Here is a 115,343-nt window from a genome sequence, read left to right on the forward strand (position 1 = left end):
TTTATGGATGTAAAGACAATATTGAATGTAATCTTAATTGTACTTGTATCGTGGTTTATTATTTCTCGCTTCTTACCAGTTAGAGGAGTAAAAAATATTTCAGGAAAAGATTTAAAACGTATGATGGGGCAAAAGAATAAACAATTTATCGATGTACGTACAGTAGGTGAGTATAGAGGGAATCATATGAAAGGGTTTCAAAATATCCCACTAAATGAGTTAGCGAGTAAGGCAAATCAGTTAGATAAAAATAAGGAAGTAATTGTTATTTGTCAGAGCGGGATGAGAAGTAAGCAAGCAGCAAAGGTATTAAAGAAATTAGGATTTCAGCACGTTATCAATGTTTCAGGCGGTATGAATGGTTTGTGAGGAGGGAATTTAAAATGAAAGAAATGACAGTAAAAGAATTGGAAGAAAAATTGTTACGTAAAGAAGCAGTAAATATCGTGGACGTACGTGAAGTAGAAGAAGTAGCCGAAGGGAAAATTCCAGAAGCGTGTAATATTCCACTAGGACTATTAGAGTTTCGTATGCATGAGTTGGATAAAAAGAAAGAGTATATTATCGTTTGTCGTTCTGGCGGAAGAAGTGCACGAGCAGTTCAGTTTTTAGAGAGCTACGGTTTTCAAGCAATTAATATGGTAGGTGGTATGTTAGCATGGGAAGGTAAAGTCGTATAGTACAGAGATACATGATTTGAACCTTTTTATAAATGATGAAATACCCTTATAGGTAATCGGAGGGAGAACAACATGGAACAACAGAAGAAAACAACAATCGTTTTATTTAGCGGAGATTATGATAAAGCAATGGCTGCTTATATTATTGCAAATGGTGCAGCGGCGTATGATCAAGAGGTAACTATTTTTCATACTTTTTGGGGATTAAATGCTTTAAGGAAAGATGAGCATGTGAAGGTAAAGAAAACTTTTATAGAAAAAGTGTTTGGAAAAATGATGCCACGCGGTGCGGATAAGATGGGATTATCAAAAATGAATTTTGCAGGTATGGGACCAAAGATGATTAAAGGTATTATGAAAAAACATAATGCGATGCCTTTACCAGATTTAATCGATTTGGCGAAAGAACAGGGGATTAAACTTGTCGCTTGTCAAATGACAGTAGATTTATTAGGGTTAAAAGAGGAAGAGATTATGGAAGGGGTAGAGTTTGCAGGAGTAGGAGCTTATTTAGCAGATGCTTCGGATGGAAATGTAAACTTATTCATTTAATTCATCTTCTTTCTAGAAGGGAGGGGATGTAAGATGAGCTTAGTCGTATTACTTTTTATAATTGGATTTATAGGATCGTTTATATCAGGAATGGTTGGAATTGGCGGTGCGATTATTAATTATCCGATGATCTTATACATTCCGGTATTGCTGGGATTTTCTGGCTATACATCACATGAAGTGAGCGGTATTACAGCGGTGCAAGTATTCTTTGCAACTTTTGCAGGGGCATGGGCCTATCGGAAAAGTAATGATATGGATAAAACGCTAGTTGTATATATGGGAGCTAGTATATTAATAGGAAGTTTCATAGGAAGTTTTGGTGCTAACGTATTAGCGGAACATACGGTCAATGTTGTTTATGCAGCTTTAGCCACAATTGCTGCTATTATGATGTTTGTACCGAAGAAAAATAATAGCGGAGCAGTTCATTATAATAAATGGTTAGCAAGTTTGTTAGCATTTATTGTAGGAGGTGTTTCCGGTATTATTGGGGCTGGCGGTGCATTTCTTTTAGTTCCTATTATGCTAGTTATTTTAAAATTACCATTGCGCATGACGATAGCAACATCTATCGCTATTACGTTTATTTCCTCAGTAGGGATTACGACTGGAAAAGTGATTACTGGACAAGTAGTTGTAATTCCAGCTCTAATTATTGCGGTTGCAAGTATATTTGCTGCGCCACTTGGAGCACGAGTCGGGAAGAAAATCAATCAAAAAGCGCTGCAATATATGTTATCGATTTTGATTGTAGGTACAGCTATTAAGATGTGGATTGATATGATATCGAAGTAAAAGGATGGCGCTGCTTGCAGCCCATCCTTTTATTTACGCCCAAATCACTTTCATTAAGTTTTTATATTCGTCATTTGCTAATTTATATAGCATTCTCGTATGTTCAAAGACAAGTGCTGGATTAAAGTTTGGTTCTGAGAATGCAAGAGATGTTGAAATATCAATTGCATTTTGCTTGTTTAATGTGAATTTTGCAAAGCGATAAGATGTATTTAATTCATTGATGACATGTAAAATATCATTTGTTGATGTTGCATCAGGCACGTGAGCAACATTGAAGCAGTATATATCTACCGTAGGATGTTCGTTTTGGAAAGCAGCGATAAGTTGAATTTTTGCGCCAGCTTCTGTCTCTAATCCTACTGAAAAATGAACAGAGCCATCATTTTCATCTATATTTTCTTCCATGTATATATCGTTGGATTTTAAGTAGTCTTTAAAATCTGAGATGTTATGTTTTACTGCAGCTTTCATATGTATGAGCCCCCTGATAATTGGAATAGATTGCTACTATTTATTATAATTTAAAAATATTAAAAAAGATAGTTAGAAAGTTCTGATTTTTGATTCTGAAGAAATAAAAAGAAGCAGTACTCTACCTCCATAGAGTACTGCTTCTTTACTATTCATTGTCGTTAGACGATGTTTCTGTATCTTCACTGCTATTTTTGTTCTTATTTTTCACTTCATTGTTACTTGATTCGCGTTCACTTGAATTTTCAGACTTAGATTCTTTTGTCTTTTTCGAATCAGAGTCTGAGTCAGACTTTGTATATGCAGGTAGCCCAAGATGAGTACGAAGTTCATTTGTAACATTAGCTAATTCTTTTTTATCTGGATTGTAGTAGTAAGTTCGACCACCACCAGCAGATTTGCTACATGTATCGTCACCTTTTGCCATATAGCAATCATCACCTTGGATTTGTAATTTCTCAATTTCCGAATCCGATCCATATTTATAGAATGAAAGCATATCATCAAATGTTAAGTTTGTAACGAATTGTCCGTTAATATCATCAATGATGTTGCCAACTTTTGTTACAGAACCAACACTTGTTAGTTTCTTTAAAATAGCCTCGATAACGAGTTGTTGACGTTGTCCACGCATGGCATCACTATCGATGTGTCTTGTTCTAGCAAGAGCAAGAGCTTCTTCGCCATTTAGCTTTTGAACACCTTTTTCTAGGTGAATAGCCTCAGCATTATCATTGCTATCTTGCTCAGTAAATTCAACTGGTACATCAACTTCAACACCGCCCAAGTCATCGACGATTTTTATAAATGATTTAAAGTTGAATTTTACAAAATAATCGACAGGAACATTCATTAATTTTTCAACTGCATCAATGCTTGCTTGTGGTCCACCATTTTTTCCGTTTTTAGCAGAACCGAATGCATGAGCGTGTGTAATTTTATCTTTTTTCTTTTCTATTGGAATATAAGTATATGTGTCACGTGGGATACTTAATAGTTTAACAGTTTTGCTATCTTTATTAAATGTTGCAAGCAAAAGCGCGTCTGTTCTTATAGCTTCACCATATTCTTTTCCTCGGACATCGCTTTCATCAACACCCATTATTAAAACAGAGACGTTATTTGTAATAGGTTTTACAGCTTTATCTCGTAAATCAGATTTATCACCGCGTGCTAAATCGTGTGCGGCATTGCGAACAGCAGAAGATGCTTTATTTACTAAAAACCAAGTATAACCGCCGCCTATTAATAAAACGAATAGTATAGCGCTTATAATAATTTTTATTTTTTTCTTATTTTTTTTCGGTTTATTGCGTGTATTTTCTTGCAAAGATGGGTTTTGCTCCATTTCCTGTACTCCTTCATTTGGATTGAAATACGACACTCATATCCACTTATTATAATGAAATTTAGCGAAAAAAAACATTACAAAACATTTACATTTCGTAAAAATTCAATATATTTATAAAAAGTCAGATTTTCTATATATTATTTGTCAGATGTAGAATAAGTATAAGGGCTTTTAGTAGAAATGAAAATATATATTATGAGAAAGTGATAGGGAAGTAAGATTTGTTGAAATATAGCCAAGAAGAAATGAGTAAGCTTACTTATTTCTTCTATATAATAAAGAAGAATTTGACGAATAAAGGAGAGAGCATAATGAATCATACATCATTCCGAGCAATCGTTGTGAACGAAAAGGAAAATCATCAGTTTGTAAGAAAAGTTGTTGAGAGAGAAGTAAGTAGTTTACCTGAGGGAGACGTATTTATACAAGTTCATTATTCTTCATTAAATTATAAAGATGCTCTTTCAGCTACTGGTAATAAAGGTGTTACGAGAACATATCCTCATACGCCGGGAATTGATGCTGCAGGAGAAGTTGTGAGTAGTGAAGATAACTCTTTTAAGGCAGGAGATCAAGTTATTGTAACGGGATATGACTTAGGTATGAATACCTCTGGTGGTTTCGGAGAATATATTCGCGTGCCATCATCTTGGGTCGTGCCTTTACCAGAAGGAATGTCATTAAAGGAAAGTATGATGTATGGGACAGCAGGTTTTACTGCGGCTTTGTCGGTATATAAGCTTATTGGAGCAGGAATCAAGCCTAATATGGGAGATGTTTTAGTAACGGGTGCTACAGGCGGCGTAGGGAGTGTAGCTGTTAGTATATTAAGTAAGTTGGGGTTTAACGTAGTAGGAGCGACAGGAAAAATGGAAGAGGAAGATATGCTACTACGTCTAGGAGCGAAAAAAGTGATTCATCGCGCGGAATTGAATGATGAATCAGGAAGACCGATGTTAAAAGGGATATACGCCGGAGTTATTGATACTGTAGGTGGACGTATGTTAGAAACAGCTTTAAAAACAGTAAAGTATGGTGGTTGTGTAACGACATGCGGTAATGTGGCAGGCCAGGAATTACAAACAACGGTATATCCGTTTATTTTACGAGGCATAAGCCTTTTAGGGATAGATTCTGTGCAATGTCCAGCAGATGTGAGAAGTGATGTGTGGACGCTCTTAGCAAATGAATGGAGTAATAAAGAGTTAAGATCTTATACAGGAGAATGTACATTAGAAGAATTAGAGGAGAAGTTTACACTTATATTGCAAGGAAAGTTAAAGGGAAGAACAGTTGTTAAAATATAATAAGAAAGAGACGCTTACGTTAGCGTCTCTTTCTTATTATAATGATTGTTTTAAATTGATTTTTCCTTGTTCGCCTAAAACACCGTCAGCGATATTTACAGCGTGATCGCCAATGCGCTCTAAGTTACTTACCATATCGACGAAGATGATACTTGCATCACCTGAACAGCTGCGTTCGTTTAGACGTAATACGTGACGTTTACGAAGAACACGTTCCATTTGGTCGATTTTGCGTTCTTTAGCAATAACAGTTTGAGCTAGTTCAGTATCGAAGTTTGTTAAAGCTTCAACTGAGTCTTGTAGTGTTGAAATTGTTAATTCCAGCATTTCATTTAATTCAGCTAATGCTTCGTCTGATAGTGAAACACGGTTTGAAATTTGGAAATCTACAAGTTCTACAAGGTTTTCTACATGATCACCGACACGTTCAATATCTCCAACAACACCTGCTAAAACGGAATGTTTTTCAGAATCTGTAGGCGAAAGCGGCTTTTCTGATAGTAAAACTAAATACTCGGTAATTTTTTTATCTAAATTGTTAATAGCTCCTTCTAATTGAGTAGCCATGTCAGCGTGTTTTTTGTCTTGTGTATTTAAAAATTGGTTTGCTTCTTTTAATCCATGTAATGAAAACTCAGCCATACGGATAATTTCTTTTTGAGCTTCTGTTAAAGCGATAGCTGGAGATTGCTCAATAAAAATTGGGTTTAAATGCTGCGGTTTGAAATCAATAGCAGAATCTTCGCCGCGAATAAGTTTTGTTACAATCCATGCTAATACAGCGATGAATGGGAATTGAATAACTGCATTTGTTATGTTAAATGTTCCGTGTGCAAATGCAATTGTCATTTCTGGATTTAAGTTTAATGATGTTTGGAAATATTGAATTAAGCTTGTAAATGGTACTAATAAAATCGTAAATATAATTGTACCGACGATATTAAAGATAACGTGAACTAATGCTGCACGTCTTGCGGCAATAGAAGTACCGATTGCTGCTAATACAGCTGTAATTGTTGTACCGATGTTATCACCAAATAATACAGGAAGGGCAGCTTGTAAATCGATTGCACCTTGACCGAATAGTTCTTGTAAAATACCGATAGTTGCACTTGAACTTTGTACAATTAAAGTAAAGACTGTACCGACAACAACTCCTAAAATTGGGTTATCACTCATACTAACCGTTAATTCTTGGAATGATTCTAAAGAGCGAAGAGGTTTCATACCTGTGCTCATTAATTCCAAACCGAAGAATAACATACCAAAGCCGAATATAACTTGACCTAAAGAATGTACTTTTTTATTTTTAAAGAAGAATAATAAGATAGCTCCAACCGCCATAATTGGGAGAGCGTATTCTCCGATTTTAATTCCGATAATAAATGCAGTAACTGTCGTACCGATGTTTGCACCCATAATAACACCGATTGCTTGTCTTAATGTCATAAATCCTGCACTTACAAGTCCGACTGTTAAAGCGGTTGTTCCTGAACTGGATTGGATTAATACCGTAACTAACATACCTGCTAGTACACCCATGAGTGGGTTTGTTGTAAAACGATCTAGAATATCACGAAGACGATCTCCAGCTGCTTGTTGCAGTCCATCGCCCATGTATTTAATCCCGAATAAGAAAATACCTAATCCACCAATGAACTGGAAGATCATATCTTGAACATTATATTCCACGCATTCCACTCCTTAAATTTCATGTACGATGTAATTATTAACTGAACCTTGAGTCACTGTAAACGATTTGCTAGTAAAATTTACACTAAATTTACAAAGGGTAGAAAAGTTTACAATACCTTAAAGAAACAGCTGTATTTTATTGGTTTTCATCATGTGTAAATCTTAATTTTGTAAAAAATCACACTCTTTAGAATAGTGTTTTTCATTTGAATATCAAGGAAAGCGTCTGCGAGTTCATCGTATATTTTTTGATGAAAGTTAAAAAAATATGTAGGAAAATGCATGTAGTTTTATAACAGTAACATGAGGGGAAACAATTCTTTTAACACGATAAAAAAGCCACTGAATTATCCAGCAGCTTTTTCCTTGTTTTTACCGCCATGCTTTTGTTTTCTTATGCTTGTAATGTAAATGAAGAGAAAAGCAATAAGTAATAGAGAGGAGTAACGATATACAGTTGCATAGTTTGTAAAGTGAGCAATAAATCCAAAAATAATCGCTCCAGCGCCGATTCCAAGGTCAAATGCGGAGAAGAATGTAGCCGTTGCTACACCGCGTCGATGCGGTGCTACGCGGTCAATCATCCATGCTTGTAGTGCAGGTTGGATTGCTCCAAAACCACTTCCGTAACATGCTGCAGCAATAATTAAGCTCGGAATTGTCGTCGTATACGACAATAAAATAATGCCTGTAAAAGTTATAATAACTCCCGGAATGATGACGAATGTATGGCCTTTCGCATCATATAGCTTTCCAGAGAATGGACGAGTTACAGCGATTGCTAGTGCGTTACATAAAAAGAAGAGACTAATATCAGCTATGCCGACTTCTGTAGCAAATAGAGTGATAAAACTTCCGATTCCTCCGTACATTAATGTAATACATAATATTAATAATGAAGGAAGTAAAGCTTTACGCTCAATAAATCCATCGAGAAAAGTACTAGATGATTGTTGTGGAGGCTGTTTCGATTTTTGGATTTGAAGTAGTTTCGTTAATATTAATGAAACAATTGTGCACGATAATGCACATAAAAAAAGAATTGTGAAGTTATATGTTTGCATAAGCCATAGTCCGATAAGTGGACCGAGGGCCATTGCAATTGTTCCAGAAAGGCCAAAATATCCCATGCCTTCTCCGCGGCGAGCTGAGGGAATTAAATCAGAAACGACAGTTCCATATGTAGTCGTTGTAATACCGAAACCAGCTCCGTGTAAAATACGAACAGCAAGCAAGAGAAAGATAGTTGAGGCGAAAAGGTAACTGCCCATAGCGAGTAAACAGATAGCAGTACCGATCATTAAAATGATTTTTTTATTGAATTTTTGCAAGGCATTCCCAGTTAGCGGTCTAACAAAAAGTGCCGCAACGGTAAACATGCCGACAACAAATCCGATATTGGAACTTGTGCCACCAATTTCTTTCACATAAACAGGTAAGGTTGGAATTAACATTTGAAACCCTAAAAACATACATAAGTTTGCAAAAATTAAAGCAACAAACTCTTTTGTCCATAACGGTTCTCGTTTTACGAGTATTGCTTCTCCCATATATTCATCCCCTATATAAAGTTTTCTCTTTTCTTTCGAGTATATGTATTGGCCAATGCAACAGTCAAGGAAGGTGTCTTGAAAACGGATAACAATTTTTAAGATGAAAAACTGACAAATTTGTGTAAAAGCTACACAACTATGAAAAAAAGATGTAAAGTATAGATGTATAGACTTGTAGGTGTTAAGAATGATAGAAATTGTTTTTTCTTTAAAGAAAGCGGATTCAAAAGAGTAGTGAACAAGAAGGGGATATATACTTTTTCACTACATATATTTGAAAAGGTTTACAATATGATGAAGAAAGAGGCGTGTACATATGAGACGATTAGGTATTTCTATTTATCCAGAACATTCAACAGTAGAGAAAGATAAGGAGTATTTAACATTAGCAAGTAAATATGGATTTACACGTGTGTTCACATGTTTATTATCTGTGGATGGAGAAAAAGAGAAAATTATAGAAGAATTTAAAGAAACGATCTCTCATGCGAATGCATTAGGGTTCCAAGTATTAGTTGATATTAGTCCATCTGTTTTTGAACAATTAGGTATTTCGTATAATGATTTATCATTCTTCCATGAATTAGGTGCGTACGGTATTCGTTTAGATGTCGGTTTCTCAGGATTAGAAGAATCAATTATGACTTATAATCCGTATGGTTTGAAAATTGAGATTAATATGAGCAATGGTACGAAGTATGTAGATAACATTATGAGTCATAGACCAAATCGTGAAAATTTAATTGGTTGTCATAATTTTTATCCGCATCGTTATTCAGGGTTATCATACGATCATTTCATTAAATGCTCGAAACAATTTAAAGATTACGGTATGAGAACGGCAGCTTTTATTTCATCATTTGATGCAACATACGGACCTTGGCCAGTAACAGAAGGGTTATGTACATTAGAGCAGCATCGTGAATTACCGATGACAACACAGGCGAAGCATTTATTTGCGACTGAATTAATTGATGATGTTATTATTGCAAACGCATATGCGTCAGAAGAAGAATTACAAGCACTAGGTGCATTAAATAAAGAGAAGCAAACATTTGATATAGAACTATATGATACAACGACAAAACTAGAAAGAATTATCGTATTAGACGAACCACATTTTTATCGCGGAGATGTATCTGAATATATGATTCGTTCTACACAAAGTCGTGTGAAATATAAAAAAGAAGAATTTAAACCTCATAATACGCGCGAAATTAAGCGTGGAGATTTATTAATTGATAATGAACAATATGGCCAGTATAAAGGTGAATTACAAATTGCATTAAAAGATATGGTGAATACAGGAAAAACAAATGTAGTTGGTCGAATTGTAGAAGAAGAGATTTTCTTACTAGACTATTTACAAGCATGGGATAAATTCGGATTCACATTAAAGAAATAGAGAGAATATAAAGGGGAAAAACTACTGATTTCAGCAGCTTTTCCCCCTTTATATATAAAGAGCGAGAGGAAGAGCTATGACAAAGGTGCATCAGCGATTAATTTCTATTTTAGAGGAATTTTTAGAAGAGAAATCGATGTTAAATCGAGCTTTTTTAGCGGGTTGTTTACATGTATCAACGAAGACGATTCAAAAAGATATAAAATTATTAAATGATATATTGGAAGAAAACGGAGCGAAAATCGAATCGCAAAGAGGGAATGGGTACGAATTAGAAATTATACAAAAGAAGAGATTTGAAGACTTTTGTGTGAGTCTATTTCAAAAACAGATGGAAAAGATCCCAACTTCTTATGAAGAAAGAATAGCGTACATTCTGCAGCGTGTTTTAATGATAGAGGGATATGTGAAGCTTTCAGAATTAGCGGAAGAGATGTATGTGAGCAAATCAACGGTCAATTTAATTATGAAAGATGTTACAGATATATGTGGTTGCTATGAATTACAAATTGAGAAGAGACCGTATTATGGTATACGTATTGTTGGAGAGGAATTTAATATTCGTTCTTGTTTATCACAATATGGTTTACCGCGTTATGACCATACTCCGTTTCATGAGCAATTTGAGCAGACGGAGACATATTTATCGCTACCTCATATATCACTCATTCGTTCAATTATATTAAAGTATATTGAAGGCGGAACAATATATTTATCTGATATAGAAATTGATAATTTAGTCATTCATATTGCAATCGCATTAAAGCGTTGTCAAAGTCAACATTATATAAAAGGACTGCATGCGGAGCAATCAGAACTTATACTAAAGAAAGAATATACAATTGCGAAGCAGATTTTAGGAGATTTAGAGAAAGAGTTGAAATTTTCATTTCCAGAAGAAGAAGTATTATATGTGACGATGCATTTATTAAGTACTGCTGTTACAACGAGAGATCGCTATGAAAATGTAGAAGAGCTATTAGGGAAAGATATATATGCATTTATGCAACATATTCTTTTTAAAGTAGCGGAAGAACGGAATCTTATTTTTTATTATGATGAAGAATTATTATTTGGATTTGGTATTCATTTAAAAACGTTATTAAATCGTTTGAAGTATAAGCTAAATACGAGAAATCCTCTTTTGGCAGAAGTGAAAAAGAATTATCCGTATGCTTTTGAAATTGCTGTTCTCGTTGGAGATATCATTGGTGAATATACGGGTGAATCGATCCCTGAAAGTGAAATTGGTTATATTGCAATTCACTTCGGCGGAGCGATGAGCCGTTTGCAGGAGCAAAATCAAAAGAAAAGATGCTTATTAGTTTGTGCGACTGGTCAAGGAAGTGCACAACTATTAAAATATAAAATTTTATCACAGTTCCGAGATAAATTAGAGATTGTAGGTATTACAGGCTATTATCAATTGAAAGTAGAAGATCTTTATAAAGAAAAAATAGATTGTATTATTAGTACGATTCATATACCGAGTGGCTTGCCTGTTCCAGTTATAAAAGTGAATTCAATATTTGATGATAAAGAGATTAAATCGATTGGTCAGCGATTGTTTACGCATGTGAATACTAGTGTGCAGCCTTATATTAAGGAAGATTTAATCTTTTTAAATCATAATGCTTCTACGAAAGAGGATGTTATTCAGTTTTTATGTGAAAAAGCTGCTGAGAAACGCTATGTACCAAAAAACTTTTATGCTTCTGTTATGGAGAGAGAAAATACGTCTCCGACAGCGGTTGGGAATTCAGTTGCGATTCCGCATCCGATGCAGTTATTAAGTGAGGAAACTTTTTTGATGTTTTGCACACTTGAAAAGGCTGTTGATTGGGGAGATAAAAAAGTACAAGTAATTATTTTATTTAGTGTAAAGCGCAATAATAATGAAGATTTGCAAAGGCTTTATGATTTTTTATATGATATTATGTCTAGTCAAACTACGATAGAGAAACTTACTCAGACTGAGGTAATTGAAGATTTTCAAGAAATTTTATTATCATTTTGAAAAAGTATATAAAAACTTCCGTTACATAACGGAAGTTTTTTATGTTTAATTGTATGCGTTTTCATAATAAGATAAAAATATAGAAAACATATAGCTTGGGGGAATTTAAAATGGCTGATATGCAAACTCCATTTGCGTTAATTTTACATGGTGGTAATGCGAGAAGCGCGGCGCTTGAAGCAATTGCTTTTGCAAGACAAGGAGATTTCGGGAATGCCGGTGAAAAGATGAAACTTGCTAGTGAGGAAATTTCATCAGCGCACCGTATTCAAACGGATTTAATTCAAGAAGAGGCAAGAGGAAATCATGCAGAAATTAGTTTACTGTTAGTGCACGCACAAGATCATTTAATGAATGCAATTACAGTGAAAGAACTGGCTGAAGAATTTATTGCTCTTCATAAACGAGTAGAAGAGAAAGTGACAGTATAAGATGTACATTTTATTATGTTGTGCAGCAGGTATGTCAACGAGTATGGTCGTAAGAAAAATGCAAGAAGAGGCAAAGAAACAGGGGAAGAATTATAAAATTAAGGCGGTTGATTCAGAACTTGTGAAACTGGAAATAAAAAATGCTGATGTTGTTTTAATCGGACCACAAGTGAAGTATTTGTTTCCAGCGGTACAGTTTCTTGCGAAGTCATACGATATACCGGTTGCAATAATAGAACAAAGAGATTATGGCATGTGTGACGGTTTAAAAGTACTGAAACAAGCAGAACAATTAGTTTTAGCATAATTATATCTTTTTAAATATAAACATTATAATGTTATAAAGTTTATTTCATTCTTTTATAGTAGAGAGAAAGAGGAGGGCTATTGATGAATGGGTTTATGAGTTTTATGGAACAAAAGATTATGCCAACAACGCAAAAGATTGCAGGACAACGACATTTATTAGCAATTCGAAATGGGGTTATTTCTACATTACCGTTAACGATCGTCGGATCATTTTTCGTTATCTTTTTAAATTTACCAATTGATGCATATATGGAATGGATTGCACCGTTTCGCCATATTTTAGATATTCCATTTCGATTTACAGTAGGACTAATGGCATTATACGCAGCGTTTGGTGTAGGGGCTTCGCTCGCGAACTTTTATCAGCTCAATCAGTTAAGTGCAGGGTTATTATCTGTACTCGCCTTTTTACTAGCATCAGTTGAACCAATTCAAATTACGAAAGCTGTACCAGGTGTTATTGATGCAGGTAGATATATTTCAGTAGGAACATTAAGTGCAACGTCTTTATTTGGCGCAATTGTTACAGCATTAATTGCAGTAGAAATTTATCATTTTATGATTAAGCATAATATCTCGATTAAATTACCAGATAGTGTACCACCAGCAGTTTCAAATTCGTTTGCAGCATTAATTCCAACATTAGCAGTTATTCTTTTATTCTGGGGCATTCGCTACGGTTTGAAATTTGATGTGAATACAACGATCACATATTTAATCGCACCATTAAAATCAGTATTAGTAGGAAATAATTTATTCGGTGGTTTATTAACAGTATTCTTAATCGTGTTTTTCTGGTCATTCGGTATACATGGACCAGCGATTTTAGGACCAATTATTCGTCCGATGTGGGATTCAGCAATTCTTGAAAATATGGAAGTATTCACGGCTACAGGAAATGCACATCAGTTACCAAACTTATTTACAGAGCAGTTCATTCAATGGTTCGTATGGATTGGTGGATCAGGATCAACGTTAGCTTTAGTTATTATGTTTATGTTCTCTAAATCTAAGTTCTTAAAAGAGTTAGGTAGATTATCATTCGTGCCAGGCTTATTCAATATTAACGAACCAATTATTTTCGGTGCACCAATTGTAATGAACCCAATCTTAATTATTCCATTCGTTATTACACCGTTAGTGACAACGACGGTATCATATTTCGCAGTTGTTTCAGGTATGATTCCACTTATGATGGCGAAACTGCCATTTACGATGTTAGCACCAATTGCAGCGGTGATTAGTACGGACTGGACAATTATGGCTGGTGTACTTGTACTTGTTAACTTTGTTATCTCGTTCGTTATTTACTATCCATTCTTCAAAATGTATGAGAAACAACAATTAGCAGGAGAGGAGAAAACAGAATGCTCGGAGCAATTATCATCTTAATTACATTCGTGGTCGGACAGTGTATTGCTCATTATTCGAAATGGGTACAAAGTAAATCTTTATTAGTGTTACTACTAGTATCAGTTTTGTTTATCGGTTGTTCAATGGGTGCATATGTAATGTTAAGAGTGCAATCACCGTACGTAATTATTGTACCGACAATTTTATGTGCAACATGTTTATCTGCAAAATATAGATTTACGAGCATGGCATTAATACAACGTGTGAAGGAGATGCAAAAGCATGGAGCGTAAATTAGGAATTTCACTTTATCCAGAACATTCAACGAAAGAAAAAGATATGGCTTATATTTCCGCAGCGGCACGACACGGTTTTTCAAGAATATTTACTTGTTTGTTATCTGTGAATCGTCCGAAAGAAGAAATTGTAGCTGAATTTAAAGAGATTATCAATCACGCAAAAGATAACAATATGGAAGTTATTTTAGATGTAGCTCCGGCTGTGTTTGATCAGCTTGGTATTAGTTATAGCGATTTATCATTTTTTGCAGAGTTAGGCGCAGACGGTATTCGTTTAGATGTAGGCTTCGATGGGTTAACTGAAGCGAAAATGACGAATAATCCGTACGATTTAAAAATTGAGTTAAATGTAAGTAACGATATTGCGTACTTAGAAAATATTCTTTCGCATCAAGCGAATAAATCAGCTTTAATTGGTTGTCATAATTTTTATCCGCAAAAATTCACTGGTCTTCCGTACGATTATTTCATTCGCTGTAGTGAACGCTTTAAAAAGCATGGTATTCGCAGTGCAGCTTTTATTACATCACATGCTGCAAACATCGGTCCATGGGATATTAACGACGGATTATGTACGTTAGAAGAGCATCGTAATTTACCAATTGAAGTACAAGCGAAGCATTTATGGGCAACAGGGCTAATCGATGATGTCATTATCGGAAATGCTTATGCGAGTGAGGAAGAGTTAGAAAAACTAGGAAACTTAAATCGCTACATGTTACAGCTAAAAGTGCACTTTGTAGACGAAGCGACTGAAGTAGAGAAGAGAGCTACGCTGCAAGAATTACACGTAAGGCGCGGCGACATAACAGAGTATATGGTACGTTCTACAGAAGTACGTAAAAAGTACAAAGATTATGACTTCCCAGTGCGCGAAAGTGTGCTACAGGAAAGAGGGCAAGTTGTAATTGGTAATAACTCATTCGGAAAGTATAAAGGTGAACTGCAAATCATTCTGAAAGAAATGCCGATAGATGAACGGAAAAATATTGTCGGTACAATTGCGGAAGAGGAGTTATTCTTACTAGATTATGTAGGAGCTTGGACGCAGTTTACTTGTGTGGAATAGAGAAGAGAAGGAGAGGATGCTGTGGCATCCTCTTTTTTCTGTTGAAATGAAAGTCTATCATATATAGAATGCAAAGAGATAGATTTAATTTGGACGGGAGAGAAGGAGATGGAAGGGTATATAGATAGTTTATTAAGGCGGATGGCTGATGAGGATACAGAGGTTAGACATCGTGCTTATGATGAAGCAAAAGAGCTAGATGACCTATTAACGTTTCCTTATTTACAGCAGAAGGTAACCAAAGCAAAAAAAATATCTATGAAGAAAGATATGTATTATGTAATGACGAAACTTGCTATTAATACGAAAGAGATCAGTATTGCTGATTATCTTATAGATTGTTTGGAATGTGAACAAAACCCGACTTTGTTAAGTGAACTGCTTAGTAATATTTATACATTGCCAGAAGTAAGTGATACAAATAAAATTATTCCGTATATTTACCATAAAAACGATAGTGTTCGTTATTGGGCTATTTCTTCCTTAAAGTTATGTAAATCATTAGAAGCGGAGAGTGCTTTACTAAAGTTGCTGGATACTCAAGAAAATAAAGATGAGATTACACATATTTGTTATACATTGTTTGAGATTGGAACGAAGCAATCGATTCTGCCGTTAACAAAGCTTTTATATAGTAATAGTGCCTATGTTCGTTCAACTGTTATTGAGGTGTTAGCAAAAATAGGGGGATCGGACTTACAAATAGTTTATATTGAAGCTTTACAGGATAGAAATGTGATGGTGAAATATGAAGCTGTTCGAGCTATTTATACGTATGGCGACGAAATGGCAATGAGACCAATTTGCGAACGTGTGAATAAAATTGTTGCTAGAAGACGGAAAAATGAAGCAGAGCCTACGGATGAAGCAGAGATTATCATTGCTCTTCGTTTCTTACATAAGTTTGCTAATCATGAAGAAGTTTTAAAGATATTTGATAAAGTGTATAAAAAACGTGGAAACTTGTTTATGTCGGAGAGGAAGTGGCTTCGAGACAATATTACTTACTTTCAAGAGAAAGAAAGAATGTAAGAATCATAAAAAAAGAGCCAGCCTCAACGATGAGACTGACTCTTTTTTACTAACTAGTTTAATACTTTAACTGTAACTGTTTTACGTCCCCAGCTACTTGATGTACCTTTATCTGGCATTAAAACGTCGATTTTATTACCTTTAATAGCTCCACCAGTATCACCAGCGATTGCTACTCCGTAACCTTCAACCCATACTTTTGAACCTAATGGAATTACACTTGGATCAACTGCAATAAGTTTCATGTTTGGATTAGCTGTTAAGTTATGACCTAAAGCTGATTTTACTTGGTCGCCTGCTTTATAACCATTTTCAAGTGGATCTGCTGTGTAAGCTGTTGCTACAACACGTAACTCACGAGAAGATGATGGTGCACTTGTTTCAGTTTCTTTTGCAACAGGTTGTTGTGTAGCTGGTTTTTGAGCTTTAGCCGCTTCACGAGCTTTAGCTGCTTCTTGAGCTTTAGCCGCTTCACGAGCTTCAGCTGCTTCTTGAGCTTTAGCCGCTTCACGAGCTTTGGCTGCTTCTTGAGCCTTAGCCGCTGCTTGAGCTTCAGCATCTGCCTGAGCTTTAGCTGCTTCACGAGCTTTAGCCGCCTCTTGAGCTTTAACTTCTGCTTGAGCTTCAGCATCTGCCTGAGCTTTAGCTGCTTCTTGAGCCTTAGCAGTTTCACGAGCTTTAGCCGCTTCTTGAGCTTTAACTTCTGCTTGAGCTTCAGCTGCTTCGCGAGCTTTAGTTGCTTCTTGAGCTTTAGCTTTTGCTTGAGTTTCAGCTACTTCCTGAGCTTTAGCCGCTTCACGAACTTTAGCTGTATCTTGAACTGTAGTCGTTTTTTCAACTTTAGCTACTGGTTGAACTTTAACTGGTGCTTTACCTGTTAAGTAAGGAACATGAACATAAGCTGTTTTTCCGTTATATTCAAATTGAATCCAATCATTCTGTACTTGGTGTGTTGTTTCAATTACATCATCTTTTTTCAACTTACCAAGAATCTCTGAGTCTGTGTTTGCTCCAGCACGTACGTTTAATACGTTTGCTGTTACGTAGTAAGTGTCTTTTGTATAGTCAGCGCTTATGAAAGCTTCTTTACCGCTATTCAATTGAACTTTTGACCAACCATTTTCTGTATGTAAAACATTTACTTTATATCCATCTAATAATTTTCCTACAACTTTTGATTCAGTAGTTGGGTTTTCTCGTACGTTTAGTACGTCAGTCGTTACGATTGTTTCTGCTTTAGCAGATGTTGTGAAAATCCCAAGACCAAAAACCGCTGCTGTTGCTATACCCATAAATTTTTTCATAATAGCCTCCATTGCATTTGTTTTCGTTGACCTCATTATAGCAACCATTATTTTCTTATTTGCGAAAAACATAAAATTACAAAGCTTTCGTAACGGGGCATTAATATTCTGTAACAATTCCATAAATATCCTGATAGCGCTTCCTTGTTGTTTTTTGGCGTATCAGGGCATATGAAACACAAAATGAGTAGTATTTCAATTACTGTAACGTTAATAATGTTACAGTAATATTTCTAGGTGATATCTATAGGGTTACGAAAGTAGCATATTTTACTGTTTGAATGGAAATTTAGTTATAAAAAGATAATCTTTTTAGGCGTGAAAATATATAAATGAGGTGAAATTTAATAAAATATCGATATAATTGTTACAAAATCAGTCGAAGTATGGAAAAAATTACGCCTTGATTTTCGTCTGTTACATAGTATTTTTGCAATAATAGAATTAGATAATAGCCTTATTACCTATAAATAATGAAGAGTATGAGAATGATAGTTGTAACGTGAAACATATATAATAGAAGAAACTCAATTTAGTAGATAAATAAAAAACGCAGGAGTGTAAACTCCTACGTTTTTGTTTATTCATATCGTAAACATTCAATTGGATCCAGTTTGGCAGCTTTGTTAGCTGGTAGTAAACCGAATATAATACCGATTAACATTGAGATACCTACTGCAAGAAGTCCAAGTTCTTTTGAGACAACGAGTGGCCATCCAGCAAAGATTGAGACGATCCAAGCGAAGAAAATACCGAGCATGAATCCGATGAAACCACCAAGTCCTGTTAAAATACAAGATTCGATTAAGAATTGTGTTAATACTTTACCACGTGTTGCACCAAGTGCTTTACGAATACCAATCTCACGTGTACGTTCTGTTACAGATACGAGCATGATGTTCATTACACCGATACCACCAACAAGTAAGGAGATAGCAGCAATACCACCAAATACCATTTTCATCATACCAATTGATTCGTCTAGTTGTTTCGTAAATTCACCTAAATCTTGTGCTTCGAATTTGTGCTCAAATTTAGGAGCTTTCATTTCGTTTAAGACAGAAACGGCTTGTTTTTCTACACTTTTACGTTCTGTCGGAGAGGTCATTGTTAATCTTACAGAGTCATACTCATTTACTCCTGAAATGACAGGCGCATTTTCAAGTGATGTATAACCTTCAGGCATAGGCATTCCAAAGTCGTTTTTCGTTTCGTATACACCAACTATTTTATACGGCTTTCCTTTTATATCTGTGTATTGATTTGATTCCCAACCACTACTAAATAATTTGTTGAAAGCTTCTTCATTTAATATAACAGCAGGGATTGCTTGGTTTAGTTCACTGTCATTTAATTCACGACCGTGAACTAATTTTATTTTCGAATCTGTCATAAAGGCGCCTGTTCCACCTTTTAAATCAAGATTTACATCTTTTGAACCAGCAGATGCTTTTACTTTCATACTTACGTCTGGATACACATCTTTAACGCCAGGAACAGTTTGAAGGCGGTTTAGCATATCAGGTGTGATTTTGGCACTATCTGTTCCGTAATCAGGATTGTTGTAGTAAATCGTTACTTCGTTATCTTTTCCTTGGCCTAATTCTTTTTTAAACTTTGCGTTTGTACCATCACCCATTGAAATGATAGTAATAATGGCACTAATACCGATAATAATACCTAACATCGTTAAAATAGAACGCATTTTATGAGCAAAGATAGAGGAAAGGGCCATGCGTATATTTTCACTCGTATTCAAAATTAACCTCTCCAATCTTGGACGATATTTCCGTCACGAATTACAATTTGACGTGCTGCAGCTTCCCCGATTTCACGGTCATGGGTAATCATAATAATTGTTGAGCCTTGTTTATTTAATTCGTAAAAGAGGTCCATAATTTGTGTACTCGTTTTCGTATCAAGTGCCCCCGTCGGTTCATCGGCTAAAATGAACTTTGGGTTATTTACGATTGCACGTGCAACAGCGACACGCTGCTTTTGTCCACCTGATAATTCGTTCGGTAAGTGAGTAGCGCGATCAGCTAAACCGACTTTTGTTAAAGCAGCTAATGAGCGCTCGCGTCTTTCTTTTTTATCGACTCCAGCGTAAATAAGAGGTAGTTCTACATTTTGAAGCGCTGTAAGTCTCGGTAATAACATGAAGTTTTGGAATACGAATCCGATCTCTTTATTACGTACGTGTGCAAGTTCTGTTTCAGTCATGTTTGAAATATTTTGACCGGCTAGTTCGTACGTACCTGTCGTCGGTTTATCTAAGCAACCGATAATGTTCATTAATGTTGATTTACCAGAACCAGAAGGTCCCATAATAGAAGTGAATTCTCCTTGGTTCAGTGTTACGTCAATTCCGTGTAATATTTGAACGGATTCTGCACCATTTTGGAAGGATTTCGTGATGCCTTTTAAGTTAATCACTGGGCGACAACCTCCATACCATCTTTTAAGTCTTTTTCAGGTTTAGAGATAATTTCCTCTCCTTTTTTCACTCCAGAAACTTTTGCTTCGCTATCAGTCTCGAATTCAACAGTAACTGCTTGTTCTTTCGCCTTACCGTCTTTTACAACGAAGACAACATTTTTATCACCTTTTTTCACGATACTGCTTTTCGGAACAATTGTACCAGTTGCTTCGCCAGATTTACTTGTTACGTAAACGTGGAAGCCGTTTTGTAATTCGTCACTATTATCTAATGTGACAGTGAATTGATAGTTAGAAACAGTTTTATTTTCATCCATGCTCTTTAATGGTGTAGAACCGATTTCTGTTACTTTTCCTGTCCAAGTCTTACCAGCGACAGTTTTTGATGAAACAGTTACTTCTTGCCCAACTTTCATACTAGCAAGCTCATATTCAGAAAGTTGACCTTTTACTTTAAATTGACCAGCGTGACGAAGAGTAATTCCGCTCATACCTGTTTTTTCGTCAGCAGTTTTTACGATATCATCAATTACGCCATCAGCAGGACTTGTTACAGAAAGAGTGTTTACTTTCTCTTTTGCTGCTTTAATCATTTCATCAGCTTTTTCAACTTCAAACTTTTTCATTTCAAGTTGTGATTCTAATTGCCCAACTTCAACTTCTGATGCTTTTAATGCTTCAGCAGGAAGGCCTGCATTTTTATCTTTTTGTAATTTTTGTTTCGCCGCATCAATTTGTTTTTGGAACAACGTTACTTCTTTTTGTGCGATTTTCTTTTGCATTTCTGCTTCTGTTACACCTTGTTTCGCAGTCGGATCAGTGTACTTAAATAGAAGCTGACCCTTTTTCACTTCATCGCCTTTTTTAACAGCTAATTCATATGTTCCTTTTGTTGGATCGAATGAAATAGTTTCAATTCCATTTGGAATAACTTCGCCACCAAATTTTTGCGCGTTTTGGATTTGTTTTTCAGTTACTTTATATCCGCTATATGCCATTGCTACTTCTGAACCGCCACCAGCAAATGCAAAGTATGATCCAGCTGCAATTCCGATTGCTACTACACTAGTAATTAACACTTTATTTTTCTTCTTCATCTATTTATCACCTTTTCGTTCGTTTTAGTATCTACATTAAGTATAGAAGAGGTGAAGAATCTGACAAATCGTTTTAGCTTACAATAACCTTACAGTTTTGTAAGGTATGAATATGCAAATGTAAGGTAGAGGTTGTCCTAGTGTAAGCAAATGAATTGACTCGTCGTTTCTTTCTTACAATAATATTGTATGGAGGAAAGGAGGAAGGAAGATGGAAGCTTATTTTAGCGCGCACCCATTAAAACCATTTATTCCATACTCAAGGCAACACGCCCTTATATTATTTATTATGTTGGTGGGGATATTTTTTCTGTATCAATACCAAGATGTATTACGTCAAAATGAGTGGAATATAACGGTTCGATATGCGATTACATTTTTATTTATAGGTAGTGAAATTGGGCTTCATATGTGGGAATGGAAAGCAGGGATTTTTGAGTTAGCTACTTCATTACCGTTTGAATTATGTACAATTAGTTTGTTGTTAGCGTCGATTATGATTGTAACGAAAAGTTATCGAATATATGAGATTGTATTTTTTACGGGAATTATTGGTGCATCACAAGCCATTTTAACACCAAATTTGCAATATGCTTTTCCGCATTTTCGTTTCATTGAATATTTTATCGCGCATGTATTGCTCATTTGGGCACCACTCTTTATGACTTGGGTGGAAGGCTATAGACCGACCTTGCAATCTATTAAGCGTACGATGATATTTTTAAACATATTGATTCCGCTTGTTTCGTTTGTGAATTACAAAACAGGTGGTAATTATATGTTTTTAGCTCATAAGCCAGAAACAGCTTCATTACTCGATATGTTAGGGCCGCATCCTTACTATATTATTTCATTAGAAATAGCTGCGCTTATTGGATGTTTCATTTTGTATATGCCGTTTGCGAAAAGAGAAAGGCATGCGCATAAAGAATCACTAGGATCATAGCCTAGTGATTTTTTGCCTTTAAAATATTTACAATTCAGAAAATTAAGAATAAAATTAGAGGATAAATTATATATAGAGAGAAGGGAAAACGTGGTCAAAAAAGTTTTTCTAAATGGAATGGAAGTGACGATTCAATTTCTTATTTCGATTTTGGGGATTATTATTTTAGGGGCTTTGCCGAAATTATTTTATGGATTTAAGGTGGATGTATCAAAGTACATACAGAGTTTAAAAGAAGTGTTTGTGAACTTAATGGATATTTCCAATTTGCAATATGTGAAAGGTAAATTTTTATTTCCACAGTTGTTCGTCCATTATAAAGAAACGATTATTATTTTTTTGGCTGCTTTTTTCATTTCATTATTTATAGCATTTTGCATTGTTTATGTCATTATGAGTAGTTCAACGCGTATACAACATCGAATTAAATCATTTCTTATCTTCCTAGAATCCATTCCAGATATTCTTCTTATTTTAGTATCACAAATTTTAGTTGTATGGTTTTTTAAACAAACAGGTTTTTTACCTTTTCAAATTGCGTCAATTGGAGGCGAGTCGATTAGAGGGTTGCCAATATTGTGTTTGAGCATCCCGACTACGATTATGTTTGTAAAAATAGTAGTGCTTCGTTTTGAAAATGAACTAGAAAAAGATTATGTACTATTTGCTAAGGCGAAGGGTTTAGGGCGTTTTCATATTTTAAATCGTCATATTTTACGAAATGTGTTGCTTAGTACACTATTCTTTGCGAAAACGAATATCTTTTTTATGTTATCTAATTTATATATTATAGAATGGATTTTTAATACGGGTGGTATTTTTATGTTTTTGAAATCGTATGAGGGTATTAGAGTTGAGGTTTTCATCGTTAGTATGCTGCTTATATATATCCCGATATTTATTTTATTCAAGCTGTTTCATTATTTCATTCCAGCTGCGATGAAGGAGAGATTATAATATGTGGATGTATATAAAACGCGATAAAAGATTTTGGATAAGCATTGGATTTCTTCTCATATTAGTTCTTTTGAGCATCGGAAATACGTTATGGAATGATGGACACATTAGACAAGTTACATTGCAATATGATGCGGATGAAAATCCACAAGTGCCACCGTTTTCACCTTCATTCCAATTTTTACTCGGGACAGATCGGAAAGGATACGACCTTTTACATTTAGTTATTGAAGGCGCGAAGTGGACGATTGGTATATCTATTTTAATTGCGGCACTTAGAATGGTAATAGGTGTGTTCTTTGGTGTTGTACTTGGAACATATGTAAGAAGAGGTTTTTCAAAGATTGAGGCTTTTTTTGATAGTTTCACAGTTATTCCGACAGTTATGATTGCGTATTTTTTTCTTCAATTTGCAAATCTATTTGGAAGCGGAGAGGAAACAACAAGCTTTTTTGAAAGAGCTTCGTTTCAAGTTGTATTACTTGTAATGCTTGTAATGCCAGTTATTGCACTGTATGTTGCGAAGGAAGTTCGTAAATTACAAACAGAAGAATTTGTTGATGCCGCGCGCATATTAGGCGGCTCGAGAAGACGTATTGTTATAAAACATCTTTTTCCGCATCTCTATATGACTTTTATACTCGTATTTCTTCAACAGTTTACGCAGACTCTTACTATTTTACTGCACTTAGGGTTACTGGAAGTATTCTTTGGCGGAACTGTTAAGTTTTTCGGACCGGTAGAAGAAGTAGAGTCTTACACGCATGAATGGTCAGGTTTAATTGGAGTATACTTTAGGTCATTAACAGTGCATCCATGGATTCCTCTCGTACCAATTACATTTTTCGGCCTAACTATTTTTTCAGGAAATATGATTGTGAAAAGTATAGAAGAGGCGATGTTGAAAGTAAGGTTAGGAGGAGAGAGAAAGAGGAAACATGTAGAAGAGGAACAATCTGCTTTGCAGTCAAAAGAAGAGTTATTTACTTTTAAGCATACGATGTGAAGAGAAAGAAGAAGCAAGCATGGATTTCATGCTTGCTTCTTTTCTTTATTTTGTAGAAACTTCACCTGCAGCTTCTGTTTGCGGAATAAAGTATCCAATTATACCACCGATTATTGCTGGAATGATCCAGCCAATTCCTAAGTTATAAAAAGGAATGGTGTGTACGATATTAGCGATAAAATCTGGTATCATTTCCACATTATCAAGTGCGTGAATACAGCTAATAATAAATGCTGCGATCATCGCTCCGATGTAGACAGAAGGTTTGCGTTTCGTATATTTATCGATAAATGATACGAAAATTAAAATGATTGTAATTGGGTACAAAATAATTAATACAGGTAGTGTGATTTTAATTAATAAGCTTAATCCTAAGTTTGAAATAACGAAACTAAAGATACAAACGTATAGCACAAGCTTTTTGTATGAAACATTTGTTAGCACTGTTGTGAAGTAATTTGCAAATGCACTTACAACGCCAATTGCCGTTGTTAAACAAGCGAAGATAATGGCGATACTTAATAAAATATTACCGCTTGTCCCAAAGAATTGATACATAACAGTAGCTAATAGTTGACCACCGTTTTCGAATTGCCCTAAGTTTCCGTTTGAAGCTCCGATATAACCGAGTAAGAAGTAAACAATTGTTAAGAATAGAGCAGCGATACTTCCGCAAATGATTGTATATTTCGCGATAGATTTCTTCTCTTGTATACCGTTTTGACGAATTGCATTTACAACAATTGTTGATAGTACGAGAGCGCCAATTGCATCTAACGTTAAAAATCCTTCAAGAAATCCTTTGAAAAACGGGATGTCTTTATAGTCACCGATAGGCTCTGCAAACGTTCCTGGTGAAAGAATCGCTTTTGTTGCCATAATTGCAATAATTACAAGTAAAATTGGCGTTAATATTTTACCGATATGATCTACTAGCTTGGATGGATTTAATGATAAGAAGTAAACGACTGTAAAGAAAATCGCACTAAAAACTAACATAGAATACCATTGATCTGGGAAAAGTGGTGCAATCCCGATTTCATAAGATACAGATCCAGTTCGTGGAATAACAAATAGTGGGCCGATTGAAAGATAAATAATGATAGCGAATACTGCTGCGAATTTTGGATGAACACGGCTCGCTAAAGTGTTAAAACTACCACCAGCAAGGGCAACAGCAACGATAGCAAGTAAAGATAAACCGACGTCTGTAATAATAAACCCTGTAATGGAAACCCACATATTTTCTCCGGAAGAAAGACCGAGAAGGGGCGGGAAAATCATATTACCAGCACCGAAGAAAACTGCGAATAGTAATAAACTAATCGAAAGTATTTGCGCTGGTTTTAAAGTTGTATGCATATAAAGAAAATCCTCCTAATGAGTGTTTTTGTCGAAAATTCAAATAATTTGTCGAGTAACTGTTATTATTTTAAAGGTCTGATGACTAGAAAGCAATAGGGAATTTTGAAAATATTAAAAAATAATGCATTAAATCGAATAAATATACTATTTATATGTTTAATAGGAAGGATTTAACTTTTAACATAAAAAAACACATATCGCTAGGATACGTGTTTTAAAAAAATATTTTTTTATCGCGTTCTTCTTTTAAAATTTCAACTGCTTCTCGGAAACGTTGTGAATGGACAATTTCTCGTTCACGTAAGAAGCGTAGGCTGTCATTTATATCTGGATCATCTGATAAGTTAATGAGCCATTGATATGTTGCGCGTGCTTTTTCTTCAGCTGCAATATCCTCGTATAGATCGGCAATTGGATCACCTTTAGCCTGTATATAGGTTGCAGTAAATGGAACACCAGCAGCGTTATGGTAATGAAGAGCACTGTCATGATCAGCGTAATGAGGGTCAAGACCAGCAGCTTTCATTTGTTCAGGGGTCGCATCTTTCGTCAGCTTATAAACCATCGTAGCAATCATTTCAAGGTGAGCAAATTCTTCTGTACCAATATCAGTAAGTAGGCCAATGACTTTATCTGGAATTGTATAACGTTGATTTAAGTAACGTAGTGCAGCAGCTAATTCTCCATCTGCACCACCGTATTGCTCGATTAATAATTTTGCAAGTGCGGGATTGCAAGTTCCCACTTTAACTGGGTATTGTAATTTCTTTTCATAAATCCACATAGTTTCTCTCCTTTATATTTGCCATGGCCAAGGACCTTTGCTCCATTCCCAAGGGGCATTAGAATAGCTGTTTCCAAACTGTTGGAGTGGTCCGTATTTTTCTTCCATCTTTTGTTTTAATACTCTCCGTTTATAGGAAAAGTCATTAAATTGATTAATCGCAGCGGTGTCATCTGGATGTGTATCTAAATAAAGAGTGAGTTCAACTAGTACAAAGTCTAATTCTTGAAGCTCCAGTAAAAGCTGATAGTATTCTTCTGGTAGCGATTGATTCACGTCAGTAGTCACCGCCCTTTTTTATAAGGATTTTCATAATAGTCATAAAAAACAGGCCATAAAGTCCCTTTTTGTAGTGCTTCTTTTGGTGTGAATTGCGGCAAGTTTGGCGGTTGAAAGCCTAAAAATAAATTAGGAGGAGTAGAATAATATTTTTTTCCGATAGGAGGACAAGGATCGAGAGGGCTATGATAGGGCACGAATGATCTCATATATTTATTCACGAATAAACCTCCTTACATGTTCATTACTACGTATTGTATTCAGACATAATGAGCATTTATGACACATATAAAAAAGTAATAGGTACGGGGGGAATGAATGTGGAGACTGTGAAACAATTCATTGTATTGGAAGTAAAGAACTTAAAGGAAACTCTGTATTTTTATGAAGGGATTTTAGGGATAACACCTAGTTCAGAAAGGCCGCAATTAGATATTGCAGGGGTTTGGTATGATACTGATTCAACGAGAATTAGTTTTGTGATGAATCGCAGTTTGGGCGGGCGTGAGAAGAGTGTTACGGACTCAGTTGATGTTCTAACGTTTTCAATTTCTAACATAGAGAATGTAAAGAAGAGGTTAGTATTTTATAAAATCGCATATACAGAAAACAAAAGTGAGAAGAGTATTGTGGTACAAGACCCGGATGGATATAAACTTCAAGTGATAGAGAAGGATGAATAGACGGAGGGGATTTAGTGGAGAGAAATTATGAAGAAAGTGCGTTGTTTGAGCATCAATTTTGGTTAAAGGTACTTACTGATCATTCACAATTTTTACTGGATGCATTAGCCCCGAAGGAAAAAGAGGATATAAAAAAAGCTACTTACTTTGTTGAAACATTTACGAATTTGTTAAATAAAGTTCGGAATGTGAATCTGATGGCATTTTCAAAAGAGGCAGAACAAGCCGCTAAGGAGATTCGGGCGTTTAAATTAAATATTATACAGAAACAGCTGGAAGGGAAAATTACTATTCATTTTACGCCAACTTTTATTAATCATATGGTAAACGAAGTGGAAGAGTATATAACAGTTTTAGAGTTTTTGAAGAAAGGGGAAGTTCCGCCTGTTTTTCATGAATTACATTATCATCTCGTTTGGTTAACGGATGCGGCTGGTCATGCAGGCTCTATTTCTGGTGGATTAGATCTTGTTGAAAAAAGATTAAAAGAGAAAAGCGAAGAATTTACGAAGCATTTTGAACAATTTTACTTAAAGGCAGTTGAAATGACAGGGTATTTACGGACAGAGCTGCATCATTTTCCTGCATTAAAGAAGTTTACGAAAGATGTTTCACTTGAATTGAAATTATTTTCGCATTTTTTACATGAAGTGGAAGAGCTCGAGTTATCTCATGAAGTATTAAGTGCACTATCAGCTAGAATGGCAGATCATATGGCAAGAGAAGAATGTTATTACTTATTAAAACTAGCTCAATCGTCTGGACTTGAAATGCCGAAATGTAATCCGCTTTAAAGAAAAAGAGGTCAATTTTATTTGGCCTCTTTTTCTGTTTTATTTTCTCTTTTTATTTTTGCTTGTTCAATGCTTGCTTGTAATGTCTCCATAATATTAATGATGTTCGGAGCTGGAGAGATTGTTTCGGTTTTTTCCTGTTGTTCAATTTTGTTTTCGATTAGTTCGGTAAGGGCTTCTTTATACTCATCTGTATACATCTCTTGTTCAAAAGGATTTGTAAGATGGTGGATTAAATTGATTGCTGCTGTGAGTTCTTGTTTTTGAATCGGATAATTTTCGTTACTTGGTAAGTTAGGTGTATTTGTTATAGCGCGAATTTCATTAGGGTAGTGAATAGTTTGCAACATAAGACCATCTTCAAAGTTGCGGATAATAGCTAAATGTTGTTTTTTTCTAATGGAAATATGGATAAGACCAAGTTTATTCGTACGTTCAAGAGCTTCTTTTAATAATAAATATGATTTTTCATGTCCTGGGGTAGGTCCTATAAAATAAGAGCGATCATAGAGAACAGAATCAATTTCGTTATTTTGGACAAAAGATATAATACGAATGGATCGTGGTTCATGAGCTTGTTGTAATTCAGCTAATTCTTTTTCATCCATAATAATATATTTATGAGGTGCGTATTCATAGGCTTTTACAATATCGTTATCATCAATTTCTTCATCCGTACAATCGGGAGCGAACTTTTTATATTTAATAGGTGTTAAGCATTCTTTATGGAGACTTAAAAATTTTATGTCGTTTTCTTCTACGGCACTATATAGTTTGATGCCTATATTTAATAGTCCAAGTGAAAGTGCACCTTTCCATACAGTATGCAAATGAAACATCTCCTTTCGTTCAAAAATGATTATGTATATTATGAGATAGTAAGAAATTTCCTATACGTTTTTTGTTTTTTACGAAAGGGATTGGGATATAAAATATATTGACAAGCCCTCTGAAATATTTTAATGTGAGTGTATAAAATTGTGTATAAAGGGGAGTAACTTATTACAGTAAAGTCGTCATTACAGGGAGAAACCCTCGGCTTTATTGGCAACGTTTCGTTGTTAGTGAGACCTTTACCAGCAATGGTAAAGGCCCCTTTCTGTCTTTTTGAGGACCCTTACCATATTTGGTAGGGTCCTTTTCGTATACAAAGAGAGGAGATATAAAAATGAAAAAACTTATTAGTAGATTAAGAGTTGTATTTCATGTTCGCCGATTTGTTCCATTCCTATTTGACTTTTTTACTTCAAAAGAGGTTTCAATAAAGAAGAAAATTTTATCTGTTGCTTTTTTAGTTGGTTATGTTGCGATGCCGCTTGATTTAATTCCAGACTTCCTACCGTTTATCGGTATTTTAGATGATATTGGAATTGTGTTATTCATTTTGAACCGAATTGTAAAAATGGCGCCAGTTCAATTACAAGAAAAGCATAACGTAAACGTAGGATAGGAGTTAAAATATGGAGCAAATGATTTTAGATATAATCGAGTTTTTAAAGCAGTTTTCTTATTTTGGAGTTGTATTGGCTTTAACTTTCGAATTTATTCCGGCAGAAGTCGTTTTGCCTATGGTTGGGTATTGGGTATACGAGGGAGATATGAATTTTTGGCTAGCTGTATTAGCTGGAACACTTGGCGGAACGACAGGACCGTTAACGTTATACGCACTTGGTTATTATGGTGGTCGTCCGCTATTAATAAAATACGGAAAATACTTCTTTATTAAAGAAGAACAAATTCAAAAAGCAGATGACTTCTTTGAGAAATATGGACCAGTTGTAGCATTTGTGGGACGCTTTGTACCAGGAGTTCGAACACTTATCTCTGTTCCATGTGGCATGGCAAAAATGAACATATGGAAGTTTAGCATATATACATTTGTAGCAATGTTCCCGTTAACGACTTTATATGTCTATTTTGGAATGAAATTAGGTCCGCATTGGGCAAAAGCGGCGGATGTTGTTGGACAATATATGCTACCGATATTACTAGTCGTAGTTATTATTGTAGGTGGTATATTAATCTATAAATTTATGAAAAAAAGAAACAGAACGGAATCTATCTAGTCATTTGAATATTTTTTGAAAATAGATGAATCGTACAGGCAAAAGACTCTGAAGGACATACACATATAGGGAATAAAAAAAGAGAGAGGGGAAAACAACTATGTCTTGTGAGTGCTCAGGGGCTGCATTAACTTGTTGTCCAGATAAAAATTATGTACAAGATAAAGTGTGTAGTCCGTGGTCTGCTACTGTAGTTGCGACAGCAATCGATAATGTTCTTTATACAAATAATATTAACCAAAACGTAGTTGGTACTGGTTTTGTTAAATATGATGTTGGACCAGGCCCAATTACTGTAGAGGTGCTTGATTCAGCTGGTACTGTAATAGATACACAAACATTAAATCCAGGAACGAGTATCGGGTTTACGTATCGTCGTTTCGATATTATACAAGTCGTGTTACCTGCAACACCTGCTGGAACGTATCAGGGAGAATTTTGTATTACAACACGTTATCCACTTTCATAGCAGAATAGGAGAGGATCGAAATGGGAATGAGAAGTTCCAGTTTGTCTTGTTGTTCTAATAAAACACTTGTGCAAGACCAAGTATGTACAGACTGGTCTATTACAGGTGCTGGTACTCAAATTGTATATACAAATAATATCACGCAAGAAGTATATGGTTCAGGTTACGTGAAATATGATGTAGGTGCGAACCCGATTACAGTTGATTTTTTAGTTGGTGCTACAGTAATTGATACAATTACTGTACAGCCGCAAAGTAGTGGTACTTTCACTGTACGATATTTTACGACTGTTCGAATTACTACGACAGGAACAACTGTTAATCAAGGAGAGTTTTGTATTACTGTACGTTATCCGATTTCATAAAAAAAGCATACCGTAAATGGTATGCTTTTTTTATGAAATTGGTATTTTAGAAGCGACGTGTAAATTCGCAACAGTACTTACCTTCTAAATATAATGAAGGACTACTTTCTATATTAATAATACTGACAGATTGTAAGTCTTTTCCTGTGTAAGATATTGTATTACCAGGAAAAACAGTGAAAATATTAGTTACTGTTCCAACGATTTGAATTGTAACCGCTTCTGTGCTGCTAGTACTATTATAAACCGAGACGGTACCTGATATAAGTAGTATTGCATCACTTTGCCACAGTATTATTGGCTGTGATTTATGTTTGGCAGAGGAAATAATGTTATTCGTTATAAGGAAATTTCCAGCAAATTCATTTGTTACTAGTTCGTAATTTGGATTTGGAGGAGAGGGCGGTGGACAGGGATTTGGGCAAATGATAGATAAAGGAGCGAAACAGCCAATATTTTTTTTGTTCTTCAATACAACCCCTCCTTTTAAGTTATCTTTTACTATTATTAAATGTAGAAGCATGGCCGGTGTGTTAAAAAAAGAAGGAAATATTAAAAATTAAGATTGTCTAATAGGCTTAAACCTTAACTTATCATTAGTGTTATAGAAAAGATTATATGTAAATGGTCATAGGAAAAGAATGATTAGACTCTTTTAGACAAAAGGTGGTTGTATACCATAGTACGAGGAATGTTGGACTTAATTTCTAATTAACTGTATATTTACAAAAATCTAATAAAGTTCATTTGTTATTTAAACGACATTAACATATATTAGATAAAATAGCCCTTGTAATGAATCAATTATTATGAGGAGGATTCACGTGGACAGAAATGCTTTAAGAAAAGTAAAAGGCCTTATTGGATTATTAATGGTTTTTGTATTAGCATTCGTATCATTTCCGTGGAGTACATCAGTCAAGGCGGAAGAGAAAAAGCAAGAAAAGGCATCAAGTGAGAAGAAGATAGTTTTTCCAGTTGTAAGTGATGTGCATATTAAAAATAGTGGAACGGATGATACGTTTCGCTGGAAAAGAGCGATTGAACAGTTTAATACATTAGCACCAAAGCAAGATGCGTTTGTTATTGTAGGCGATTTCACAGATACAGGATCAGTGCAGCAATATGATCGTTTCATGCAAGTGTATAATGAAAATGCAAATAAAGATGCCGTGCGAATGAATTCTCTCGGTAACCATGATTATTGGAACGGTTTATCCGTAGAGGGTGCACAGAAGCGTTTCTTAGAAAAAACAGGTATGGAATCAATTTATTATCATAAAGTGGTAAAAGGTTATCACTTCCTTGTTATGTCTCCAGAGAATGGAACAACACATGGTTATTATTCGGACAAGCAAATTAATTGGTTAAAAGAAGAAATGGCAAAAGCACAAAAAGATGATCCAGAAAAACCGATTTTTGTATTTTTACATCAACATATTAAAGATACAGTGTACGGTAGTCAGGAATGGGGAACACAAGATAGCGCAAAAATTAATGCAGTGTTAAAAGAATATCCACAAGTTATTACGTTTTCAGGTCATTCACATTATCCGTTAGATGATCCGAGATCGATACATCAAAAAGACTTTACATCAGTTGGTACATCTTCAGTAAGTTATATGGAAGTTGAAGGTGGTAAAGTACAAGGGAATATCCCGCCAGGAGCTAGTATGTTAAGCCAAGGTTTATTAGTAGAAGTAGATGAAGAAGAAGTGACGATTAATCGCCGTGATTTCCATACGAATTCTTGGACAGGCGAGCCTTGGAAAATTAAATTACCAGCAAAGAAAGAAACATTTACACATGTAGAAGATCGTGATAAAGAAAAGCCTTACTTTGCTAAAGATGCAAAGCTTGCTGTATCAAATGTAACAGAAAATGCGGCAACAGTAACATTCCCGCAAGCATTGGACAACCTTCTTGTTCATTCGTATCGCGTACAAGCGAAGGATAAACAAACGGGAGAGATTAAAAACAAGTTATTAGCATTCTCAGAATTTTATCGTGATCCAGTGCCAAAAGATCTTACGTTAACGCTTGCTGGGTTAGATGGTGGGAAAACATATACACTTGAAATAGTTGCCATTGATTCATTCGGCAATGAAACCGCTCAGCCGTTAACAGCAGAAATTACTACAAAAAAAGATAATATTGACCCGAATGTGAAAGTACCGAAAGCGGATGTTTTTGATGTAAACTTTGGAGATGGTACATTTAAAGACAATTCACCATTTGGTACAAAAGGTGATGTGAAGGGCAATGTGGTTATTGAATATGATAAAGCATTGAAGAAGAATGCTATGAAGTTAAACGGAAAAGCAAATACATTTGGATACCTTCCATTTTCAGCAGCACAAAAAGAGAAAATAGCAAATACGTTTACGTTAGAAACTGTATTTTCAATGAATGAAATTCGCGGACAAGGTATTTTGCAAAATACAGAGAGCGGCGGAATTGGTTTTGAGTCTACAGGAAGTGGATATGTTGAATTATGGGCTCACATTGGCGGTAGCTACAAACGTGTTGGCGTTCAATTAGAAGCGAACAAAACGTATCATTTAACAGGAACATATAACGGAAGCGAAGTGGCAATTTACGTAGATGGTAAAAAAGTAAACAGTCAGTCAGCTCAAGGGAAAGTTTATAACCCGAACGTACCATTTGCATTTGGAGCGGATCCTGATAGTAACGGAAATGGTGGTATTCCGTTAAATGGACAAATCGCGTTAGCAAAATTATATAGTAAAGCTTTAAGTTCTTCAGAAGTATTAGCATCATACAATGAGTTTTCTAACCGTACGAAGTTAGAGCAAGTAAATGCGTTATTTGAAGAGCTTGGAAAAGTAAAAGAAGTGTTAGTTAGTACGTATGAATTTGGTGATAAGCCAGGTCAATATTCAAAGGAAGCCTTTCAAGAATTAGAGAAAAGCTATAACATTGCAAAGCAAGCATTTGAAAATGTAGGAAGTACTGGGGAACAAATTATTCAAACATATAACGAATTAAAATCAGCTAATGTAACATTCGTACAATCAAAAGTGGCAGAAGAACAACCAAAAACAACGAAAGAAAAATTACAGATCAATATTGAATCTGCAAAAGCAGTAGTGAAGAAAGCGCAAGCTGTAAATGTAACAGATGGTTCAGTGAAATCATTGCAACAAAAAATTACAGTTGCAGAAGCTGTATTACAAGATATGCAAGTAAAAGATGCACAGGTAGAAACGATGAATCGTACATTAGAGTATGCGATTTCACTTGTTGAAAAAAGTATGAACAAATAAGAGAGAAGAAAAGAAGCTTATCATGATAGGCTTCTTTTTTGTTATACTAAAAGTAGCATAGAAAGAAGGAGCGAATAATTTGGAACAGAAAAAGCTAAAAAGAATTCTTGAATATGTATGGATCGCGGTTGTGCTCCTTGTAGGATATTATTTATTAAAAGATAAAAGTATTTGGGTTTTATTCTTAATGACGTTTTTATTAGCTGGATTAGGAACGTTATTTATTAACTTCTTCTTTGATAGTTTGAATGCCTGGAAGAAGAAAAAGAAGGGGACGAAGTAAAGGAGGGAATATATGCAAAAGTGGAAGCTCATATATCAGGTGACTATTTTCTTAGTGCTTGTGGGTATTGGAATGGTCAAATATTCGACACCAATAGGAAATTGGGCATGGTTTACAGCTTGCATCGGCATATTTTTCATTTTACAATCGTTAACGAAAAAATATAATAGTACAGAAAGATAGCTCGCCGTTTTATCGGCGAGCTATTTTGTTATGCTTTTTTCTGTTCATCATCTGTTTTTTCGGTAGCTAAATGACTATGTTTCCTAGAGTAGAAGAAATAGAAGCATAAGCCGACTATAAGCCAAACTGCAAAGCTAATCCATGTTGTTTTAGACAAATTGATCATTAAATATAAGCAGCAAAGAATCGCGACAACTGGTAATACAGGTACGAAAGGTGTACGGAATCCACGTTTTAAGTCAGGGTGTGTTTTTCGTAAAATAAGTACTGCGCAGCAAACGAATGTAAAGGCTGTTAATGTGCCGATGTTTACTAAATTCGCTAGCAAATGTAAGTCTAAAAGGCCTGCTAATAAAGCGGCAACGACGCCAGTAATCCATGTATTTAATAAAGGGATTTTTACTCTTTTATTTACACGTGCTAACGCTTTTGGAAGTAGACCGTCACGGCTCATCGCATACGAAACGCGAACTTGTCCATACATCACGACTAGGAGGACGGTCGTCATTCCAGTCATCGCTCCAACAGCGAGTAGTCCTGCTATTGCATCTTCACCAACGAAGTGCAATGCAAATGCAACTGGATCAGAAACGTCTAATTGTGTATAAGGAACCATACCTGTTAAAACGAAAGATACAATCATATATAAAATAGTACAAATAAGAAGGGAACCAATAATACCAATTGGTAAATCACGCTGTGGTTTTTTCGTTTCTTCCGCAGCGGTTGCGATTGCATCAAAACCTAAAAAGGCAAAAAACACAGTGGCAGCGCCAGTAATAATACCGTCGTATCCGAATGGAATGAACGGTGTCCAGTTTTCAGGTTTTACATATTTTGCGCCTGCTACGATAAAAGCGATAATAACTGCTAGCTTGATAAGAACCATAATATTATTAATGCGAGCGCTTTCGCGTATACCGAAGCTTAAAAGACCGGTAATGATTAGTAAAATACAAACAGCGGGTAAATCGATGAGGCCACCTTTTCCTACGCCAGGGGCCGAGGCGATTATGGCGGGCAGGTGTATATTGAAACCTTGTAGTAATGATTGTAAATAACCAGACCAACCGACAGCTACTGCTGCAACGGCAAGTAAATATTCGAGCATTAAACACCATCCGACGATGAAGGCGACGACTTCTCCGACTGTCATGTATGCGTAAGTATACACACTTCCTGAGACAGGAATAGAAGAAGCAAATTCAGCATAACAAAAGGCTACACAAGCACAAGTAAATGCAGCAATAAGGAATGATAGCATAATACCAGGACCAGAATGTTTTGCTGCAACAATACCTGTTAATACAAAGATCCCTGTCCCAATTACGGCGCCGATTCCTAAAAACGTTAAATCGAGTGCAGTTAATGTTCTATCTAGTTGCTTTGGTGACTCAGTACTAAGCGCTTTTTTTCGTAATAATGACTTCACTTTGGACTCTCTCCCCCCGTTTTTTCATTTCCATAACTGCGACTATAGTATGAGCCCATTAAAAAAGAGTAAGTAAGTGGAGGTGCAGTTATGGTATGTAGTTTTTTAAAATTGCTGGATTAATCTTAATATAATTCAGAATATTTTGTCAAATAAAAATATGACAAATAAAATGCGGATCAATAGGGGAAACTACTTGCAGAAATGGACGGGGTTAACGCCCCACTGATTAAAGTTAAAGTAGGAGCAGATGCTATGTTATTTTATTTTGAACTTGTCGTCATTTTACTTTGTACGAAATTAGCTGGTGATATTAGTGTGAGACTTGGTCAGCCTTCTGTACTTGGTAAGTTAATTGTTGGTATTATTATTGGTCCGGCTATACTCGGTATTATTAATAGTTCTGAACTGATTGATGAACTGAGTGAGATTGGTGTTTTGTTACTTATGTTTATGGCGGGACTTGAAACGGATTTAGAAGAGTTAAATCGGAATTTGAAATCTTCATTTGCAGTAGCGGCTGGTGGAATTATTTTTCCTTTCATCGGTGGTTATGTAACAGGATTGCTGTTTGGATTAATACAATCCCATGCCATTTTTTTAGGGTTATTACTTTGCGCGACATCGGTTAGTATTACGGTGCAGACGCTACGTGATCTAGGAAAAATGAATACGAGAGAAAGTACAACAATTTTAGGTGCTGCCGTATTTGATGATGTCATTGTCGTTATTTTATTAGCATTTGTAATGAGTTTTTTAGGAACACAAGATGTGAATATAACACTTGTCATTGTAAAGAAAATTATTTTCTTTGTAAGTATTGTTTTTATTGCTTGGAAAGTCGTTCCTTGGATTATGAAAATGCTTGTCCCGCTTCGTGTAACAGAAGCGTTAATTAGCGCGGCTCTTATTATTTGCTTTTCTTTTTCTTATTACAGTGAAATGATGGGAATTGCAGGTATTATTGGAGCGTTTGCGGCGGGAATTGCTATTTCTCAAACAGAGTATAAGCATGAAGTGGAACATAAAATTGAACCGATCGCTTATGCAATATTTGTTCCAGTATTCTTCGTAAGTATCGGAATGGAAATTACATTTCAAGGCATTGGAAGCCAGCTTTGGTTCATTATTATTATGACTCTCATTGCGATTTTCACAAAGTTAATCGGATCAGGTTTAGGAGCAAGGCTGACAGGGTTTAACCTCCAATCTTCTATTAGTATTGGCGCGGGGATGGTATCACGTGGTGAAGTAGCGCTTATCATCGCTGCAAATGGACTTACGGCGAATTTATTAGCGAAAGAAAATTTCACAGCGATTGTTATTGTTGTTATATTGACGACGATTATTACACCGCCACTTTTGAAGAAATATTTTGTATAGAGAGGAAGAGCTTATCTGATGTAGGTAAGCTCTTTTTTTATTCCTAAAAGCAACGATCATATAGCATGAAGGGTTTGTAATTATGGTAAAATCTATGTATGTGATATGACAAGGAGAGGGAAGTGTGAAGATTACGAAGGAGAAGGTTATCGGTGTAATCGTACTTATTGCAGTATGTATACCATTTACTGCATGGAAAGAATCAAAAGTGAAAGATTTTCCGGTTTCTATTTTTTCGGAAGAAGCAGATGGTGAGTACGGTCAGAAGCTGAAATATACTGCTTTTTTACCTGATGTTGCGATTTGGATGAACGGTTGGGAAAAGAAGTGGACAGAAGGGGAAAGAACTGTTTATCAAAAAGGGAATCGCATTGTAAATGTGTTTCATCCTCCTGGCGATGATGGTTATTACCTTCTTGAAGCAAGAGAAAATAAGTGAACGCAACCGTAAGAAGTGGAGGTTAAATAGTGAAAGCTTCAACATTACTATTTAAAATTGAAAGTAATATGGATCAATTTTCACCAGCTGAGAAGAAGGTTGCCATGTACATAATGGAGAATGCAGAGATTGTACCGAATTTAACGACGAAAGAAGTGTCAACGAATGCAGGCGCAAGTGAAGCGAGTGTCGTTCGCTTTTGTAAATCGATTGGAATCGGAAGTTTTAAAGCATTTAAGATAGCACTCGTTCGTGAATTAACGATTGCTGATTATAATATTAACGATTTTTCAGTGATGAATACAGAAGATGGACCGTATGATTTATTTAATAAAGTTACTTATGTGAATAAAGCTGCAATTGAGGCGAGCGTGACGGCGATAGATAAAAAAGAACTTGAAAAAGCTGCAGATCGTATTGTAAATGCCGATAAAATTATCTTTTATGGAGTAGGCGGATCAGCTACTCCGGCGATGGACGGAGCTTATAAATTTACAAGGCTCGGATTTACAGCGATGATGCTATCCGATTTTCATATGATGTTGCCGCTTGTGACGAATTTAAAAGAAGGCGATATATTTGTTGCGATTTCAACATCTGGTCGAACGAAAGATGTGCTTGAAATGGCGCAGTATGCAAAGAGACAAGGTGCAACTGTTATTGGAATTACGAAACTAGATCAATCATCACCGTTATATAAAGAAGCGGATATTCGCCTTTGTATGCCAGATGTAGAACAAGATCATCGTATTGCGAGTATTGCTTCGAGAATGACGCAATTGAATATGATCGATGCTTTATATGTGATTACTTTCAATCGAATTGGTAATAAAGTATTGAATCAATTTATGGAGACACGAGAAGAAGCGTTGCGGTTACGGAAGTTAAAGTAGAAGAAAAGATGAGGAGACTCATCTTTTTTTATCCCCCTATTTGCCGTGCAGTAAGACCCTCACTTCAAAATTCAGCGGAAGCAAAGAAAGTTAGGTGGGGATCAACTGCCCGTTAATGCCCGATTGGTGCGGGCTAATAATCAGTGGGGATGAACAAAACCCACACTGATTAAAGTTTCACTTTATGATCTTTGACAAAAATATGTCATGTCGTGAAATTTTATTTCATAAAATAAGAAAGAGTAATTGATTTTTAGTTTCTTGAAGTTATAATAAAAGTGTGAAATATAATTTCAAAGAGGGTGGCAATATGTTAGAAAATTTATCGACAGAACATCGTAATGAGAAAACAATGAATTTGGATGAGATGAGCATAAAAGAAGTGTTACAAAGTATGAATGAAGAAGATCGAACTGTTGCGTTAGCAGTTGAAAAAGAGATAGAACAAATTGAAAAGGTTGTACAGACTGTTATTAAATCTTTTGAAGAAGAGGGACGTTTAATTTACATTGGTGCTGGTACGAGTGGTCGTTTAGGTATTCTAGATGCAGTGGAATGTCCGCCGACATTTGGCACGGATGATAAAATGGTGCAAGGATTTATAGCAGGTGGATTGAAAGCGTTTACTAAAGCGGTGGAAGGTGCCGAAGATCGCGAAGAGTTAGCAGAAGAAGATTTAAAAAGTATTGGATTAAATGAGAAAGATACAGTGATTGGAATTGCTGCAAGTGGCAGAACTCCTTACGTAATTGGCGGCTTGAAATACGCACAGAGTGTAGGAGCGAGTACAGCGAGTATTTCTTGTAATAAAAATGCTGAAATAAGTAAATATGCAAAGTTAAATGTGGAAGTAGAGACAGGTGCAGAAATATTAACAGGATCAACGCGTTTAAAAGCTGGTACAGCACAAAAATTAGTGTTGAATATGATTTCAACAGCTTCGATGATTGGTGTAGGAAAAGTATATAAAAACTTAATGGTAGATGTTCAATCCACAAATGAAAAGTTAGTAGAACGGTCAAAACGAATTATTGTGGAAGCAACAGGCGCTAGTTATGAAGTAGCGGCAGAGTATTATGAAAAGGCAGAACGTAACGTAAAAGCTGCCATTGTTATGGTGTTGTTGCAGTGTGAATATGGGGAAGCACTGGAGAAACTAAAATACGCTAAAGGGTTTGTGAAGAAAGCACTATAAAATAATAGGGAGGGGGATTCTATTATGAAGAAAGAAGAGAGAATGGCCAAGGAAATTTCGGAGCAACTTGGAGGAATAAAAAATATTCGTAGTATTGCTCATTGTATGACGAGACTACGATTAACGCTTCATGATGAAAGTAAAGTAAACACGGACCTTTTGAAAAAGGTTGAAGGTGTTATGGGTGTTATAGAAGATGAGACGCTTCAAGTTGTCGTTGGTCCAGGAACAGTAAATAAAGTAGCAGCTGAAATGGAAGGCTTAACAGGACTACGAATTGGTGAGGTAGCAGATCATCACCTTGAAGATATTGGGCAAGAGATGAAATCAGAGATTAAGAAGAAAAATAATACACCGGTGAAAAACTTTTTACGAAAAATAGGAAGTATTTTCATTCCGTTAATTCCAGGACTTGTTGCGTCAGGAATTATAAACGGGGTTGCTAACTTTGCGAAAAACGCTGGTGCTGATCCAAATGCAACGTGGTTACAAATGTTACTACTCATTGGCGGCGGTATCTTTACATTCTTAGGAATTTTAGTTGGTTGGAATACAGCGAAAGAGTTCGGCGGGACACCGGTTCTTGGGGCAATTGCTGGCATTTTAATTTTCAACCCGGCGATGGCAAACGTAAAATTGTTTGGTGAAGCATTAGTGCCCGGACGGGGCGGATTATTCGCAGTTATTTTTGCAGCATGGCTTATGGTTGTAGTGGAAAGACAAGTTCGAAAAGCAGTGCCGAATGCAGTTGATATTATCGTGACACCACTCATTACTGTATTAGTTGTAAGTATCGTAACGATGTTAGCCATTCAGCCATTAGCAGGTTTCTTATCAGATGGTATTACGAGCGGAATTAATGCTATTTTAAATATTGGCGGAGCATTTGCTGGCGCAGTACTTGCGGGAACATTTTTACCTCTCGTTATGGTCGGATTGCATCACGGTTTAACACCAATTCATATGGAATTCATTAATCAAACACACGTAACACCTTTATTACCAGTACTCGCAATGGCTGGTGCTGGCCAAGTGGGCGCAGCAATTGCGATTTATGTGAAAACAAAAAACAAACGACTTCGAAATGTAATTAAAGGTGGATTGCCAGTTGGCTTTTTAGGAATTGGTGAGCCGTTATTATACGGGGTTACATTACCACTTGGGAAACCGTTTATTACTGCTTGTTTAGGAGCGGCTGTCGGTGGTGCATTCCAAGCAGTTATGCAAACAGCTTCTCTTGGAATTGGCGTATCAGGGCTATCTTTAATTCCGTTAATTGCTGACAATAAATATTTACTATATTTCTTAGGTTTAGTAATTGCATATGCTTTCGGATTTATCTTTACGTACTTCTTCGGATTTAAAGAAGAAATGGCAGAAAACATATAGAGAAAGGGATTCCTTTCTCTTTTTCTATTAATAGAGAGGGAGATTTATATGATCGGAGTTTCCATTTATCTTTCAAAAGAACGAGTAGAGAAACAAGAAGAGTGGCTAAAAGTAGCGAAGGAAAATGGGTTTACATCTATTTTTACATCACTGCACATTCCAGAAGATGATCCAAATACGTATAAAGAGTTAATTCAAATATTAGGGAAAAAAGCTCTTGCACATGAGATGGAGCTAATGGTTGATGTTTCTCCAAAATCGTTACACCATTTAGGGCTAACATATGAAAATGTGGAAGAGCTATTGGACTGGGGCATTACCGGTTTAAGAATGGATTACGGCATTGCGCCAAAAGAAATTACAAGCGTATCTCATAAGATGAAAGTAGCTTTAAATGCGAGTACGATTACAAAGTCATTTTGGAAAGAATTACTTGCAGAACATATAAGAGTAGAGAATGTAGAAGCATGGCATAATTTTTACCCGCGCCCAGAGACAGGACTAGCAAAGTCTTTCTTACAAAAACAAAATCAATATTTACAGAAGTGCGGAATAAAGACAATGGCATTTATTCCAGGAGATGCGGAAAAACGTGGTCCGTTATATGAAGGGTTACCAACGTTAGAAAAACATCGCAATATGCGCCCGCTTGAAGCGTACTTAGAACTTGTTCAAGATTGTGGTGTTGATAAAGTATTGATTGGAGATATAAGCGCAAGTTTAGAAAGTATGCAAGAAGTAGCTAGTGCAAGTAGAGGGATTATTCCATTGCGTTACAAATCATTTATAACTGATAAAGAAGTATTAAAAGTGGTAGAGCAAGTGCATACAAATAGACTAGATCCGGCTCGTGATGTTATTCGATCTGTAGAATCAAGGGAAGGAAATAGGGTGGTGATAAAGCCGATGCATACAATTGTAAGAAAGAAAGGGAGTATTACAATTGATAATGAATTGTACGGTAGATATGCAGGGGAGATGCAAGTTGCCATATATGATTTACCTGTAGATGAGAAAGTGAACGTTATTGGAATGGTTGTGGAAGAGGACGTGTCTTTACTGCCTTATATTGGCGCTGGAAAAATGTTTCAACTTTTTTATGCGATAGAATAAAAGCTTGAATTAGCGCTATTTTGTAAGAAAACATTATCCGTAAAACGGATAATGTTTTTTGTTTTCTTTAAAAAAGTATTTGACGAATGAAATAAAATACCGTATTGTTTTGACTTGTAAATAAAAGTTCACCATAACAAAACAAAAAGGAGAGTTCAAAATGAATCAATATATTGGGAATTTAATTATTCGTATCGTGTTAGGAGTTACGTTCTTTGCACATGGTTTAGCAAAGTTTCAATCAGGTATCGATAATGTAGCAGGATGGTTTACAAGCATCGGTTTACCAGGTGGCCTTGCATACGGCGTAGCAACAGTTGAATTAGTTGGTGGTATATTATTAATTATCGGTTTAGGTGTACGATATGTAGGATTGTTATTCGCTCTTATTTTAGCTGGGGCTATCGTAAAGGTAAATGGAGCAGCAGGTTTATTAGGAGATGGAAAGAATCCAGGATATGAATTAGATCTTGCATTATTATCAATGGGTGCGTATTTATTCGTAGTAAAAGCAGAAGGATATGTAGATCGTTTCTTAAAAGAGAAAGTAATGAAAACGAAGTAAATTTTATTTATAAATGTTGACTTGAAGAGATATTGTAACTATAATGATTACAACTAATGGATTAAGAGTAAAACAATTTAAATATTTTTTTACACAAGATGTAACTATAAAAGTTACATCTTGTGTAAAAATAAATAAACGGGAGGAAGTAATATGCCTAAATCAAATTTAGAAATTATTAAAAGCACGTATGAAGGATCAGCTTCTTCAAATGCAAAGCATTTAGCAGAAGCCCTCTCTGAAAAAGTGGAATGGACAGAGGCAGAAGGTTTTCCGTACGGCGGAACATATAAAGGCGTAGAAGCTATAATGGAAAATGTATTTAGCCGTTTAGGATCAGAATGGGATGATTATAAAGCAAGTGTAAATACATATCATGAAGTAAGCGGAAAAGATGTAATTATTGCTGAAGGTATGTATTCAGGAGTTTATAAAGAAACGGGAAAATCATTTGAAGCAGAATTTGTCCATGTATGGCAACTGGAGAACGGAAAAATCGTGAAGTTTAAGCAGTATGTAGATAGTTATATTGTTAGGGAAGCAATGAAGAGCTAATGCTTTTTAAATGGATCGTAGGTATATGCATTACAATTATAGTAATTTTCTCGTCTATAGTTGGCGGAATGAAATTGCTTGCATATGTAGAAAAAGAAAATAAAAATATTCAAACCGAGCGAGCGACAAACGAAAAAGAGAAAAAAGCTGCAGAAGAAGCTCCGCAAATTAGTGAAGGTGAAATTATTTCTACTATGCATAAAATGGTGCACCAAAAGGTAAAATCCTCTGAAAAATGGGGATTTGTAGAGATGACAAAAAAGGAAATTTCTAATGTAAAAAGAGATATTGAAAATAGTACAGGTTTTCAATATAAAATGAAGTTATTTTCTATTATAAATAGATGGGAAAAAGGAGATTTTTCTCAAACTGTTGAGGAGCATAACTTTTTATGGAGCCTTCAAGGTGGAGATACTGGCAAGGCGACGGAACGTTTATCGCCAGAAGAGGAAAAGCAGTATATAAAAGAAATGAAGAGAAAATAAAAACATCGCCAACCCAGATGACGATGTTTTTTCATTAAGAATGTTTTCGCATTAAAGGTCTAGTTGGCTGAACGGCAACAGTTTTGAAATGAGAAAATAAATAACATCCTGTTACAACGACAATTGTCCCTAAAATTTGTATCCACGTTAATTCTTCTCCGAGGAATATGAATGCTAAAATGGCTGTGAAAATTGGATTGAAGTTTAGAAAAATACCTGATGTAGTTGCGCCTAATTTTTGTACGCCAATATTCCAAAATACCATACAAAGAACTGTCGAAATAAGCCCAGTATATAAAAGTGATGTGATGAAAGAAGTATTTATATTTGAAACAGTGAAGCTACCTATGTTAAACGGTAGTAATAAAATAACGCCGAAAATACCAGAGTACAACGTTGCCATAAGTGGTGTAGTTGTTTTTGTTGCCCATTTACTACAAACAGAATAGATTCCCCAAATACAAACTGCTGCAATCATCCATAAATCACCGCTATTAAAATATAGTGAAAATAAAAGCGAGAAATCACCTTTTAATAGGACGAGGATGACCCCGAAGAATGAAAGAATCATGGATAGGATTTGAAGTGTATTTACTTTTTCTTTTAGAAATAATACTGAAAATAATGCGATTGAAATTGCATTCAATGTAGAGATAAGACCTACATTCGTAGCGGATGTTTTTTCTAATGCTAAAAATTGAAAGATGTTAAAAAGAGCGACTCCTGAAATTCCCATCAATATTAACGGAAGTATTGCGGTACGTGGTGGAAGGATTTTCTTTTCTTTAAACCATACCATTGGTAATAAACAAACAATCGCAATCAGCCACCTTAAACTTGTCAGTGTCATCGGTGATGCATGATCGACGAGTGATTTTCCAACGACGAAATTTCCTCCCCATAATAAGCTCGTTAGTAATAGTAAAAAGACGTAAAAATAAGGCATGATAAAATCCCCTTTTTTGTAATCAATACTAATTGTAAATAATTTTAGCATTTTTCTTTATTATGTAATATATTCTTTTGTATAATGGTGAAAACTCGATAAAATATTTAGTTTAAAATGATATTTACAGAAAAATATTCAGTTTTATATAAATTATAAGTTGTTTTTTCGAATAATCATCGGTAAGAAAAAAGGAGGAATTGTAATGGAGTCGTCTGTTATTAAAGTGTTGGATGATTTGGATGTACAAATTTTAGATATATTGCAGAAGGATTCACAAGTAAGTAATGCAGAGCTGGCACGTCGCGTTAATTTATCACCGGCTGCGATGCATGCAAGAATAAAAAGGTTAGATGGGGAAGGTTTCATCGATAAGCAAGTTGCAATTTTAAATCAAGAAAAGCTTGGGTTTGATTTATTATGCTTTATTTTTATGAGTACGAATATTCATCAATTTGACAAGTTGGAAGTGTTGGAGAAAGAATTAGAATCAATGCCGGAAGTGTTAGAATGTCACTGTTTAACAGGAGAGTACGATTATTTATTAAAGGTTGCAAATCGTGATCGTAAAGAACTAGAGCAGTTTATTAGAAAGCTGAATAAGCTTGGTATTACACGTATACAGACGAGTTTGGCACTTCGTGAAATTAAATATTCAACAGTATTGCCGATACGAGATGAGGAACCGAGCATCGATTAGATTGCTTGGTTTTTTGTTTGTATAAAGTGATTGACGAGGAGAAAAGAGAGCTGTATTATTATATAAAATTATGAATTAAAATTCATTTAAAGTTATAAATATTAATATCGAGGGCAAGGGGATGTAATATGAAAATCTGTAATGCGGTGACGAGTGATGTGAAAGAAATTTATAGTCTTATTGAGGTTTATGCAAAAGAGGGAGTTGTTTTACCACGTTCTCTTTTGTCTCTTTATCAATATTTGCAATGTTTATATGTTATGAAAGAAGACGAGAGAATTGTTGGAGTTGCTGGATTGCATGTATTAGGAGAAGATCTTGCAGAAATACGATCGTTAGTAGTTTCGCATACATATGCAGGGAAAGGGATAGGGCGTATGCTCGTAAATCATGTAATGGAGGAAGCTACGAAAATAAATGTAAGAAGAGTAATTTCCTTAACATATGAAACAGTATTTTTTCAAAAGTGTGGATTTGATTTTATAAATAAAGAAGCGTTGCCAGAGAAAGTATGGATTGATTGTAGACATTGTCCAAAGGTGGATTATTGTGATGAAGTGGCGATGGTGCGGTATGTTGGATGAAAAATTTATAGGGAAAAAGTTCCCACTATTATTTACATATATAGTGGGAATATATATTTCCATAAGAAATGGACAGGTTATTAAGAATTTGAATTCTTTTGTCTCACGGCAAAATTATAAAGTGGATCTTTAAGTTCATAGTTATACGTTAAACCGTCGACAATTCCTACAACTTTATCATTATCATAAAGATCGAGCATAAATTGTGCCATTTGTTTTGCAGTGTGGAATTTTGGTACAACATTATCGTATTGGAATTCATCAATATCAAATGAACGTTTCGCAAATTCTGTTTCAGTTGCAGCAGGAGCTAAAACTTTTGTTTGCAGTTTTGCGCCTTGTTCTTTCAGTTCGTGAGACAGCCCTTCTGTAAATGCACTTACATAGAATTTCGTAGCGCAATACGTAACAGCATCAGCAACAATCGTGTATCCGCCGCCCGATGAAACGTTAATAAGCTGTGTTCCATCAACCATTGAATAATCTCGAACGAAAAGAGAAGAGAGTATTGTTAGTGCTTCTATATTGACATGCAACATCGTCTCGATTTTATTTAAATTTTGTTCGGCAATTGAGGCGAAATTACCAAAACCTGCGTTATTAATCCACGTTTCAATTTGAAAAGCTTGTAGGCTTTCATAAAGTTTATAAACATCTTCAGTAACAGATAAATCAGTTCGTCGAATGACAACATCCAACTCTGGATGCATTTCGTTAATTTTCAATTTTAATCCATCTAATTCTTCTTGTCTTCGAGCTACAAGTACTAAATTTTTCCCGCGAGATGCAAATGCTAAAGCTGCTTCATAACCAATTCCGGAACTTGCACCAGTAATAACCGTATATTTCATATAAAATCCCCCTAAATTCAAATTCATTTATGGTTAGATTGTATTTGTTAGAGTATACTCTAAGTCAAATGTTTTTTATAAATTTGATACGGTCATAAAATATATGAGGGTAAGCATGTGGAGGGAGTTTTAGTATGTACACAATTAGTGAGGTAGCAAAATTATTAGGCGTGAGCACACATACACTACGTTATTATGAAAAGGAAAATATATTAATTGCAAATCGTGATACAAATGGAAATCGACTTTACGAAGAGTCACATATAAAGTGGTTGCAGTTTGTAATGAAATTAAAACAAACGCAAATGCCAATAGCGAAGATAAGAGAATACGCTAGATTATATACAGAAGGGGAGCATACAACAGGAGCTCGTTTACAGCTCCTAGAAGATCATAGGAAATCTATTCAGATTCAAAGAGAAAACTTAGAGGTTACAGAGAAGATGCTTGAGAATAAAATTATTGCATACAAGGCCTCTTTGGAAAATAAATAGAAAACAAAATCCGCTCCTTAGTTATAGGATAAATATGGATTTGATCTCATAGTGTGTTGGCAAATAAAAAAGAGCAGCTAGCAAAAGCTAACTGCTCCATTCAAGGGATCTCTCCAAGGGGGAGTGGAGAAAATATTATGTTACTAGCATTATTGACAGATTATTAGGAAATATACAAATCGGATGAAAGAAATTTTAAATAAACTTTCGGCATTGACAATTTTTAAAATGTTCATGTACAATACATATGAATGACATTCAGTCATTTTTTATGTGGCAGGATGCATTTAGCTTAGAAATGGAACAAATACAATGGTAAATGAGGATGATAGTTGTTTTTATATAGTATTGATGAAAGAGTATATTTTTTTAAAACAAAAAATGACTGATAGTCAGTCATAAGAGGTGAGAGGTATGAAAAATAGAGCTTGGTTATATGTCATATTAACATGTATCTTTGAAATTTTTTGGGTGTTTGGTTTTAATACGGCTAATACTTGGTGGCATTGGATTATTATTTTAGGAGTTATCGCTGTTGATTTTCACTTCCTTTCTAAAGCGTGTGAACATCTTGCAACAGGAACAGTATATGCTATTTTCGCTGGAGCTGGTACGGTAGGTACTTTCTTAATGGATGTATTTCTTTTCGGTGGAAGTTTCAGCGCAGGCAAACTATTCTTCATTCTTATGGTAGTAACCGGCGTTATCGGTTTAAAGTTAGCTGACAATAAAGAAGAAACTGTGGAAGGAGTTGCTTAAAAATGGGTTGGTTTTTCGTATTTTGTGCTGCAATTAGTGAAATAGTCGGTGTGATAGGACTTAAAATGTATAGTAAAGATAAGACATTAGCCAATGGTGCGATTTATATAGGTGGGTTTGCTACATCCTTCGCATTTTTGTATACTTCCTTCTTATTTTTACAAGTAAGTGTCGCGTATGCGGTTTGGATTGGTATCGGAACAGCAGGTGCAGTTTTGTTAAACATGTTCTTGTTTGGTGAGTCGAAAAGTAAAGCTCGTATCATTAGTGTGTTTCTTATTGTATGTGGAGTGACAGGATTAAAGGCACTTTCTTAAAGATATATTGTATTTTTATCTCCTAATTGTTTATTAGGAGATTTTATTATAAAAAAATGATTTCCTCTTAGAGTTCACTATCATTGACAGTACAATCGATTATCTTATAAAATGAGTGACAGTCATTCAATATGCGTGTGAAAGGGTTTAGATGATGAATAAAAAAGAGAAAATTGTCTATGCAGCTATTGAAGTGTTTCAGGAAAAGGGCGTCGAAAAAACGAAGATTTCTGATATCGTGAAATTAGCTGGCATTGCGCAAGGAACTTTCTATTTATATTTTCCTTCTAAGTTATCTGTTATGCCTGCAATAGCAGAAGTGATGGTTGAAAAGATGATACTTGCAGTGAAAGAAAAAGTGCAAAACGATGCGCCTTTCTCAAGTAAAGTGACGCAAGTAATAGATGCGGTGTTTCACTTTATAGCTGAATATCGTGAAATACAAGCTTTAATGTATGCTGGTCTTGCATCTACAGAACATATAAAAGAATGGGAAGCTGTGTATGAGCCTCTTTATATGTGGCTAAGTGAATTTTTAAATGAGGCAAAAGAAGCCGGTGAAATTCGTGATTCGGTTCACGCAGAGCGAACAGCGAAGTTATTTATCGCTCTAGTTGAATCAGCAGCGGAACAAGTGTATTTATATGATCATAAAGATGATGAGCAAGTGGATTTGCAAAAGGCAGAAGTACTAGATTTTTTAACACATGCACTACATATAAAGAAATAGTGAGATGAACCTGTCTGAAAAGGTAGGTTCATTTTTGAGGAAAACTGAATGATAGTCATTCACCTGATATTTATGTATGTGTGGAAGGATAGAGTGAAATTCTAATGAGTGGAGGCATCTTCACTCATTACTAGCCCACAAATAGCAGGATAAAGAAAAAGCTTCTTGGGCATTATTTTTGGGGAGGAGCTTACGGGAAGAGGTGTTAAAAGTGAAGAAACCGATAAAAGAACAAAAGATGGTATTGGTCATTCTTTTGAGTAATATATTTATCGCTTTTTTAGGGATTGGATTAATCATTCCGGTTATGCCGTCCTTTATGAATGACATGCATTTAACAGGGAAGACGATGGGATATCTCGTTGCAGTGTTTGCAATGGCTCAGCTCATTACTTCACCTATTACAGGCCGATGGGTTGATCTTTACGGTAGAAAGAAAATGATCATCATTGGATTATTTATTTTTGGTGTTTCAGAACTTCTTTTTGGATTAGGAAAAGATGTATGGATGCTTTATGTAGCAAGGGTGTTAGGCGGAATTAGTGCTGCTTTTATTATGCCTGGTGTTACGGCATATGTTGCGGATATTACATCTATTCAGGAACGTCCAAAGGCGATGGGATACTTATCTGCGGCTATTAGTACTGGATTCATTATAGGTCCTGGAATCGGCGGATTTATTGCAGAATACGGTATACGTGTGCCGTTTTTCGTTGCAGCAGCAATTGCCTTTATAGCATGTGTGATTTCAATCTTTATTTTAAAAGAACCGTTAACAAAAGAAGAACTTGCAGAGATTTCTTCTAATACGAAAGAATCAAGTTTTATTGGGGATTTAAAGAAATCATTACATCCAATGTATGCAATTGCATTTATTATCGTATTTGTACTCGCATTTGGATTATCAGCGTATGAAACGGTGTTTAGCTTATTCTCTGATCATAAATTTGGTTTCTCGCCGAAAGATATTGCAGCAATTATTACAATTAGTTCAATCTTTGGGGTAGTTGTACAAGTATTTATGTTTGGCAAATTGGTAGACATGTTCGGTGAGAAAGTATTAATCCAAATATGTTTAATTGTAGGTGCAGTATTAGCATTCGTCTCAACTGTAGTCTTTAATTATTGGATTGTACTTCTCGTTACTTGCTTCATTTTCTTAGCATTTGATTTACTTCGTCCAGCTTTAACAACGTTTTTATCAAAAGCAGCTGGAAAAGAGCAGGGATTCGTTGCTGGTATGAACTCGACTTATACGAGTTTAGGAAATATCGCAGGGCCAGCGATGGGCGGAATATTATTTGATATGAATATTCATTATCCATATGCATTTTCAGGAGTTGTTTTAATAGTTGGTCTCGGCATTACATTTATGTGGAGAGAGAAACAGTTGGCTGAGAGTTTTGCGAAGTAATAAAACCCCTTACGACGGTAAGGGGTTTTTGTTTTATCCTGTAAAATCCCAATTAAAGTTTCATTTTATAGACTTAATCCAAACCGTTTTAATTCAATAAAAATCCCCTCTAATTGCTTTCCTTTATCCGTTAATGTGTACTCTACACGAGGCGGAACTTCTGGATATACTTTTCTCGTTATAATGCCTTGAGACTCTAATTCTTTTAGTCGAAGCGATAATGTTTTTGGACTAATACCATCCATTGATTTTTGTAAATCACTAAAGCGTAATGTTCCTTCGATAAGAAGATCACGAATGATTAAAAACGTCCATTTTGTACTAATTACATCAAGCGTTTTAGCGATAGGACAAGGTATGCCCGGTAAACCTTTCGTTAATTCAACTGAATCTATATTGCTCATGGAACTAGCCTCCATAAAATTTTTTTAGATGAATTTGCTTTATAGTATCACAAAACTATACTTTTGGTAACTATATGAAAAAAATATCACTACTTCCATAAAGGAAGTTAGTGCATATACAATAGCAATACGAAACAAAAAGGATTTATATAAGGAGGTGGTGATTTCCATGGGGTTAAAAAAGTTACTTGGATTTCTTGGTTTGTTTGTTATTTGTATTGTGCTTGTAGCATGTGGTGTGGAACAAAAAACTGAAGTTCAGTTATTAAAAGAACTGCCAAAGCCAAAAGCAATGACAATTGATCCCTCACTAAGTAAAAAAGAAGCGACAGAAATGGTTCATGCGGCGCAGCGTTTTTATGCATTTTGGGATACAGGTAAGGAGGAACTTATTCCGCAGACTGTTACTAAAGATTTCTTCGATAATACATTGCCGAAAGGGCGACCACAAGGCATTGAAGGATTAAAGTTTGCAGCGCAAAATTTTCGTAAAGTTGTGCCTGATATACATTGCGAGATTGAAGACTTATTAGTTGTTGGTGATAAAGTAACGGCCCGTCTTTCTTTTACAGGAACGCATAATGGTAAGAAAATTAATTTTTTTGCAATTGATATTTTACATGTGAAAGACGGAAAGATAACAGACGATTGGCATTTAGAAGATAATCTTACACTACAGCAGCAACTCGGCTTAATAGCTGAAGAGTAGATCATATAGGGGAGAGAAAAACGATGAAAAATATATTTATTATAAATGGACATGAAAAATACGGTACAAAGGAAGGACGATTAAATAAAACGTTAGTAGATTATATGGTTACTGTATTAGGCGAGAATCATCATGTGAAAACAACAACGATTCAAGATGGTTACAATATTAAAGAAGAACAAGATAAGTTTTTATGGGCTGATGTTGTGATTTATCAAACACCAATTTACTGGTTTAGTGTTCCAGGCTTATTTAAAACGTATATGGATGAAGTATATGAATACGGTTTGTTCTTTAAAGGTGCAGATGAATATGGAACAGGTGGTTTATTAAAAGAGAAAGAGTATATGTTCTCTACAACTTGGAATGCACCTGAAAAAGCATTTGGAGATAAGACAAAGTTCTTTGAAGGAGAAAGTTTAGAATCAGCGCTTAGTCATTTACATCGCGTGCAAAAGTTTCTCGGTATGAGTCCGTTAAAGAGTTTTACTTGTTATGATGTGGTGAAGAATCCGAATATAGAGAAGTATTTATTGAACTTGAAAGATCACTTAGATGGAGTAATTAAATAATAGTATGTGAAGAAGGTACTACTAAGGATGTAGTACCTTCTCCTTTTATAATGAATCACATTTTAAGACATGGATGGCTGTATCCATAACTTCGCAAAATTTGCCCAACCAAATGAATCAATTGTTACGTTTTTTAAAGAAGAAGGGTATGTTTTTCTTTTTAGAACGTGATAGTTAAATAAAATGATGTGTTCTGCTTGTAAAAACTCTTCAATCTCATACATGAGTTCATAACGCTTTTCTTTATTTTCTTCTAGTAAAAATGTATCTAGTAAACAGTTAATTTGTTTTTCGTAGTGCGGGTCCATGAACCGATTTACGAAGCAACTTTTATTTTTAAATACATTTAAGAATGCAATTTCATGATTGGCAGCAAATACTTCTCCCATGAAAATAATATCAGCATGTTTATCAATAGAGCGATTCATATAATCTGAAACGGGAAATGGGTGAAGCTCTACTTGTATACCTAAACTTTCACATCGTTCTTTTAAGAAATACGCATCATTTGCACTATCTTTAAATGCGAAGAAGTAAATATGTATCGTTTCTCCATTATATGTACTCTTTTTCAAATACTCTTTTGCCTTTTCTAAAGAGTAGGATCTTCTTGTTGCAAGGCGGCTTCTATCAGGGAAAAAGCTTGATGCAGCAATTGTTCGTCTCCCCTCTATGTTACGAAGTATCATTTCAACATCATATAGTTCTCTCCAAGCTTTTCGAAAGTAAATGTCGTGATGAGGACCAGGTTTTGTAAAGTTGAAGCTAGCATAAATACAACCTATTTCTTCTATTTGTATATCATGCCTTTCATTTTCCTCTTCGTTTGGTAGTTCATAATCAGCATCTATTTGCACATGGTCAGGAATACCCCAAAATTCAATACGGTCTAATAACGCGCGCTCTTTAAAATAATGGGTGAACGCTTCGAGTACGATATTATCTTCAGAGTAATGAGCAAGTTTGAAAGGTCCAGTACCTATATAATGATGATTTTGAATACTCGTATCACGCGGTAAAATTGCGAGCTGCATTGAACTTACATAGTGTAAGAAAAATAAATTTGGTTTTGCTAAATGGAATCGAATTTGCAGTGGTGATGGTGTTTCAATTTGAACAATTTCTTCTGTTAACCATTCGAAAGGGGATTGAACTTGCTTTAGTCTTTCAAATGAAAACTGTACATCTTTAGAAGTTAAAATTGATTCATTGTGAAAATATATATCTTTTCGTAAATAAAAGGTCCACGTAAGTCCATCTTCACTTAATTCCCACGTATGCGCAATGTGAGGCTCCATTTTTTCAGTAACATCGTTATAGACGACTAACGTATCAAAAATTTGACTCGTAAGATGACTCTCTGTAGTTACAGCCACAAAAGCCGGATCTAATGGGAATATCTTTCTCGATATAGGAATCTTTAATACGTCGTACATATCATTTGAAGGTTCGTATCCAAAATGATGATGTAGTTTATTTTCTATCTTTTTTTGAAGTGCAAGGGGTAGGGGTTCTTTTAAAAGAAGAAAGATATCTTTTAATTTTTCTTGTGCTAACAGTTCATCTGTATAGGACTCAATCGCTTCTACGAAATTATGTATAAATAGAATTTCCGTTTTATTTCCGCGGCCTCGCCCTGGAGTCCAGCTAATTAATTGCTCCTCGCTCATTTTCTTTAATAAAATCTTTACGTTTTTCGTACTGCAATATAAAACATCCGCTAATTCTTGTAAGCTATTTCGCATATGTTGTTGATCTTGTGCATGTAGTCTTAGTCTAATGTAATAGTCCATAATTTTCATATATACACTTCCTTCTATCATAAAAGGGGAAATTCTTTAGAATATTCTAACCTTTTTCTTCCTTTTTTTCAAAGTAAAATAAGTAAGCATAAGGAGGGGAAACAATGGGATTTTGGAGTATGCATCGAAATATAAAAATTAGAATTATAACATCGTTTTTAACACGTACTGTGTCTACGATGATTTTTCCATTTATGGCGATTTATTTTTCCATAAAGTTAGGTAGTGCGATTGCTGGTGCATTACTACTTATTAATGTCATAGCTTCATTAGTAATTGGTTTATACGGTGGATATGTTGGAGACCGGCTTGGGCGTAAAAAGGTTATGATTATCGGTCAAAGTATACAAGTCATTTCCATTGCTTGTATGGGAGTTGCGAATTCGGATTACGTTGACTCACCGTGGTTAACATTTGTGTTTATGTTAGTGAATAGTTTAGGATCGGGACTTATGAATCCTGCGACAGAAGCGATGTTAATTGATGTGAGTACACCTGAAAATCGAAAAGTGATGTACAGCATTAATTACTGGGCTATTAATTTATCGATTGCGATTGGAGCGATATTTGGAGGATTACTATTTGAAAACTATAGACTACAATTGTTTATCGTATTAACGCTTGTTGCCATTATGACTTTATATGTGATGGCTGTGTATATGGAAGAAGTGTATGTAGCACGAAAAACGGTGGAGAAGAAAAATGTATTAAAAGATATGGCAGATAGTTATAAAGTCGTGATGAAAGATAAAGCATTTTTAATTTTTTGTGCAGCGAGTATATGTACATTATCGTTAGAGTTTCAAATTAATAATTATTTAGGGGTACGTTTGCAGAAGGAATTTGAAACGGTGCACTTTTTATTCGGGAATGGTTTTACGTTTGATTTAACAGGTATTCGCATGCTGAGCTGGATTTCTGCAGAGAATACAATTTTAGTTGTGTTATGTTCAGCACTTCTTATTAAAATGCTGAAAAGCTTCAACGATTTGAAAATCTTATATGTAGGCTTATTTATTTACACGATTGGATTTACAATACTCGGAACAAGCAATAGCTTATGGATTTTATTAATTGCAGGGCTTTTCCAAACAGTAGGCGAGATGATGTATGTGCCAGTGCGTCAATCTATTATGGCAGATATGGTGCCAAATGAGGCAAGAGGTTCTTATATGGCGATTAACGGAATGGTCTTTCAAGTGGCAAAAATGAACGGGGCATTAGGTGTTATGCTAGGTTCATTTATTGCATCTTGGGGTATGAGTGCTCTGTACTTTATCGTTGGTATGAGCAGTATTTTATTATTTATGAAGGCGATAGGGAAAGAGCAGTATGAGGATGAGAGAAATGTTTCTCAAATTGGATGAAACTATATAAAAGCGAACCAGTTATACTGGGACTCGCTTTTTATATAATTTTTAGAACGGATCAACTTCAGCTAAATTTGGAGTAGTACTAGGCTGTAGCAAAAGATTTTTTAATGTGCCTACTTCAGAAAGCGCTACTAATATGTAGCCACTAATCAGTACAATAAGCCCAATGATGCGTAACGTTTGTAAGCTCACTTCATTATTATTCGTTTCCGTTGGACTTGGGGGCGTTGAAGGTGGATTGTTATTCATAAATAAGGCTCCCATCTTTTTTTATTTATATATGTGTAAAATCATTATTTAACTTATGGATAGGAATTATATAGTCATTTTCACTATATGAGAACTGCCTATGAAAAGTGATTAGAAATTTGGGGGCAAGAAAAGAGGGGGTCTCAAAAGATTATTGAAAATGAGATTCTTTTTGTTTTTTATACAAATCAAAAGGTTAACCAAAGTAGCTAAACAGCTATTTTGGCTAACCTATAATAACTATCCCAATATACGCAACGATTCTTCAATAAACGCTGGGATGTCCTCTGGCTGTCTACTTGTTACTAGCTGATTTTGACATACGACAACCTCTTTGTCATGAAAGTTCCCGCCGGCATTTTTTAAATCGACTTCAATAGATTTATATCCAGTTACATCGCGTCCTTCAAGTGTTTGTGCAGTGATGAGTAGCTGAGGTCCGTGACAAATAGCGAAAACAGGTTTTTCCGCATCCATAAATGCTTTACTAAAGCGAACAAAACGTTCATCGGCACGAAGTATATCTGGAGAAAATCCACCCGGTATGAAGAGGGCATCAAAGTTCTCTGGAGAAACATCATCAATACTTTTATCAATCACGACTTCACTTTTTCCTTGCTTACCGTGTACCGTTTTCCCTTTTTCCATTTCAATAGTTGTGAATTCATATCCCTTTTGTTTAAAAGCTTCTACTGGCTCTGTGTATTCTGTATCCTCGAAATAATCCGTTATTAAAATAGCAATTTTTTTACTCATTCTAATCCGCTCCTTATATTATATTATCGGCTCCAGAATCTTCCTTGGGCAATGCCTTCTATAAATGATTCAATTGAAGTATTTGTTAAGTTGTAAACTCCTGCTCCATCCAGTTTAATCTTACTATGGTCCAAAGCATGAGGATTACTAAGGACATGAGCTATCGGTTTAAAATGTTTAAAAGTAGTTTCTGCAAATTCTAAAACAGGGGGTTGAATGACAGACTCACTACTAAACACTAATACTGCATCAAAAAGGGAGGAGTCTGTTGTTGTATAAGTATCAGTTACTTTAATGGAATCATTGAACTGATAAATTTTATTATCTATGATGCTATAGTTAATTCGGTGTTGTACAAAAGCTTGAATCCATTCGGACAGAAGTGAGACGCTTGGGTCACCATTTAATAGAATTGCAACATTTTTGGAATCAGATTTAAAAATAGTATTGGACATACTTAGTGCAGGTGATTTTGCATCTGAATTTACTTCGTGATTTTCCTTAGGTAAAGGAGCTCCAATAATGTTAGCGACTTCTTGTGCTAATTGACGATCGACGTGGTTTAGAAGAGCAATTACATTTGCCTTCACCATGTCTGATTTACACTTCCCAACTTCAAAGCAAAAAGCTTCTTTTATGTGCTGCTTTTCAATAGGGCTCATACTATTGTAGAAAAGTTTAGCCTGAGAATAGAAGTTAAGAAAGCTTTTACTGCGACCTCTAATTTTATGCCCATCAATCTTTTCTTGATAATGTTCATATCCTCCTTGTTCGGCTTGGACGGTTGCAGGTTGATTGTTATTTAATCCATTAGGATGATAGCTTGTTTGACCGCGATGAATCTGCATTTGATGCATACCATCACGTTGATTATTATGAAAAGGACATACAGGCTGATTAATAGGAATTTGATGGAAATTAGGGCCCCCTAAACGAGATAATTGTGTATCTGTATAGGAGAATAATCTTCCTTGCAGAAGAGGGTCATTTGAAAAATCAATACCTGGTACGACATGACCAGGGTGAAAAGCTACCTGCTCTGTTTCAGCAAAGAAGTTATCAACATTTTTGTTCAGTGTCATTTTACCAACTAATTTTACGGGAACTTCTTCTTCTGGCCATAATTTCGTTGGATCTAAAATATCAAAATCAAATTTATGTTCATCTTCTTCTGGAATTAGCTGTAATCCAAGCTCCCATTCAGGATAATCCCCTTTTTCAATTGCTTCGTATAAATCTTGACGATGAAAATCAGGATTTTTCCCAGCAATCTTTTGAGCTTCATCCCATACTAATGAATGAACCCCGAGGGTAGGTTTCCAGTGAAACTTTACGAAATGGGCTTTTCCTTCTGCGTTAATGAGTCGAAATGTGTGAACTCCAAAACCTTCCATCATTCGTAAACTACGCGGAATAGCTCGGTCGCTCATTTGCCACATGACCATATGAGTGGACTCAGGATTATGCGCAACAAAGTCCCAAAAGGTATCATGAGCGCTAGCTCCTTGAGGAATATCATTATGTGGTTCTGGTTTAACTGCATGGACAAAATCAGGAAATTTAATAGCATCTTGGATAAAGAATACTGGCATATTATTACCCACTAAATCATAGTTTCCTTCATCTGTATAAAATTTTGTGGCGAATCCGCGTACATCTCTTACTGTGTCGTTGGATCCTTTAGAACCTTGAACGGTTGAGAACCGTACAAATACAGGTGTTTTCTTTGAAGGATTAGTAAGAAAATCTGCTTTCGTATATGTTTCTAAAGATTCATAAAGCTGAAAATAACCATGAGCGCCAACCCCGCGTGCATGAACAATCCTTTCGGGAATTCGTTCGTGATCAAAATGGGTCATTTTCTCGCGAAAGTGGAAATCCTCCATTAAGGTTGGGCCTCTTAAGCCCATCTTTAAAGAAAATTCATCTTCAGCTATTTTTACCCCTTGATTTGTTGTTAAAGCATGTTTGCATTGATTGTCAGTAACGTGATGCTTCAATTGTTCCGTTTTTTTATTCACAATATAGGCCCCTCCTTTACTCTGTTAATTAATAGATACCCTTTTTATTAGGTCGTAAACATGTATTATCGTTTTTGTATGTAAAAATCATAAAATATCGGTTGTTTCAGTGATTCTTGTTTGAGGAAGCAAAATAAAAACGCCAAGGATAATTTATTTTCTCCTTGGCGTTTAAGATATTTCTTTTCGTTAAAACGAAGAAACGCGTTGCTTCGTTTTTGATACAATAATAAATTTGATCCAGAGTAACCCGACAATCATAATGATAAGGCTATGTAAAAATTGACCTGTAGCAATGAGTATAACAATCGAAAATACAATGAGTTGAATGCTTAGCAATATAAAGATTAAGCTAAGAAATTGCTTCATTCTTTCTGCAGTACCAATCGGATATAATGTTGCAATAATATTTCCCGAAAAATATTTCCACAGTGAACGGAGCTGCATAGAAATCATATATAGAATGATGTAAGCGATAGCGCCTTTTACGTATATATTTGGTATAAAATATAATGCGAAGGCACCAATTAATCCTAAGCGAATATATATACCGAAATAATCATTCCCACGTAAAAATGCGAGTGTATGTAAATAGAAGAAAGTTGCTTGTTTTTTATGTAATAAAGGTTCAATCCAATTTGTAAGCCATTTTCTTTTATTTACTTGTTTATTCAGTTGCGGAACATCGGTAAAAATGCTAGCAAATTGATAAAAACGAACGTTCATTTTTTCTTCTTGCTCGATTATGTAATCCCACGGTATTCGTTTTGTAGGCTGTTTTTTCGTGTATAGAAGTAGGAAAGCAAGTAGTAAGAGTAGTCCGCCCAATATGAGAACATTTGCGGAATAAAACAGCATGTAAATGATTAGGGCGTTACAAGTAATACGGATGATCAGCCATATATTTTTTTCATGACTATCGCGCCACATCCAATGTATGTACATGTTCCAAGCTTTCGTAACCATTAAAACGATAAAGATTGTACATAAGAAAGGAACCGTTAATTGCAATGATTGCAGTGCAAGTGGTACGAGAATAAGGAACGTAAATAATAATGGGAAAAGCTGAATGATGTAATTATATAGAAGAGATTTTTTGAAATAAGATGTTAATTTCTCTTCTAGTGCTAGTAAATAGACAGCGTCAGGTTTCTGAATAAATGTACGGATAGGGCATCTCGTTATAATGAACGTAAGTACAATCGTTATAATTATTAAAGATATTCCTTTAGAAGGAGATGCTTTTAGAAACTGAGCATAATAATATGCACCAACACATGAAATAAAGATAAAGCTATATAGTAAACCGTTAATCATACGTGCAAAGTATGTAATGATATTTTGAATATGTTGTTGGAAGCGACTGCTCCATAGCGATTCGATTGACATGTTTTTCACCTCTTTGTTCTATTATATATGTTTTACAAAAGAAAAAACGAGCAAATTGCGTTATGCAACTTGCCCGTTTTTCTTTTCGTTATTTTTTTTCTGATCACGATTCATTAATGGATAGAAAGCAAATCCAATTACGAATAAACCAATTCCGAGAAGGAACGTTTTTATATCGGATGCGCCGGTTTTAATAACCCATAGTGCGTAGCAAAGTGCGATAACTGCGACTATGCCATCTGTAATTCTTGCCCGCATTTCATTTTTATATGTTTCACCAGTTGCGACTAGTTTTAACTGGAAGATTGGTGAAACGAGATATGGAATGAGGTAGGCCAGTGTCGATACGGTAATAACGAATGTATAAGCTTCCGCAATGGTTCCTGATAATGTTGAGAATAGGAATACTTGCGACATAATGTTTGTTAATCGTAATGAGTAAATTGGACTTCCTTTTTTATTTGTTTTCGTGAAGAAGGAAGGGAAGAAACCTTCTTTTGCTGCTTGATAAGGTACTTCTGAGCTTAATAAAATCCAGCCTAAGATAGAACCAAACAGGGAAGTAAGAGCAAGTAATGCCATCAGTTTCCCGCCGCCATGACCCATTGCAGCATTTAGTGCATCTGCTAATGGACGTTCAGAAGCTTGTAATTTATCAACGTGAAGTACACCCATTGTTAAAATTGTGATTCCTAAGTAAATTGCAACTGTAATAAGTAATCCCGCAACTGTTGCACGTTTTACCGTTTTTGGAGAAACAGCACGGTTTGATAAAAGAACGGCTGACTCAATTCCGATAAACGCCCAAAGCGTTGTAAGAGCAGCTAAATTTACTTGTGAAAGAAGACCGTGTGATGCACCTGATTTATCAATCATCGGTGTGTACCATTGTCCAAACTTAGAAGCTTCGAATGCAAATAACGTAACGACGATGAATAAAAGGAATCCAGTTACTTTCGTTGTTGTTGCTAAGAAGTTTAGTTTTCCAGCTCCGCTTACACCGTTCGTTAATATAATATGAGTTCCCCAAAGTAAGATGGAACAAATCGTAAATGTAATTAGTTTTCCGACTTCTACGTTAAACGAGCCGATTGAAAATAGTAGTCGCGTATCTTTCATAATTGGGAAGAAGAGTGATAAATATCCCGCAAATGATGTAATGATGGCAACGTTACTTGCCCAGTTTGCAACCCAATATCCCCATACCATACTGAATCCAGCCATTTTTTTCTTTTTTGGTGTTGAGAATAAAGCATATGCATGACTTTGTGGTCCTGTCGTTAAATCAGGACGACGAATTGCTAAATTACCGAAAACAAGAGCTAGCATTAAAACACCAAACCCTGTAGTTAACCAAGCTAAAGTGACACCGAGTGGGCTTGCTGTTTGTGCCAACGTACTTGGCACCATGAAAATACCAGCGCCAACCATGTTACCGACAACGAAAGCTGTTAGTACCCAAAAGCCCCATTTTTTTTGTTGCATAGAAAATACCTCCAAAGTTAGTATAACCAAGTCAAGCGAGGAGATATGTATGTCTTCCTAAGTCAGGAAGAGAAGTCCCAAACAAAACAAAAAAAGCACGTAATTTGCCGCTACATGCTTTCTATCTTATAAGAAACCCACGACATACCTCTCGATAGCTCTCCACAAACGAAACGTTTGTGACAGTTCTGCACTTATTAAATGCAGACCCAGCAAGCGTGCATGGTGGACACGACTTACTTCGGCAAACATTCCTTTCTCATTCCTTCATCAATGCCACTACATCTCCTGAAATGATACTCTTAATGATTGCAACCTCTACCTCACCGAGATACGAATGAGGATTTAAATATTAAATTAACGTCTTTAAGAGTAACAAATGAATTTTTATACGTCAATGGATATAGTAATAATCAGATTATAGAGAAGAGTTTGTGATTAAAAGTGAGTTAGGAGAAGATGTAACGATTATTAGTTCTGCAGAAGAAACAGCGATAGAGTTAAGTACCATTTTACAGCACAAAGGAATTTTGTCTGACAATCTGAATCCGAAGCATCGCTTTTTTACAACGGGATCTGTTTTATCATTTGAACATATCGCTGAGCGATGGCTAGGGTATCAAATTTCTGTAGAATGTGTACATTTGCCTATGAAAAATGCGTGTATACATAATTAAGATTTAGTAAATTACTTTTTTTAATAAATGAGGTTCGTTTCATAAGAAGGAAAGAATAAGCTTTTAATTGAAGTGTTTAAGGGCAGTTCAATTAAAGGGGAGATTGGATTATGGAATTATTAAGATCTCAATTATTTGCTTTAGAGTATATTTCAAAATATGCAGAGAACGAAAAACGTGGGGCTAAAGCAACGATTAATCATATACTTAAAATGTCTAATATTACAGATGAAATATTTGAAGAAGCTGTCGCTAATTTAAAATCTCATGCAAGGATTGCTTTACACTTTCATCCAGACAGACTAGATTCGAATATGAAAAGTGTTGCTGAAGCACTGTTTGAGCAAGGAGTATATAAAAGTCAGTTTGAAACATTGCTATCTAATGGAAGCGTATCTGCTTATCCTGGTGGTGAACGTGACCTTTGGGAAAAGAGAATATTTGGAGGGGCATATCAATTAGAAGGCGTAACGAATGATCAACGGCCAAAATACGGAGCGCTAAATTTAATGTTACATCCAGATGGGCCGGCTCCGCGTTTTGGTTCATGTTATTTTCTTTTATCTCCAAAAGTTTCTTCGCGCTCTACATATACGTATTTAGATTCGCATCAAGATCCGAAAGAAAAGGGGACTTATGAGGAGTTTGATATGATTTTAGCTGCTCTTTTGGAAGAGACATTCGTAAGAGATTTTGCAATTGGTGAAGGGAATTTGACGCCAACAATATTAATTAATCATTTACTAGCTAACCTGAAAAGGCCGTTTATAGATTTAGTAAGCAAAGAGCCAGCCCGTAATCTTAATCATTATATTGAAGCGCAGATTCATGGAGAGATTTCTCTTAAAGAAGACGTGGAGGCGCTTGTTGCAGATCCTTCATTTAAGGGTACGGATGTAGGGAAAGTTTTAGAAGAAATTTGCCTGAAGTATGCTATAGATTTGTATTGGCACATCGGTTTTGTACTTATGGTAGACGAAGTTCCGATGGATTTTAGAGGTTCAAAAATGCCATCTTTAGCAAGACGCATTGCACGGAATCATTGCATCGATGCAAATATAATTGGCTCTGCTGTAGTGGATTTGAAACGCAATCCATTATCTTGGAGTGATCGTGGAACTTATGAAGAAGTGCTTCAGGAATTAAAATTATTATGGCATGTTTTAGTTCGATTTGGAAAACCAAATCGGAAGTAGAACGAAATACTCCGTTTTTTGGAAGTATTTATATAGAAAAGAAGCTGATCTATAAATAGATCAGCTTCTTTTTATAAGATTAAACTAAGTTTAATACAGTTACTTTTTCACGTGTCATAGACTCAAGGCTCTTACGAATACCTTGTGCACCCATACCTGAACCTTTTACACCGATGAATGGGAAGTGATCAGGGCCGCGCTCTGTGCGTCCGTTAATTTGTACAGAACCAGTTTCGATTTTGTTAGCAATTGCAAATGCTTTGTTAATGTCTTTAGTGAAGACACTTGCTTGCAGACCGAACTCTGATTTGTTAGCAATTTCAATTGCTTGCTCATCTGAAGAAACACGGATGATTGGAAGGATTGGGCCAAATGGCTCTTCCCAAGCAACTTTCATTTCTTCAGTTACGTGGTCGATTAATGTTGGGTAAATTAAGTTACGCTCACGTTTGTTACCGATAACAATCGTAGCACCTTTTTCTACAGCGTCGTCAACTAAACCTTGAACGAAGTCAGCAGATTTATCGTCGATTAATGGAACGATTGTGCTGTCTTGTTCTGGAGATCCAACTGAGAGTTCAGCTACTTGCGCTTTTAATAAGCCAACAAGCTCGTCCGCTACGTTTTCGTGTACAAGTACACGCTTAATAGCTGTACAACGTTGACCAGAGTAAGAGAATGCACCGCTTACGATATGGTTTGCAGCATCTTGTAAGTCAGCATCTTCACGAACGATACCAGGATCTTTACCACCAAGTTCTAATACAAGTGGAATCATGGAAGCTTTTTTCGCTAAATGTTTACCTGTGTTTGTACCACCTGTGAACGATACCATATTGATGCCTTCGTGTTCTACTAAGTAGTCACCAATTACAGAACCGCGTCCTGTAGCTACGTTTACAAGACCTTTTGGAAGGCCAGCTTTATGAAGTGCTTCAACCATTTTAATACCACTAATTGCACCTTGAGTGGCTGGTTTGAAAATAACAGCGTTACCCATAATTAATGCTGGTGCAAGTTTTGCAGCAGATAAATTTACTGGGTAGTTAAATGGTGCGATTGCTAATACAACACCAAGTGGTGCGCGTTGGATAATCGCAAGTTTAGATTTTGTACCGCCCGGGAAGCTATCGCCCATCATGCTTTCTCCGTGCATATGTAAAGCTTCTTCGATCGTGTAACGAATGAAATCAGCCGTACGAACAACTTCTTTCTTCGCATCTTTATATCCTTTACCGACTTCTTTCATAATGATATCGGCAATTTCATCTTGCATATTTACGAGCTCATCAGCCCATTTATATAAATACTTTGCGCGATCTTGTAGAGAAGCTTCCGCCCATGATTTTTGAGCTTCTTTTGCAGATGCAATTGCTTCATCTACTTCTCCGCGAGTAATTGCTTGTACTTGTCCAATTACTTCGTGTAAGTATGGAGATGGAATTTCGATTGTTTCTCCTGAAGAGCTTTCTCTCCATTCTCCGTTTAAATAAAATTTGTACGTATTGCTAGTTGTCATGATTAGTCCTCCTAAAATAGCAACTTGTAAGAGTGAGTATAAGGTGATTGTAGGGGGTTTGATAACATTTTTCAAATGAAATGTTTGTGAAAACGATTTCTTATTCCTTTTTTATTTTGTATGCCCTTTCTTGCAGAACATTCTCTTATTTCAAAATGATGCATCATATATTTTTATTCCATGTGTAAAAAAACAATTGACAGAATACTCAATAAAGTTGTAAGATTATAAATGGAAAATAAATGAAGGGGGTGTGCGTAATGATTGTAATCGTAAATGTAATGGGCTTAGCTCTGTTAAATGGCAGAAAACATTCATATCATTACGCAACCCGTGCGGATATATAGGGCATCTTTGTCTTATAAAAAGCGTACGTTGCGTATATCGTAACGTACGCTTTTTATGCATTTTTGTGCATATCGTCAAGCGGCGGTATGCTTTTTTTTGTTTATTTTCCATGCTACTATATAAAACTTTGGAAGGTGGAAAAATGTGATGAGATTGTATGGGTTACGAAATGTAAATGTGATGGGTCTGGATAGTGGATAAAGAAATGAGAGGTAAACGAGAACGAGAAGGGAGAGGTTACATTGTTATCAGTATTACTAAAGTTAAAATGGTTTTTTAAAGAGCATTGGAAGAGATATAGTATCGCCATTGGAGCTCTTTTAATTGTGAATATAGTTGAAGTTATTCCCCCGAAAGTGTTAGGGGTTACGATTGATAATATAAAAACAGGAACGTTATCAAACGAAGCTATTATACAGTCTATTCTTATTTTAATTGGGGTTACCATAGTTGGATATGGTCTCACTTTCGTATGGCAACATCAATTGTTTGGTGGTGCATTCGTACTGGAGAAGACGATGCGCTCTAAATTTATGGGGCATTTACTTAAGATGACGCCGACTTTTTATCAAAAAAATCGTACTGGCGACTTAATGGCGAGAGCGACAAATGATTTGAAAGCAATCGCTATGACAGCTGGTTTTGGTATATTAACGCTCGTGGATTCGAGTTTATATATGCTTACGATTGTCTTTATGATGGGATTTACAATTAGTTGGGAGCTTACATTTGCGGCGCTTATTCCGCTTCCAATTATGGCGTATGCGATGAATATATATGGAAAGAAATTGCATGAAAGATTTACAGTTGCGCAAGAAGCGTTTGGTGATATGAACGATAAAGTGCTTGAATCAATCGCTGGCGTACGCGTTATTCGTGCATACGTACAAGAGAATGCAGACGAGGAAAGATTTCATCACTTAGGAGATGACGTCTACGAAAAAAATATGAAAGTAGCGAGAATTGACGCATTATTCCAACCAACTGTGAAAATGCTTGTTGGCCTTAGTTATTTAATCGGTTTAGTGTACGGGGCATATCTTGTATTTCAATCAAAGGTAACACTTGGTGAACTTGTTTCATTTAACGTGTATTTAGGGATGATGATTTGGCCGATGTTTGCAATTGGTGAATTAATTAATGTTATGCAAAGAGGAAATGCTTCGCTTGACCGTGTGAATGAAACGTTAGCGTATGAGCCAGATGTAAAGAATCCGAAACATCCAAAGCTTGTGCAAGAGCCGGATTATATTCAGTTTGATGACGTTACCTTTTCATATCCTTCATCAACTGAAACAAATTTAAAGAAGGTTTCATTTACATTAAAACAAGGGGAAACGCTTGGGGTTGTCGGGAAAACAGGAAGTGGAAAAACGACGCTTGTCCGTCAGCTTCTTCGTCAATATCCACTTGGAGATGGGGATATTGCAGTTTCTGATGTGACATTAGATAAAATGACGAATGAAAATGTACTCGGCTGGATTGGTTATGTACCGCAGGAGCATATTTTATTCTCAAAAACAGCGCGAGAAAATATTTTATTCGGAAATAGGGAAGCGACTGAAGAAGAACTAGAGAAAGCAATTGAAATTGCTGCGTTTAAAAAGGATTTAGAGTTTTTGCCAGAAGGATTAGAAACGCTCGTTGGAGAGAAGGGTGTTTCTTTATCAGGAGGGCAAAAACAAAGGATTTCAATTGCGCGAGCTGTTATTCAAAATCCGGAAATATTAATTTTGGATGATTCTTTATCAGCTGTAGATGCTCGTACGGAAGCAGCGATCATTGAAAATATAAGAACGGAAAGAAGCGGAAAGACGACGATTATTACGACGCATCGTTTATCTGCAGTGCAACATGCGGATTGGATTCTCGTTATGGATGAAGGTGCAGTTATAGAAGAAGGTACGCATGCTCAGCTTATCCAAAAGGGAGGCTGGTATGCTGAGCAGTTTGAAAGACAACAAGGTGAAAGTGAAAGTGCGGATAGTGGGGTGAAAATATGAGCGTTTCAAAACGATTGTTTCAATACGCGATGAAAGTGAAAGGGACGATTTTTGCTGCGATGTTAATGTTATTTATTTTCGTCATCGCAGAGCTTGCTGGTCCTTTCGTCGCTAAAACGATGATTGACGATCATATCGTCGGGATAGAGAAACCTTGGTATGAAACAGAACAGAGTGAAGATGCTGTTTCGTATAATGGGGCTTTTTATAAGCGAAGTGATCGCTTTGAACAAGGCGAGAAAAAAGGAAAAGAAGTACGCGTGATGCAAGTCGGTTTTCAATATTATTTTGTACCGAATAAAGTAAATGCGGAAGGGTCACGGACTGTAAAAGGTGATATGATTACCGTTCAAAATGGTAAGGCGGTGCAAGTGTATAAAGCGAAAGCATTGACGAAAGAAGAAGTATTTGCATTTTATAAGCCAGAAATAAACCGTCTATTATTACTTGGTGGTGGCTATTTCGCTTTATTAGTAGTCGTATCATTATTTGCATACGGAAAGCAGTTCTTCTTGCAAAAGGCAGCGAACAAAATTATTCAAATTATGAGGGAAGATGTTTTTTCTCATATTCAAACGTTGCCAATTCGTTACTTTGATCATTTACCGGCGGGGAAAATTGTTTCGCGTGTGACGAATGATACAGAGGCCATTCGTGATTTATATGTAACGGTGCTGGCAACATTCGTTTCTAGTATCATCTATATTATTGGGATATTCGCTGCGTTATTTTTATTAGATGTGAAGCTCGCTTCATTATGTTTATTAATTATCCCAATTTTAATTGTTTGGGCGATTCTTTATAGAAAGTACGCGTCTGTATACAATCATAAAATGCGTTCGCGTTTATCTGATATTAACGGAACAGTAAATGAATCCATTCAAGGGATGCCAATTATTCAAGCGTTCCGTCAAGAGCGTGAAACGAAAAAAGAGTTTGAAGAATTAAATGGCGATTATTTTAAGTATCAAAATAAAATTTTGAATTTAAATGCAGCAACTTCGCATAACTTAGTATCCGTATTAAGAAATATCGCTTTCACAGGTGTGATTTGGTATTTCGGTGGAGCTTCATTAAGTGCTACAGGCGTCATTTCTCTAGGGATACTGTATGCGTTCGTTGATTATTTAACACGATTGTTCTCACCGATTACAAATATGGTGAATCAGCTTGCTAACTTAGAACAATCGCGTGTTGCATCAGAGCGTGTTTTTGAATTGTTAGAGGAAAAAGGAGAAGCAGTAGAAGAAGAGCGTATGCCTCGCTTACAAGGAAATGTGAAGTTTGATAATGTATCGTTTTCTTATAATGGGAAAGATGAAGTGCTAAAAAATATTTCTTTTGAAGCGAAACAAGGCGAGACCGTGGCACTTGTCGGTCATACTGGATCAGGAAAAAGTTCTATTATGAACGTACTCTTTCAGTTTTACGAGTTTGAAAAAGGAAAGCTTACGATTGATGGTCATGATGTAAAAGAGATGCCGAAACAAGCAACTCGTGAACATATGGGAATTGTACTGCAAGATCCGTTTTTATTTAGCGGAACAGTAGCATCTAATGTAAGTTTAGAAAATGAAAAAATTTCAAAAGAGCGCATCGTAAAAGCATTGCGTGATGTTGGTGCTGAAAGATTTGCGAACAATATAAATGAAGAAATTACAGAAAAGGGAAGTACGCTTTCCACTGGAGAACGTCAGCTTATTTCGTTTGCTAGGGCGCTCGCTTTTGATCCGGCTATTTTAATTTTAGATGAAGCAACGTCTAGTATTGATACAGAAACAGAGGCGATGATTCAACAAGCACTAGAAGTTGTAAAAAAAGGAAGAACGACATTTATTATCGCTCACCGCCTTTCAACGATTAAAAGCGCAGATCAAATTATTGTGCTCGATAGAGGAACCATTTTAGAAAAAGGCTCTCATGATGAACTCATGAAAAAGCGCGGGCGTTATTACGATATGTATAAAACGCAAATGGAAGGCAATCAGAGTGCTTAATATGCATGGAGGAGAACTTGTGATTTTCACAAGTTCTTTTTTATTGATGAACATGTCGACTCTTTAGCGAATTACGACAGTTAAATAAGAAGTATTGTTTTACCTTTTTCTCCATAAATGCTATATTAAAAAATGTTACTTATTTTTTGTATGTAGCATTATTTTTCCCTTTTGTTTGATTATGAAGAAAAAGGATAAACTAAATAAGAACATTTTCATTGAAAAATTGTTCAAGATTGCATACAATCAATATAGTTTTTAAATTCCTATCAGAATACTTGGAGGATTACTATCATGAAGAAATTATTTTCAGTGCTTGCAGTAACTACATTAGCGATTGGGATTGTAGCCGGCTGCGGTAAAGAAGAGAAAAAAGATACAGCTAGTCAAGACGCGTTACAAAAGATTAAACAAAGCGGTGAACTTGTAATTGGTACAGAAGGTACATATCCACCATTTACGTTCCACGATTCAAGCAATAAATTAACTGGATTTGACGTTGAATTAGCAGAAGAAGTTGCAAAACGTTTAGGTGTAAAACCTGTATTTAAAGAAACACAATGGGATAGCTTACTTGCTGGCCTAGACGCAAAACGTTTCGATATGGTTGCAAACGAAGTTGGTATTCGTGAAGATCGTCAAAAGAAATACGATTTCTCTAAGCCATACGTTTCATCTTCAGCGGCATTAGTTATTGCAAAAGATAAAGATAAGCCTGCTACATTTGCTGATGTAAAAGGTTTAAAAGGAGCACAATCTTTAACGAGTAACTATGCAGATATTGCTAAGAAAAACGGTGCGGAAATTATTGGTGTAGAAGGATTTAGCCAAGCGGCAGAATTATTAGCTTCAGGACGCGTTGATTTTACAATTAATGATAAGTTATCAGTATTAAATTATTTAGAAACGAAAAAAGATGCAAAAATTAAAATTGTAGATACTGAAAAAGAAGCTTCAGAAAGTGGATTCTTATTCCGTAAAGGTAGCGATAAGCTTGTACAAGAAGTAGATAAAGCGTTAGAAGATATGAAAAAAGACGGTACGTATGACAAAATAACGAAAAAATGGTTCGGTGAAAATGTATCTAAGTAGTGCATTGGTTTCAGATCGATTGTCTACTTGGATAGATATTATGCAGACTTCCTTCATGCCTATGCTGAAGGAAGCTGTTTTTACAACAATTCCATTAACGCTTATTACATTTATTATCGGGATTATACTGGCAACGTTAACAGCGCTCGCACGTATTTCTGGTAGTCGTATTTTACAATGGATTGCTCGTATCTATGTATCTATCATTCGCGGAACGCCACTTCTTGTACAATTATTTATTATTTTCTATGGTCTTCCAACTCTTAATATTGAAGTTGAGCCATATACAGCAGCAGTTGTTGGATTTTCATTAAATGTCGGTGCATATGCATCTGAAATTATTCGTGCTTCTATCCTTTCCATTCCGAAAGGGCAGTGGGAAGCAGCTTATACAATTGGGATGACATATCCACAAGCATTAAAACGTGTTATTTTACCACAAGCAACGCGCGTATCAATCCCGCCGCTTTCGAATACATTTATTAGCTTAGTGAAAGATACTTCGTTAGCATCGTTAATTTTAGTAACAGAAATGTTCCGAAAAGCGCAGGAAATTGCGGCGATGAACTACGAGTTTTTAATTGTTTATTTTGAAGCAGGTCTTATTTATTGGGTTATTTGTTTCTTATTATCAATCGTACAACAGATGTTAGAAAAGCGTTCAGAACGCTACACATTAAAATAATCCTTTTACAAAAGGAGTTTTTGTTTTTATGATTTCAATTCAGCACTTACAAAAAAGTTTCGGAGATAATACCGTACTAAAGCATATAGATTTAACAGTTGAGAAGGGCGAGGTTGTTGTTATTATTGGGCCGTCTGGATCTGGTAAAACGACATTCTTACGTTGTCTCAATGTATTAGAAACGCCAAACACTGGTAATATTCGTATCGGTAATAAAGAGCTTAACTTCTCTCAAAAAGTAACGAAGAAAGATATTGTTAATCTTCGTACGCAAACAGGTATGGTATTCCAGCACCATAATTTATTCCCGCATTTAACAGCACTTCAAAATGTAATGGAAGGGCTCGTTACAGTGAAAAAGATGGGGAAAGAAGAAGCGAAGAAAAAAGCAAACTATTTCCTTGAAAAAGTTGGTTTAGCAGATAAAGTGGATTTATATCCGTTCCAATTATCAGGCGGACAGCAACAGCGCGTTGGAATTGCGCGCGCGCTTGCGATGGAGCCGGAAGTGTTACTATTTGATGAGCCGACGTCAGCGCTTGATCCTGAACTCGTTCAAGAAGTTCTGAAAGTAATGAAAGAACTTGCTAAAGAAGGCATGACGATGGTTATTGTAACGCACGAAATGCGTTTTGCACATCAAATTGCGAACCGTGTTATTTTCATGGATGGTGGTGTCGTTGTCGAACAAGGTACACCAGAAGAAGTATTTACAAATCCAAAAGAAGAACGTACGAAGAAGTTTTTACAAATGTTGCAATAAATTAAGGAAGGTCTCAAGGCATATGCCTTGAGACCTTTTTGCCATATATATTTATTTGTGGAATCCGCCAAGGCTTTGCTCAGCCATTGCAACTAGACGTTTTGTGATTTCTCCACCAACTGAACCGTTAGCGCGAGCCGTAGAATCTGCTCCTAATTGTACACCAAATTCTTGAGCGATTTCGTACTTCATTTGATCGATTGCAGCTGTTGCACCTGGTACTACTAATTGATTTGAAGAATTTTGGTTTGCCATAGGAATATATCCTCCTTAGAGTTATAAAAGTTTTTTGGTTGGACTAGCTGGAGTTGAACCAGATTATCGCCCCGATTGGCGCTAATCCATCGGTAATTAAGTTTGTACTCATAGTATGGATGTTACCTAGAAAGATATACAAAATAATAATTTGTAAATTTTGTCAAAAAAACTTATTGATTTCGTAAATTATGAAATAAGAGTAATCGTTGTATTTTTAAGAAAACAGGCCAAACTAAGGAGGATATTAAATATAATTTTCTCATTGTAGCCTGCTACTTGTAGGCTAATTATTAGCTTCTTATTTATCCCACACTAACGGGCAGCCCGATTGGTGAGGGCTGATTAAAGTTTCACTTTATGGTTTGTTGAAATGAAAATGAAATCGGTAGCAACTTCATAGTTCTATTTTTAAGTAGAGATGGAGTGACCGCGGATAGGTGGTGCTCTCTTCACTCTAAAAAAGAGAGGCTTTAAACGATAACGTATGGAGGAATCATGATGGGAATTTGCCCGCTTTGCAACGCATTAGAATCACAAACATATTCTTGTCAAAATTGCCAAAGTATACTCCAAGATTATGGGAAGTCTGTAGATTACATAGACGATTATAGTGCCTATATGGATCAAGAATTATTAAGTGCAGTAGATGGTTTAACGCATAATAATTCAAATGAATATTGCAATCATATTTTTTATTGCGGAGTATGTAACGTGGAAACTGAGGTTGTAGTAAAACTTGTGTAAATAGAAAACTTCCACCTTATTATCTAGGTGGAAGTTTTTGTTTTTGTATTTGTGAGTGAATCATAGGAGAAGGGATACATTCGGTGTTTGATGATGCCCCTGATTTTATTTGAGACATTTTTTCTTTTGTATCACGTAAAGAATGTTCAGTTAAGTAGATGGCATATTCGTAAAATAACTGGCGCGTCAGTTCACTTTGTTCTTTTAATTTTTCATCTTGGAATACAGTTCGCCCAGGTTTAGAGTTGGCTTCAAATAACCACGGATTTTCCTTTGTGTCTAAACCGATATCAAAACCGATTTCTCCAATATTTCCGGTTACTTGTTCATCGAGCGCGTAACTTATTTGTAAGGCAGTATGTTTTAATTTATTTTCAATTTGAACTTGTTTCGTTGAATCTGGAAAAAGCTCTTGTAGCAATTTTGTATTACCGCCACTATTTACGTGCGTTGTTAAACTGCCTTTGCCGGCGATTTTGGCGACGATTGCACTAACTATCCAATTACCGAAATGATTTTTATTTGTATGAATGCGGAAATCAACAGGTTGCCCATCGAAGCGAAGTAACGAAATACCTTGCTGTACGATAAACTTTTTTAAATCATGCCCTTTTAGTACATGGTTTAGAAGAGTTTCTAATGATTGATACTTTCTCAGTTTGTTTTCTTCATTTTCGCGATAACGACAGTAGTAGCAATTTTCTGTTTGAGAATAAAATATTTGATGAATATTTCTACCAAAGCTCCCGTGTATTGGTTTCATGTACACTGATTTATATGTGCCAAGAAACCGTTCTACTTGTTCAAAATGCTGAAATGCTTCTGTATTTGGTAATAAGGGTTTAATTGATTCGTCTTTCATAAGAAGTTGATGAACTTCCCATTTATTGAAAAACCCTGGGTTAAACCATGGAATGGAGTAGTCTTGTTCTAATTTTCTTTTTGCCCTGACAATCGGTTTATAATTTTCCGCTTGTCGATTCGGTAGTCGATCGTAAATGACGTTTGGTAAAGGAACCTTTTTCTTTATCCATTGTTTCTCTCGAAAGAAATATCCTTCAATTGTTTCTTCTTCCCAGTGTATATGTTGAACGCCAAAGACGAATACGAACGGTCGTAATGAGAATGGTGGTGTTAACAACTCACTGAGAGCAATTGAACGATTTCCTAAAGGGGTAGAAGAATCATCGTTAAAGCCAGTTGTAAAAATGCCGATTAATGGTCCGAAAATAATTGTTTGGTTTTGTGTGAATGCATGAATAGTAGTTGATTGAGGCAGTAAAAGTTTTTCGGCAATATGCTTTCCGATAATAATTTCGCGAGTAAAGGAATAATGAATTTTTACTTCTTCACTTGCTATATGACGTATGCCGAAGGAGAGGGATGTAATAGGTGGTGTAATAGAAAAAACGTAAGGTAAAGTAATGCTATTTGGATGTTCATCTGAAATATTTAATGTATATATATGTTCTTTCAAAATAGGTTTACCTCCTTTCATTATGGTGTAAAGCGACTGAATTTAAGTGGTCCGTGAAATATCTTTTCAGCTAATGAATCACTATGACGAATGTATTGTTCGTAAGGAGGGATCGTGTTGACATACATAAGCCAGATTGCACCTTTTTGATCCATAATTGTGGAAAGTTCTAGTTCAAATAACGAAGAATAAGACTGATCTAGTGTTTGGAATACTTCATTTATAATGTCGTGTAAAGCGTCGTGCAATAGTTGCACACCTGTACTAGATAGTACGTATTTAATTTTTGAAAATGAATGTAATGAATCATCGTCCGTTGTTGAGGGTAAAAGCTGATTAGGAAATGAGCTTTTTTGTATAAATTGACCGATAACATTCCAAGTTTGTTCTTTGTTTTTTTGCAAAATGGTTCGAATGTGCAGTGGATATGTTAATTGATTTGGTGGTTGTAGCATAGTGTGCGCTATGTAACGTGATGAACGTATGTTAGATTTACACCAAGATATAAATTCGTCTGTGCGTTTGATTGGAATAGAAGTATGGTATTTTTCATTTACTGTATCGATCTGAAACGTTTTATTTTTGTAAGCGACTCGATATAAGTTATCTTTAGAATGTATATTAGTGGGGCGTATAATAATATCTTTAGTTTTTAACAACAGTTTGAAAATGTTTTGTATCGTCGCAATTTCAAATTTTGGTATATAAGGAGACAGTTTTTTATTAGTGAGAAATAAATCATGTAGTTCACTTGAATTAATAAGTGTGTTATTTAAAAAGGTAGTGGAAGGACGATTGTGCAAAGAGTGAATAATTGATTTTACTTTTTCAAAGTCTGTTTCCTCTTGAAAAGAATAACGATCATATATATAAGAAGGAATAGGGAATGTTTGCTTTTTCCATTTTCCTGTATCTGTATCGTAAATAAGACCAGAAACAAGGTCTGTTTTAGGATCAATACAAAATGGCGTAAACTGGGCAACGACATTATGATAAAGCCGAGCGCGTTTAGCGATTTCGGTGTAATACGTTTGCTCATAATGAAGTTTAGAAGTTAAAAGGCCGAGAACCAACGAAATCACTCCTTTACTACTATTTGCATAATAGGCGAAGCTATATATTGCAAATACGTTTTTATACTATTATACTTTTGTCCGTATGATGATATGCTATAGTTTTGGAGAAGTGAAAGGTTGATTGTAATGAATATATGGTTAAATATGTTAACGACGACAGGACTCGGAGCAATTATTGGAGGATATACGAATCATTTAGCGATAAAAATGTTATTTCGTCCTCATCGTCCTATTTATATCGGAAAGTTTCAAGTTCCATTTACACCAGGGTTAATTCCGAAGCGGCGTGATGAACTTGCTGTTCAATTAGGAAAAATGGTTGTAGAACATTTGTTAACACCAGAAGGAATCGGAAAAAAGCTAACAAATGAAGAGTTTCAAAAAGGTTTAATTCACTGGGCGCAAGTGGAAGTGGATAAAGTAATTACGAATGAACAATCACTGCGATATATGTTAGAAAAATGGAATATAGCACATGTAGAAGAAGAAGCGACTCGAAAAATCGAACATGTGATTACAGAAAAAATTCATGCATTTTTAGCAGAGTATTATACATATACATGGGAACAGGCTTTACCTCATTCTGTACATGAAAAGATAGAGAATGCGATTCCGAATGCCTCGGCGTTTATTTTAGAGCGAGGAATTAGCTTTTTTGAAAGTGAAGAAGGGAAAGCGCGTCTTTCAAAAATGATTGATGATTTCTTTGCTTCTCGTGGAACGCTACTTAACTTAGTTGGGATGTTTTTAGGAAATGTAAGTGTTGTGGATCGTGTGCAGCCAGAAGTTATTAAGTTTTTAGGGCAAGATGCTACAAAGCAGCTTTTAACTGACGTACTGCAAAAAGAGTGGGAAAAGTTAAAAGGAAGAGATGTAAAAGAATTAGAAGCATTTGTAGAGAAAGAAATGATTGTAAGCTCCGTGCTGTCAGCAGTTAAAGTAGAGGAAACAGTGAGTAAGTTTTTAAATCAATCGGTTCAGCAAGTATGTGAACCAGTTCGAGAAACAATTATTGAAAAAGTGGTTCCAAGTGCAGTAACGAAAGGCTTAAAGTGGGGAACAGAAAACGTAGAGAGTATACTAAATAATCTACACCTTGCGGAAATTGTCCAGCAAGAAGTGTCTACATTCTCAACAGAAAGATTAGAAGACTTAGTTCTGTCTATTACGAAAAACGAATTAAAAATGATTACGTATTTAGGAGCGTTATTAGGCGGAATGATCGGGCTCGTACAAGGATTGTTACTATTGTTTCTTAGATAATAAGGTGAGTACATAGAAATAAAAGTGAAATTTCTTCACATCTCTTGCATAGTTTGATATGGTAAGAAGAGGTGCGTATGTAAATGCACTGAAAAGGCAGTGCGTATGAAAAGCGCTAGCCTCTAAAGGAGGAAAAATAAAATGACAAAGAACATTCATGATGTTGCATATGAATTACAAAAAGCAATCGCTGAAAACGATGACTTCAAAACTTTAAAAGAGAGCTACGCAGCAGTTCAAGCTGACACAGCTTCAAAGAATTTATTCGATGAGTTCCGTACAATGCAACTTAGCCTACAACAAAAAATGATGCAAGGCCAAGAAATCACTGAAGAAGACAACCAACAAGCACAAGAAGTTGTAGCTCGCATTCAACAAGATGCTAAAATTACAAAATTAATGGAAACTGAGCAACGCCTAAACGTTGTAATCGGTGACGTTAACAAAATTATCATGAAGCCACTTGAAGAATTATATAGCGCGCAACAACAAGCGTAATAGTGGAAGACGCTCCTAGGGGAGCGTCTTTTGTTGTTTTTATCCCGCTATTTGCTGGGCAGTAAGGCCCCCACTGATTAAAGTTTCACTTTAGGGAACTTTTAATTTAAATTTATATACATATAAAATACACTATATATAACAGTCAGGATATTGATTTTTCGTTTACGCGCATTTATATTGTCGTGAACTGTATTCCGTGATTAATAAAAGAATAAATTAGTCAGGGAGTTATATGCATAAGAAGTATATTAAGGGAATTCTCTTTCGGCAATCGCTTATCTATTTCGGGATAGCGCATTAGTATTTCGGTGAAAAGGATGTAATTTTTACATATAATGTATTTAATAATGAGCTAATTAATAGAGAGAAATGGAAGAGGTTAGTATAGATGGAGACCCTTATAGATTTAAATAGTTTTAAAACGGAAATATTAGCGAAACATGTACTTCATATGATGATAGAAAATGACTTTTTTTATCAAGGATCGCAATTGGTTGAAAATATTTGGGTAAATGATTCAACTATTTTTATAAATAATGTAAAGATACTTACAAAAGGTATTGAGATTTATAAAAAGAATAATGAATTTTATTTAACACGTCACCCAGATAGTACTAAAGTTATATTATATTAATATAATGAACAGAACAAGAAAGTAGCTTATAATTTATTTAACTTTGTGTTATAATTTTTTCCTAATCTCATGATGGTGAGTATATATTTTTATGGGGGTTCTAATTTTTTAGAAGTATGCTTAATTTACTTTTGAAAAATATAGAGCTATTTTTAATGTTTTAAGTGTAAGATAAATAATCCTATCTTTATTGAGGAATGAAAATCAAAAAGCTTTCCTTTCAAGAATATCTAGGGAGGGTAATACATATTTAATTTACCTTTAAAAAATGCGGATTTATTTTTAATGTTAAAAATATAAGGTGAATAATTTTATCTTTATTGAGGAATGAAAATCGAAAAATTATTCTAAGAATACCTAGGTAGAGCAATATATTTAATTTACCTTTTAAAAAATGCGGATTTATTTTTAATGTTAAAAATATAAGGTAAATAATTCTATCTTTATTTAGGAATGAAGATAAAAAAATTTCTCTTAAGAATACCTAGGGGGGGCAATGTATATGGTTGCGTTTGCAAAAGGATTTATGCAATGATAGCAAGAATGTGGAAATCTAAGTGGCAGTTGTTGATTCTGTTATTTTCACTTATAGTTAGTGGTTATTTCTCTTATTTAATAAAAGAATATCCTGAGATAGGTATATCTGTAAAATATGAATCTAATCAATATGTTATATATGAATTATCAAAATATAGTTGGGCGGGAAAAAGAGATTTCCAAATAGGAGATATTATTGTGAAAATTGATGACGATTCACCATCTAAACATTTTACAGTTGAACCGTATCATTCAATTGAACAAGCTAAAAAAATTACTTTAAATAGGAACGGGGAAATAAAAGAGTATGAGATAAAATATACACCTTATAGCAAGCAATTATTTTATCATTTGCTCATTCCAGTTGGATTTTATATAGTATGCTCCTTGATGGCATTATATCTTTTAATTTTTGTTCCTGAAATGAATCGTAGTACCATTAATCTAGTATATTTTTTAATTTCTCTTGGAGTGAATTTTATTAGTATTATGGCTGTTGAAAGAGAGGATATATTATCTTTTATTGTGGCCTCAATTTCATTAGTATGTTCATTTACTTTCTTTATTCGATTCATGATGTTGTATTTCTTGAATAATCAAATAAAATTTTTAATACCAAAGCAATCAAAAGTTTTAGATGCAATATCTGTATTCCTTATTATAGTGAGTATTTTTGTGTATATAAAACATAATGAATGGGCTAATTTGTTTACAATCATTTTAAGTTTGATATTATTTTGTTGTACAGTATACCTATTAGTAAGATTTTATTTTAAAAGTAAAAATAGTAGTTACATTAAATATTTAAAGATTATTATTATTAGTTTTTTTGTGTCAGCAACCCCATTTGTTTGTTTACATTTAATTCCAAATTTATATTATGGGGAAGAATTTATAAGTAGTGAAACGACGGGGATTTTCTTTTTATTTATCCCAGTGTGCTTGTTTTATTTAGTAATTGCAGGGAAGTTGTTTAATTTTAGGTTTATCGTTCAGCGATTACCACATTATATTATTTTATCTGTAGGGATTAACATATTTTTGGCAGTATTAACTATGGTAGTTTTTGAAGATAGTGAGGAAAGTTTATTAGATTGGATAAAATTTAGAATTATTGCTATTATTATTTGTATTTGTTTTTTATATATTAAGGATTATATAGATTTTAAGCTGAGAAAAAGTTTATACCATCATCAAAAAAATTATCAATTCAGCTTGCATCGATTTTTACACCAAGCGAAAAATGAATATAAACTATCAAATTTAATTTATAGTATGCGAAGAGAGATAGCGGATATTTTAAAACTCGAAGAGACGTGCTGTGTAGAAATAAATAAAATTGAGAAGTCTGTCCGTGTTTTGGATAGTGAATATGTTCCGCACCGGACGATAGAAACGTTATTTAATCATCAACTGGATACCTACAAGGTTGGTTCAAACATACAGTTAGAAAAACACTTTGGATTTGTTTTATCTGCTTCAGCAGAAAAAATGCTTATTTTATTGTGTAATTCTAATGGGAAAGAAATTTTAAGTGTAGATGAAGTAGTTTGGATTGAAACATTATGTAATTATGCAGATTTATTATTAGAGTGTTCTAATCAAATTGAAGACTTATTAAATCAATTACAAGAGATAAAAAATTTAGAGCAACCACCGATATGGTTGGCGAGACTTATGTTCAAACTATCAGAAAAAGAACGAACAAATCTTGCAAGTGATATACATGATGGAGTTTTGCAAGATCAAATACGTTTAACTAGAAAATTTGAAAGTTATAATGAACGTGTTAAAGATGAGGAAATGAAAGATATACTTAATGAAATATATGAAGAACTATTAGATCATATTTATACAATTCGTGAAACTTGTAATAATTTGAGGCCACCATTCTTATATGAGTTAGGTTTAAAACAAGCACTACTGAATTTATTTAAGCAAATTAATTTAAAAGCGACCTTTTTCTTCTACTATGATATTCCTGAAAGAATTGTTGTTCCTAGTATTGAACATGAACAAGCGATTTATCGAATTATACAAGAACTATTAAACAACGCAATGAAACATTCAAAAGCGACAAATGTAACGATAAGATTATTTCACAAAAACGATCACCTGTATTTAACTTATGTAGATAATGGGATAGGCGTTAAGTTAGATGAAGTAAACCGTTCTTACAACACGTTAGGCTTGTCTGGGATTGTCACTAGGATACAAAGCCTGAATGGAGAGATGTCTGTTGAATCAAAACCTAATCTCGGTTTGCAAATAATTATTAAATTTAAAGATAATTAATTTCCAGCGAGTCATCAGATGATGGGATGATGTTGTGTATAATGATATTGAAGGGGTGAGAAGATGATTTCAGTACTTGTAGTAGATGATCATGTTGCAGTAGGATTAGGGACGAAGGCGTTAATTGAAAAATACGATGATATGAATGTAGATGTAGTACATGATAGTATGGAAGTAGAAAAAATAATTAAGGGTCAAAAATATGATGTTTACTTAATTGATCTACAAATGCCAAATATAAACGGTTTAGAGTTATCTAAAAAAATATTAAGGATACATTCAGAGGCATCAATCCTTATTTTTACAGGTTTTGATGTGCTTTCGCACTATAACCTACTTATAGAGAGTGGAGTTTTAGGGGTTTTAAGTAAAACATCGTCAGAGGAGCAAGTAATTACTTCGATTCGTCATGCAGTAAAAAAAGAAGTAGTTCTATCCCAGCAATTTGTTAAGCAGTTAAGAATAAAAGAAGCGATTTCGAATATAGCTACCGAACATGGAGAGGTTTCGAATAGAGTTTCATTAAATGAAGATGAAAAACAAATTCTAATAGAAGTGAGTAAAGGGAAAACAAATAAAGAGCTTGCTGGAATTTTGAATTTAAGTCAGCGTTCTATTGAGTATAAATTGACAGATATATTTCATAAATTAAAAGTTTCTTCTCGGATGGAAGCTGTTCAGAAAGCGAAGGAGCTGTGGCTTATTCCTTCTCTTGATTTATAACCTTAAATGGTACTTAGTGACATAAGCTCGGAAATAAAATATTTGATAAGAGGTTCTTTTCCAATTTCGTTTGGGAAGGAACCTTTTTTTGTTAGCAAGGAGATTTACTTGCGTTGTAAGCGCAAGTGTTTTTGCGTGGCATTACTTTGTTTTTTCGTTTCGGGATTTGGAAAAAATAGTTAATATAAGAATGGGATTGGGTGTCCTTTAATATTAGTGTAGATAACAGAAGCGATAATGAAGTGACACGGAGAGAAAGATAATCAAGTTAGGGAATTGTACAACAATAATCCCATAAAATTTAGGTATCTTTTAATAAGAAAGAAAGGGGGAGTAAATTGAGAGGAAGAACAAAGAAATTTGGGGAAATATGTTTAGCTAGTGGAATTCTATTTACTCAGGTTAGTACTTTGGGTGTTTTTTCGACCACCACTTATGCTGTTACAGGTGATGAGATATCAACTTTTATTATGCAAGCAAATAAAAGTAAGGTAAAGGTAGATGAGGACATCGTTTTAGAAATCGAAAACTCAGGAAATCAAGATGATAAGGTTGAGTTGCAATTACCTGAAGGCGTAAATTTCAATGAAGAAGCTACAAAAAAGCTGAATGAAACTAATGAAGCAATTGAAACAATCCATGTGGTAGAGCATTCAACAATTCAAATTCAAAGAAAATCGCAAAGTAGTGGTTTAGGTAAGGTGTTTTTATCAATTAAGGGAAATAAGCCAGGGGACTTTGCATTTGTGGCAAAGGTTCAATATGGGGACACTGAGGTAAAAACGAAAGCAGTTAATCTGAATGTTTCAGAAAATGTTCAGGAAGCTATTCAGGAACCAGATAATCTTTTGATAGAGAAAACAGAGGAATTGAATGAAGAGACGAGAGTAGTTGAAAAGACTACTAGTGATGGAAAAGTAGATGTTCAGCCAACTGAGGGAATGTCTGGTCAGATAGATGAAAATGCCCAAGAGGAAGAAAAATCAGAGGCTACATCAAATGGGAGATCTAAAGAAGGTAATAACGTAACTAGTAATGGAGAAGAACTAAATGCTGCCAAAGATACGAACACAGAAATAGTAAAGGTAGAGGAAGAAAATCAGACTGCTACTGCCTTGGTAGAACATGCAGATGAAACTCATCAGAGTATAATTCAGTATCCAAATGTTAATGTAATTAGTTCAAAGGATGGTACGGGATCTATGATTCCAGGAGAATATGCCCTTCAATGGAGATGGAGTACACAAGTAAAGTATAAAATTGTTGGGAGTACAACAGATACTAACTCAACATACCAGTCTTATGACTTTACAAACGTAAATCCCGATAAGGAATCGTATGTTCATATAGAGAAAGCTGGAATTTATATGGGCAGATGGCTAGATATACGTGTCAATATTATAAAGTTCGATGGAGTCACCAAAGTTAATGTAGCCACTCCGCGTAAAGTAAGTGGTAAAAAGGATTTCTTGCAAATGAGGTATTGGGGGCGAGTTGGATCTTCGGCTGATATTTCTTATGAATTTTATGACCATGAAACGGGAGAGTTAGTGCCTGTATCTGGTATGTGGAACATTAATAAATTGAATAGTCATAAGGCTATAGACTTAAATGTAGATAAAAAGCATTTCAATTCTTTATACACGTATGACAATACGACAATAACATATAAAGATAATGGTGATGGCACTGCTAATTTTGTGGGAACTGCTGGTGGTGCAGCTGGAAAAGATACAAATATGACATTCACTTATACGGGGATAACAGAATTACCAATGCGTATCCATCGATTAGGAGACTCAACATCACGGGTAAGGTATGAATATGAAGCTATGTCCAAGATTGGTATACCGCATCCTGAAGTAATAGGTGAAGTGACGGAGGGAGCTGATAGAGAACTATATTATCATGTATATCAAGATATGCCTCCGCAAGCCATTGCATCTTCTAATCCAACTTCATTTGTACTTGAGAGTAAAGTAAATCCAGATTTCAATGTAAAAAATGTAAAGATTTTAGATGAAGATGAAAAGGATATAAGTAGTTATTTTGATATTACACGTGAAAATAATAAGGTTACAGCTACTGCCAAAGCTAATATTGTAAATAAGTCAGAGTTCGGTGGTAAATTTTATGATATGCAAATTCGAGGCTCCTTGAAAGAAGAGGCTGACTTTAAGAAGTATTATAAAAAGGGCTATCTAGAGGTCCCTGTTTCTGCCAAAAACTATATTGATGGAGATAAAAAGGGACAAGAAGGTAATCAAGGTATTGCGAAAATACAGTACAAAGGTACCCCTACAGGAAAAGCGGTTCCACAAACTGTAAGGATTAACACAGATTTATCAAAGATGGATATTTCGAACTTTGTAACAGGATTATCTGTAGATACGGATGATAATATTGATAAACCAATATCTGTAGTTCGTTTGGAGAACATTCCAAAAACAAATGTTATAGGAGAGTATTCTGTTACAGTTGTAATTCGCACTGCACAAGGAGTAGAGGAAAGAATACAAGTACCTATAAAAGTAGTGGTGGGAACGTTGAAATTAGTGAATGTTCCACAAACGATCTCTTTTGAAAATTTGCTTATTCCATCCAAACCAACGATATATAATCCTACTTCTATGAATGGGAAATTGACGGTAGCAGATGAAAGGATGAAGAGACAGAAATGGCGTGTGGATGTAAAGGAAACAAAACCACTTACGTCTCGTACTAACGATAAATTAGAAGGTGCGATGATCTATACAACAAAGGATGGAACTGATCTTACGTTAAGTAAAGAGGGCGTAGAAGTAATTTCACATACACCGACAGATGATAAGAGTATTGAAGTGAACTGGGAACAAAATGAGGGAATTAGACTTCAAGTAGTACCAGGGCCGAATGTGAAAATGAATACAAAATATCAAGGTGAATTAACATGGACACTAACGGATGCTCCTAATTAAGATGATATATCTAAGAGAAATATAGATATAAATTTTAGAAAGGAGAGAATGTAATGCTAAAAAAATGTTTATTCTTGATGTTGTTTATGCTTGCTTTAATACCAATATTCTCATTTCATGAAAAGATATTAGCAGACAAGGTGAATTCAAAAGCAGGAATTACTTTTTCAAATAGTTACGTTCCCACTACAATTATCGATTCATTGATACCGGATGGATCTAATTTAGTAATCGATACATCTGATGACCAGATAAATAAGAAGGAGCTACCGAAAACAGGTGGACAATCTTTTTATCTGTTTCAATATTTAGGTTTAAGTAGTATTATAGCGGCTTTTGTTATGTTACTAACACTAGCCAGAAGTAAAAATAGGAAAAATAGAAACGCAAGTTTTTATTTAAATAAATAGAACTATATAAATGGAGGCCAATTATGAAATTAACGAAATTAGCATTAGCAGGAGCAGTATCATTTTCAACGGTATTAGCAGCAGGAGCACCAGCATTTGCAGAAGAAGCTGCAACAATGAAATCAGTTACAGATGTTTCATTTACAGAAAGTGAAGAAATTACGAACCCAGTTAACCCACTTAATCCAGATGAAACAGTAGAATCGAAAGATCCTAATGATAAAGAGGATCCACACGAGCCAGGAACACAAGGTCCATTAAGTATTGATTATGTATCAAATTTCCATTTTGGCAAGCAAGTTATGTCAGGTAATGATCAAGTATATAACGCAAAACTTGATACATTGAAAGTAAAAGGTGCAACAGAATCAACAGAAGTACCAAACTACGTACAAGTAACAGATAACCGTGGAACAAACAAAGGATGGAAATTGACAGTAAAACAAAATGGTCAGTTTATAGCCGATGATAAAGATAAAGCAGTATTAGATGGTGCTGAACTGAAGTTAAGCAATCCAGTTGCAAAGTCTGCAACAAATCAGAAATATGCTCCAGAAGTAAAAGAAGTAACATTAAATCCAAACGGAGATACACAAGAAGTAGCAATTGCTGCAGCTGAAAAAGGTATGGGAACATGGGTAACTATGTATGGTGAAGATGCTAAAAAAGGAATAGAAAGTGTTACATTATCTGTACCAGGTTCAACTGCAAAAATAAAAGATGCGAAATACCAAACATCATTAACTTGGACTTTAGAAGATACACCACAATAATTCATCGCAAATAATCATGAAACGAAAAACGAGATAAAAGGGGATAAATTATATGAAATTAACGAAATTAGCATTAGCAGGAGCGGTATCATTTTCAACAGTATTAGCAGCAGGAGCACCAACGTTTGCAGCTGAAGATGGTGGAACACTAAACTCAAAAGCATTTATCAAATTTGAGAAAAATACTGAAATTGTAAATCCAGTTAGTCCACTAGATCCAAATGTTGAAGTAGAAACAAAAGATCCAAACGATCCAAAAGACCCACATGAGCCAGGAACACAAGGTCCATTAAGTATTGATTATGTATCAAACTTCCAATTTGAAAAACATAAAGCTTCTGGTAACAACGAAATTTACCACGCTAGTTTAGATTCAGTAACAAAAAAAGATACAACTGAGACAATGAAAGTACAAAACTACGTACAAGTAACGGATAACCGTGGTACAAACGCAGGATGGAAGTTATCAGTAACACAAAACGACCAATTTAAAACTGCAGAAGGCAGGGATTTAACAGGAGCAGCTTTAACGTTGAAAAATGGAACGTTACATTCAGCATCTGGAAGTGAGGCACCAAAAGCTGCACAAGATATTACGTTAACTCCAGGTCAAGCATCTGATGTTGTAACTGCGCAAGAAGAGCAAGGTATGGGAACATGGGTAAACACATTTGGTAAATCAGTAGAAGATGCGGAGAAGAGTGTGGAGCTAAGTGTTCCAGGTAAAACAAAGAAAGAACAAGCTGAGTACACAACTTCTCTAACTTGGGAATTAAAAGACGCACCTATGTAATATAACTTTGTAAAGATTAATCATATAGGGCATAGAAAGAGATAAGGATAGATTTAATATCTTTATCTCTTTCGTTTGTATATCAAATTATTGAATATGAGAGGAATATAGTATGAAATCTATTAAAAAAATATTGAGTAGTTTATTAGCCATTGTATTTATTTTAAATATTGCTAGTGTTACAATGCACGCAGCAGAAATGAAATTTGCGGTAACAGCAGTAATTCCAGAAAACCAAGTTGACAAGAATCAAACATATTTCGATTTAAAGATGGAACCAGGTAAAAAGCAAACAATTCAAGTGCAAATGAAAAATGATACGGATAAAGAGGTTATAGTAGAAACTCATGCGAATACAGCTATTACAAATAGCAATGGTATTACTGACTATAGCATGATTGATCCTCAATTAGACTCTACACTTAAAACCCCATTTTCTAAAATTGCTAAAGTACAAAAAGAAACAAAAATTCCAGCGAAAGGTAAAGTTACATTAGATGTGAGTATTGAAATGCCAGCTGAATCATTTGATGGTGTTATTTTAGGTGGATTGTATTTTAAAGAAAAAGAAGATGAAAAAGAAAAAGGAACATCTGATAATGTACAGATTGAAAACAAATATGCATACGCAATTGGTGTTGTCTTAAGAGAAACGGACGCCCAAGTAAAACCAGATATGAAATTAAATGAAGTAAAGCCAGGACAAGTGAATGCACGTAATGTAGTGACAGCAAATTTACAAAATATAAAACCAGCAATGTTAAAGAATTTAAGCGTAGACGCAAAGGTGTACACTGAAAAAGGTAAAGATATACTACATGAAACGAAAAAAGAAAATTTAAGAATGGCACCAAATTCTAACTTTGATTATGCAATTAGTTGGGACAATAAAGCTTTAGAGCCAGGAACATACCGTCTAGAAATGAAGGCAACGGATGGTGATCAGAAATGGGAGTGGACCAAGAAATTTACGATTGAAGGAAAAGAAGCACAGAAGTTAAATGATACAGCTGTAGAGGCCAAAAAGGATTATACTCTGTACTATATTATAGGTGGAATTTTATTACTTGTAACATTACTAGTTTTAGTATTCTTACTAGGAAGACGCTCTAAGAAAAAAGGTGACGAACAAGAATAGTAAACGACATATGTTGATTAAGTACTATTAAGAAGATGATAGCATGATACAAAACACTGTTAAGAAATAGTGTTTTGTATTTTTTTATAAAGTATTTGAAAGAAAGAGAATATTAGTCAGAATGGCAAATTTACAGATTCACAAGGTCGTGAATTGACGGGTGCGAAAAGTACGTTTCATAAATGAAGTGCCTTAAGAAATATATATGCAAATCTATATTTTATAAATATTACATGATTTTAGAAAGCGTGTATCATATACGGGTGTGAAAGAGAAGGGTATGTAAAGGGCAGTCAACAATATATGTTAGGTGAAACAGCTGTAGAAGTAGCTACGTCTATTTCAACGAATAACGAACCGACTGAAGTATTTTGGAATGATGAATCGAATGGTATCCGATTATTTGTTGAGCCTAGTCCGCTTATTAAAGTCGGACTAGAATATAAAGGAAAGTTAGAGTGGGTGTTAGCGGATACGCCGATGTAATGCGGTATTCACGCAAGAAAAATGCGTGAATACGAGAGGAATGTTCGGTGATATAAATGGAAGAATATAGTATAGTTACATTAAAGGCAAAATAAACTCGCGAGGACTAACAGCTTAATATATTGCCTTTTATTAGGGTGTATAGTCGTATTCAAGTATATACTAATTAATAACAATCAATATAAATAGAATTATTTGAAAGACAGTCAATTATTTTAAGACACGGTAAAAAATTGCTGTAATAAGTTATTAGTATTGCATTGTTAAAAGAGTAATTTAGGGTTGAGTTACTCCAATTGATAAAAATCCTATACTTTGTCAATATAGTGATTTTATCGTCCATTATTTGTTGTTATTTTGCGTTTGTTGTTTTTGCTTGGGCCTCCTTTAAGGAGGCCTTTTTTTATGGGAAACGGATGAAGTGCATCCTTACACATAATAAAGTCTCTTTAAAATTTCCATATGTTGGTGAATGTTTTAAAGAGGAATGTATTATCACTTACTGAAATACTCAGTTTTAATGTTTTTTTCCTTCAAAAACTCTTCAATTTCTTTTTGCTTCCTACCATTAACTTTCTCAAAGCGCTTTGTAAAAGAGAAATCAGTTTTGAATAAGTTACCATCTTGAGAGAGTTTGTCTAACTCTTGCTCTAGTTCTACTGAAAGTGCTGTAGATGATGAAATAAATTCATATATTTCTTTTGAAGGCTTTTTGTAATCATCGGGGATCGTATTGTTGCTAATAAAATTATGGAAGTTCGCGTCGTTTTGTTGTGCTAAATCTACTAGTTGTTTTAATTTCTCTTGGTCAGATTTCGTCTAACTCTCCGCTATAATTTAAATAATTTTTTATATTTTGTTTCATTTCGTCTTCACTAATAGTTTCATTTTTCTTTGAGGAACTAAATATATTTTCTGGAACTTTAATAGCAACATCTTTGATAGATTGTACATCATTTTTTTCCTTAGGCTGTACACTGTTTGAACAAGCTGATAGAAATAACATTGTAAGTAACATGAATGGGTATAAAATATAATTTTTCATCTTAATCTCCTTTTGCATTAGTGTCGTTGCAAAATAGCTACATTCCATTTCAAATACTTAACTAAAGCTACGTATAGATGTTTTATTATTTGATAACATATGACTGATATTAGTAAGCCGATGCAAAAAGCTATGAATACATTGTAAACATCGGAATAACTGATTTGGTGAAACCCTTTAAAGAATCCTAACCCTATTAATAATATAGGTGAAATAATTAATAACGGTGTAGCAATTATAAGTGCTAGAAGAAGCGGTAATAGAAAGAGTAATACGAAAAAGGCGATAATGATAAATATAAAGTTTAAAAGACTTAAGCTCATAACAGAAAACAGTGCTGTCATAATATTTTTTAGGCTGCGCCTATTGTCAGCGTTGCTTATTGCATATGAAACGTTAAGTTCTTTAGCGATAGTTTTAGGGTTTCCTAGTTTTTTAGAAATTTCCTCTTCAGATATTCCATCTTGTTTACCACTAATAAAATGAGTTTCGTACTCCGAGATAATATCCTCCTTTTCTAAATTAGGCATATTCTGCAGAGAGGAACTAAGTTGTTCCAAAAATTCATTTTTGTTCATAACAATCACTTTCCTTTATAGAATGATGAATTACAGTTGAGAATCTTATCTTCTTTCTAAACAGCACAATCTATATCTACCTTTTGAAGGGTATATATAAATCATAAAAAGGATTCCAAATAATGGTTATTCCATTATTTACAAATATATCATTTGCTATTATTCTTTGCAAGGTACTATAAAATTTTTAATAATGTAAACGGATGGAAATATTTTTGCGCATTTTTAGAAGAGATATAAAAATGTTATTTTAAGATAAACAAAAGGTTGTAAGCGTATTCTTTGAATTTTGTCAAAATAATGTCGAATTCATATTGTTGGAAAAATAATGCATTTGTAATATAATGATAAATGATACTTCACCACATTAATTAACTAGGTGAAATTAAAATCTTTATTACACAAATTATGAAACAAAGGAATGATTAGTTTGAGTACAGGTGTAAAAGCAAACGACGTGAAGACAAAAACAAAAGGAGCAGATCTTGTTGTTGATTGTTTAATTAAACAAGGTGTTACACATGTTTTCGGTATTCCAGGAGCAAAGATTGACTCTGTATTTGATGTATTGCAAGAAAGAGGACCAGAGTTAATTGTTTGTCGTCATGAACAAAATGCAGCATTTATGGCAGCTGCTATTGGTAGATTAACAGGGAAACCGGGCGTATGTCTTGTAACTTCAGGACCAGGGACATCAAATTTAGCGACAGGTCTTGTTACTGCGAATGCGGAGAGTGATCCCGTTGTTGCTTTAGCTGGTGCAGTACCGCGTACGGATCGATTAAAACGCACGCATCAATCTATGGATAATGCTGCACTATTCGAACCAATCACAAAATATAGCGTAGAAGTAGAGCATCCTGATAATGTGCCAGAAGCACTTAGTAATGCATTTCGAAGTGCGACTTCCACAAATCCGGGAGCTACTTTAGTAAGTCTTCCGCAAGACGTTATGACTGCGGAAACGACTGTAGAGTCTATCGGTGCGCTTTCTAAGCCACAGCTTGGAATCGCTCCCACAAATGATATTACATATGTAGTAGAAAAAATAAAATCAGCGAAATTACCAGTTATTTTACTCGGTATGAGAGCGAGCACAAATGAAGTGACGAAAGCCGTTCGTGAATTAATCGCGGATACAGAACTTCCTGTCGTTGAAACATATCAAGCGGCTGGTGCCATTTCACGTGAGTTAGAAGATCATTTCTTCGGCCGCGTTGGATTATTCCGTAACCAACCAGGTGATATTTTACTAGAAGAAGCAGACCTTGTTATTTCTATCGGTTATGATCCAATCGAGTATGATCCAAAGTTCTGGAATAAACTTGGCGACAGAACGATTATTCATCTTGACGACCATCAAGCAGATATCGACCATGATTACCAACCAGAGCGTGAATTAATTGGTGATATTGCCTTAACGGTAAATAGCATCGCGGAGAAATTACCGAAACTAGTATTAAGTACGAAATCAGAAGCGGTATTAGAACGATTACGTGCGAAATTATCAGAACAAGCAGAAGTTCCAAATCGTCCTGCAGAAGGTGTTACGCATCCACTTCAAGTGATTCGTACACTTCGTTCTTTAATTAGTGACGATACAACTGTTACATGTGACATCGGTTCCCATTCTATTTGGATGGCGAGATGTTTCCGTTCTTATGAACCACGTAGATTATTATTTAGTAACGGTATGCAAACGTTAGGTGTTGCACTTCCTTGGGCAATCGCAGCTACTTTAGTAGAACCAGGTAAAAAAGTAGTTTCCGTATCAGGTGACGGTGGTTTCTTATTCTCAGCGATGGAGTTAGAAACGGCGGTACGTTTAAATTCTCCAATCGTCCATCTTGTTTGGAGAGACGGCACATATGATATGGTTGCATTCCAACAAATGATGAAATACGGTAGAACATCAGCTACAGAGTTTGGTGATGTTGATCTTGTGAAATATGCGGAAAGTTTCGGAGCGTTAGGTCTTCGTGTTAACACGCCTGATGAATTAGAAGGGGTATTAAAAGAAGCATTAGCAGCAGATGGTCCTGTCATTATTGATATTCCAATTGACTATCGTGACAACATTAAATTAAGCGAAAAATTATTACCAAACCAATTAAACTAATGGAGGCAGATTTGAGATGACTGTTGCGCAATTAATTGATATTGATGCAAAAAAAACGAAAATGAGTAATGAAGTATATCAAACATCTACAATGCTTGCGCTATTAGATGGTATATATGATGGTGTGATTAGCTTTGAAGATTTGAAAAAACATGGTGATTTCGGCATCGGCACATTTGATCAATTAGACGGTGAAATGATTGCATTTGATAATGGATTTTATCATTTACGTTCAGACGGTTCAGCGGAAAAAGTAGAGCCAGAAGAAACAACGCCATTTGCAACTGTAACGTTTTTTGAAAAAGAAATGAGTTATACGGTAGAGCGTCCGATGAATCGTGAAGAAGTTGAAGCGTTATTACATGAATTAATGCCAAGTAAAAACTTATTTTACGCTATTCGAATGGACGGTACGTTCCGTGAAGTAAGAACGAGAACTGTTCCAAGACAAGAAAAACCGTATACACCACTCGTTGAAGTGACGAAATCGCAACCAATCTTTTCGTTTGAGAATACAGAAGGTACGCTTGCTGGATTTTGGACACCAGATTACGCACAAGGTATTGGAGTAGCTGGATTCCACTTACATTACATTGATGATGAAAGAAGCGGAGGCGGACATGTTTTCGACTATGTTGTAGAAAACTGCACGATCCAAATTTGTCAAAAAGCTCATATGCATTTAGCACTTCCAGAAACAGCAGATTTTATGGCGGCTGAATTATCAAGAGAAAATTTAGAGGATAATATTGCAACTGCGGAAGGTGCAGAGTAAGAGGGAAAGACTGTTCCATTTTGGAACAGTCTTCTTTTATTCGTAATGTTATTATTTATCGATAAATCGATATTTCTTGTCGAACCGTTGATATCGCTTATTTCTTTGAAACAAACGGATGCCCCTCATAATAAAAACGCCACGGATAATGTACAGCTTCTTCTGCATAGTCGATATTAATACGAGGTCCTGCTGTTATTTTATATTGTGATGATATGTGTTCTTCTTTTGGAACTAATTCAATATGTAACGTATCACTTTGTAACGATACACCGCGTTCTTTTAAAGTGATGCCAAGTGCACGGCATAGTTTGCCAGGACCGTTCGTTAAATTTTTGTACTGCGCTTTTGTAATTTCTGTCTTATTGTAGCGCGCTAGTTTTATTTCTTCTATTCCATCTACCGGCTCAAGAGCTCGAATGAGAACACCTTGCGGGGTGCCCACTGGCGCTGTAATAACGTTAAAGCAATGATACATACCGTAAATTAAATATACGTAAGCATGCCCTGGTGCACCAAACATAACTTCTGTGCGATCTGTCCGTCTGCCTCCGTAACTATGTGCGGCCTTATCATCTGGGCCTTTATATGCTTCTACTTCTACAATGATTCCGCTTCGCTTTATTCCGTCTACAATATGAACAAGTTTTTGCCCGAGTAATTTTTTTGCGACTTCTAACGTATCGCCTTCATAAAAGGAAGGAGGTGCCTGCATTGTACTATCTCCTTTACTAAGTGTATATGTATATAGTAAACCAAATTTTCAGTAGTAATTCTAACTCGTTCTATTTATCGGGTTTATTTCATAAATTATGGATAGAGTACAACAGCGAAGAGGGGGAGTGCGACATGATTTATCGCTTACTAGCTCTTAATATAGATGGGACACTACTATACAACAATGGAAAAATTGCAAAAGGATTAAGAGAAACAATTGAATTTGTGAAAAGAAAAGATGTATACGTTACGTTATTTACGAGTCGTAATTTTCAATCCGCTCATAAAGTAGCAAAGGCGTTAAAATTAGATTCTATATTAGTGACACATGGTGGTGCTTTCGTTTCAGCAACGTTAGATAAGCCGTACGTTCAAAGAAGATTGTCTGAAGAGAAGACTTTTAACATTGTGCAAGTGTTAGAGCACTTTGATTGTAACGTACGTATTTCTCATGAACGGTTTTCGATAGGAAATCGTGAGAGAAATACACCAAACTTAATTGCGCGCACTGTATTATCAAGCGCAGATCCGTTATTTTATCCAGTTCAATTTGTAGATTCGTTAGGTGATGCGCTTCGGGACCATCCCGTAGCGGCGCCAAAAATTGATGTTCTTTTCCAAAGTAAAGGTGAAAAAGAAAGAGGACTGAACACATTAAGAAAAGCATTCCAAGATGTAGAGTATGTTGAATGTGATTCAAAACGAATAGAAATTTTGCCGCAAAATGTATCAAAGTTACGTGGATTACAATTGCTTGGAGAGCATTTAAATATTTCGCTAAATGAAATGGTTGCGATTGGAGATAGTATGGAAGATTTAGAGGTTATTGAAAACGTGGGACTTGGGGTAGCGATGGGGAACTCGCCTGTAGAATTAAAGCAAGCAGCAGATTGGATTACACGTTCAAATAGCGAAAACGGTGTAGAGTATATGATTAAAGAGCATTTCCGTAAGCAATTCCCGCTTCCGTTTTTGAAGAATCATAAAAATACACCGAAACGATGAAAGAAAAACGTAGCTTTTTGGCTACGTTTTTTTGTTGAGCTTATTAAAAGGAATGGAAACGTTTTAAAATATGAATTGTGTATGAAATCTATACAATTCACTTGAATCCTTTAGAAAACTAATGTAAAGTGAATGATGTTGCCAAAATAGTTACACCACATGAAATATTCTTCAGATTAATTTTATTGGGCTCCCATACGTAAAAGTATTTCCGCATGACAGTTTAGTTCACGTATTATTTCAAAAATGAATTGTAGCAATCTTATTAAGTAGTTGTAGTGTTTTTTTGTTTTATTTAAATGGATTATTTTAAGTTAATGTGAGTAAGGTTTGGTACATATGATATGTACTTGTTTTTGTGGTTTTAGGAAGTTTAAAAGGGGGAATGAATTTCTTGAGGAAATCATTTAATCAAAAAATTAAAAAGTTAAGTAGTAGTTTAATAGTTGTATTACTAATATGTATGAATTTTTTAATCCACTTACCATTTAAAGCAGAGGCAGCTACAACAGAATTAAAAGGTTTAGGTGATGTATCTTATTACAACGCCATCATTTTTGGAGATCATAGTGCAACGAGTGCGGATATTGAAGGTGCGATGGCTGTTCAGAAAAATATGAACGCATCAAGTTATACAGTCGTAGCGGCTGCAACTGGAGCAAATAACTTAGCTGGAGCAACTTGGGTAGATGAAGGATATCCATCATTATTACTAGGCGGTCAATTTACGAAAGCGGGAGCAGGACAAGTAATTATTCAAGATGGAACAGTGGCGATGACAAAAGACGGTGACCCAGATGGCGCAATGAAAACATCATATGACCGTATCTCTTATAAAGAGCAAGCGGAGATTGATGCTAAGTTTAAAGAATTTAGAAAAGACGTTGATGGTGTAATCGGGGATGCAAGTAAACTACAGACTGATAAGCCAAAACCTAATATGAGCTTTGGCATCGGTGAAGATTTAAATAACCCTAATATTTATGTCTCTTCAGGCCAAACTGGAAAGAAAACATTTGATGTAAAAGACGTTTTTCTTCCGAATGTAGAGAATAAAGACTTTATTGTTATTTATTCAGATGCAGAAGAAGTGAGTTTTGGTGGCGGTGCAATTTTGTATGATACAAGAAATACTGGGATGGCGACGGATTTAATTAATACATCTCAAGCATACGATCCTAATTCATCTTTTACTGAGTTAGCTAGTAAGGTAATTTGGGTATTTCCTAATGCTACAAAGATAACAACTAAAGGTTATGGTGTAGTAGGTAGTGTGTTTGCACCTAATGCAGTTGTAGAAACAAAAGGTGGTTCTATTAATGGACAAGCCTATGTTGGAGGATTACACCAAAGAGATGGTTTTGAGGTTCATAACTTTAAATTTAACTGGCCAAAGTGGAATAAACCAGCAGCTGAAAAAGGACATTTACAAATTAAAAAAGTTGATGAAAAAGATGAAAATATTGTTTTAAAAGACGCAAAATTTGATGTTATAGACAAAGATAATAACGTTGTGGCTACTGTTACAACAAACGAAAAGGGTATTGCGGAAGTTAAAGATTTACCACTTGGTGACTATTTTGTAAAAGAAATAAATGCACCAGAAGGATATATAAAAGTTGATACACCAGTCAAAGTAACAATTGATAATACAAACGTAATTGAACTTGTTATGAAGAATACGAGAAAAGTAGAGAATGGCCAATTTAAATTATTGAAAAAAGATAGTGAATCTGGTCAACTTCTACCAGGTGCAAAATTTGATGTTATCGATAAAGATGGGAAAGTTGTGGAAACAATTGTTACAGATGATAAAGGTGAAGCCTTATCGAAACAACTTCCAGTTGGAAGCTATACATTAAAAGAAGTAGAAGCACCGAAAGGATATGAATTATCATCTAGTTCAGTTTCTGTTGATGTAGAGGCTAATAAAGTAGTGACTGTAGATGTGGTGAATAAAAAGATTCCCGAAAAAGTAACGGGTCAATTCGAAATCGTGAAAGTAGATGCGGAAGATAGAACGAAAGTATTATCAGATGCAGAATTTGAAGTGTATAAAGATGGTAAGAAAGTAGATACGTTACGAACAGATAAAACAGGTAAAGTAATTTCTCAGAAATTAGAGCCAGGAAAGTACACATTAAAAGAAACGAAAGCACCACAAGGATATAAGTTGTTAAAAGAAGAAATTGAAGTCGTTGTGGAAGCAGACAAAGTAGTAGAAGTACAAGTAAAAAACGCAAAAGAACTAGGAAGCTTACAAGTAATCAAAAAGGATGCAGAGAGTGGAAAAGTTCTAGCAGGTGCAGAATTTAAATTAAAGAACGAAGCTGGTCAAGTAGTTGGAGAAGCGAAAACAACGAATAAAGACGGTGTTGTGAAATTCGAAAACTTAGTGCCAGGAAAGTACACGTTAGAGGAAACGAAAGCGCCGGAAGGTTATAAAGCGCTAGAAGTGACAGTAGAAGTGAACGTTGTAGCGAACGAAGTAGTAAAACAAGAAGTCATGAATGAAAAAGTAATGGGTCAATTCGAAATCGTGAAAGTAGATGCGAATGATAAAATGAAATTGTTATCAGGTGCAGAATTCGAAGTGTATAAAGATGGTAAAAAGGTAGCAGAACTAAAAACAGATGAGAGTGGAAAAGTGATGTCACCGAAATTACCGCTAGGTGAATACACAGTGAAAGAAACGAAAGCACCAGCGGGCTACAAGCTTTCAAATAAAGAATGGAAAGTAACAATTCAAAACGAGAAAGAAGTAGTAAAAGTAGAGGCAGAAAACGAAAAAATCTTAGGTTCTCTACAAATTATTAAAATGGATGATAAAGATCAAACGAAACGCTTAGCAGGCGCACAATTTACATTGAAAGATGCGAAAGGAAATGTTGTAAAAGAAGGAATTACAACAGATAAGTCTGGAACGGTTAAAGTAGACGGACTTGTGCCAGGTGAATATACGTTAGAAGAAACAAAAGCACCAGAAGGTTATGAGTTAACAAAACAAATAATTCATGTAACAGTTGACGGTGAAAAAGTTGTTGATGTAAAAGTAACGAACAGTAAGAGCCTTGGTCAATTCGAAATTGTAAAAGTAGATGCGGAAGATAAAACGAAAGTATTATCAGATGCAGAATTCGAAGTGTATAAAGATGGTAAAAAAGTAGATACGTTACGAACAGATAAAACTGGTAAAGTAGTTTCACAGAAATTAGAGCCAGGAAAGTACACATTAAAAGAAACGAAAGCACCACAAGGATATAAGTTGTTAAAAGAAGAAACTGAAGTCGTTGTGGAAGCAAACAAAGTAGTAGAAGTACAAGTAGAAAACGCAAAAGAACTAGGAAGCTTACAAGTAATCAAAAAGGATTCGGAGAGTGGAAAAGTTCTAGCAGGTGCAGAATTTAAATTAAAGAACGAAGCTGGTCAAGTAGTTGGAGAAGCGAAAACAACGAATAAAGACGGTGTTGTGAAATTCGAAAACTTAGTGCCAGGAAAGTACACGTTAGAGGAAACGAAAGCGCCGGAAGGTTATAAAGCGTTAGAAGTAACAGTAGAAGTAAATGTTGTAGCAAATGAAGTAGTAAAACAAGAAGTTATGAATGAAAAAGTGAAAGAAGAAATTACAGGTCAATTAGAAATTACAAAGGTAGACGCTAATAATACAAATAAAATATTAGCAGGCGCAGTGTTTGAAATTTGGAAAGACGGAACAAAAATCGACACATTAACAACAAACAAGAGCGGTAAAGCGACTTCTAAGAAGTTAGAACCAGGAGATTACACTTTAAAAGAAATCCAAGCGCCAGAAGGATATACTTTATCCGATAAGGAAATAAAATTTACGATTTCTAATGAAAAAATTGAAGTTGTAAAGCTTCAAATTACAAATAAAAAAGATACAGAAAAAGGTCCGGAAAAACCAGGTGAAGGAACAGAAAAACCAGGTGAAGGAACAGAAAAACCAGGTGAAGGAACAGAAAAGCCGGGTGAAGGAACAGAAAAGCCGGGTGAAGGAACAGAGAAGCCAGGTGAAGGAACAGAGAAGCCAGGTGAAGGAACAGAAAAGCCAGGTGAAGGAACAGAGAAGCCAGGTGAAGGAACAGAAAAGCCGGGTGAGGGAGTAGAAAAACCTAATTTACCAGAAAAAGGACAAGGTTCTTCTAATAATCAACAACTTCCAGCTACAGGACACAATACGAATTACGTTCCATTCATCGGTTTTATGCTTCTGTTACTAGGAATACGTTTAAGATTCATGGCTAAAAATAGTTAAAAGATGTATAAAAGGCATCAGAGATTATACAATCTCTGATGCCTTTTAAGTGAATACAGATAAAATGAAAATATCTATATGGAATGATAAATATGTTAAGCTTCAATTACGCTAAGCATTCTGTTTATAAATGCAGCTGCGTGTGCACGTTGTGATGGTCCTTTTGGTACGAATTGATTAAATTCATTACCTTTTACAATTCCATATCCATACACTCTTTGTACTTCTTCTTTAGCGTAAATTAAGTTTTGGTCTACGAATGGTAGTTCAACTTGTTTTGCAAAAATACCAGCGTGTTTTAGAGAACGATCGATCATAATAACAGCTTCTTCGCGTGTAATTGTAGTATTTGGATCAAATGTATTATCACCACGTCCGCGGATTATGCCTGCGCTTGCTGCACGATTAATACCGTCTCTTAACGATGGGTGTACTTGTTCTAAGTCTGTGAAATTAGCATTTCCACTTGGCAATTGTAAAGCACGAGTAATTAACGTAGCAAATTCAGCACGCGTTACAAGACGTTCTGGGAAGTACTTGCCGTTCCCTTCTCCTTGCATAATGCCTCTAGCTGCTAATTGACGAATGTCTTGTTCATACCATCCACCTGTAATGTCATCAGTTACGGGATTTTTTTGATTTTCCTTATAGTATGTTTCAGTTCCTTTTAAGAAAGCATCCCATTGTCCGCGTTGAATCATAAACGCAGGGCAGTTTTTTCCTGACCAAAATTGGTGTTTTTGGACCTTATCTAGAGAAATATTTAAGTCGTTCATTAAATAAGCTGCCAATTTACGGGCATTTTCTACCGCTTTTTCATAGTTTCCATCTTGATTAACGGCAATTTCAATTCCGATAGATTCATAGTTTCCAGTTTTATTTCCAGCATGCCATCCAACTTCATTTACTGGAAGATGTTGATAAATTTCTTTATCATCTACTGTGAAATGCCAAGATGCGGCGCGATCAGCTGTTCCGCGTGCTTGATTATCTAAGAATTTTGCATGATTTAGAGCATTAGCACCCTTCGCTGTATTAGCCGTTTCGTGAATCGTAATATATTTAGGCACCATCGGGTAGCCAGGGCGAATATCGTCATTTCCTTTTGGGACAATCATTTCTTTAAATGTAACGCCATAAATATTGTTTGTTTGTAGAGCTTCTGGCGATCTCAATAAACTATTTTTAGCAGTACGACTGTTTTTTAATAATGAAGCTTTTGTACCTTCAAATGTAGCAGAAGGTGCATAAATCCATTTTGTTGTTTCATTTATTTGGACTTTAAACCAATTTCCAGCTTGTTCAGTAGGAGTTATGACTTGTGGCTGTAGTTTCCCTTCTTCTTTAAATGATTGGAACGGAAGGGCATGTATGGAAGCTTCTTCTTTTACGATTAATTTTTGATTAGATAGTTTATGAATCTCTTGAACTTCTAAGCTATTATCATTGTTATCTATCCATCCAGCGCCAGTTGGCGTCGTTATGTAATAAGCATTTCTTTTTTTCTTTGTCGCCGTTACGACTTGTTCTGTAATCTCGATATTCGATTTGTTTTTTAAATCATTCGCGGTATATAATGAATGTTTTTTTGAAGTGTATAGTAGGAACTGGCCAGTAACCTCGATATCTTCTTCATGAGTACTATGCTCATTAACATGCTCTTTAATACTTTTAAAAACTTGATCTTCCGTATATACTTCAGCGGATTTTTCAGCACTCTCTGCAAATGAATAAGTAGGTGCAAGAACAGTTTGTAATGCAAGAGAGAGAGTTAAAACACTATAAAATTTCTTTTTCATATTTTTTTTAACACATTAGATTATGGAATCTAGTGTTAACATTCCTCCTTTTTATATTGTATTTTCACTATGTATCGATTTTAGTACTAATAAATTTTAACAAGAGAAAATGATGATGTCTATATACATGAGCGATATTCATAAAAAGAATTATTTGAAAAAATGTAAGAGAAACAGGTAAAACCTTCTGTATTGACCTGTAAACGCCCTTCAAGTAAACTAAAGAGAGTTTGCAAATGAAAAGGTGATAATGTTGTTAATTTCAATTAAAACGTTACAAGATGATCGTTTTTTACGTCCGCTACAAAATATTGGCGGCTTATTTTTTGAAGATAGTACGATTGGATTTGAACAAGAGGAAGCGAATCTTATCGTTGATATACACATTGAGGATAATGTGAAAGCATCCGCTCGATTAACGGATGTTAGCACAGGAAATGTGTATGAAGAAACATTCTCGAAAGATTTATCTGCTTTCACAGATGAAAAAGAGCGTATGAAGCAAGTGAAGCACGTTGTTTCTTATGTATATCTTTCTGTTCTTCAGCAGTTAACTGGTATTGAACAAAGCTGGGGTATTTTAACGGGAGTACGTCCGACGAAACTTCTTCATAAAATGCTTCAAAATGGTATGTCAAAAGAAGAAGCGCATCAAGAGCTTCGTGAAAGTTATTTAATTCATGAAGAGAAAATTGAACTTCTTCAGCGCATTGTTGATTGCCAATTAGCAGTTGTTCCGGATTTATACCGTTTGAAAGAAGAAGTAAGTATTTATATCGGTATTCCGTTCTGCCCAACGAAATGTGCATATTGTACATTCCCGGCTTATGCGATTAATGGACGCCAAGGCTCTGTTGATTCGTTCTTGGGTGGTTTACATTATGAAGTTCGTGAAATTGGTAAGTTTTTAAAAGAAAAAGGTGTAAAAGTTACGACGATTTATTACGGCGGCGGTACACCTACAAGTATTACAGCAGAAGAGATGGATATGCTGTATGAAGAAATGTATGAAGCATTCCCAGATGTGAAAAATGTGCGTGAAGTAACAGTTGAGGCAGGTCGCCCAGATACGATCACGCCAGCAAAGCTAGAAGTGTTAAATAAATGGAATATTGACCGTATTAGTATTAATCCGCAGTCATACCATCAAGAGACACTAAAAGCAATTGGACGTCATCATACTGTAGAAGAAACAATTGAGAAATACCATTTAGCTCGTGAAATGGGAATGAACAATATTAATATGGACTTAATTATTGGTCTTCCTGGTGAAGGGTTAGATATCTTCAAACATACGTTAGATGAAACAGAAAAGTTAATGCCAGAATCATTAACAGTTCATACGTTATCATTTAAACGTGCTTCTGAAATGACGCAAAACAAACGTAAATATAAAGTAGCAGGTCGCGAAGAAATTACAGCGATGATGCACGAAGCAGAAGAGTGGACGCAAAAGCATAATTACGTACCATATTACCTATATCGTCAAAAGAATATTTTAGGTAACTTAGAGAATGTTGGTTATGCAATGCCGACGCAAGAAAGTATTTACAACATTGTCATTATGGAAGAAGTACAATCAATTATCGGACTTGGTTGTGGTGCATCAAGTAAATTTGTTCATCCGAAGACAGGAGCAATTACGCACTTCGCAAATCCGAAAGATCCAAAATCATATAACGATGGCTTCGTAAAATATACAGAAGATAAACTGAAAATTTTAGAAGAGCTATTTGCATAAGAAGAAAGAGGTTGTTCCGAGTTGGAACAACCTCTTTTTATCCTGCAGTAACGGGCGGTCCGATTATATCTTGTCAGTTTTTGTCGGTAAGTCGATATATTTGAAAAATCGCTGATATAATTCGAGTTGCGCTGATATATTTTGAAAATCGCTGATATATTTCAAGTTACGGTCGATATATCTGGAAAATCGCTGATATAATTTCATTTACCGTTTAGCGGCACCGTATGTAAAACTATGTCGATAATAATCAGAAAAATTAGTCAAATCATTAAAGGACAATGTCTACTTATGGACGAAATGATAGATTTATGAAAGAGAAAAGGGGGAAATTGTTGGCATGTACATGACGATAGGGAGAATTTTTGATTTATCAGTTGGTAAGTATCCGAATAAAGAGGCGTTAGTGGAACCTGAAAAGAATATTCGCTGGACGTATAAACAGTGGGATGAACAAATAAATAAAACGGCGCACGCTCTATTAGAAGAAGGGGTAAGAAAGGGAGATACTGTATCTGTTTACTTATATAATTGCCGTGAATTTGTAAACGTTTACTTAGCCTGTGCGAAAATTGGAGCGATCTTTAACCCGATTAATTTCCGCTTAAAAGCAAAAGAAGTATCTTATATTCTTCAGGACGCATCCTCGAAAGTCGTTGTCTTTGAAAAAGCAGTTGAGTCAACTGTTGCTATAATTGAAAGAGATTTTCCAAATACATCTTTTTGGTCTATAGAAAACGATAAACCTTCCTATGCAAGTTCCTACCATGAAAAAGTGAATGAAGCATCTTCTGAGAAAGTAAATATCGAAATTGATGAAATGGATTATTGTTCAATGCTTTATACGAGCGGTACGACAGGTCATCCGAAAGGCGTATTACATCGTCATCGTGAAATGACTGAGCATAGTATGATTTGTACGTATTTCCTTAAATATAATAGAGATAGTGTAGGGCTTGTTGTGGCGCCTTTATATCACTGTGGTGAATTAAATGCCGGAATCATACCACGCATTCAAGTTGGTGGAAAGAATGTTATTTTGCATCATTTTGATACAGAAACAGTATTACATACGATTCAAGAAGAAAAGATTACGACGTTCTTTGCAGCGCCGACGATGTGGAATATGTTGTTGCAAAAAGATTTAGCTCAGTATGATTTAACTTCGATGAAGATTGGTATATACGGCGGAGCAGCAATGGCACCGGCGTTAGTGAAGGAATGTAAAGAACGTCTTTATATTGATCTTGTTCAAATATACGGAATGACAGAAATGGGGCCAGTTGTTGCGTTTCTCGTAGAGGAGGATCAAATTACGAAAGCTGGTTCAGCAGGCACGCCATGCTTTAGCCATGAAGTTCGTATTGTGAAACCGAACGAGGATGCACCGGCAGAACCAGAGGATGTATTACCTCCTTATGAAGTGGGAGAAATTATTTTGCGCGGCCCAACTATGATGGCTGGCTATCATAATCGTGAAGAAGCGAATAAAAAATCGATGTATAAAGGATGGTATCATTCTGGTGATCTAGGCTATTTTGATAAAGACGGTTATTTATTCGTTGCTGATCGCGTTGATGATATGGTAATTAGCGGTGGCGTAAATATTTATCCTCGTGAAATTGAAGATTTCCTTCATAGTCATCCTGGTATATTAGATGTGGCGGTACTTGGTGAGCCAGACGAATTATGGGGAGAGCGTGTTGTGGCAGTTATTGTGAAGAAAGATGAAACAATAACAGAAGCTGATTTAGAAACGTATTGCAAAGAAAGTGATGAACTAGCAGATTATAAACGTCCGCGTCATTATTTATTTGTAGATGAACTCCCTCGTAATGCGAGCGGGAAGTTGCAGAAGTTTGTACTGAGGGAGTCGTTGAAAGGTGCGAAAAAATAGAAAATGAAGGATGCCCCATATCTATGGGGTATCCTTCATTTTTCTATATTAAACAGAAGAAACAATATCTTTGTTAATTCTCATTTCTTCTTGGTGAAGGTTAATTAGCGCATTTGAAATAAGGTGGAAAAACAAAGTGGATGTAATACAAAAAGAAAAGGCACCCTAAGGTGCCTCTCTTCGACTTGAACCATTTCATTTCATACGAATCTATCCGTATTACCATTACCCCTTTGTTATGAGTGTAAACACATACTATAAAGCAGAATCGTCTATATACACTAGATTGTTAGTTCACAAAAGACAAGAGATTTGAGATCAATATTGAAGTGACGCCACATCCCCTATAATAATTGATATGTTACGCCTTTTAAAAGAATCTGCTTTATAGAACGTGCCCACAAGTTATATTTTACTACATGTAATATTCATTTAGTGTATTTTTGATGAATATGTATAATTACATAAACTGTATGAAAAAAAGAGAGTATACTCTGATATTGTGTGATAAAGATAAAGCCCGCCTACGGAATAGGGGGCTTTTCTTACTTTTTATAAATATTTATTCCAATTATATTATCAGATGAGTCTAAACGAATATAAACGTCATCTGATAAAAGGTGTGCATTATATATTCTTTGTTTATATGTTGATATCTCGAAGCGTTTTCCATTTAATTCACATTCTAGAATAATCATATCGCCATGTTCTTTCCAATTTATTAATTTAGCAGTTGTATTCATATAAACCTCCTCTGAATCATTTTATGAAAATTAGTAGAGATAGTGTGAGAAAGGAGTTTATATAACAAAAAAAGACACCTTAAGTGTCTTCTTTGATTACTATAAAAGTCGTTGAATGAAATAGGTTTCTATTTTTATTTGCGTGAAAAGCCTTCTTCATCAAGGTATTCCGCAGCTTCTGGATAAGAGTTGAATGTACCGTCTAAGTTTACACCAGCGTACACGTTCCACATGTCATCCTCTGAAATAAGAGTAAGAATATGACCATCTTCGTTCTGCCATTCTTCTTCTTTCGCAGGTTCTACAGGTGCTACTACCTCTTCTTGTGATAGAAGGTCAATTGATTTCTCAATTACTGAACGTAACTCCTCTGCTGAAAACTCACGGATGTTAACCATACCTTTATCATCTGTTTTATAACCTTTAATACCGCTTGCATATACAAATCCATTTCCATTTGGGTGTAAATGAAATACAACGTTCTTTTTATCTAAACGACTTTCTTCAAAGTGGAAGTTTACACGTTTTAATGATACGTTCTTTCTTTCTAGTTCTGGGAAAGATTCAATAATCGATAATTTTTCTTCAAAAGTTAGCATAGTGCCTCCAAGTATATAGTAAAAGATTTAATTTGTTCATTATAGCATAGTTGCAATTGTTTCCAAAGATAAGGGGAAAACTTTTCGTTGAATACGTTTACGTCACGAGAATGTAAAAAGTGAGCTAACGAATGTATCTTTTTAGGTGTACAATGGAACATGGACTTTATACAAAGGTGGTTTTTTTATGTTTCAAAAAATAGCAAAGGAATGTTTAGCAGGATTTACTGTTGCGATTGTTGCGTTACCACTTGCGATTGCGTTTGGTATTGCTGCGACAGGAACGTCTGAGGGAGCGCTTGTTGGATTGTATGGTGCAATTTTTGCAGGTTTATTCGCAGCGTTATTTGGCGGGACACCTGGGCAAGTAACAGGGCCAACTGGACCGATTACCGTTATTGCAACAGGAGTTATTGCGACGCACGGGTTAGAGGCAAGTTTTATTGCCTTTATGATGGCAGGATTATTTCAAATTTTATTCGGTGTATGTAAGCTCGGTTCTTACGTTCGATATATTCCGTATCCTGTCGTTTCAGGATTTATGAATGGTATTGCATTAATCATTATTTTAGGCGAAATAAAACACGTACAAAATAGTTTTCTACTTGTTGTGTTAACGATTATTGTAATGATTGTTTCTGGTAAATGGATTAAGGCGATTCCGTCTAGTTTAGTAGCACTAGTCGGTGTGACAGCTTTGCTTCCTTTATTTTCTTCTCTACTCGAAGGACTTACAGTAAAGTTACCGATTATCGGAAATCTTTCACTAAATAAAGTAATTGAAAAGATTGGAACTATTCCAGAAGCGATACCTACGCTTCATATTCCATCTTTAAGTGGAACAGGAATAGCAGCACTTATTTTACCAGCGCTTAGTATTGCTTTGTTAGGGTCGATTGACTCGTTGTTAACATCGGTCGTAATGGATAATGTGACAGGTACACGTCATAAAAGTAATAAAGAGCTCGTTGGACAAGGTATCGGTAATATGATGAGCGGATTGTTTGGCGGATTAGCAGGTGCAGGTGCGACTGTAAGGTCTATCGTGAATATAAGAAGTGGCGGTAAAACGGCACTTTCGGCATGTATGCATAGTGTTATCTTATTTATTTTTATTATGGGTCTTGGTTCGGTCGTACAATATATTCCACTTGCTGTATTATCAGGTATTTTAATTTTAACTGGTATTGGAATGTTCGATTGGGGAAGCATGAAAAAGATGCATGTCGCTCCTAAAGGTGATGTCGTTGTTATGCTCGTAACGATGATTGTAACGGTGAAGTTCGATTTAATGATTGCTGTTGCCTTTGGTATTATTCTTTCGTTCATCATATATATGGTGAAATGTAAAGAACGTAAAACTTCTATCGTAAAAGAAAAAGAAGAAACGTACACAATTCAAGGGCCGCTCTCTTTCCTATCAGTAGATCGTATTTTCTCTACTTTACAAGATGTGAAGTCACCGGTTGTTTTACGTATGAAAGATGTGCGTTATATGGATGTATCAGGAGCTATGGCATTATTAAATTTTGTTGAGCAATCAAATAAAGTAGGAGCAAGTGTAAAGCTTGAGCAAGTACATCCGAGTATTGAAAAAACAATCGCAGTAATGGCAAGCGATGAACAGAAAGAGCAATTGAAAATCTTAAGTGTTTAGATAGTAATTAGAATATCTCACAATTTTACATAAATTATAATGTAGAGTTGTGGGATGTTTTTATAATGTTTTTAGTAATATGTATCGCAGTGACAGAGAGGAAGGGCTCTTTTGGCGTAACAGAAACGCTTATAGTGTGTACATATATAATGGAAGGAATTAGAAAAATATTGTGAAGAGACAGGCTTAAATGGGTTCGCTTTTCTATTTTGAAAAAAAAACCAAGTATTCAACCTATAATAAATTTGTTATGATAACCAATGGGATAAAATGAATCCCTATCGCTTAAAACAATATGTTTGAGAGTATATGTATAAAAGAAAAGAGAAAAAATATGAATAAAACATTTGTAAAAGGAGCAGCAATTTTAACCATTACAACTTTTTTGTCAAAATTGCTTGGTAGTTTTTTTCAAATTCCATTACAAAATATTGCAGGAGATGAAGTGCTCGGTATTTTTCGCCTTGTTTTTCCTGTATATATGATTGCTCTTACATTATCGGTAGCCGGAGTTCCACTTGCAATTTCGAAACTAATTGCAGAGTTGAACGAAAAAAATAAGCAAAAGGAAATTGCGAAATTATTTAAATCAGCGTCAATTATTGGGATAGCATTTGGCGTTTTCGGCTGTTTAGTCATTGTATTATTTTCTATTGAAATTGCGAATATGCTCGGTGGACAAGAAACTAGAATGCCGTTGCTTATTACTTCATTAGCATTACTCATTGCGCCATACATGGCGGTGTATAGAGGGTATTTTCAAGGTTTCGGTGATATGAAACCAACAGGGGTATCACAGGTCATTGAGCAATTTGTACGTGTGTTTTTTATGTTAATAATTGCTTACATACTAGTATCATGGGATAAGAGTAATACTGTTATTACTAGTGGTGCGATGGTTGGCTCTTTTCTTGGAGTCATTAGTTCGCTTATATATTTGCGTATAAAATATAATAGAAGTCCATACTACAATAAAAGCAATTCCTATTCGCTCCGAGATTTAAGAGAAAACGGCAAAAAGATATTGCGGGTATCGATCCCAATCGCTATCGGAGCTTTATCAATGCCACTTTTAAATTTAGTAGACTCGCTTACAATACCGCATGTATTACAAGGATCATCAACAGAAATTCAAGAACAATTTGGAATATACAGTCGCGGTTTTGCATTCACGCAAATAATTGTTATTTTTGCAAGTGCAATTGTATTTCCGTTAATACCACTCTTAACTTCCGCATTGGCCAAAAGAGATATAAATTTGGCGAAAATAACAATTCAAAATACAAATCGACTAGCGCATGTTTTGACAGCACCGTTAACAATATGGTTGATGGCATTAACAGTACCGTTAAATGTCGGATTGTTCACAGATGTAAAAGGCAGTAGTATGTTAACCGTTATGATTGGCAGTTCGTATTTTACTGCGGTTATGGTATTATCAATAGGTGTTTTACAGGGCATTAACCGTTCTGCACAAGCTGCATGGATTGTTATTGGTGCGAGTTGTGTGAAAGTCATGTTAAACATTATGTTCGTGCAGAAGTTTGGCATAGATGGAGCGGCGTATAGTACACTAATTACTTACGTATTGATTTGTATTGTAAATCATTTGTATATTCGAAGCTATATTGCCTATTCTATTCATTTAAAAAGCTTTTTCGGTGTGCTAGCAATAGCATGTATTTTGGGACTAGGATTGTATGAATTATGTAATGTGATAGATGTTACAACTTCAAGAATTATGACGTTATTATTCAGTGGTATAGCATTAAGTATTACAACCATTTTGTATGGTGTATGTGCTTTGAAATTAAAATGGATATCAATAAACAAAATACCATTTTTGAAAAGATAAATATAGAAATTTAATTTTTTATTATAATTCATATGAACTGATAAAGAGGAAACTATGTAGGGTATCAAGTGTTTAGGTAAGGAATGGGTACTAGTTTATGTTAGATGAAATAAACGGTTACCTAGTTTTGGAGGAGATTTAGGGTGCGTTTAGTCTTATCAGGATATTATGGTTTTTATAATGTTGGAGACGAGGCGATTCTACAATCAATTATTGAATCGTTAAGTAAAGAGAACCCGGATATAGAACTAGTAGTACTATCAAATGATTCTAAATATACAAAGGAAATGTATGGTGTAGAATCGGTAGATCGCTGGGATATAAAAGCTGTTTATCATGCGATAAAAAACAGTGATGGAGTTATTAGCGGTGGCGGGAGCCTTCTTCAAGATCAGACAAGTACGAAGAGTATTCTATATTATACGGGTATTATGGGACTCGCTCGATTATTAAAAAAGCCGTATTATATTTATTCACAAGGAATAGGTCCAATTACAAAAGGATATAATCGTCTATTAGTAAAATGGAACTTGTCAAAAGCTTCCTATGTATCAGTTCGAGATGAGGATTCGTTTTTATATTTAAAAGAACTTGGCATAAAAAACGATATTGAAATTGTTCCAGACCCTGTTTTAACATGGAAACGGACAAAACAATCGGATTGGTTGCAAAAGCATTCGATACATGGAAAAGTAATTGCGGTTAGTGTGCGTTATTGGAATGCAAAAGAAGATTATATAAAAAAATTAGCTGCGGCACTAAAAAAATTAAAGCAAGAAGGATACCAAATTCTATTTGTTCCAATGCATGAGCCATTTGATCAAAAAGCTTCGCGTGAAGTAGTAGACTTAATGGGAGAAGAGACGTATATGCTTCCGTATAAAATGGATATCGACGAGAAAATATTCATTTTATCACAATGTTCATTACTAATTGGTATGCGTCTTCATGCACTTGTTTTTTCTGCCGTAGCCAAAACTCCAATGGTCGGGATTTCATACGATCCGAAAATTGATTCGTTTTTAAGTCAAGTGAATCAGCCAGTTATAGGGAGTGTGGATGGCGAATGGAGTGCTGAGTATTTATATGAAATTGCGAAAAAGCAATTAATGCAACAAGGAACTGTGCAGCAAGAGTTACAATTGACAATAGATGAGCTTCGGTTGCAAGGCAAACAGGCAACAAAGAAACTCATTGATCATATGGAAAAAGGCACTTTATTAAAAAAGTAAAGTGTCTTTTATTTTTGTTTTGAATTTAATGAAAATTCTAATTACAAAAACGTTTTATTTTAATTCCTATTTATTATGCTAAAATGATTGCGATTATTATATAATCAAATTTGTGATAATAAATTCGTAGATTACGAGGAGGGTAAACTTGAAGACTTTTTCAAAAGGTATAACAGCAGTGGCATTAACGGGATCATTACTTTTAACTCCTATTTCAAGTTATGCGGCAAATGATGATATTACAGGACATATGTTTGAGACGAATATGCGCTCACTTATTACTAAAGGAGTTTTAATGGGGTATGGAGACAATGTATATGCGCCTGATAAATTAGTAACAAGAGCAGAGTTTGCTACATTCATAGCAAGGGCTTTAAATTTACCGAAAGCTGATTCGAATTTCGAGGATGTGCCGAAGACTTACGGTTTATATGATGGTGTAAGTAGAGCATATGGAGCGAAAATTATTAATGGTCGTACGAACGAGACATTCTCACCAAATGATGTGATTACACGTGAAGAAATGTCGATAATGGTAAAGCGAGCGTTAGACTATAAAAATATTAAAGTAGCTGTAAGTCCGCTTACCTTTACTGATAAAGATAGTATTAACTATAAAGAGCATGTACAAGTTATGGTGGCCACTCAAATTATTAAAGGGTATCCAGAAGATAATACATTTAGACCACATTTATCAGCTACAAGAGGGATGGCTTCAGCTATGTTGGATCGTATGCTTCAGACGATTGAAAAAAACGGAAATAGCAATCCTGTAGAAACTAAGAAATATGTTGTGACAAATGTAAGAGAAAACGGAACAGAGCAAGAAGTAGAGCGCTATAATACGTATAAAGAAGCGGTTACGGCTGCTCAAAATAAAGGTATGAATGCGGTAAAATACGAGAACGAATTTTTATGGATTAAAGATGGTTTTGCAAGTGCGAAAAGAATAACTGGGCAAAACATCATTAATATTTATGATGAGAATTTGTCAACAGTATATACGTATATTCAGTATGGAACAGAATTGAAAGTGTTAGAAGTTGGCGAAGATCGTGTGAAAGTTCAACTTTCTGGTTTAACAGGTTATGTGAAGAAGAATGAAATCACTTTAATTCCTACAAATGAAATGAAACAGTCGTCTTATTATGTGAAATCAGATGGATATTTATACCATAAATATTATACATATAATACAAGTTCACCTGGATATACAGAATTTAGATATGGTGTGGCACCTTCTTTCATGAAGCAAGGACAGCAAATGTATAGTGTAGATGGAAAGACATTTGGAGACGAAACTTTCTATCAATATTTCAATTATTTATCATTACGTTCGAAAACAGATTATACAGCTGAACAACTAGATAGTTATGTGAAATCGATTAAGCCAGACTCTCCATTAATTGGTTTAGGAAAGAAATTTAAAGAAGTAGAAAGCAAGTATAATGTAAATGCACTATTCTTATATTCATTAGCAATTCATGAAAGTTATTATGGAACAAGCGCTCTTGCAAAAGACAAAAATAATTTATTTGGTTTAAAAGCAACAGACGATAGTCCGTATGGTAACGGAGAAGCATTCAATTCAAAAGAAGATTGTATTGAACATGCAGCAAAATTATACATGAATGAAGGATATTTAAATCCAGGACATTGGCGTTATACAGCAACATATACAGGTGATAAAGCTGCTGGTTTAAATGCGAAATATGCATCTGATGCGAACTGGGGTAAAAAAGTAGCGGGGCATATGAACCGTTTTGATTCTTATTTAGGTAAAAAAGAATACAACAAGTACAAACTTGCACGTGTGATGAATAACGTGGAAGTGAAAAAGAATCCTAGTATATCAAATGAGCGACTGTATCGTTTAAATACAAATGTAGTTGTCACAGTTACTGGTGAAGAGATAATAAATGGAAAAGCGTGGGTTAAAGTTATTTCAGATAATCCTACTGTAACAGAAGCGTATATTGCAAAAGAAAGTTTAGAATACGTAAAACATTAATTAAATAAAAAAGAAGGTGCTACTAATATTTCGTAGCACCTTCTTTTGATCCCGCATTAACGGGCAGTAATCCCCCACCTCAAAATTCAGTGGAAGCAAGGAAGTTAGGTGGGGGATGAACTGCCCGTAAAAGCCCGATTGGTTCAACTAATAATCAGTGGGGGATGAACAACCCCCCCACTGATTAAAGTTTCACTTTATTCAATTTCAAAATCAACAATGATATAAGCGAGTATAACAACGAAGAAAATACTAACGGCTGGCGCTGTTAATACGTGGCCAGACATAAAGCCAATGCCAAGTGATAGAACGAGTGTGCTTGCTAATAGCATATACTTTACGCTCATGATTTTCTTAAAGTTTGTGATCATGCGGATAAATAATTTAATACCAAAGTATAGAAGAGGTATTAAGTAAATAAGGAAACCGACAATTCCAAAGGCGAAAAATAGGTCATGGAAGTCCATTTCAATTAATTTAATTTTATCTGTGTAGTTACCAGCGTAACCCATTCCGAATAGTTTTTGTGAAAGCGGTGCGTCTTTATAGTATTGTTTGTATGTTTTTAAGAATTTGTCGCGATCACTGTAAATTAAACTTTTTACTTCAGAATCTGTAAGTTCACCTTTTGCATGTTTTTTTGCATCTTCTGGATCTGCTTTAATTACTTTTCCTTCTTTTCGATCTTTCTCTTCTTGCACTGATTTTTTGTATTCGTATATTTGCATGTGAATGCCCATATTTTTTGCGATAGGAGTATGCGGTGTAAGAGCGATTAAACCTCCTAGTATAACTGCGACAACAACGGTATTTACAATATGTGTGAATCCTTTTCCTTCTTTTTTACGATTTATCATATATTCAATGAATGAGAAGAAAAGTGCTACGCCTAATGTAATAACAATTGCGCCATATCCGACTTTCGTTCCGACCATAATACTTGCATACATCGCAAGTATTGTTGGAATCCAGTAATATATTTTCGAGAAAGAAGTTGTTTTATGAATCGAATATAAGACAATGATTGGGAACATAATGGCGAAAAGAGAACTTAAATCATTTCCAGCGAAGAACCAACCTCTTGAACCGATTTTTGAGTGAGGATAGCTTGGGAAATCCGTTCCAGTTTGCATTGCGACAATCATTGTAATGCTTAAAATTAAAGTTGCATATAAGAAATATGTAATGATTTTATGAAATACATACTCTTTATTTTTTAGCTCTTTAAAGGCGATAATATATCCAAACAGTAGCACAATTGGATATACGCTCTTTAAGATGAATTTAACTTCTTCTCCAAATGAAACTGGAGATTTAACCATCATATTATTTACAAGACCAATTGCGAGTGCGATTCCGAGTAAGCATAAATAGAGGATGTACTTTTTCGCATCTTGTTGTTTGTGATGAAGAAGTAGGTACCCTAATGCAAGAAGCATAAAGGCGAAACGGACTACAACTCCAACTGTTGCGCTCATGTGTAGTATATAGATTGAAAAAGATGTTAATAAATCTAAAATTGGTTGAAACACAATGAATAGCAATAGGAAATGTGGGAAGTAGTTATCCGTTTGTTTCAACTTATTAACCATATGTTCCTCCAGTTCTTCATTCCTTTATTACAACACCCAAAAGATGGGTATAAAGCCTTTTTTACATAGTAAGGCGAATGAATTTCAATATTTGTTTTTTATCAAACTTAAGAATACACCATTTCATTGTAATGGTAAATAGATGAAAAGCATGGATAAACCGACTTTAATTTCTATATTTTTCAACGGAATTGTATGTTTTATACGGTAAATGTACAAATTGCGAGATTATTAGACAGAAAATTGAGAAAAAAGAAGGATTTTTCAGTGGTTTTCTATAATTATATAAGTATAATCTTTATGGAGAAAAGAGGGGTATATATAATGGAAATAACAAGTAAAACAGAATCTGTCGTTGTGAAATATGAAGGCCACGTTGCAACGGTTATGGTCAATCGCCCAGAGGTGTTAAATGCGTTGGATGAGCCGACCTTAAAAGAGTTATTACAAAAGTTGAAAGAAGTAGCGGAAAGTTCTGCGCATATCGTTGTGTTATGCGGGAACGGCCGTGGTTTTTCTGCGGGTGGGGATATTAAATCGATGCTTTCAAGTAATGATGAAAGTAAGTTTGATGGCATTATGAATACCATTTCTGAAGTTGTCGTGACATTATATACGATGCCAAAGCTTGTTATTAGTGCAATTCATGGACCGACTGCAGGTCTTGGGTTAAGTATTGCGTTAACAGCTGATTATGTAATGGCGGATATATCATCTGTTATTGCAATGAACTTTATTGGAATCGCTTTAATTCCAGATGGAGGCGGTCATTTCTTCCTTCAAAAGCGTGTCGGTGAAAATATGACGAAGCAAATTATTTGGGAAGGTAAGAAGTTATCAGCGACAGAAGCGCTTGATATCGGCTTAATTGATGAAGTAATCGGCGAAGATTTCCAAACGGCTGTGAAACAAAAAATTAATGAATGGTCACAAAAACCGATTAAAGCAATGATTCAAACGAAGCAAATTTTATGTGAAGTAAATCGCTCTAATTTAGAGCAAACATTGCAATTAGAAAAGCGTGGTCAATATGCAATGAGACAAACAGCGGATCATAAAGAAGGAATTGCTGCGTTTTTAGAGAAACGTTTACCAGCATTTAAAGGGGAATAAAGTTTGTCCATTCCTCACTAATTATTAGCTCGTTAATTCGGGATAAAGGGGAGAAAGTGCTAACACATTTTAGTATAATTGTGTTAGCACTTTTTTTTAGGAGTAATACATGAAGAAAATAATTGGTGTTATCACTATTATTCTGCTTACATATTCTGTTTTGCATAGTACACCATCTTTGGCAGTTCGGACTGCGTTATTTTTTGAGGGACATCCAAGTGTTGCATTTTCTGACGGGGTGACGAAAGAAAAAGATGTGAAAAAAGAAGCGATTCCAGATGAGTACCAAACTCTATATGGTAAGGAAGAAAACTTAGAGCACTATTTCTTTCCGCATGTAAGAGCACATGGATCAGGAATTGATATGTTAAGTGCGTGCGTGAAGAAAAAATGGTTTTTCTATAAAGCAGAGCTCGGATGTTATTAAATATAGGAGGATGAATGATGTCAGCATATAACAAGTTAGTAAGAGATCGTGTTCCAGAGAAGATTTTAATGTCTGGAAAAACATATACAGCACAAAAATTAACAGGTCAAGCATACATACAAGCTTTAGCGAAAATTGGAACGGAAGAAATTCGTGAATTTGCTTCTATGAAAGAACGAGA

The 115,343-nt window shown here is 35.2% G+C and carries 109 protein-coding genes, 2 pseudogenes and 1 riboswitch (1 of these 112 only partly in view); of the genes and pseudogenes, 76 read left to right on the forward strand and 35 right to left on the reverse strand.

Features of this window, described 5'->3' with window-relative positions:
* The first annotated feature begins 3 nt into the window (after positions 1-3).
* The 4 genes from NST86_RS04025 (at position 4) to NST86_RS04040 (ending at position 2,030) form a co-directional block, all read left to right on the forward strand.
* Positions 4-369, forward strand: coding sequence for a rhodanese-like domain-containing protein (locus tag NST86_RS04025; protein WP_000382694.1), 366 nt, complete (start codon positions 4-6; stop codon positions 367-369).
* Between the two features lie 14 nt (positions 370-383).
* Positions 384-680, forward strand: coding sequence for a rhodanese-like domain-containing protein (locus tag NST86_RS04030; protein ID WP_000661816.1), 297 nt, complete (start codon positions 384-386; stop codon positions 678-680).
* A gap of 72 nt (positions 681-752) precedes the next feature.
* Positions 753-1,232, forward strand: a complete 480-nt coding sequence (locus tag NST86_RS04035; RefSeq protein WP_000437728.1) for a DsrE/DsrF/DrsH-like family protein — start codon at positions 753-755, stop codon at positions 1,230-1,232.
* Positions 1,233-1,265: 33 nt separating this feature from the next.
* Positions 1,266-2,030, forward strand: coding sequence for a sulfite exporter TauE/SafE family protein (locus NST86_RS04040; RefSeq protein WP_086423994.1), 765 nt, complete (start codon positions 1,266-1,268; stop codon positions 2,028-2,030).
* 33 nt (positions 2,031-2,063) lie between these two features.
* Here NST86_RS04040 and NST86_RS04045 read toward each other — a convergent pair whose 3' ends face one another.
* Both NST86_RS04045 and NST86_RS04050 read right to left on the reverse strand, forming a co-directional pair.
* Positions 2,064-2,504 (reverse strand): hypothetical protein, encoded by a 441-nt coding sequence (locus NST86_RS04045; protein WP_000642362.1) that lies wholly within the window; start codon positions 2,502-2,504, stop codon positions 2,064-2,066.
* A 148-nt stretch (positions 2,505-2,652) separates the two neighbouring features.
* A complete protein-coding gene (locus tag NST86_RS04050) occupies positions 2,653-3,852 on the reverse strand; it encodes an LCP family protein (protein WP_000437391.1) in 1,200 nt (399 codons plus the stop codon).
* 314 nt (positions 3,853-4,166) lie between these two features.
* On the opposite strand from NST86_RS04050, the gene NST86_RS04055 reads away from it, so the two are divergent.
* Positions 4,167-5,162, forward strand: coding sequence for a YhdH/YhfP family quinone oxidoreductase (locus NST86_RS04055; protein WP_086423995.1), 996 nt, complete (start codon positions 4,167-4,169; stop codon positions 5,160-5,162).
* A 36-nt stretch (positions 5,163-5,198) separates the two neighbouring features.
* Here the strand turns inward: NST86_RS04055 and NST86_RS04060 are convergent, their stop codons facing one another.
* Positions 5,199-6,854 (reverse strand): Na/Pi cotransporter family protein, encoded by a 1,656-nt coding sequence (locus NST86_RS04060; RefSeq protein WP_000456264.1) that lies wholly within the window; start codon positions 6,852-6,854, stop codon positions 5,199-5,201.
* A gap of 350 nt (positions 6,855-7,204) precedes the next feature.
* Entirely contained in the window at positions 7,205-8,407 is a 1,203-nt protein-coding gene (locus NST86_RS04065; RefSeq protein WP_000503238.1) for an MFS transporter, read from the reverse strand.
* Between the two features lie 319 nt (positions 8,408-8,726).
* Between NST86_RS04065 and NST86_RS04070 the strand changes: the two genes are divergently transcribed.
* The 8 genes from NST86_RS04070 (at position 8,727) to NST86_RS04105 (ending at position 16,325) form a co-directional block, all read left to right on the forward strand.
* Positions 8,727-9,815 (forward strand): DUF871 domain-containing protein, encoded by a 1,089-nt coding sequence (locus NST86_RS04070; protein ID WP_016117200.1) that lies wholly within the window; start codon positions 8,727-8,729, stop codon positions 9,813-9,815.
* 76 nt (positions 9,816-9,891) lie between these two features.
* A complete protein-coding gene (locus tag NST86_RS04075) occupies positions 9,892-11,832 on the forward strand; it encodes a BglG family transcription antiterminator (RefSeq protein ID WP_340933178.1) in 1,941 nt (646 codons plus the stop codon).
* A gap of 110 nt (positions 11,833-11,942) precedes the next feature.
* Positions 11,943-12,263, forward strand: coding sequence for a PTS lactose/cellobiose transporter subunit IIA (locus tag NST86_RS04080; RefSeq protein ID WP_044796328.1), 321 nt, complete (start codon positions 11,943-11,945; stop codon positions 12,261-12,263).
* 1 nt (position 12,264) lies between these two features.
* Positions 12,265-12,570, forward strand: a complete 306-nt coding sequence (locus tag NST86_RS04085; RefSeq protein ID WP_061664791.1) for a PTS sugar transporter subunit IIB — start codon at positions 12,265-12,267, stop codon at positions 12,568-12,570.
* An 83-nt stretch (positions 12,571-12,653) separates the two neighbouring features.
* Entirely contained in the window at positions 12,654-13,964 is a 1,311-nt protein-coding gene (locus tag NST86_RS04090) for a PTS sugar transporter subunit IIC (protein WP_001013053.1), read from the forward strand.
* A complete protein-coding gene (locus tag NST86_RS04095) occupies positions 13,940-14,218 on the forward strand; it encodes a hypothetical protein (RefSeq protein WP_061664790.1) in 279 nt (92 codons plus the stop codon). The genes NST86_RS04090 and NST86_RS04095 overlap by 25 nt, the downstream gene beginning before the upstream one ends.
* Positions 14,208-15,293, forward strand: coding sequence for a DUF871 domain-containing protein (locus tag NST86_RS04100; protein WP_044796330.1), 1,086 nt, complete (start codon positions 14,208-14,210; stop codon positions 15,291-15,293). Before NST86_RS04095 ends, NST86_RS04100 begins: the two co-directional genes overlap by 11 nt.
* A 108-nt stretch (positions 15,294-15,401) precedes the next feature.
* A complete protein-coding gene (locus NST86_RS04105) occupies positions 15,402-16,325 on the forward strand; it encodes a HEAT repeat domain-containing protein (protein ID WP_061664789.1) in 924 nt (307 codons plus the stop codon).
* A 53-nt stretch (positions 16,326-16,378) separates the two neighbouring features.
* Here NST86_RS04105 and entC read toward each other — a convergent pair whose 3' ends face one another.
* From entC to NST86_RS04125, 4 genes are all read right to left on the reverse strand, one after another.
* A complete protein-coding gene (entC, locus tag NST86_RS04110; RefSeq protein WP_061664788.1) occupies positions 16,379-17,752 on the reverse strand; it encodes a cell wall-binding protein EntC in 1,374 nt (457 codons plus the stop codon).
* A gap of 457 nt (positions 17,753-18,209) precedes the next feature.
* Positions 18,210-19,364, reverse strand: a complete 1,155-nt coding sequence (locus NST86_RS04115) for an ABC transporter permease (RefSeq protein WP_001986269.1) — start codon at positions 19,362-19,364, stop codon at positions 18,210-18,212.
* A gap of 26 nt (positions 19,365-19,390) precedes the next feature.
* Entirely contained in the window at positions 19,391-20,065 is a 675-nt protein-coding gene (locus tag NST86_RS04120) for an ABC transporter ATP-binding protein (RefSeq protein ID WP_000609104.1), read from the reverse strand.
* Entirely contained in the window at positions 20,062-21,165 is a 1,104-nt protein-coding gene (locus tag NST86_RS04125; protein ID WP_061664787.1) for an efflux RND transporter periplasmic adaptor subunit, read from the reverse strand. Before NST86_RS04125 ends, NST86_RS04120 begins: the two co-directional genes overlap by 4 nt.
* 211 nt (positions 21,166-21,376) lie before the next feature.
* Here NST86_RS04125 and NST86_RS04130 point away from each other — a divergent pair, with 211 nt between their 5' ends.
* The 3 genes from NST86_RS04130 (at position 21,377) to NST86_RS04140 (ending at position 24,074) form a co-directional block, all read left to right on the forward strand.
* Positions 21,377-22,111: a YwaF family protein gene (locus tag NST86_RS04130; protein WP_061664786.1), complete on the forward strand. Its 735-nt coding sequence runs from the start codon at positions 21,377-21,379 to the stop codon at positions 22,109-22,111.
* A gap of 90 nt (positions 22,112-22,201) precedes the next feature.
* Entirely contained in the window at positions 22,202-23,068 is an 867-nt protein-coding gene (locus NST86_RS04135; protein WP_000239684.1) for an ABC transporter permease subunit, read from the forward strand.
* A gap of 1 nt (position 23,069) precedes the next feature.
* Positions 23,070-24,074 (forward strand): ABC transporter permease, encoded by a 1,005-nt coding sequence (locus NST86_RS04140; protein WP_061664785.1) that lies wholly within the window; start codon positions 23,070-23,072, stop codon positions 24,072-24,074.
* Positions 24,075-24,119: 45 nt separating this feature from the next.
* Here the strand turns inward: NST86_RS04140 and brnQ2 are convergent, their stop codons facing one another.
* The 4 genes from brnQ2 to NST86_RS04160 all read right to left on the reverse strand — a co-directional run bounded on the left by brnQ2 (position 24,120) and on the right by NST86_RS04160 (position 26,723).
* Positions 24,120-25,436, reverse strand: coding sequence for a branched-chain amino acid transport system II carrier protein BrnQ2 (gene brnQ2 / locus NST86_RS04145; protein WP_000557552.1), 1,317 nt, complete (start codon positions 25,434-25,436; stop codon positions 24,120-24,122).
* Between the two features lie 217 nt (positions 25,437-25,653).
* Positions 25,654-26,223 carry a spore coat protein CotJC gene (gene cotJC, locus NST86_RS04150; RefSeq protein WP_000265273.1) on the reverse strand — a complete coding sequence of 190 codons (570 nt, stop codon included), beginning with the start codon at positions 26,221-26,223 and terminating at the stop codon, positions 25,654-25,656.
* 12 nt (positions 26,224-26,235) lie between these two features.
* Positions 26,236-26,499 carry a spore coat protein CotJB gene (locus NST86_RS04155; RefSeq protein WP_001076510.1) on the reverse strand — a complete coding sequence of 88 codons (264 nt, stop codon included), beginning with the start codon at positions 26,497-26,499 and terminating at the stop codon, positions 26,236-26,238.
* A gap of 8 nt (positions 26,500-26,507) precedes the next feature.
* Positions 26,508-26,723, reverse strand: coding sequence for a spore coat associated protein CotJA (locus tag NST86_RS04160; protein ID WP_001046257.1), 216 nt, complete (start codon positions 26,721-26,723; stop codon positions 26,508-26,510).
* A gap of 48 nt (positions 26,724-26,771) precedes the next feature.
* Here NST86_RS04160 and NST86_RS04165 point away from each other — a divergent pair, with 48 nt between their 5' ends.
* Positions 26,772-27,185 (forward strand): VOC family protein, encoded by a 414-nt coding sequence (locus tag NST86_RS04165; RefSeq protein WP_001999135.1) that lies wholly within the window; start codon positions 26,772-26,774, stop codon positions 27,183-27,185.
* A 14-nt stretch (positions 27,186-27,199) separates the two neighbouring features.
* Complete coding sequence (locus NST86_RS04170; RefSeq protein WP_061664784.1) at positions 27,200-27,979, forward strand: DUF2935 domain-containing protein; 780 nt, start codon at positions 27,200-27,202, stop codon at positions 27,977-27,979.
* A gap of 17 nt (positions 27,980-27,996) precedes the next feature.
* Here NST86_RS04170 and ku read toward each other — a convergent pair whose 3' ends face one another.
* Entirely contained in the window at positions 27,997-28,809 is an 813-nt protein-coding gene (ku, locus tag NST86_RS04175) for a non-homologous end joining protein Ku (protein WP_016117205.1), read from the reverse strand.
* A 338-nt stretch (positions 28,810-29,147) separates the two neighbouring features.
* Between ku and NST86_RS04180 the strand changes: the two genes are divergently transcribed.
* The 4 genes from NST86_RS04180 to NST86_RS04195 all read left to right on the forward strand — a co-directional run bounded on the left by NST86_RS04180 (position 29,148) and on the right by NST86_RS04195 (position 30,879).
* Positions 29,148-29,429: a YkvA family protein gene (locus tag NST86_RS04180; protein ID WP_000733852.1), complete on the forward strand. Its 282-nt coding sequence runs from the start codon at positions 29,148-29,150 to the stop codon at positions 29,427-29,429.
* 10 nt (positions 29,430-29,439) lie between these two features.
* Positions 29,440-30,045: a DedA family protein gene (locus NST86_RS04185; RefSeq protein ID WP_016117207.1), complete on the forward strand. Its 606-nt coding sequence runs from the start codon at positions 29,440-29,442 to the stop codon at positions 30,043-30,045.
* Positions 30,046-30,145: 100 nt separating this feature from the next.
* A complete protein-coding gene (locus tag NST86_RS04190) occupies positions 30,146-30,514 on the forward strand; it encodes a DUF3992 domain-containing protein (protein ID WP_016117208.1) in 369 nt (122 codons plus the stop codon).
* 20 nt (positions 30,515-30,534) lie between these two features.
* Complete coding sequence (locus NST86_RS04195) at positions 30,535-30,879, forward strand: DUF3992 domain-containing protein (RefSeq protein WP_000525814.1); 345 nt, start codon at positions 30,535-30,537, stop codon at positions 30,877-30,879.
* Positions 30,880-30,925: 46 nt separating this feature from the next.
* Here NST86_RS04195 and NST86_RS04200 read toward each other — a convergent pair whose 3' ends face one another.
* Positions 30,926-31,351: an S-Ena type endospore appendage gene (locus NST86_RS04200; protein WP_000791329.1), complete on the reverse strand. Its 426-nt coding sequence runs from the start codon at positions 31,349-31,351 to the stop codon at positions 30,926-30,928.
* A 352-nt stretch (positions 31,352-31,703) separates the two neighbouring features.
* On the opposite strand from NST86_RS04200, the gene NST86_RS04205 reads away from it, so the two are divergent.
* From NST86_RS04205 to NST86_RS04215, 3 genes are all read left to right on the forward strand, one after another.
* On the forward strand, positions 31,704-34,166 hold the full coding sequence (locus NST86_RS04205; protein WP_061664783.1) for a LamG-like jellyroll fold domain-containing protein: 2,463 nt from the start codon (positions 31,704-31,706) through the stop codon (positions 34,164-34,166).
* 79 nt (positions 34,167-34,245) lie between these two features.
* Positions 34,246-34,449: a hypothetical protein gene (locus tag NST86_RS04210; RefSeq protein ID WP_000435800.1), complete on the forward strand. Its 204-nt coding sequence runs from the start codon at positions 34,246-34,248 to the stop codon at positions 34,447-34,449.
* A gap of 12 nt (positions 34,450-34,461) precedes the next feature.
* Positions 34,462-34,632, forward strand: coding sequence for a hypothetical protein (locus NST86_RS04215; RefSeq protein WP_016117211.1), 171 nt, complete (start codon positions 34,462-34,464; stop codon positions 34,630-34,632).
* A gap of 28 nt (positions 34,633-34,660) precedes the next feature.
* On the opposite strand, the gene NST86_RS04220 is transcribed toward NST86_RS04215, so the two are convergent.
* Positions 34,661-36,064, reverse strand: coding sequence for an amino acid permease (locus NST86_RS04220; protein WP_000838710.1), 1,404 nt, complete (start codon positions 36,062-36,064; stop codon positions 34,661-34,663).
* Positions 36,065-36,268: 204 nt separating this feature from the next.
* On the opposite strand from NST86_RS04220, the gene NST86_RS04225 reads away from it, so the two are divergent.
* From NST86_RS04225 to NST86_RS04265, 9 genes are all read left to right on the forward strand, one after another.
* Positions 36,269-37,447: a cation:proton antiporter gene (locus tag NST86_RS04225; protein WP_340933186.1), complete on the forward strand. Its 1,179-nt coding sequence runs from the start codon at positions 36,269-36,271 to the stop codon at positions 37,445-37,447.
* A 124-nt stretch (positions 37,448-37,571) separates the two neighbouring features.
* Entirely contained in the window at positions 37,572-37,886 is a 315-nt protein-coding gene (locus tag NST86_RS04230; RefSeq protein WP_000704958.1) for a hypothetical protein, read from the forward strand.
* A gap of 29 nt (positions 37,887-37,915) precedes the next feature.
* Entirely contained in the window at positions 37,916-38,779 is an 864-nt protein-coding gene (locus NST86_RS04235; RefSeq protein ID WP_000648164.1) for a MurR/RpiR family transcriptional regulator, read from the forward strand.
* Between the two features lie 310 nt (positions 38,780-39,089).
* Positions 39,090-39,974 (forward strand): N-acetylmuramic acid 6-phosphate etherase, encoded by an 885-nt coding sequence (gene murQ, locus NST86_RS04240; protein ID WP_000892345.1) that lies wholly within the window; start codon positions 39,090-39,092, stop codon positions 39,972-39,974.
* A gap of 24 nt (positions 39,975-39,998) precedes the next feature.
* Positions 39,999-41,363, forward strand: coding sequence for a PTS transporter subunit EIIC (locus tag NST86_RS04245; protein ID WP_061664782.1), 1,365 nt, complete (start codon positions 39,999-40,001; stop codon positions 41,361-41,363).
* 48 nt (positions 41,364-41,411) lie between these two features.
* Positions 41,412-42,476 (forward strand): DUF871 domain-containing protein, encoded by a 1,065-nt coding sequence (locus tag NST86_RS04250; protein ID WP_061664781.1) that lies wholly within the window; start codon positions 41,412-41,414, stop codon positions 42,474-42,476.
* Positions 42,477-42,636: 160 nt separating this feature from the next.
* Positions 42,637-43,041 (forward strand): DoxX family protein, encoded by a 405-nt coding sequence (locus NST86_RS04255; RefSeq protein WP_001077751.1) that lies wholly within the window; start codon positions 42,637-42,639, stop codon positions 43,039-43,041.
* Between the two features lie 153 nt (positions 43,042-43,194).
* Positions 43,195-43,596, forward strand: coding sequence for a nuclear transport factor 2 family protein (locus tag NST86_RS04260; RefSeq protein WP_001126690.1), 402 nt, complete (start codon positions 43,195-43,197; stop codon positions 43,594-43,596).
* Positions 43,596-44,081, forward strand: a complete 486-nt coding sequence (locus NST86_RS04265) for a PRK06770 family protein (protein ID WP_061664780.1) — start codon at positions 43,596-43,598, stop codon at positions 44,079-44,081. The genes NST86_RS04260 and NST86_RS04265 overlap by 1 nt, the downstream gene beginning before the upstream one ends.
* A 34-nt stretch (positions 44,082-44,115) precedes the next feature.
* Here the strand turns inward: NST86_RS04265 and NST86_RS04270 are convergent, their stop codons facing one another.
* Positions 44,116-45,027: a DMT family transporter gene (locus NST86_RS04270; RefSeq protein ID WP_001146266.1), complete on the reverse strand. Its 912-nt coding sequence runs from the start codon at positions 45,025-45,027 to the stop codon at positions 44,116-44,118.
* Between the two features lie 205 nt (positions 45,028-45,232).
* Between NST86_RS04270 and NST86_RS04275 the strand changes: the two genes are divergently transcribed.
* Entirely contained in the window at positions 45,233-45,727 is a 495-nt protein-coding gene (locus tag NST86_RS04275; RefSeq protein WP_000446088.1) for an Lrp/AsnC family transcriptional regulator, read from the forward strand.
* A gap of 128 nt (positions 45,728-45,855) precedes the next feature.
* Positions 45,856-46,311: an N-acetyltransferase gene (locus tag NST86_RS04280; protein ID WP_000686663.1), complete on the forward strand. Its 456-nt coding sequence runs from the start codon at positions 45,856-45,858 to the stop codon at positions 46,309-46,311.
* Positions 46,312-46,391: 80 nt separating this feature from the next.
* Here NST86_RS04280 and NST86_RS04285 read toward each other — a convergent pair whose 3' ends face one another.
* Positions 46,392-47,162 (reverse strand): SDR family NAD(P)-dependent oxidoreductase, encoded by a 771-nt coding sequence (locus tag NST86_RS04285; RefSeq protein ID WP_000878074.1) that lies wholly within the window; start codon positions 47,160-47,162, stop codon positions 46,392-46,394.
* 134 nt (positions 47,163-47,296) lie between these two features.
* Here NST86_RS04285 and NST86_RS04290 point away from each other — a divergent pair, with 134 nt between their 5' ends.
* From NST86_RS04290 to NST86_RS04310, 5 genes are all read left to right on the forward strand, one after another.
* A complete protein-coding gene (locus tag NST86_RS04290) occupies positions 47,297-47,656 on the forward strand; it encodes a MerR family transcriptional regulator (protein ID WP_044796344.1) in 360 nt (119 codons plus the stop codon).
* A 414-nt stretch (positions 47,657-48,070) separates the two neighbouring features.
* Positions 48,071-48,415 carry a DMT family transporter gene (locus tag NST86_RS04295; protein ID WP_109140915.1) on the forward strand — a complete coding sequence of 115 codons (345 nt, stop codon included), beginning with the start codon at positions 48,071-48,073 and terminating at the stop codon, positions 48,413-48,415.
* A 2-nt stretch (positions 48,416-48,417) separates the two neighbouring features.
* Positions 48,418-48,732, forward strand: a complete 315-nt coding sequence (locus NST86_RS04300; RefSeq protein WP_000539671.1) for a DMT family transporter — start codon at positions 48,418-48,420, stop codon at positions 48,730-48,732.
* A 151-nt stretch (positions 48,733-48,883) separates the two neighbouring features.
* Positions 48,884-49,462 (forward strand): TetR family transcriptional regulator, encoded by a 579-nt coding sequence (locus tag NST86_RS04305; protein ID WP_001999151.1) that lies wholly within the window; start codon positions 48,884-48,886, stop codon positions 49,460-49,462.
* Between the two features lie 211 nt (positions 49,463-49,673).
* Entirely contained in the window at positions 49,674-50,876 is a 1,203-nt protein-coding gene (locus NST86_RS04310; protein WP_000742953.1) for an MFS transporter, read from the forward strand.
* A gap of 65 nt (positions 50,877-50,941) precedes the next feature.
* On the opposite strand, the gene NST86_RS04315 is transcribed toward NST86_RS04310, so the two are convergent.
* Positions 50,942-51,280, reverse strand: a complete 339-nt coding sequence (locus NST86_RS04315; RefSeq protein WP_000065120.1) for a winged helix-turn-helix transcriptional regulator — start codon at positions 51,278-51,280, stop codon at positions 50,942-50,944.
* A gap of 169 nt (positions 51,281-51,449) precedes the next feature.
* Here NST86_RS04315 and NST86_RS04320 point away from each other — a divergent pair, with 169 nt between their 5' ends.
* Positions 51,450-51,989 (forward strand): ester cyclase, encoded by a 540-nt coding sequence (locus tag NST86_RS04320; protein WP_340933191.1) that lies wholly within the window; start codon positions 51,450-51,452, stop codon positions 51,987-51,989.
* 23 nt (positions 51,990-52,012) lie between these two features.
* On the forward strand, positions 52,013-52,561 hold the full coding sequence (locus NST86_RS04325; protein WP_240853472.1) for an NAD(P)H-dependent oxidoreductase: 549 nt from the start codon (positions 52,013-52,015) through the stop codon (positions 52,559-52,561).
* Between the two features lie 62 nt (positions 52,562-52,623).
* On the opposite strand, the gene NST86_RS04330 is transcribed toward NST86_RS04325, so the two are convergent.
* Positions 52,624-54,384: an SgrR family transcriptional regulator gene (locus NST86_RS04330; RefSeq protein ID WP_141559230.1), complete on the reverse strand. Its 1,761-nt coding sequence runs from the start codon at positions 54,382-54,384 to the stop codon at positions 52,624-52,626.
* Between the two features lie 83 nt (positions 54,385-54,467).
* Here NST86_RS04330 and NST86_RS04335 point away from each other — a divergent pair, with 83 nt between their 5' ends.
* Positions 54,468-55,730 carry an MDR family MFS transporter gene (locus NST86_RS04335; protein ID WP_340933195.1) on the forward strand — a complete coding sequence of 421 codons (1,263 nt, stop codon included), beginning with the start codon at positions 54,468-54,470 and terminating at the stop codon, positions 55,728-55,730.
* 51 nt (positions 55,731-55,781) lie between these two features.
* Here NST86_RS04335 and NST86_RS04340 read toward each other — a convergent pair whose 3' ends face one another.
* The 5 genes from NST86_RS04340 to NST86_RS04360 all read right to left on the reverse strand — a co-directional run bounded on the left by NST86_RS04340 (position 55,782) and on the right by NST86_RS04360 (position 61,636).
* On the reverse strand, positions 55,782-55,985 hold the full coding sequence (locus NST86_RS04340; RefSeq protein WP_086411003.1) for a hypothetical protein: 204 nt from the start codon (positions 55,983-55,985) through the stop codon (positions 55,782-55,784).
* Positions 55,986-56,225: 240 nt separating this feature from the next.
* A complete protein-coding gene (locus tag NST86_RS04345) occupies positions 56,226-56,741 on the reverse strand; it encodes a type 1 glutamine amidotransferase domain-containing protein (protein WP_000037532.1) in 516 nt (171 codons plus the stop codon).
* A 23-nt stretch (positions 56,742-56,764) separates the two neighbouring features.
* Complete coding sequence (locus NST86_RS04350) at positions 56,765-58,762, reverse strand: catalase (protein WP_001036536.1); 1,998 nt, start codon at positions 58,760-58,762, stop codon at positions 56,765-56,767.
* Positions 58,763-58,951: 189 nt separating this feature from the next.
* Entirely contained in the window at positions 58,952-60,151 is a 1,200-nt protein-coding gene (locus NST86_RS04355; RefSeq protein WP_340933198.1) for an ABC transporter permease, read from the reverse strand.
* 60 nt (positions 60,152-60,211) lie between these two features.
* A complete protein-coding gene (locus NST86_RS04360) occupies positions 60,212-61,636 on the reverse strand; it encodes an amino acid permease (protein WP_001186301.1) in 1,425 nt (474 codons plus the stop codon).
* Between the two features lie 147 nt (positions 61,637-61,783).
* A riboswitch (Lysine riboswitch) is annotated at positions 61,784-61,965 on the reverse strand.
* Between the two features lie 99 nt (positions 61,966-62,064).
* Between NST86_RS04360 and NST86_RS04365 the strand changes: the two are divergent.
* Positions 62,065-62,313, forward strand: a pseudogene (locus tag NST86_RS04365) (glutamate racemase); the annotation flags it as partial.
* Positions 62,314-62,423: 110 nt separating this feature from the next.
* Positions 62,424-63,509 carry a DUF3626 domain-containing protein gene (locus tag NST86_RS04370; RefSeq protein WP_016117244.1) on the forward strand — a complete coding sequence of 362 codons (1,086 nt, stop codon included), beginning with the start codon at positions 62,424-62,426 and terminating at the stop codon, positions 63,507-63,509.
* 79 nt (positions 63,510-63,588) lie between these two features.
* On the opposite strand, the gene gapN is transcribed toward NST86_RS04370, so the two are convergent.
* Positions 63,589-65,028: an NADP-dependent glyceraldehyde-3-phosphate dehydrogenase gene (gene gapN / locus NST86_RS04375; protein WP_000213630.1), complete on the reverse strand. Its 1,440-nt coding sequence runs from the start codon at positions 65,026-65,028 to the stop codon at positions 63,589-63,591.
* Between the two features lie 590 nt (positions 65,029-65,618).
* On the opposite strand from gapN, the gene NST86_RS04380 reads away from it, so the two are divergent.
* From NST86_RS04380 to NST86_RS04400, 5 genes are all read left to right on the forward strand, one after another.
* Positions 65,619-67,379, forward strand: coding sequence for an ABC transporter ATP-binding protein (locus NST86_RS04380; protein ID WP_340933202.1), 1,761 nt, complete (start codon positions 65,619-65,621; stop codon positions 67,377-67,379).
* Positions 67,376-69,376, forward strand: coding sequence for an ABC transporter ATP-binding protein (locus tag NST86_RS04385; RefSeq protein ID WP_000116645.1), 2,001 nt, complete (start codon positions 67,376-67,378; stop codon positions 69,374-69,376). Before NST86_RS04380 ends, NST86_RS04385 begins: the two co-directional genes overlap by 4 nt.
* 294 nt (positions 69,377-69,670) lie before the next feature.
* Entirely contained in the window at positions 69,671-70,468 is a 798-nt protein-coding gene (locus tag NST86_RS04390) for an amino acid ABC transporter substrate-binding protein (protein WP_000732843.1), read from the forward strand.
* On the forward strand, positions 70,455-71,153 hold the full coding sequence (locus NST86_RS04395; protein WP_000281499.1) for an amino acid ABC transporter permease: 699 nt from the start codon (positions 70,455-70,457) through the stop codon (positions 71,151-71,153). The genes NST86_RS04390 and NST86_RS04395 overlap by 14 nt, the downstream gene beginning before the upstream one ends.
* Positions 71,154-71,181: 28 nt before the next feature.
* Positions 71,182-71,916: an amino acid ABC transporter ATP-binding protein gene (locus NST86_RS04400; RefSeq protein WP_016117247.1), complete on the forward strand. Its 735-nt coding sequence runs from the start codon at positions 71,182-71,184 to the stop codon at positions 71,914-71,916.
* Positions 71,917-71,967: 51 nt separating this feature from the next.
* Here the strand turns inward: NST86_RS04400 and sasP are convergent, their stop codons facing one another.
* Positions 71,968-72,171 (reverse strand): small acid-soluble spore protein, SasP family, encoded by a 204-nt coding sequence (gene sasP, locus NST86_RS04405; RefSeq protein ID WP_000013338.1) that lies wholly within the window; start codon positions 72,169-72,171, stop codon positions 71,968-71,970.
* A gap of 501 nt (positions 72,172-72,672) precedes the next feature.
* On the opposite strand from sasP, the gene NST86_RS04410 reads away from it, so the two are divergent.
* Positions 72,673-72,918, forward strand: a complete 246-nt coding sequence (locus tag NST86_RS04410) for a hypothetical protein (RefSeq protein ID WP_000510474.1) — start codon at positions 72,673-72,675, stop codon at positions 72,916-72,918.
* 19 nt (positions 72,919-72,937) lie between these two features.
* On the opposite strand, the gene NST86_RS04415 is transcribed toward NST86_RS04410, so the two are convergent.
* Together NST86_RS04415 and NST86_RS04420 are read right to left on the reverse strand one after the other, a co-directional pair.
* Positions 72,938-74,395: a YheC/YheD family endospore coat-associated protein gene (locus NST86_RS04415; RefSeq protein ID WP_340933207.1), complete on the reverse strand. Its 1,458-nt coding sequence runs from the start codon at positions 74,393-74,395 to the stop codon at positions 72,938-72,940.
* 20 nt (positions 74,396-74,415) lie between these two features.
* Positions 74,416-75,468 carry a YheC/YheD family endospore coat-associated protein gene (locus NST86_RS04420; RefSeq protein ID WP_000242813.1) on the reverse strand — a complete coding sequence of 351 codons (1,053 nt, stop codon included), beginning with the start codon at positions 75,466-75,468 and terminating at the stop codon, positions 74,416-74,418.
* Between the two features lie 129 nt (positions 75,469-75,597).
* Between NST86_RS04420 and NST86_RS04425 the strand changes: the two genes are divergently transcribed.
* The 11 genes from NST86_RS04425 to NST86_RS04475 all read left to right on the forward strand — a co-directional run bounded on the left by NST86_RS04425 (position 75,598) and on the right by NST86_RS04475 (position 87,981).
* Positions 75,598-76,734, forward strand: coding sequence for a DUF445 domain-containing protein (locus NST86_RS04425; RefSeq protein WP_142669044.1), 1,137 nt, complete (start codon positions 75,598-75,600; stop codon positions 76,732-76,734).
* Positions 76,735-76,875: 141 nt separating this feature from the next.
* The gene (locus NST86_RS04430; protein WP_000164610.1) at positions 76,876-77,232 is read left to right on the forward strand and encodes a YlbF/YmcA family competence regulator; all 357 of its coding nucleotides are present in this window, start codon (positions 76,876-76,878) and stop codon (positions 77,230-77,232) included.
* 391 nt (positions 77,233-77,623) lie between these two features.
* Positions 77,624-77,869, forward strand: a complete 246-nt coding sequence (locus tag NST86_RS04435; protein WP_061664773.1) for a hypothetical protein — start codon at positions 77,624-77,626, stop codon at positions 77,867-77,869.
* A gap of 531 nt (positions 77,870-78,400) precedes the next feature.
* Positions 78,401-80,701, forward strand: coding sequence for an ATP-binding protein (locus tag NST86_RS04440; RefSeq protein WP_340933212.1), 2,301 nt, complete (start codon positions 78,401-78,403; stop codon positions 80,699-80,701).
* A 63-nt stretch (positions 80,702-80,764) separates the two neighbouring features.
* The gene (locus tag NST86_RS04445; protein ID WP_016117254.1) at positions 80,765-81,424 is read left to right on the forward strand and encodes a response regulator transcription factor; all 660 of its coding nucleotides are present in this window, start codon (positions 80,765-80,767) and stop codon (positions 81,422-81,424) included.
* Between the two features lie 338 nt (positions 81,425-81,762).
* Positions 81,763-84,381, forward strand: coding sequence for a WxL domain-containing protein (locus NST86_RS04450; protein ID WP_016117255.1), 2,619 nt, complete (start codon positions 81,763-81,765; stop codon positions 84,379-84,381).
* A gap of 53 nt (positions 84,382-84,434) precedes the next feature.
* Positions 84,435-84,791, forward strand: a complete 357-nt coding sequence (locus tag NST86_RS04455; RefSeq protein ID WP_016117256.1) for an LPXTG cell wall anchor domain-containing protein — start codon at positions 84,435-84,437, stop codon at positions 84,789-84,791.
* 23 nt (positions 84,792-84,814) lie between these two features.
* A complete protein-coding gene (locus tag NST86_RS04460; RefSeq protein ID WP_016117257.1) occupies positions 84,815-85,564 on the forward strand; it encodes a WxL domain-containing protein in 750 nt (249 codons plus the stop codon).
* A 52-nt stretch (positions 85,565-85,616) separates the two neighbouring features.
* Positions 85,617-86,357, forward strand: a complete 741-nt coding sequence (locus NST86_RS04465) for a WxL domain-containing protein (protein ID WP_016117258.1) — start codon at positions 85,617-85,619, stop codon at positions 86,355-86,357.
* A 112-nt stretch (positions 86,358-86,469) separates the two neighbouring features.
* Positions 86,470-87,495, forward strand: a complete 1,026-nt coding sequence (locus tag NST86_RS04470; protein WP_086424009.1) for a DUF916 and DUF3324 domain-containing protein — start codon at positions 86,470-86,472, stop codon at positions 87,493-87,495.
* 303 nt (positions 87,496-87,798) lie between these two features.
* Positions 87,799-87,981 carry a hypothetical protein gene (locus tag NST86_RS04475; protein ID WP_061664765.1) on the forward strand — a complete coding sequence of 61 codons (183 nt, stop codon included), beginning with the start codon at positions 87,799-87,801 and terminating at the stop codon, positions 87,979-87,981.
* 495 nt (positions 87,982-88,476) lie between these two features.
* Here NST86_RS04475 and NST86_RS04480 read toward each other — a convergent pair.
* Both NST86_RS04480 and NST86_RS04485 read right to left on the reverse strand, forming a co-directional pair.
* Positions 88,477-89,026 (reverse strand): annotated as a pseudogene (locus NST86_RS04480) (NDxxF motif lipoprotein).
* Between the two features lie 17 nt (positions 89,027-89,043).
* Entirely contained in the window at positions 89,044-89,604 is a 561-nt protein-coding gene (locus NST86_RS04485; protein ID WP_016117262.1) for an HAAS signaling domain-containing protein, read from the reverse strand.
* A 430-nt stretch (positions 89,605-90,034) separates the two neighbouring features.
* Here NST86_RS04485 and alsS point away from each other — a divergent pair, with 430 nt between their 5' ends.
* Together alsS and alsD are read left to right on the forward strand one after the other, a co-directional pair.
* Positions 90,035-91,723 carry an acetolactate synthase AlsS gene (gene alsS, locus NST86_RS04490; protein WP_000103530.1) on the forward strand — a complete coding sequence of 563 codons (1,689 nt, stop codon included), beginning with the start codon at positions 90,035-90,037 and terminating at the stop codon, positions 91,721-91,723.
* A gap of 16 nt (positions 91,724-91,739) precedes the next feature.
* Positions 91,740-92,498, forward strand: coding sequence for an alpha-acetolactate decarboxylase (gene alsD / locus NST86_RS04495; protein WP_000215008.1), 759 nt, complete (start codon positions 91,740-91,742; stop codon positions 92,496-92,498).
* A gap of 97 nt (positions 92,499-92,595) precedes the next feature.
* Here alsD and NST86_RS04500 read toward each other — a convergent pair whose 3' ends face one another.
* Positions 92,596-93,213: a DNA-3-methyladenine glycosylase gene (locus tag NST86_RS04500; RefSeq protein ID WP_001148797.1), complete on the reverse strand. Its 618-nt coding sequence runs from the start codon at positions 93,211-93,213 to the stop codon at positions 92,596-92,598.
* Positions 93,214-93,347: 134 nt separating this feature from the next.
* On the opposite strand from NST86_RS04500, the gene NST86_RS04505 reads away from it, so the two are divergent.
* Together NST86_RS04505 and NST86_RS04510 are read left to right on the forward strand one after the other, a co-directional pair.
* On the forward strand, positions 93,348-94,220 hold the full coding sequence (locus NST86_RS04505; RefSeq protein ID WP_000640420.1) for a Cof-type HAD-IIB family hydrolase: 873 nt from the start codon (positions 93,348-93,350) through the stop codon (positions 94,218-94,220).
* Positions 94,221-94,614: 394 nt separating this feature from the next.
* Entirely contained in the window at positions 94,615-98,496 is a 3,882-nt protein-coding gene (locus NST86_RS04510; RefSeq protein WP_340933218.1) for a SpaA isopeptide-forming pilin-related protein, read from the forward strand.
* A 95-nt stretch (positions 98,497-98,591) separates the two neighbouring features.
* On the opposite strand, the gene NST86_RS04515 is transcribed toward NST86_RS04510, so the two are convergent.
* On the reverse strand, positions 98,592-100,295 hold the full coding sequence (locus NST86_RS04515; protein WP_227593431.1) for an S-layer homology domain-containing protein: 1,704 nt from the start codon (positions 100,293-100,295) through the stop codon (positions 98,592-98,594).
* 250 nt (positions 100,296-100,545) lie between these two features.
* On the opposite strand from NST86_RS04515, the gene NST86_RS04520 reads away from it, so the two are divergent.
* Together NST86_RS04520 and NST86_RS04525 are read left to right on the forward strand one after the other, a co-directional pair.
* Positions 100,546-102,036 carry a coproporphyrinogen III oxidase gene (locus tag NST86_RS04520; protein WP_001999181.1) on the forward strand — a complete coding sequence of 497 codons (1,491 nt, stop codon included), beginning with the start codon at positions 100,546-100,548 and terminating at the stop codon, positions 102,034-102,036.
* A gap of 340 nt (positions 102,037-102,376) precedes the next feature.
* The gene (locus NST86_RS04525) at positions 102,377-103,933 is read left to right on the forward strand and encodes a fatty acid--CoA ligase (protein ID WP_061664295.1); all 1,557 of its coding nucleotides are present in this window, start codon (positions 102,377-102,379) and stop codon (positions 103,931-103,933) included.
* 545 nt (positions 103,934-104,478) lie between these two features.
* Here the strand turns inward: NST86_RS04525 and NST86_RS04530 are convergent.
* Both NST86_RS04530 and NST86_RS04535 read right to left on the reverse strand, forming a co-directional pair.
* Positions 104,479-104,676, reverse strand: coding sequence for a hypothetical protein (locus NST86_RS04530; RefSeq protein ID WP_001098260.1), 198 nt, complete (start codon positions 104,674-104,676; stop codon positions 104,479-104,481).
* 134 nt (positions 104,677-104,810) lie between these two features.
* A complete protein-coding gene (locus NST86_RS04535; RefSeq protein WP_000954998.1) occupies positions 104,811-105,275 on the reverse strand; it encodes a hypothetical protein in 465 nt (154 codons plus the stop codon).
* A gap of 187 nt (positions 105,276-105,462) precedes the next feature.
* Here NST86_RS04535 and NST86_RS04540 point away from each other — a divergent pair, with 187 nt between their 5' ends.
* The 4 genes from NST86_RS04540 to NST86_RS04555 all read left to right on the forward strand — a co-directional run bounded on the left by NST86_RS04540 (position 105,463) and on the right by NST86_RS04555 (position 112,030).
* Positions 105,463-106,932, forward strand: a complete 1,470-nt coding sequence (locus NST86_RS04540; RefSeq protein ID WP_000486650.1) for a SulP family inorganic anion transporter — start codon at positions 105,463-105,465, stop codon at positions 106,930-106,932.
* 334 nt (positions 106,933-107,266) lie between these two features.
* Entirely contained in the window at positions 107,267-108,787 is a 1,521-nt protein-coding gene (locus NST86_RS04545) for a putative polysaccharide biosynthesis protein (RefSeq protein WP_016117270.1), read from the forward strand.
* A gap of 143 nt (positions 108,788-108,930) precedes the next feature.
* Positions 108,931-110,019, forward strand: coding sequence for a polysaccharide pyruvyl transferase CsaB (gene csaB, locus NST86_RS04550; RefSeq protein ID WP_001241591.1), 1,089 nt, complete (start codon positions 108,931-108,933; stop codon positions 110,017-110,019).
* A 148-nt stretch (positions 110,020-110,167) separates the two neighbouring features.
* Positions 110,168-112,030, forward strand: coding sequence for an S-layer homology domain-containing protein (locus NST86_RS04555; RefSeq protein WP_000847506.1), 1,863 nt, complete (start codon positions 110,168-110,170; stop codon positions 112,028-112,030).
* A gap of 197 nt (positions 112,031-112,227) precedes the next feature.
* On the opposite strand, the gene NST86_RS04560 is transcribed toward NST86_RS04555, so the two are convergent.
* On the reverse strand, positions 112,228-113,622 hold the full coding sequence (locus NST86_RS04560) for an O-antigen ligase family protein (RefSeq protein ID WP_016117271.1): 1,395 nt from the start codon (positions 113,620-113,622) through the stop codon (positions 112,228-112,230).
* A 300-nt stretch (positions 113,623-113,922) separates the two neighbouring features.
* Between NST86_RS04560 and NST86_RS04565 the strand changes: the two genes are divergently transcribed.
* From NST86_RS04565 to NST86_RS04575, 3 genes are all read left to right on the forward strand, one after another.
* A complete protein-coding gene (locus tag NST86_RS04565) occupies positions 113,923-114,735 on the forward strand; it encodes an enoyl-CoA hydratase (protein WP_001999174.1) in 813 nt (270 codons plus the stop codon).
* Positions 114,736-114,844: 109 nt separating this feature from the next.
* Positions 114,845-115,162: a hypothetical protein gene (locus tag NST86_RS04570; RefSeq protein ID WP_086424015.1), complete on the forward strand. Its 318-nt coding sequence runs from the start codon at positions 114,845-114,847 to the stop codon at positions 115,160-115,162.
* 17 nt (positions 115,163-115,179) lie between these two features.
* Positions 115,180-115,343, forward strand: partial view of a nucleoside triphosphate pyrophosphohydrolase gene (locus tag NST86_RS04575; protein ID WP_001277350.1) — the 5' portion only. 163 nt of this gene lie beyond the right edge of the window; 164 of the gene's 327 nt are visible here — the first part of the coding sequence; the start codon lies at positions 115,180-115,182; the stop codon falls past the right edge of the window.

It is taken from the genome of Bacillus sp. FSL L8-0199 (assembly GCF_038005705.1).
Taxonomy (GTDB): Bacteria; Bacillota; Bacilli; order Bacillales; family Bacillaceae_G; genus Bacillus_A; species Bacillus_A cereus.

Excerpts from the sequence above, each read along its gene's own strand:
- NST86_RS04345 (WP_000037532.1), bottom strand. The coding sequence starts at position 56,741 with ATGAGTAAAAAAATTGCTATTTTAATAACGGATTATTTCGAGGATACA.
- NST86_RS04385 (WP_000116645.1), top strand. The coding sequence starts at position 67,376 with ATGAGCGTTTCAAAACGATTGTTTCAATACGCGATGAAAGTGAAAGGG.
- sasP (WP_000013338.1), bottom strand. The coding sequence starts at position 72,171 with ATGGCAAACCAAAATTCTTCAAATCAATTAGTAGTACCAGGTGCAACA.
- NST86_RS04180 (WP_000733852.1), top strand. The coding sequence starts at position 29,148 with ATGAAAAAACTTATTAGTAGATTAAGAGTTGTATTTCATGTTCGCCGA.
- NST86_RS04255 (WP_001077751.1), top strand. The coding sequence starts at position 42,637 with ATGAATCAATATATTGGGAATTTAATTATTCGTATCGTGTTAGGAGTT.
- NST86_RS04315 (WP_000065120.1), bottom strand. The coding sequence starts at position 51,280 with ATGAGCAATATAGATTCAGTTGAATTAACGAAAGGTTTACCGGGCATA.
- NST86_RS04280 (WP_000686663.1), top strand. The coding sequence starts at position 45,856 with ATGAAAATCTGTAATGCGGTGACGAGTGATGTGAAAGAAATTTATAGT.
- NST86_RS04390 (WP_000732843.1), top strand. The coding sequence starts at position 69,671 with ATGAAGAAATTATTTTCAGTGCTTGCAGTAACTACATTAGCGATTGGG.
- NST86_RS04270 (WP_001146266.1), bottom strand. The coding sequence starts at position 45,027 with ATGCCTTATTTTTACGTCTTTTTACTATTACTAACGAGCTTATTATGG.
- NST86_RS04305 (WP_001999151.1), top strand. The coding sequence starts at position 48,884 with ATGATGAATAAAAAAGAGAAAATTGTCTATGCAGCTATTGAAGTGTTT.
- NST86_RS04565 (WP_001999174.1), top strand. The coding sequence starts at position 113,923 with ATGGAGAAAAGAGGGGTATATATAATGGAAATAACAAGTAAAACAGAA.
- NST86_RS04190 (WP_016117208.1), top strand. The coding sequence starts at position 30,146 with ATGTCTTGTGAGTGCTCAGGGGCTGCATTAACTTGTTGTCCAGATAAA.
- NST86_RS04030 (WP_000661816.1), top strand. The coding sequence starts at position 384 with ATGAAAGAAATGACAGTAAAAGAATTGGAAGAAAAATTGTTACGTAAA.
- NST86_RS04370 (WP_016117244.1), top strand. The coding sequence starts at position 62,424 with ATGGAATTATTAAGATCTCAATTATTTGCTTTAGAGTATATTTCAAAA.
- murQ (WP_000892345.1), top strand. The coding sequence starts at position 39,090 with ATGTTAGAAAATTTATCGACAGAACATCGTAATGAGAAAACAATGAAT.
- NST86_RS04275 (WP_000446088.1), top strand. The coding sequence starts at position 45,233 with ATGGAGTCGTCTGTTATTAAAGTGTTGGATGATTTGGATGTACAAATT.
- NST86_RS04095 (WP_061664790.1), top strand. The coding sequence starts at position 13,940 with ATGCTCGGAGCAATTATCATCTTAATTACATTCGTGGTCGGACAGTGT.
- NST86_RS04355 (WP_340933198.1), bottom strand. The coding sequence starts at position 60,151 with ATGTCAATCGAATCGCTATGGAGCAGTCGCTTCCAACAACATATTCAA.
- NST86_RS04035 (WP_000437728.1), top strand. The coding sequence starts at position 753 with ATGGAACAACAGAAGAAAACAACAATCGTTTTATTTAGCGGAGATTAT.
- NST86_RS04330 (WP_141559230.1), bottom strand. The coding sequence starts at position 54,384 with ATGATAGAAGGAAGTGTATATATGAAAATTATGGACTATTACATTAGA.
- NST86_RS04445 (WP_016117254.1), top strand. The coding sequence starts at position 80,765 with ATGATTTCAGTACTTGTAGTAGATGATCATGTTGCAGTAGGATTAGGG.
- NST86_RS04090 (WP_001013053.1), top strand. The coding sequence starts at position 12,654 with ATGAATGGGTTTATGAGTTTTATGGAACAAAAGATTATGCCAACAACG.
- NST86_RS04540 (WP_000486650.1), top strand. The coding sequence starts at position 105,463 with ATGTTTCAAAAAATAGCAAAGGAATGTTTAGCAGGATTTACTGTTGCG.
- NST86_RS04055 (WP_086423995.1), top strand. The coding sequence starts at position 4,167 with ATGAATCATACATCATTCCGAGCAATCGTTGTGAACGAAAAGGAAAAT.
- NST86_RS04050 (WP_000437391.1), bottom strand. The coding sequence starts at position 3,852 with ATGGAGCAAAACCCATCTTTGCAAGAAAATACACGCAATAAACCGAAA.
- NST86_RS04080 (WP_044796328.1), top strand. The coding sequence starts at position 11,943 with ATGGCTGATATGCAAACTCCATTTGCGTTAATTTTACATGGTGGTAAT.
- NST86_RS04295 (WP_109140915.1), top strand. The coding sequence starts at position 48,071 with ATGAAAAATAGAGCTTGGTTATATGTCATATTAACATGTATCTTTGAA.
- NST86_RS04425 (WP_142669044.1), top strand. The coding sequence starts at position 75,598 with ATGAATATATGGTTAAATATGTTAACGACGACAGGACTCGGAGCAATT.
- NST86_RS04400 (WP_016117247.1), top strand. The coding sequence starts at position 71,182 with ATGATTTCAATTCAGCACTTACAAAAAAGTTTCGGAGATAATACCGTA.
- NST86_RS04045 (WP_000642362.1), bottom strand. The coding sequence starts at position 2,504 with ATGAAAGCTGCAGTAAAACATAACATCTCAGATTTTAAAGACTACTTA.
- NST86_RS04430 (WP_000164610.1), top strand. The coding sequence starts at position 76,876 with ATGACAAAGAACATTCATGATGTTGCATATGAATTACAAAAAGCAATC.
- NST86_RS04360 (WP_001186301.1), bottom strand. The coding sequence starts at position 61,636 with ATGCAACAAAAAAAATGGGGCTTTTGGGTACTAACAGCTTTCGTTGTC.
- NST86_RS04125 (WP_061664787.1), bottom strand. The coding sequence starts at position 21,165 with ATGAAGAAGAAAAATAAAGTGTTAATTACTAGTGTAGTAGCAATCGGA.
- NST86_RS04545 (WP_016117270.1), top strand. The coding sequence starts at position 107,267 with ATGAATAAAACATTTGTAAAAGGAGCAGCAATTTTAACCATTACAACT.
- NST86_RS04465 (WP_016117258.1), top strand. The coding sequence starts at position 85,617 with ATGAAATTAACGAAATTAGCATTAGCAGGAGCGGTATCATTTTCAACA.
- NST86_RS04320 (WP_340933191.1), top strand. The coding sequence starts at position 51,450 with ATGGGGTTAAAAAAGTTACTTGGATTTCTTGGTTTGTTTGTTATTTGT.
- NST86_RS04085 (WP_061664791.1), top strand. The coding sequence starts at position 12,265 with ATGTACATTTTATTATGTTGTGCAGCAGGTATGTCAACGAGTATGGTC.
- NST86_RS04245 (WP_061664782.1), top strand. The coding sequence starts at position 39,999 with ATGAAGAAAGAAGAGAGAATGGCCAAGGAAATTTCGGAGCAACTTGGA.
- NST86_RS04485 (WP_016117262.1), bottom strand. The coding sequence starts at position 89,604 with ATGAACAAAAATGAATTTTTGGAACAACTTAGTTCCTCTCTGCAGAAT.
- NST86_RS04570 (WP_086424015.1), top strand. The coding sequence starts at position 114,845 with ATGAAGAAAATAATTGGTGTTATCACTATTATTCTGCTTACATATTCT.
- NST86_RS04460 (WP_016117257.1), top strand. The coding sequence starts at position 84,815 with ATGAAATTAACGAAATTAGCATTAGCAGGAGCAGTATCATTTTCAACG.
- NST86_RS04040 (WP_086423994.1), top strand. The coding sequence starts at position 1,266 with ATGAGCTTAGTCGTATTACTTTTTATAATTGGATTTATAGGATCGTTT.
- NST86_RS04530 (WP_001098260.1), bottom strand. The coding sequence starts at position 104,676 with ATGAATACAACTGCTAAATTAATAAATTGGAAAGAACATGGCGATATG.
- NST86_RS04290 (WP_044796344.1), top strand. The coding sequence starts at position 47,297 with ATGTACACAATTAGTGAGGTAGCAAAATTATTAGGCGTGAGCACACAT.
- NST86_RS04250 (WP_061664781.1), top strand. The coding sequence starts at position 41,412 with ATGATCGGAGTTTCCATTTATCTTTCAAAAGAACGAGTAGAGAAACAA.
- NST86_RS04225 (WP_340933186.1), top strand. The coding sequence starts at position 36,269 with ATGGACGGGGTTAACGCCCCACTGATTAAAGTTAAAGTAGGAGCAGAT.
- brnQ2 (WP_000557552.1), bottom strand. The coding sequence starts at position 25,436 with ATGCATACAACTTTAAAACCAGCGCAAATACTTTCGATTAGTTTATTA.
- NST86_RS04165 (WP_001999135.1), top strand. The coding sequence starts at position 26,772 with ATGAGCATTTATGACACATATAAAAAAGTAATAGGTACGGGGGGAATG.
- NST86_RS04115 (WP_001986269.1), bottom strand. The coding sequence starts at position 19,364 with ATGGCCCTTTCCTCTATCTTTGCTCATAAAATGCGTTCTATTTTAACG.
- NST86_RS04300 (WP_000539671.1), top strand. The coding sequence starts at position 48,418 with ATGGGTTGGTTTTTCGTATTTTGTGCTGCAATTAGTGAAATAGTCGGT.
- NST86_RS04260 (WP_001126690.1), top strand. The coding sequence starts at position 43,195 with ATGCCTAAATCAAATTTAGAAATTATTAAAAGCACGTATGAAGGATCA.
- NST86_RS04335 (WP_340933195.1), top strand. The coding sequence starts at position 54,468 with ATGGGATTTTGGAGTATGCATCGAAATATAAAAATTAGAATTATAACA.
- NST86_RS04500 (WP_001148797.1), bottom strand. The coding sequence starts at position 93,213 with ATGCAGGCACCTCCTTCCTTTTATGAAGGCGATACGTTAGAAGTCGCA.
- NST86_RS04100 (WP_044796330.1), top strand. The coding sequence starts at position 14,208 with ATGGAGCGTAAATTAGGAATTTCACTTTATCCAGAACATTCAACGAAA.
- NST86_RS04130 (WP_061664786.1), top strand. The coding sequence starts at position 21,377 with ATGGAAGCTTATTTTAGCGCGCACCCATTAAAACCATTTATTCCATAC.
- cotJC (WP_000265273.1), bottom strand. The coding sequence starts at position 26,223 with ATGTGGATTTATGAAAAGAAATTACAATACCCAGTTAAAGTGGGAACT.
- NST86_RS04505 (WP_000640420.1), top strand. The coding sequence starts at position 93,348 with ATGATTTATCGCTTACTAGCTCTTAATATAGATGGGACACTACTATAC.
- NST86_RS04065 (WP_000503238.1), bottom strand. The coding sequence starts at position 8,407 with ATGGGAGAAGCAATACTCGTAAAACGAGAACCGTTATGGACAAAAGAG.
- NST86_RS04535 (WP_000954998.1), bottom strand. The coding sequence starts at position 105,275 with ATGCTAACTTTTGAAGAAAAATTATCGATTATTGAATCTTTCCCAGAA.
- NST86_RS04470 (WP_086424009.1), top strand. The coding sequence starts at position 86,470 with ATGAAATCTATTAAAAAAATATTGAGTAGTTTATTAGCCATTGTATTT.
- NST86_RS04410 (WP_000510474.1), top strand. The coding sequence starts at position 72,673 with ATGGGAATTTGCCCGCTTTGCAACGCATTAGAATCACAAACATATTCT.
- NST86_RS04520 (WP_001999181.1), top strand. The coding sequence starts at position 100,546 with ATGTTGTTAATTTCAATTAAAACGTTACAAGATGATCGTTTTTTACGT.
- NST86_RS04340 (WP_086411003.1), bottom strand. The coding sequence starts at position 55,985 with ATGAATAACAATCCACCTTCAACGCCCCCAAGTCCAACGGAAACGAAT.
- alsD (WP_000215008.1), top strand. The coding sequence starts at position 91,740 with ATGACTGTTGCGCAATTAATTGATATTGATGCAAAAAAAACGAAAATG.
- NST86_RS04025 (WP_000382694.1), top strand. The coding sequence starts at position 4 with ATGGATGTAAAGACAATATTGAATGTAATCTTAATTGTACTTGTATCG.
- NST86_RS04515 (WP_227593431.1), bottom strand. The coding sequence starts at position 100,295 with ATGAAAAAGAAATTTTATAGTGTTTTAACTCTCTCTCTTGCATTACAA.
- NST86_RS04455 (WP_016117256.1), top strand. The coding sequence starts at position 84,435 with ATGCTAAAAAAATGTTTATTCTTGATGTTGTTTATGCTTGCTTTAATA.
- NST86_RS04215 (WP_016117211.1), top strand. The coding sequence starts at position 34,462 with ATGCAAAAGTGGAAGCTCATATATCAGGTGACTATTTTCTTAGTGCTT.
- NST86_RS04395 (WP_000281499.1), top strand. The coding sequence starts at position 70,455 with ATGTATCTAAGTAGTGCATTGGTTTCAGATCGATTGTCTACTTGGATA.
- NST86_RS04525 (WP_061664295.1), top strand. The coding sequence starts at position 102,377 with ATGTACATGACGATAGGGAGAATTTTTGATTTATCAGTTGGTAAGTAT.
- entC (WP_061664788.1), bottom strand. The coding sequence starts at position 17,752 with ATGGAATTGTTACAGAATATTAATGCCCCGTTACGAAAGCTTTGTAAT.
- NST86_RS04440 (WP_340933212.1), top strand. The coding sequence starts at position 78,401 with ATGATAGCAAGAATGTGGAAATCTAAGTGGCAGTTGTTGATTCTGTTA.
- NST86_RS04195 (WP_000525814.1), top strand. The coding sequence starts at position 30,535 with ATGGGAATGAGAAGTTCCAGTTTGTCTTGTTGTTCTAATAAAACACTT.
- NST86_RS04185 (WP_016117207.1), top strand. The coding sequence starts at position 29,440 with ATGGAGCAAATGATTTTAGATATAATCGAGTTTTTAAAGCAGTTTTCT.
- NST86_RS04435 (WP_061664773.1), top strand. The coding sequence starts at position 77,624 with ATGGAGACCCTTATAGATTTAAATAGTTTTAAAACGGAAATATTAGCG.
- NST86_RS04560 (WP_016117271.1), bottom strand. The coding sequence starts at position 113,622 with ATGGTTAATAAGTTGAAACAAACGGATAACTACTTCCCACATTTCCTA.
- NST86_RS04325 (WP_240853472.1), top strand. The coding sequence starts at position 52,013 with ATGAAAAATATATTTATTATAAATGGACATGAAAAATACGGTACAAAG.
- NST86_RS04140 (WP_061664785.1), top strand. The coding sequence starts at position 23,070 with ATGTGGATGTATATAAAACGCGATAAAAGATTTTGGATAAGCATTGGA.
- NST86_RS04105 (WP_061664789.1), top strand. The coding sequence starts at position 15,402 with ATGGAAGGGTATATAGATAGTTTATTAAGGCGGATGGCTGATGAGGAT.
- NST86_RS04475 (WP_061664765.1), top strand. The coding sequence starts at position 87,799 with ATGTTAGGTGAAACAGCTGTAGAAGTAGCTACGTCTATTTCAACGAAT.
- gapN (WP_000213630.1), bottom strand. The coding sequence starts at position 65,028 with ATGACAACTAGCAATACGTACAAATTTTATTTAAACGGAGAATGGAGA.
- NST86_RS04070 (WP_016117200.1), top strand. The coding sequence starts at position 8,727 with ATGAGACGATTAGGTATTTCTATTTATCCAGAACATTCAACAGTAGAG.
- NST86_RS04075 (WP_340933178.1), top strand. The coding sequence starts at position 9,892 with ATGACAAAGGTGCATCAGCGATTAATTTCTATTTTAGAGGAATTTTTA.
- NST86_RS04265 (WP_061664780.1), top strand. The coding sequence starts at position 43,596 with ATGCTTTTTAAATGGATCGTAGGTATATGCATTACAATTATAGTAATT.
- NST86_RS04285 (WP_000878074.1), bottom strand. The coding sequence starts at position 47,162 with ATGAAATATACGGTTATTACTGGTGCAAGTTCCGGAATTGGTTATGAA.